This window comes from Pseudomonas putida, from assembly GCF_028682455.1.
Lineage (GTDB): Bacteria > Pseudomonadota > Gammaproteobacteria > Pseudomonadales > Pseudomonadaceae > Aquipseudomonas > Aquipseudomonas putida_AA.
The window spans coordinates 227,058-342,400 of record NZ_JANHLD010000001.1 but is presented as its reverse complement, the minus strand read 5'-3'; the positions used below and the strand labels follow the sequence as shown (position 1 = coordinate 342,400).

94 protein-coding genes and 9 tRNA genes (2 of these 103 cut by a window edge) are annotated in these 115,343 nt (G+C 62.7%); 33 read left to right on the top strand and 70 right to left on the bottom strand.

The features are described 5' to 3' along the window. Positions 1–1,243, top strand: the 3' portion of a protein-coding gene (gene dacB / locus NPS58_RS01625) for a D-alanyl-D-alanine carboxypeptidase/D-alanyl-D-alanine endopeptidase (protein WP_274113033.1). The gene continues 224 nt to the left of window position 1, outside the view; 1,243 of the gene's 1,467 nt are visible here — the last part of the coding sequence; its start codon lies beyond the left edge, outside the window; the stop codon is at positions 1,241–1,243. Between the two features lie 9 nt (positions 1,244–1,252). On the opposite strand, the gene NPS58_RS01620 is transcribed toward dacB, so the two are convergent. Together NPS58_RS01620 and rlmKL are read right to left on the bottom strand one after the other, a co-directional pair. Further along, on the bottom strand, positions 1,253–3,649 hold the full coding sequence (locus tag NPS58_RS01620) for a sensor domain-containing diguanylate cyclase (RefSeq protein ID WP_274113031.1): 2,397 nt from the start codon (positions 3,647–3,649) through the stop codon (positions 1,253–1,255). Between the two features lie 101 nt (positions 3,650–3,750). Then, positions 3,751–5,964, bottom strand: a complete 2,214-nt coding sequence (gene rlmKL / locus NPS58_RS01615) for a bifunctional 23S rRNA (guanine(2069)-N(7))-methyltransferase RlmK/23S rRNA (guanine(2445)-N(2))-methyltransferase RlmL (RefSeq protein ID WP_274113029.1) — start codon at positions 5,962–5,964, stop codon at positions 3,751–3,753. Between the two features lie 538 nt (positions 5,965–6,502). On the opposite strand from rlmKL, the gene rmf reads away from it, so the two are divergent. Further along, on the top strand, positions 6,503–6,718 hold the full coding sequence (rmf, locus tag NPS58_RS01610; protein ID WP_010223328.1) for a ribosome modulation factor: 216 nt from the start codon (positions 6,503–6,505) through the stop codon (positions 6,716–6,718). 96 nt (positions 6,719–6,814) lie between these two features. On the opposite strand, the gene NPS58_RS01605 is transcribed toward rmf, so the two are convergent. Beyond that, the gene (locus tag NPS58_RS01605) at positions 6,815–7,837 is read right to left on the bottom strand and encodes a quinone-dependent dihydroorotate dehydrogenase (RefSeq protein ID WP_274113027.1); all 1,023 of its coding nucleotides are present in this window, start codon (positions 7,835–7,837) and stop codon (positions 6,815–6,817) included. A 151-nt stretch (positions 7,838–7,988) separates the two neighbouring features. Between NPS58_RS01605 and NPS58_RS01600 the strand changes: the two genes are divergently transcribed. From NPS58_RS01600 to cobA, 5 genes are all read left to right on the top strand, one after another. Then, positions 7,989–9,203, top strand: a complete 1,215-nt coding sequence (locus NPS58_RS01600) for a CmpA/NrtA family ABC transporter substrate-binding protein (RefSeq protein ID WP_274113026.1) — start codon at positions 7,989–7,991, stop codon at positions 9,201–9,203. Between the two features lie 15 nt (positions 9,204–9,218). After that, entirely contained in the window at positions 9,219–9,794 is a 576-nt protein-coding gene (locus tag NPS58_RS01595) for an ANTAR domain-containing response regulator (protein WP_274113024.1), read from the top strand. A 173-nt stretch (positions 9,795–9,967) separates the two neighbouring features. After that, positions 9,968–11,179, top strand: a complete 1,212-nt coding sequence (locus NPS58_RS01590) for a nitrate/nitrite transporter (RefSeq protein WP_274113022.1) — start codon at positions 9,968–9,970, stop codon at positions 11,177–11,179. 9 nt (positions 11,180–11,188) lie between these two features. Next, complete coding sequence (locus NPS58_RS01585; RefSeq protein WP_274113020.1) at positions 11,189–12,859, top strand: bifunctional protein-serine/threonine kinase/phosphatase; 1,671 nt, start codon at positions 11,189–11,191, stop codon at positions 12,857–12,859. Positions 12,860–12,888: 29 nt separating this feature from the next. Next, a complete protein-coding gene (gene cobA / locus NPS58_RS01580) occupies positions 12,889–13,626 on the top strand; it encodes a uroporphyrinogen-III C-methyltransferase (protein ID WP_274113018.1) in 738 nt (245 codons plus the stop codon). Positions 13,627–13,683: 57 nt separating this feature from the next. Here the strand turns inward: cobA and NPS58_RS01575 are convergent, their stop codons facing one another. From NPS58_RS01575 to ppsA, 8 genes are all read right to left on the bottom strand, one after another. Beyond that, on the bottom strand, positions 13,684–14,721 hold the full coding sequence (locus NPS58_RS01575) for an OmpA family protein (RefSeq protein ID WP_274113016.1): 1,038 nt from the start codon (positions 14,719–14,721) through the stop codon (positions 13,684–13,686). Positions 14,722–14,831: 110 nt separating this feature from the next. Next, entirely contained in the window at positions 14,832–15,398 is a 567-nt protein-coding gene (gene sigX, locus NPS58_RS01570) for an RNA polymerase sigma factor SigX (RefSeq protein WP_425313009.1), read from the bottom strand. A 113-nt stretch (positions 15,399–15,511) separates the two neighbouring features. Continuing rightward, complete coding sequence (locus tag NPS58_RS01565) at positions 15,512–16,336, bottom strand: mechanosensitive ion channel family protein (RefSeq protein ID WP_028945870.1); 825 nt, start codon at positions 16,334–16,336, stop codon at positions 15,512–15,514. 2 nt (positions 16,337–16,338) lie between these two features. Then, positions 16,339–16,593 (bottom strand): CrfX protein, encoded by a 255-nt coding sequence (locus tag NPS58_RS01560; RefSeq protein ID WP_425313008.1) that lies wholly within the window; start codon positions 16,591–16,593, stop codon positions 16,339–16,341. Between the two features lie 95 nt (positions 16,594–16,688). Beyond that, entirely contained in the window at positions 16,689–17,684 is a 996-nt protein-coding gene (locus tag NPS58_RS01555; protein ID WP_274113009.1) for a zinc transporter ZntB, read from the bottom strand. A gap of 27 nt (positions 17,685–17,711) precedes the next feature. Next, entirely contained in the window at positions 17,712–18,200 is a 489-nt protein-coding gene (gene rraA, locus NPS58_RS01550) for a ribonuclease E activity regulator RraA (protein ID WP_274113007.1), read from the bottom strand. Positions 18,201–18,398: 198 nt separating this feature from the next. Further along, the gene (locus NPS58_RS01545; protein ID WP_274113005.1) at positions 18,399–19,397 is read right to left on the bottom strand and encodes an alpha/beta fold hydrolase; all 999 of its coding nucleotides are present in this window, start codon (positions 19,395–19,397) and stop codon (positions 18,399–18,401) included. Between the two features lie 106 nt (positions 19,398–19,503). Then, on the bottom strand, positions 19,504–21,879 hold the full coding sequence (gene ppsA, locus NPS58_RS01540; RefSeq protein WP_274113004.1) for a phosphoenolpyruvate synthase: 2,376 nt from the start codon (positions 21,877–21,879) through the stop codon (positions 19,504–19,506). A 176-nt stretch (positions 21,880–22,055) separates the two neighbouring features. On the opposite strand from ppsA, the gene ppsR reads away from it, so the two are divergent. Continuing rightward, positions 22,056–22,874 (top strand): posphoenolpyruvate synthetase regulatory kinase/phosphorylase PpsR, encoded by an 819-nt coding sequence (gene ppsR / locus NPS58_RS01535; protein WP_274113002.1) that lies wholly within the window; start codon positions 22,056–22,058, stop codon positions 22,872–22,874. A 100-nt stretch (positions 22,875–22,974) separates the two neighbouring features. Here the strand turns inward: ppsR and NPS58_RS01530 are convergent, their stop codons facing one another. After that, positions 22,975–27,840 (bottom strand): NAD-glutamate dehydrogenase, encoded by a 4,866-nt coding sequence (locus tag NPS58_RS01530; protein ID WP_274113000.1) that lies wholly within the window; start codon positions 27,838–27,840, stop codon positions 22,975–22,977. Positions 27,841–28,189: 349 nt separating this feature from the next. Here NPS58_RS01530 and NPS58_RS01525 point away from each other — a divergent pair, with 349 nt between their 5' ends. From NPS58_RS01525 to NPS58_RS01465, 13 genes are all read left to right on the top strand, one after another. Beyond that, positions 28,190–28,543: a hypothetical protein gene (locus tag NPS58_RS01525; protein WP_274112998.1), complete on the top strand. Its 354-nt coding sequence runs from the start codon at positions 28,190–28,192 to the stop codon at positions 28,541–28,543. Between the two features lie 75 nt (positions 28,544–28,618). Then, complete coding sequence (locus tag NPS58_RS01520; RefSeq protein ID WP_274112996.1) at positions 28,619–29,329, top strand: FadR/GntR family transcriptional regulator; 711 nt, start codon at positions 28,619–28,621, stop codon at positions 29,327–29,329. A gap of 118 nt (positions 29,330–29,447) precedes the next feature. Continuing rightward, the gene (gene lhgO, locus NPS58_RS01515) at positions 29,448–30,641 is read left to right on the top strand and encodes an L-2-hydroxyglutarate oxidase (protein ID WP_274112994.1); all 1,194 of its coding nucleotides are present in this window, start codon (positions 29,448–29,450) and stop codon (positions 30,639–30,641) included. A gap of 45 nt (positions 30,642–30,686) precedes the next feature. Next, entirely contained in the window at positions 30,687–32,015 is a 1,329-nt protein-coding gene (locus tag NPS58_RS01510) for an MFS transporter (protein ID WP_274112992.1), read from the top strand. A gap of 191 nt (positions 32,016–32,206) precedes the next feature. Further along, complete coding sequence (locus NPS58_RS01505) at positions 32,207–33,166, top strand: AAA family ATPase (RefSeq protein WP_045187310.1); 960 nt, start codon at positions 32,207–32,209, stop codon at positions 33,164–33,166. A gap of 4 nt (positions 33,167–33,170) precedes the next feature. Continuing rightward, a complete protein-coding gene (locus tag NPS58_RS01500; RefSeq protein ID WP_274112990.1) occupies positions 33,171–34,115 on the top strand; it encodes a DUF58 domain-containing protein in 945 nt (314 codons plus the stop codon). Then, positions 34,112–34,606, top strand: coding sequence for a DUF4381 domain-containing protein (locus tag NPS58_RS01495; protein WP_274112988.1), 495 nt, complete (start codon positions 34,112–34,114; stop codon positions 34,604–34,606). The genes NPS58_RS01500 and NPS58_RS01495 overlap by 4 nt, the downstream gene beginning before the upstream one ends. Continuing rightward, positions 34,599–35,675, top strand: a complete 1,077-nt coding sequence (locus NPS58_RS01490; RefSeq protein WP_274112986.1) for a vWA domain-containing protein — start codon at positions 34,599–34,601, stop codon at positions 35,673–35,675. Before NPS58_RS01495 ends, NPS58_RS01490 begins: the two co-directional genes overlap by 8 nt. Then, on the top strand, positions 35,672–37,387 hold the full coding sequence (locus NPS58_RS01485) for a VWA domain-containing protein (protein WP_274112984.1): 1,716 nt from the start codon (positions 35,672–35,674) through the stop codon (positions 37,385–37,387). The genes NPS58_RS01490 and NPS58_RS01485 overlap by 4 nt, the downstream gene beginning before the upstream one ends. Further along, entirely contained in the window at positions 37,384–39,012 is a 1,629-nt protein-coding gene (locus NPS58_RS01480) for a BatD family protein (RefSeq protein WP_274112983.1), read from the top strand. The genes NPS58_RS01485 and NPS58_RS01480 overlap by 4 nt, the downstream gene beginning before the upstream one ends. A 50-nt stretch (positions 39,013–39,062) precedes the next feature. Continuing rightward, positions 39,063–40,304, top strand: a complete 1,242-nt coding sequence (locus NPS58_RS01475) for an exonuclease SbcCD subunit D C-terminal domain-containing protein (protein ID WP_274112981.1) — start codon at positions 39,063–39,065, stop codon at positions 40,302–40,304. Then, the gene (locus tag NPS58_RS01470; RefSeq protein WP_274112979.1) at positions 40,301–43,948 is read left to right on the top strand and encodes an AAA family ATPase; all 3,648 of its coding nucleotides are present in this window, start codon (positions 40,301–40,303) and stop codon (positions 43,946–43,948) included. Before NPS58_RS01475 ends, NPS58_RS01470 begins: the two co-directional genes overlap by 4 nt. After that, entirely contained in the window at positions 43,945–44,538 is a 594-nt protein-coding gene (locus NPS58_RS01465; RefSeq protein ID WP_274112977.1) for a glutathione S-transferase, read from the top strand. The genes NPS58_RS01470 and NPS58_RS01465 overlap by 4 nt, the downstream gene beginning before the upstream one ends. A 19-nt stretch (positions 44,539–44,557) precedes the next feature. Here NPS58_RS01465 and NPS58_RS01460 read toward each other — a convergent pair whose 3' ends face one another. The 11 genes from NPS58_RS01460 to NPS58_RS01410 form a co-directional block, all read right to left on the bottom strand. After that, complete coding sequence (locus NPS58_RS01460; protein ID WP_274115398.1) at positions 44,558–44,803, bottom strand: hypothetical protein; 246 nt, start codon at positions 44,801–44,803, stop codon at positions 44,558–44,560. Between the two features lie 43 nt (positions 44,804–44,846). Next, entirely contained in the window at positions 44,847–45,986 is a 1,140-nt protein-coding gene (locus tag NPS58_RS01455) for a lactonase family protein (RefSeq protein WP_274112976.1), read from the bottom strand. After that, complete coding sequence (locus tag NPS58_RS01450; protein WP_274112974.1) at positions 45,952–46,242, bottom strand: DUF5629 family protein; 291 nt, start codon at positions 46,240–46,242, stop codon at positions 45,952–45,954. Before NPS58_RS01450 ends, NPS58_RS01455 begins: the two co-directional genes overlap by 35 nt. Before the next feature lie 106 nt (positions 46,243–46,348). Further along, positions 46,349–48,730, bottom strand: a complete 2,382-nt coding sequence (locus NPS58_RS01445; protein ID WP_425313043.1) for an efflux RND transporter permease subunit — start codon at positions 48,728–48,730, stop codon at positions 46,349–46,351. A 20-nt stretch (positions 48,731–48,750) separates the two neighbouring features. Next, positions 48,751–49,797: a WD40/YVTN/BNR-like repeat-containing protein gene (locus tag NPS58_RS01440; protein ID WP_274112970.1), complete on the bottom strand. Its 1,047-nt coding sequence runs from the start codon at positions 49,795–49,797 to the stop codon at positions 48,751–48,753. A 217-nt stretch (positions 49,798–50,014) separates the two neighbouring features. After that, positions 50,015–52,672 carry an aminopeptidase N gene (gene pepN / locus NPS58_RS01435; RefSeq protein WP_274112969.1) on the bottom strand — a complete coding sequence of 886 codons (2,658 nt, stop codon included), beginning with the start codon at positions 52,670–52,672 and terminating at the stop codon, positions 50,015–50,017. Between the two features lie 12 nt (positions 52,673–52,684). Next, positions 52,685–53,515, bottom strand: coding sequence for a DUF2797 domain-containing protein (locus NPS58_RS01430; protein ID WP_274112967.1), 831 nt, complete (start codon positions 53,513–53,515; stop codon positions 52,685–52,687). Beyond that, positions 53,512–53,772: a YeaC family protein gene (locus NPS58_RS01425; RefSeq protein WP_274112965.1), complete on the bottom strand. Its 261-nt coding sequence runs from the start codon at positions 53,770–53,772 to the stop codon at positions 53,512–53,514. The genes NPS58_RS01430 and NPS58_RS01425 overlap by 4 nt, the downstream gene beginning before the upstream one ends. A 13-nt stretch (positions 53,773–53,785) precedes the next feature. Next, positions 53,786–54,658, bottom strand: a complete 873-nt coding sequence (locus tag NPS58_RS01420; protein ID WP_274112963.1) for a rhomboid family intramembrane serine protease — start codon at positions 54,656–54,658, stop codon at positions 53,786–53,788. Beyond that, positions 54,655–55,626, bottom strand: a complete 972-nt coding sequence (locus NPS58_RS01415; protein ID WP_274112961.1) for a metallophosphoesterase — start codon at positions 55,624–55,626, stop codon at positions 54,655–54,657. Before NPS58_RS01415 ends, NPS58_RS01420 begins: the two co-directional genes overlap by 4 nt. After that, entirely contained in the window at positions 55,626–56,516 is an 891-nt protein-coding gene (locus NPS58_RS01410) for an NAD(+) kinase (protein ID WP_274112960.1), read from the bottom strand. Before NPS58_RS01410 ends, NPS58_RS01415 begins: the two co-directional genes overlap by 1 nt. A gap of 136 nt (positions 56,517–56,652) precedes the next feature. On the opposite strand from NPS58_RS01410, the gene NPS58_RS01405 reads away from it, so the two are divergent. Continuing rightward, complete coding sequence (locus NPS58_RS01405; RefSeq protein WP_274112958.1) at positions 56,653–57,603, top strand: DUF1853 family protein; 951 nt, start codon at positions 56,653–56,655, stop codon at positions 57,601–57,603. A gap of 38 nt (positions 57,604–57,641) precedes the next feature. Here the strand turns inward: NPS58_RS01405 and NPS58_RS01400 are convergent, their stop codons facing one another. Then, entirely contained in the window at positions 57,642–58,922 is a 1,281-nt protein-coding gene (locus NPS58_RS01400; RefSeq protein WP_274112956.1) for an arsenic transporter, read from the bottom strand. Positions 58,923–59,104: 182 nt separating this feature from the next. On the opposite strand from NPS58_RS01400, the gene NPS58_RS01395 reads away from it, so the two are divergent. Together NPS58_RS01395 and NPS58_RS01390 are read left to right on the top strand one after the other, a co-directional pair. Beyond that, positions 59,105–60,099, top strand: a protein-coding gene (locus tag NPS58_RS01395) for an IS5 family transposase (protein WP_147811342.1) whose coding sequence is annotated in 2 segments (ribosomal slippage) — positions 59,105–59,864 and positions 59,864–60,099 — 996 coding nt in all. Because the reading frame shifts where the segments join, the coding sequence is not laid out codon by codon here. 221 nt (positions 60,100–60,320) lie between these two features. Next, positions 60,321–60,869, top strand: coding sequence for a cytochrome b (locus tag NPS58_RS01390; RefSeq protein ID WP_274112954.1), 549 nt, complete (start codon positions 60,321–60,323; stop codon positions 60,867–60,869). Here the strand turns inward: NPS58_RS01390 and NPS58_RS01385 are convergent. The 5 genes from NPS58_RS01385 to NPS58_RS01365 form a co-directional block, all read right to left on the bottom strand. Continuing rightward, positions 60,866–61,762: a 1-aminocyclopropane-1-carboxylate deaminase/D-cysteine desulfhydrase gene (locus NPS58_RS01385; RefSeq protein ID WP_274112953.1), complete on the bottom strand. Its 897-nt coding sequence runs from the start codon at positions 61,760–61,762 to the stop codon at positions 60,866–60,868. The two genes, NPS58_RS01390 and NPS58_RS01385, sit on opposite strands and share 4 nt — an antisense overlap. Positions 61,763–61,833: 71 nt before the next feature. Then, the gene (locus NPS58_RS01380) at positions 61,834–63,870 is read right to left on the bottom strand and encodes an NADPH-dependent 2,4-dienoyl-CoA reductase (RefSeq protein ID WP_274112952.1); all 2,037 of its coding nucleotides are present in this window, start codon (positions 63,868–63,870) and stop codon (positions 61,834–61,836) included. Between the two features lie 253 nt (positions 63,871–64,123). Beyond that, positions 64,124–66,571, bottom strand: a complete 2,448-nt coding sequence (locus tag NPS58_RS01375; RefSeq protein ID WP_274112950.1) for a TonB-dependent siderophore receptor — start codon at positions 66,569–66,571, stop codon at positions 64,124–64,126. Positions 66,572–66,647: 76 nt separating this feature from the next. After that, positions 66,648–67,487, bottom strand: a complete 840-nt coding sequence (locus tag NPS58_RS01370; RefSeq protein ID WP_274112948.1) for a FecR family protein — start codon at positions 67,485–67,487, stop codon at positions 66,648–66,650. Beyond that, positions 67,484–68,005, bottom strand: coding sequence for an RNA polymerase sigma factor (locus NPS58_RS01365; protein ID WP_274115333.1), 522 nt, complete (start codon positions 68,003–68,005; stop codon positions 67,484–67,486). Before NPS58_RS01365 ends, NPS58_RS01370 begins: the two co-directional genes overlap by 4 nt. 262 nt (positions 68,006–68,267) lie before the next feature. On the opposite strand from NPS58_RS01365, the gene NPS58_RS01360 reads away from it, so the two are divergent. Together NPS58_RS01360 and NPS58_RS01355 are read left to right on the top strand one after the other, a co-directional pair. Further along, positions 68,268–69,389: a nitrilase-related carbon-nitrogen hydrolase gene (locus NPS58_RS01360; protein ID WP_274112946.1), complete on the top strand. Its 1,122-nt coding sequence runs from the start codon at positions 68,268–68,270 to the stop codon at positions 69,387–69,389. Positions 69,390–69,396: 7 nt separating this feature from the next. Beyond that, positions 69,397–70,437: an AraC family transcriptional regulator gene (locus NPS58_RS01355; protein WP_274112944.1), complete on the top strand. Its 1,041-nt coding sequence runs from the start codon at positions 69,397–69,399 to the stop codon at positions 70,435–70,437. A 216-nt stretch (positions 70,438–70,653) separates the two neighbouring features. Here the strand turns inward: NPS58_RS01355 and NPS58_RS01350 are convergent, their stop codons facing one another. From NPS58_RS01350 to leuC, 21 genes are all read right to left on the bottom strand, one after another. Beyond that, positions 70,654–71,529 (bottom strand): DUF2242 domain-containing protein, encoded by an 876-nt coding sequence (locus tag NPS58_RS01350; RefSeq protein ID WP_274112942.1) that lies wholly within the window; start codon positions 71,527–71,529, stop codon positions 70,654–70,656. Positions 71,530–71,728: 199 nt separating this feature from the next. Further along, positions 71,729–71,805 (bottom strand) — tRNA-Asp (locus NPS58_RS01345). A 112-nt stretch (positions 71,806–71,917) separates the two neighbouring features. Next, a tRNA-Asp gene (locus tag NPS58_RS01340) sits at positions 71,918–71,994 on the bottom strand. Between the two features lie 99 nt (positions 71,995–72,093). After that, positions 72,094–72,170 (bottom strand) — tRNA-Asp (locus tag NPS58_RS01335). Positions 72,171–72,246: 76 nt separating this feature from the next. Next, a tRNA-Val gene (locus NPS58_RS01330) sits at positions 72,247–72,322 on the bottom strand. A gap of 166 nt (positions 72,323–72,488) precedes the next feature. Then, on the bottom strand, positions 72,489–73,262 hold the full coding sequence (locus tag NPS58_RS01325) for an SDR family oxidoreductase (RefSeq protein WP_274112940.1): 774 nt from the start codon (positions 73,260–73,262) through the stop codon (positions 72,489–72,491). Next, positions 73,259–74,470 (bottom strand): O-succinylhomoserine sulfhydrylase, encoded by a 1,212-nt coding sequence (locus tag NPS58_RS01320; protein WP_274112939.1) that lies wholly within the window; start codon positions 74,468–74,470, stop codon positions 73,259–73,261. The genes NPS58_RS01325 and NPS58_RS01320 overlap by 4 nt, the downstream gene beginning before the upstream one ends. Positions 74,471–74,485: 15 nt before the next feature. After that, a complete protein-coding gene (purF, locus tag NPS58_RS01315) occupies positions 74,486–75,991 on the bottom strand; it encodes an amidophosphoribosyltransferase (RefSeq protein WP_274112938.1) in 1,506 nt (501 codons plus the stop codon). Positions 75,992–76,032: 41 nt separating this feature from the next. Beyond that, entirely contained in the window at positions 76,033–76,587 is a 555-nt protein-coding gene (locus tag NPS58_RS01310; RefSeq protein ID WP_028945827.1) for a CvpA family protein, read from the bottom strand. 99 nt (positions 76,588–76,686) lie between these two features. Next, positions 76,687–77,352 carry an SPOR domain-containing protein gene (locus NPS58_RS01305; protein ID WP_274112935.1) on the bottom strand — a complete coding sequence of 222 codons (666 nt, stop codon included), beginning with the start codon at positions 77,350–77,352 and terminating at the stop codon, positions 76,687–76,689. After that, entirely contained in the window at positions 77,336–78,643 is a 1,308-nt protein-coding gene (gene folC / locus NPS58_RS01300; protein ID WP_274112933.1) for a bifunctional tetrahydrofolate synthase/dihydrofolate synthase, read from the bottom strand. Before folC ends, NPS58_RS01305 begins: the two co-directional genes overlap by 17 nt. Further along, a complete protein-coding gene (gene accD, locus NPS58_RS01295) occupies positions 78,640–79,560 on the bottom strand; it encodes an acetyl-CoA carboxylase, carboxyltransferase subunit beta (RefSeq protein ID WP_274112931.1) in 921 nt (306 codons plus the stop codon). Before accD ends, folC begins: the two co-directional genes overlap by 4 nt. A gap of 280 nt (positions 79,561–79,840) precedes the next feature. Next, a complete protein-coding gene (locus NPS58_RS01290; protein ID WP_274112929.1) occupies positions 79,841–80,461 on the bottom strand; it encodes a phosphoribosylanthranilate isomerase in 621 nt (206 codons plus the stop codon). Positions 80,462–80,499: 38 nt separating this feature from the next. Then, positions 80,500–81,375: a tRNA pseudouridine(38-40) synthase TruA gene (truA, locus tag NPS58_RS01285; protein WP_274112927.1), complete on the bottom strand. Its 876-nt coding sequence runs from the start codon at positions 81,373–81,375 to the stop codon at positions 80,500–80,502. Between the two features lie 90 nt (positions 81,376–81,465). Next, on the bottom strand, positions 81,466–84,174 hold the full coding sequence (locus NPS58_RS01280) for a FimV/HubP family polar landmark protein (protein WP_274112925.1): 2,709 nt from the start codon (positions 84,172–84,174) through the stop codon (positions 81,466–81,468). A gap of 71 nt (positions 84,175–84,245) precedes the next feature. Continuing rightward, on the bottom strand, positions 84,246–85,256 hold the full coding sequence (locus tag NPS58_RS01275; RefSeq protein WP_274112923.1) for an aspartate-semialdehyde dehydrogenase: 1,011 nt from the start codon (positions 85,254–85,256) through the stop codon (positions 84,246–84,248). Between the two features lie 210 nt (positions 85,257–85,466). Beyond that, positions 85,467–86,579 (bottom strand): aspartate-semialdehyde dehydrogenase, encoded by a 1,113-nt coding sequence (asd, locus tag NPS58_RS01270; RefSeq protein WP_010223256.1) that lies wholly within the window; start codon positions 86,577–86,579, stop codon positions 85,467–85,469. Positions 86,580–86,647: 68 nt separating this feature from the next. Beyond that, positions 86,648–87,730: a 3-isopropylmalate dehydrogenase gene (gene leuB / locus NPS58_RS01265; protein ID WP_274112920.1), complete on the bottom strand. Its 1,083-nt coding sequence runs from the start codon at positions 87,728–87,730 to the stop codon at positions 86,648–86,650. A 55-nt stretch (positions 87,731–87,785) separates the two neighbouring features. Continuing rightward, positions 87,786–88,550, bottom strand: coding sequence for a class I SAM-dependent methyltransferase (locus NPS58_RS01260; RefSeq protein WP_274112918.1), 765 nt, complete (start codon positions 88,548–88,550; stop codon positions 87,786–87,788). Between the two features lie 70 nt (positions 88,551–88,620). Next, positions 88,621–89,265, bottom strand: a complete 645-nt coding sequence (gene leuD, locus NPS58_RS01255; RefSeq protein ID WP_274112916.1) for a 3-isopropylmalate dehydratase small subunit — start codon at positions 89,263–89,265, stop codon at positions 88,621–88,623. Next, complete coding sequence (leuC, locus tag NPS58_RS01250; protein WP_274112914.1) at positions 89,262–90,695, bottom strand: 3-isopropylmalate dehydratase large subunit; 1,434 nt, start codon at positions 90,693–90,695, stop codon at positions 89,262–89,264. The genes leuD and leuC overlap by 4 nt, the downstream gene beginning before the upstream one ends. A 132-nt stretch (positions 90,696–90,827) precedes the next feature. Between leuC and NPS58_RS01245 the strand changes: the two genes are divergently transcribed. Together NPS58_RS01245 and NPS58_RS01240 are read left to right on the top strand one after the other, a co-directional pair. Further along, the gene (locus NPS58_RS01245) at positions 90,828–91,706 is read left to right on the top strand and encodes a LysR family transcriptional regulator (protein WP_274112912.1); all 879 of its coding nucleotides are present in this window, start codon (positions 90,828–90,830) and stop codon (positions 91,704–91,706) included. Positions 91,707–91,769: 63 nt separating this feature from the next. Next, positions 91,770–95,063 carry a sensor domain-containing protein gene (locus NPS58_RS01240; protein WP_274112910.1) on the top strand — a complete coding sequence of 1,098 codons (3,294 nt, stop codon included), beginning with the start codon at positions 91,770–91,772 and terminating at the stop codon, positions 95,061–95,063. Positions 95,064–95,178: 115 nt separating this feature from the next. On the opposite strand, the gene NPS58_RS01235 is transcribed toward NPS58_RS01240, so the two are convergent. From NPS58_RS01235 to gltX, 10 genes are all read right to left on the bottom strand, one after another. After that, positions 95,179–95,625: an Hsp20 family protein gene (locus NPS58_RS01235; RefSeq protein WP_274112908.1), complete on the bottom strand. Its 447-nt coding sequence runs from the start codon at positions 95,623–95,625 to the stop codon at positions 95,179–95,181. A 114-nt stretch (positions 95,626–95,739) separates the two neighbouring features. Continuing rightward, positions 95,740–96,699, bottom strand: coding sequence for a tRNA dihydrouridine synthase (locus NPS58_RS01230; RefSeq protein WP_274112906.1), 960 nt, complete (start codon positions 96,697–96,699; stop codon positions 95,740–95,742). Between the two features lie 49 nt (positions 96,700–96,748). After that, positions 96,749–97,189 carry an acyl-CoA thioesterase gene (locus NPS58_RS01225; RefSeq protein WP_274112905.1) on the bottom strand — a complete coding sequence of 147 codons (441 nt, stop codon included), beginning with the start codon at positions 97,187–97,189 and terminating at the stop codon, positions 96,749–96,751. A gap of 44 nt (positions 97,190–97,233) precedes the next feature. Then, the gene (locus NPS58_RS01220) at positions 97,234–98,067 is read right to left on the bottom strand and encodes an alpha/beta fold hydrolase (protein WP_274112903.1); all 834 of its coding nucleotides are present in this window, start codon (positions 98,065–98,067) and stop codon (positions 97,234–97,236) included. 26 nt (positions 98,068–98,093) lie between these two features. Continuing rightward, entirely contained in the window at positions 98,094–98,633 is a 540-nt protein-coding gene (locus tag NPS58_RS01215; protein WP_274112901.1) for a TetR/AcrR family transcriptional regulator, read from the bottom strand. A gap of 178 nt (positions 98,634–98,811) precedes the next feature. Next, positions 98,812–98,887, bottom strand: a tRNA-Glu gene (locus tag NPS58_RS01210). Between the two features lie 44 nt (positions 98,888–98,931). Further along, positions 98,932–99,007: transfer RNA gene (locus tag NPS58_RS01205), tRNA-Ala, on the bottom strand. A gap of 53 nt (positions 99,008–99,060) precedes the next feature. Beyond that, positions 99,061–99,136 (bottom strand) — tRNA-Glu (locus tag NPS58_RS01200). A 79-nt stretch (positions 99,137–99,215) separates the two neighbouring features. Beyond that, positions 99,216–99,291: transfer RNA gene (locus NPS58_RS01195), tRNA-Ala, on the bottom strand. 267 nt (positions 99,292–99,558) lie between these two features. Beyond that, positions 99,559–101,040 carry a glutamate--tRNA ligase gene (gene gltX / locus NPS58_RS01190; RefSeq protein WP_028943796.1) on the bottom strand — a complete coding sequence of 494 codons (1,482 nt, stop codon included), beginning with the start codon at positions 101,038–101,040 and terminating at the stop codon, positions 99,559–99,561. Between the two features lie 143 nt (positions 101,041–101,183). Here gltX and NPS58_RS01185 point away from each other — a divergent pair, with 143 nt between their 5' ends. After that, the gene (locus NPS58_RS01185; RefSeq protein ID WP_274112898.1) at positions 101,184–102,233 is read left to right on the top strand and encodes an HlyD family secretion protein; all 1,050 of its coding nucleotides are present in this window, start codon (positions 101,184–101,186) and stop codon (positions 102,231–102,233) included. A 49-nt stretch (positions 102,234–102,282) separates the two neighbouring features. Then, entirely contained in the window at positions 102,283–103,773 is a 1,491-nt protein-coding gene (locus tag NPS58_RS01180) for an MDR family MFS transporter (RefSeq protein ID WP_274115332.1), read from the top strand. 29 nt (positions 103,774–103,802) lie between these two features. Here NPS58_RS01180 and uvrB read toward each other — a convergent pair whose 3' ends face one another. After that, positions 103,803–105,818: an excinuclease ABC subunit UvrB gene (gene uvrB / locus NPS58_RS01175; protein ID WP_274112897.1), complete on the bottom strand. Its 2,016-nt coding sequence runs from the start codon at positions 105,816–105,818 to the stop codon at positions 103,803–103,805. 294 nt (positions 105,819–106,112) lie between these two features. Here uvrB and NPS58_RS01170 point away from each other — a divergent pair, with 294 nt between their 5' ends. Together NPS58_RS01170 and NPS58_RS01165 are read left to right on the top strand one after the other, a co-directional pair. Further along, complete coding sequence (locus tag NPS58_RS01170; RefSeq protein WP_274112896.1) at positions 106,113–107,309, top strand: amino acid aminotransferase; 1,197 nt, start codon at positions 106,113–106,115, stop codon at positions 107,307–107,309. A 62-nt stretch (positions 107,310–107,371) separates the two neighbouring features. Further along, positions 107,372–107,447: transfer RNA gene (locus tag NPS58_RS01165), tRNA-Asn, on the top strand. Positions 107,448–107,514: 67 nt separating this feature from the next. Here NPS58_RS01165 and NPS58_RS01160 read toward each other — a convergent pair. From NPS58_RS01160 to NPS58_RS01140, 5 genes are all read right to left on the bottom strand, one after another. Continuing rightward, a complete protein-coding gene (locus tag NPS58_RS01160; RefSeq protein ID WP_274112894.1) occupies positions 107,515–107,937 on the bottom strand; it encodes a cupin domain-containing protein in 423 nt (140 codons plus the stop codon). 90 nt (positions 107,938–108,027) lie between these two features. Next, on the bottom strand, positions 108,028–108,588 hold the full coding sequence (locus NPS58_RS01155) for a DUF1285 domain-containing protein (RefSeq protein ID WP_274112893.1): 561 nt from the start codon (positions 108,586–108,588) through the stop codon (positions 108,028–108,030). Positions 108,589–108,597: 9 nt separating this feature from the next. After that, positions 108,598–109,203, bottom strand: a complete 606-nt coding sequence (locus NPS58_RS01150; protein WP_274112891.1) for a DUF4823 domain-containing protein — start codon at positions 109,201–109,203, stop codon at positions 108,598–108,600. A gap of 66 nt (positions 109,204–109,269) precedes the next feature. Next, entirely contained in the window at positions 109,270–110,238 is a 969-nt protein-coding gene (locus NPS58_RS01145; RefSeq protein ID WP_274112889.1) for a GTP 3',8-cyclase MoaA, read from the bottom strand. A 127-nt stretch (positions 110,239–110,365) separates the two neighbouring features. After that, the gene (locus tag NPS58_RS01140) at positions 110,366–111,004 is read right to left on the bottom strand and encodes a TetR/AcrR family transcriptional regulator (RefSeq protein WP_028943788.1); all 639 of its coding nucleotides are present in this window, start codon (positions 111,002–111,004) and stop codon (positions 110,366–110,368) included. A gap of 72 nt (positions 111,005–111,076) precedes the next feature. Between NPS58_RS01140 and NPS58_RS01135 the strand changes: the two genes are divergently transcribed. Then, a complete protein-coding gene (locus NPS58_RS01135; protein WP_274112886.1) occupies positions 111,077–112,210 on the top strand; it encodes an aminotransferase class V-fold PLP-dependent enzyme in 1,134 nt (377 codons plus the stop codon). A gap of 290 nt (positions 112,211–112,500) precedes the next feature. Here the strand turns inward: NPS58_RS01135 and NPS58_RS01130 are convergent, their stop codons facing one another. The 4 genes in view from NPS58_RS01130 to mltG are tightly spaced (at most 45 nt apart) and all read right to left on the bottom strand, a layout consistent with a single transcriptional unit that may run on beyond the window. Next, on the bottom strand, positions 112,501–113,283 hold the full coding sequence (locus NPS58_RS01130) for a TatD family hydrolase (protein WP_274112884.1): 783 nt from the start codon (positions 113,281–113,283) through the stop codon (positions 112,501–112,503). Between the two features lie 45 nt (positions 113,284–113,328). After that, positions 113,329–114,315 (bottom strand): DNA polymerase III subunit delta', encoded by a 987-nt coding sequence (locus NPS58_RS01125; RefSeq protein ID WP_274112882.1) that lies wholly within the window; start codon positions 114,313–114,315, stop codon positions 113,329–113,331. Next, positions 114,308–114,940 (bottom strand): dTMP kinase, encoded by a 633-nt coding sequence (gene tmk, locus NPS58_RS01120; RefSeq protein WP_274112880.1) that lies wholly within the window; start codon positions 114,938–114,940, stop codon positions 114,308–114,310. The genes NPS58_RS01125 and tmk overlap by 8 nt, the downstream gene beginning before the upstream one ends. Before the next feature lie 19 nt (positions 114,941–114,959). Then, positions 114,960–115,343, bottom strand: partial view of an endolytic transglycosylase MltG gene (mltG, locus tag NPS58_RS01115; protein ID WP_274112878.1) — the end only. It continues 762 nt past the right edge of the window; the window shows 384 of its 1,146 coding nt (coding positions 763–1,146); the start codon falls outside the window, past its right edge — the gene reads right to left on this strand; its stop codon occupies positions 114,960–114,962.

Below are 115,343 nucleotides of genomic sequence, written 5' to 3'. Positions count from 1 at the left end.
CATGAAACTGGTCACCACCTATGCAGCCCTGGAGCTGCTCGGCCCGACCCATCAATGGAAAACCGAGTTCTACAGCGACGGCCCGCTGCGTAACGGCACCTTGCAAGGCAATCTCTACCTCAAGGGCGGTGGCGACCCAAAGCTGAACATGGAAAAGCTCTGGCTCTTGATGCGCGACCTGCGTGCCAATGGCGTGCAAACCATCAGCGGCGACCTGGTACTGGACCGCAGCCATTTCGTCCAACCCGTGCTGCCCCACTTCAATGACGACGGTGGCGACGAGAACAAGCCCTTCCTGGTCAAGCCCGACTCGCTGCTGATCAACCTGAAGGCCCTGCGCTTCGTGGCCCGCAACGATGGCGGCAAGGTGCTGGTATCGGTCGAGCCCCCCATTGCCACGATCCGCATCGACAACCAGGTCAAGGCGGTGAACAGCAAGCAGTGCAGCGGTGACGTGCGCTACAACCCGATAACCCAGGCCGATGGCAGTGTCAGCGTGACCGTCAGCGGCCAGCTGGGTGACGGCTGCAACTCGCAGACCTACCTGTCGCTGCTCGACCACCCGACGTATGCCGCGGGCGCTGTGCGAGCCATCTGGAGTGAACTGGGTGGAACCATCCAGGGTCGCGACCGCATCGATGCCGTGCCAAAAAGCGCTCGCCTTCTGGCCCGCGCCTTCTCGCCCGATCTGGTCGAGATCATCCGCGACATCAACAAATACAGTAACAACACCATGGCCCAGCAACTGTTCCTGAGCCTGGGCGCGCAGTTCCGTACCGATGCCGACGGCGATGACGCCCGCGCCGCGCAACGCGTGGTGCGCCAGTGGCTGGCGAAAAAGGGTATTACGGCCCCCCACCTGATCATGGAAAACGGCTCCGGGCTGTCGCGCGCCGAACGGGTAAGCACCCGGGAAATGGCCGCCCTGCTGCAAGCGGCCTGGAACAGCCCCTATGCCGCCGAGTTCATCAGCTCGATGCCGCTGGTAGGCATGGACGGCACCATGCGCAAGCGCCTCAAGCGCACCGCCATGACCGGTGAAGCGCATATCAAGACCGGCACCCTGAACACCGTACGCGCCATCGCCGGCTTCAGCCGCGACAGCAACGGCAATACCTGGGCCGTGGCGGCGATCCTCAACGATCCGAAACCCTGGGGCGCCTCGGCCGTGCTTGATCAGGTACTGCTGGACTTGTACCGCCAGCCAAAACTGATCAACAACACCGCAGCCGTCCAACCTTGAAGTAACGGCTCAGGGCAGCTCGGCCTCGACCCTGTCGCGGCCGGCCTGCTTGGCCGCGTAAACCCCGGAATCGGCACGCAGCAGCAAGGCATCGGCGCCCTCACCCGGACGCCAGCCGGCCACGCCGAAGCTGGCGGTAACAATCCCCACACCCTCCACGGGTACGCTACGCAGTCCCTGCCACAGCTCCATGGCCAGCGAATGCGCCTGGTCGACGTTGCTGCCCGGGCACAACACCATGAACTCCTCGCCGCCCAGGCGGCAAAATACGTCGGTACGCCGCAGCCGGTGATTGATGCGCTGGCACAGACTGCGCAGCACGTGGTCGCCCACCGCGTGGCCGAACTGATCGTTGATCCGCTTGAAATGGTCGATATCCAGCATGATGACCGCCAGGTCCTGCTGGTCGCGATGAGCGCGCTCCAGCTCGGCCTTCAGCCGCTCCTGGAAATAGCGCCGATTGTGGATGCCGGTCAACGCGTCCGTCACTGACAACGCCCGCAGCTCCTCCTCGACCCGTTTCAGGTCGGAAATATCCGTCACGTAGCCGTGCCAGAGCGTACCGCCATCATCCGCAGGTTCCGGGGTTGCCTCCCCCCTCACCCAGCGCAGCCCGGCCAGGGGCAACAACACCCGGTACTCTTCGCGCCAGGGCGTCAGGTGCTCGGCCGAATACCGAATCGACGTGCGCACCCGGCCCAGATCATCCGGGTGAATACGGTCGAACACCGCCGTCGCATCCAGGCGCAAAAGGCTGGGCTCGATTTCGTAGATATCCCTCAGCCCTTCGCTGGCATAGCTGAAACACGAGCTGCCATCGGGCCGAAGGCTGAACTGGTAGATGCCGCCGGGCACTTCGGCACTGAGCTTGTCGAGAAGACGGTCACGGGCTGCCAGGGCGTCATGGATACGCTTGCGCTCGGTGACATCGATGCAGATCGCCAGGTGCCCTACCCACAGGCCATGTTCATCCAGTACTGCCGTCACCAGCATGTTGGCCAGCAAATGGGTGCCGTCCTTGCGCTGCAGGGTCCACTCGCCCGGCACACTACCGCCTTCCTGGATCGTTTCGGCGAACATAGCCTGGGCCAGGCTAACCTCACGACCGTAGCGCATGCTCAAGGCCCTGGCCCGCTGCTGCAGTTCCTCGGGCGACACCAGGGCTTCCAGGGTGAGGCTGCCCACGACTTCGGCGCTGGTGTAGCCCAGCATGCGTTCGGCCCCGGCATTGAAGGTACTGATCACACCGCGCAGACTGGTGGCGATGATCGCAACCTGGGTCGCGGCATCCAGCACGCTGCGTAACTGATTGTGGGTGTTGCGCAAGGACTGCTCGCTGACGCGCAACTCGGCGGTTCGCTGCTCGACCAAGGTCAAGGCGCGCTGCCGCTGGCTGAACAAACTGAACAGCAAGGCACTGAGCATCAGGCTGAGCAATCCCCCCAGAAACACCACTGCCATCACCGCCGAAGACCGGTTGGCCTGCATGAACGCCAGGCTCGGGCGTATATCCAGCTGATAGTCATGATCGGCCAGGTGCAACAGGTGGCTGGCAGCCAGTGCCGTCGTGGCGCCCTGGTTGCCGGACTGAAACAGCACCTCATGCTCGGTGTCCGGCCCGGTCAAGTCGCGGATCCGCACCACCAGATTGTCCTGGGCGGCGTTTGGCAGCCCCTCGGCCATCAGTTGGCGCATGCTGATGACCGCCATCACATAGCCTCGCGGTTCTCGTGCAAGATGCTGAGCCGCGAACACCGGGGCCACCATCAGCACGCCACGGGCGTAAACAGGATCGACATCGGTAAGCGTCAATGGCGCCGACACCGCCATACTGCCCGGTGCCGAGGCGCGTTTGAGCGTGTCCTGGCGCAGGGCCTGGGAAAGCAGGTCCAGACCATACGGCTGACGTTGCCAGGCCAGCGCCTGGGTGAACAGGACCGGGTAGTAGAAAGGCCGCTCGGGCGAGGCCAGCAAGGCACCACTGTCGGTCAGTTGAAGGATTTCATAGCGCAGGCCCAGCACCTTGCTGGCGCGCCGCTCGAAATCGTGGCGCTCCTCGGCGAGCACCCGTGGCGCCCACGAATAGGCCTGGGTGCGATGCAACAGCGGTCGCGCATAGCCGTTGAACTCTTCCAGGGTGATCTCGTTGGCAAAAACGAAGAACCGGCGCAGGCTATCCAGGCGCTGCGCCTGATCCTCGAAGCGTTCTTCGATGCGGCTGTAGCGCTCATTGGCGAGCAACTCGAAGCGTTGGCGCAACTGCTGCTGGTACAACTCGTGAGTAGCCAGCGCCAGTAACGCAGTCAACAGCCCGCCGGCTACCAGAGCCACTAGAGCCACCAGCCAGGCAGATACTTCTTCGCTGACAAAGCCGAGCATTTTTGGACGAACGCCCTGCATCGACATAAACAACACTCATAACGCCAGCATGCAGCGTTTCCCGGACCCACCTTCAGTTATAGCCATTAGCCATCAATGAAGCAATCAGGTCCGGGAATGATCCCGGCTCAGCGTGCCTGGATTCGCCAGGCTCGATGGATCTTGGTATTACGGGCGAAGTCCGGGTCCAGGGTCTGGGCCGTGATCTCCTCTACCGCATAACGCTCGGCCAGATGTTCGTCGAGCTGGAACTTGCGGAAGTTGTTGGAGAAGTACAGCACGCCACCCGGCGCCAGGCGAGCTACCGCCAGGTCAAGCAGTTCGACATGGTCACGCTGGACGTCGAACACGCCTTCCATGCGCTTGGAGTTGGAGAACGTCGGCGGGTCGATGAAAATCAGGTCGAACTCGTCACGGCAGGCTTGCAGCCAGGCCATGACATCACCCTGCTCCAGGCGGTTTTTGTCGGAGAACCCATTGAGCGACAGGTTACGCCGTGCCCAGTCCAGGTAAGTGCGCGACAGGTCGACGCTGGTGGTGCTGCGCGCGCCGCCCTTGGCCGCGTGAACGCTGGCAGTGGCGGTGTAGCAGAACAGGTTGAGGAAGCGCTTGCCGGCCGACTCGCGCTGGATGCGCATGCGCATCGGGCGGTGGTCGAGGAACAGGCCGGTGTCGAGATAGTCGGTCAGGTTGACCAGCAACTTCACGCCGCCTTCGCTGACTTCCAGGAACTGGCCCTGGGTACTCTGGCGCTCGTACTGGCGGGTACCGCTCTGGCGCTCGCGGCGCTTGACCACCACACGGCTCTGGTCAATGCCCAAGGCCTGTGGAATGGCTGCCAGGGCATCGAACAGTCGCGCCTGGGCTTTCTCCGGATCGACCGAGCGAGGCGCGGCGTACTCCTGGACGTGGACCCAGTCCTGGTAGAGGTCGATGGCCAGGGCGTACTCGGGCATGTCCGCGTCATACAAGCGGTAGCAACTGATCTGCTCGCGCTTGGCCCACTTTCCCAGTTGCTTGAGGTTCTTCTGCAGGCGATTGGCGAACATCTGCCCGCCTTCGCTCAGGCGCGCAGGCTCGCTGGCCACCGCGGCGGCCGAACGCTGGACTGCAGCGTCATTGCCATTGCCGGTGCTGTCGCGATCAGGCTGGCGGCGCTCGCCGGTGACGAACTGATCCGGCTGTACCTTGATCAGCAACAATTTGCACGGCAAGGCGCCGTTCCAGAACGCGTACTGTTTATGGCTGCGGATTCCCATGCGCTTGCCCAGGTCCGGGGCACCGGTAAACACCGCCGCCTCCCAGTTCAAGCAGGCCTGGCGCAGGCGCTCGCCCAGGTTCTGGTAGAGGTACAACAAGCTGGCCTCATCGCCCAGGCGCTCGCCGTAGGGTGGGTTGCAGATCACCAGGCCTTTCTGGTTCTGGTCGGGACGCGGTTCAAAAGTGCCTACTTCACCCTGGTAGATCTTCACCCAGTCGCTCAAGCCTGCGCGCTCGACGTTGTTGCGCCCCGGCTGGATCAACCGCGGATCGGCCTCGTAGCCACGAATCCACAGCGGTGGACGGGCAAGGCCGGCCTGGGCACGGGCCAGCGCCTCATCGTGCAGCTTGCGCCACAGCGCCGGTACATGGCCGAGCCAGGCGCTGAAGCCCCAACGCTCGCGCTTGAGGTTAGGGGCGATGTCGGCAGCAATCATCGCGGCCTCGACCAGGAAGGTACCCACACCGCACATCGGGTCGGCCAGGGCGCCGCCTTCTGCGGCAATACGTGGCCAGCCAGCACGGATCAGCACCGCGGCAGCGAGGTTTTCCTTGAGCGGTGCGGCGCCTTGCTGCAGGCGATAGCCTCGCTGGTGCAGGCTGTGGCCGGAAAGGTCCAGGGAGAGGATCGCTTCACCGCGCTCCAGGCGCAGGTGCACGCGCAGATCCGGGTTGAGCTTGTCGACCGACGGGCGCTCGCCATCGCGGGTACGCAGCTTGTCGACAATGGCATCCTTGACCTTGAGGGCACCGAAGTGGGTGTTGTCGATGCCCGAGCCGTGGCCGCTGAACTCCACGGCCAGCGAGCCGCTTGGCTCCAGGTGATCCTGCCATTCGACGGCATGGATACCGTCGTACAGGTCTTCGGCGTTCTTCATGTTGAAGCGCTTGAGCACCAGCAACACGCGGTTGCCCAGGCGTGACCACAGGCACAACCGATAGGCGGTTTCCATGTCGGCCGAGCCGCGAATGGCGGAGGTGTGCTCGCGCACCTCTTCAAGGCCAAGGCCACGGGCTTCTTCGGCAAGCAGGCCTTCGAGGCCTTTGGGGCAGGTAAGGTAGAGTTCGAAACGGTCCGACATGAGGTATCCAGTGCCTTGAGCATAAAGTGGAGGACAAGCGCATTGCCCTGCCGATGTTTAATCGAGCGCCTTTCCAGCGAGCGTTCGAATGGCACTGCAGCAGTGCCGGGCCACCCGGACAACCTGACCTTTACCTGGGTAAAAAGCCTTTGATTGCCGGGCAGAATGAAAATTTCACGATTTACAGGGTGAAAAACGACCCTTCGTCGTATTGACTGCCTTGTTACAAATTATCAACGAGGCATGGCCAAGTGACTTCAATTCTTATCAAACCCTGATCATAGCGGGCTTTGCGTCAAACCCTGCTCTGACGCAAATTTTTACTTATCCTGTGACCCTCAGAAACGTTACGTCCTTATGACAAAACGATCATTCACACTGTGTCGTGCATTGGTTAGAACTCATCTCAGGTTGTCACCGCAACGGGGCAACACTTTCGCTCGCGACGCCGGCAGCGAGCGCAAACCGGCAGAACGATTCTGCCCGGCCTCCTAGAGGCCGACGGGACATTACAGTCAACAAGTGAGGGCAACACCCTATGAGAAGACTTAAGCGTGATCCGTTGGAACGAGCATTTTCACGTGGCTACCAATATGGGGTCACCGGCAAATCCCGCGAGCTTTGCCCCTTTACTCTACCGTCTGTACGCCAGGCATGGATCAATGGCTGGCGCGAAGGACGCGGCGACAACTGGGACGGTATGACCGGCACTGCGGGTATTCATAGACTCAACGAACTTCACGCCGTTGGCTGAACGAGGATCTGAATTCGATTAACCATGCGCGCCCCATCCGGGCGGCGGGCTAAGGCCCAGGGGCCCCTCAAGGGGCCCTTTTTTATGCCGGCGCAGTCAACGCGGCATCGCGGCGATAGCGTCCACGGCCTCGCGAATCAGCGCAGGCCCCTTGTAGATGAACCCCGAATAGATCTGCACCAGGCTGGCACCGGCAGCGATTTTCTGCGCGGCATGCTTGCCCTCGGTGATCCCGCCTGCGGCGATGATCGGCAGCTTGCCGCCCAGCTCGCCCGACAGCACCTTGACGATATGGGTGCTCTTCTCCAGCACCGGTGCACCCGACAAGCCACCGGCCTCATCGCCATACGGCAGGCCTTCGACCCCTTCACGGCCCAGGGTGGTGTTGGTGGCAATCACTGCATCCATGCCCGACTCGACCAGGGCACTGGCCACCAGCGCGGTTTCTTCGTCGCTCATGTCCGGGGCGATCTTGATCGCCAGTGGTACGTGCTTGCCATACTGCCCGGCCAGTTGCCCACGGCGCTCGGCCAGGGCATCGAGCAGTTGCTTGAGCGAGTCGCCGAACTGCAGGCTGCGCAGGCCCGGGGTGTTGGGCGAGCTGACGTTGACGGTGATGTAGCTGGCGTGGTCGTAGACCTTGTCCAGACAAATCAGGTAGTCGTCCACTGCACGCTCGACCGGGGTGTCGAAGTTCTTGCCGATATTGATACCCAGCACGCCGCGGTACTTGGCCGCCCGCACGCGGTTGATCAGGTTATCGACGCCCAGGTTGTTGAAGCCCATGCGGTTGATGATCGCCTCGGCCTCGGGCAAGCGGAACAAGCGTGGCTTGGGATTGCCAGGCTGCGGGCGGGGCGTGACCGTGCCGATCTCGACAAAACCGAAACCCAGTTGGGCAAAGCCGTCGATGGCCGCGCCGTTCTTGTCCAGCCCTGCCGCCAGCCCCACCGGGTTGGCGAACTCAAGGCCCATGACCGTGACCGGTACAGAAGCCGAGGCTTTGGTCAGCAACCCGTTCAGGCCCAGACGGCCACCGGCGCCGATCAGGTCCAGGGACAAGTCATGGGAGGTCTCCGGGGAGAGCTTGAACAGCAGCTGGCGGGCCAGGGTATACATGGGCGGGCTTAGCTCGACGTGAGTGAGGGGGGCGATTATAGCCGTGGCGTCGTCCGGGGGACAGGGCTGCCTTGGCATATGCGTTGCTTTGTCGACTGTAACGCCAGCCACGCAAACGGCACGGCCTGACCTTCGATACAGGCACGACACTGTGAACAACGACATCCCCCCTACTCCCCTGGCCTGGGTCAATGGCAGCGACGCGCCAGAGAAGCACAGCCTGAACATCGGCTTCATGGCCCTGAGCGATTGCGCCTCGGTGGTGGTCGCCGCCACCCAGGGCTTTGCCCAGCCCTACGGGCTGACCCTGAACCTCAAGCGCCAGAGCTCCTGGGCCGGGCTGCGCGACAAACTGGTCAGCGGCGAGCTGGATGCAGCCCACAGCCTGTATGGGCTGATCTTTGCCGTACACCTGGGTATTGGCGGCACCAGCGCCACCAACATGGCTGTGCTGATGGGGCTGAACCAGAACGCCCAGGGTATCAACCTGTCATCTGCCTTGCAGCGCCAGGGAGTGACCAGTCCCGAGGCACTGGAGCGCTTCGTGCACCAAAGCAGAACAAAACTGACCTTTGCCCAGACCTTTCCCACCGGCACCCACGCTATGTGGCTGTATTACTGGCTGGCTAGCCAGGGCATCCATCCACTCCATGACGTCGACAGCGTCGTGGTGCCTCCAGCACAAATGATTTCCCACCTGCAGGCAGGCCGCATCGACGGATTCTGCGCAGGCGAGCCGTGGTCGGCCGGGGCTGTCGAACAAGGCCAGGGCTTTACCTTGGCCACCAGCCAGTCGATATGGCCGGATCATCCGGAAAAGGTCCTGGGATGCACCCGCGCCTTCGTCGAGCAGTACCCCAACACGGCGCGGGCGCTGGTCATGGCTATCCTGGCCGCCAGCCGCTTCATCGAGCACAGCCCGGAAAACCGCCACAGCACCGCGCAACTGCTCAGCGGCAAGGCCTACCTGGATGCACCGCTGTCCAGCATCGAGCCGCGCTTGCTCGGCCTCTATGACGATGGCCTGGGCAATCACTGGCACGATCCCCACGCCCTGCGCCTGCACGACCAGGGCCGCGCAAACCTGCCCTACTTGTCCGACGGCATGTGGTTCATGACCCAGTTCCGCCGCTGGGGCCTGCTGCGTGAAGACCCTGACTACCTGGGCGTGGCCCGGCAGGTGCAACAACTGGCGCTGTACCGCGACGCGGCCAGCGCCCTGGGTGTGCCCTGCGACGCGCAGAACATGCGCAGCAGCCAGTTGATCGACGGCATCGCGTGGGACGGTAGCGACCCGGCCGCCTATGCCCGCAGCTTCCGCCTCCACGCGCTGGCCGACATGCCTGCCGCGCGTGCCCACCACTGACAGGGAGACGCCACGATGTTGCGAATCCTGTTGATCGATGACACCGAGAAAAAAGTCGGACGCCTGAAGATGGCCCTGGTCGAGGCGGGCTTCGAGGTCATCGAGGAGTCCGGCCTGACCATCGACTTGCCGGCGCGCGTCGAAACGGTGCGCCCGGATGTGGTGCTGATCGATACCGAGTCACCCGGCCGGGATGTCATGGAGCAGGTGATCCTGGTCAGCCGCGACCGGCCGCGCCCGATCGTCATGTTCACCGATGAGCATGACCCTGGGGTCATGCGCCAGGCGATCCAGGCCGGGGTCAGCGCCTATATCGTCGAGGGCATCCATGCCGCCCGGCTGCAGCCCATCCTGGACGTGGCCATGGCTCGCTTCGAAAGCGACCAGGCGCTCAAGGCCCAGCTGCAGGCCCGCGACCAGCAACTGGCCGAGCGCAAACGTATCGAACTGGCCAAGGGGCTACTGATGAAAATGAAGGACTGCAACGAAGAGCAGGCCTACACCTTGATGCGCCGCCAGGCCATGAGCAAGCAACAGAAGCTGATCCAGGTGGCCGAACAGATCATCGCCATGAGCGACCTGCTCGGCTGAGCCGGCGTTGGCCCGGCTCTTGCTAATTCTTTTGTATCGGTAGCCAACGGCGGTTGCCCCTTCACGACAAAGACGTCGCCCCCCACTCGCAACAGCGGGTCGGGTGGCGACGTCTTTTTTCGTTTCTGCCCCTTGGGGCGCGACCTGCAGTGCAACGTTCAACGAGGTGTTCGATGAATACGAGTTTCTGGAAGTCCGGGCATGTCCCCACGCTGTTCGCCGCCTTTTTGTATTTCGACTTGAGCTTCATGGTGTGGTACCTGCTCGGCCCTCTGGCCGTGCAGATTGCCACCGACCTGCAACTGACCACGCAGCAGCGCGGCCTCATGGTGGCCACGCCGATCCTGGCCGGGGCGATCCTGCGCTTTGTCATGGGGGTGCTGGTAGATCGCCTGTCGCCCAAAACCGCGGGCCTGATTGGCCAGGTGATCGTCATCGTCGCTCTGTTCTGCGCCTGGAACCTGGGCATCCACAGCTATGAGCAAGCGCTGCTGCTGGGGGTGTTCCTCGGTGTGGCCGGCGCCTCCTTTGCGGTCTCGCTGCCGCTGGCCTCGCAGTGGTACCCCGCCCAGCACCAGGGCAAGGCCATGGGCATTGCCGGCGCCGGTAACTCCGGCACGGTGTTCGCCGCCCTGCTGGCCCCGGTGCTGGCCGCAAGCTTTGGCTGGAACAATGTGTTCGGCTTTGCCGTGATCCCCCTGCTACTGACCCTGGCGCTGTTCGCCCTGTTGGCCCGCAATGCCCCGCAACGGCCCAAGCCCAAGGCCGTGGCCGATTACCTCAAGGCCCTGGGTGACCGCGACAGCTGGTGGTTCATGTTTTTCTACAGCGTCACTTTCGGCGGTTTCATCGGCCTTGCCAGCGCCCTGCCCGGCTACTTCAACGACCAGTACGGCCTGAGCCCGGTCACGGCCGGCTACTACACCGCTGCCTGCGTCTTCGCCGGCAGCCTGATGCGCCCCCTGGGTGGGGCCCTGGCCGATCGCTTTGGCGGCATCCGCACCTTGCTGGCGATGTACACCGTGGCCGCCGTCTGCATCGCCGCAGTAGGGTTCAACCTGCCAAGCTCGATCGCTGCACTGGCCTTGTTCGTCAGCGCCATGCTCGGCCTCGGTGCCGGCAATGGCGCGGTATTCCAGCTGGTGCCACAACGCTTTCGCCAGGAAATCGGGGTCATGACTGGCCTGATCGGCATGGCCGGGGGCATTGGTGGCTTCCTGCTGGCGGCGGGCCTGGGGGCGATCAAACAGCACAGCGGCGACTATCAACTGGGGCTTTGGCTATTCGCCAGCCTGGGCGTGCTGGCCTGGTTCGGCCTTCACGGCGTCAAGCAACGCTGGCGCACCACCTGGGGCTCGGCCGCCGTTACCGCCGCGCGGGTTTGAGGCCGCACCATGAGCCTGCAATTGAGCTTCGCCCAAGCTAGCGCCACCGGCCCCCGGGAGCAAAATCAGGATGCGCTGCGCCTGGTCACGCCCAACGCAGAGCTGGCCGCCAGCAAAGGCTACCTGTTTGCGCTGGCCGACGGTGTCAGCCAGTGTGCCGACGGCGGCCTCGCGGCGCGGGCCAGCCTGCAGGCGCTGGCGATGGACTACTACGCCACCCCGGCCACCTGGAGCGTGCCCCAGGCCCTGGACAAACTGCTGCTGGCCCAGAATCGCTGGCTACGGGCCAACGGTGGCGGGCAACCGCTGCTGACCACCCTGAGCGCCCTGGTCATGCGGGGTCGGCGCTTTACCCTGGCGCACATCGGCGACTGCCGGGTGTACCGCTGGCAGGACGAACAATTGCAACGCATCAGCCAGGACCATGTCTGGGACCAGCCGGGCATGCAGCACGTACTCAAGCGTGCCCTTGGGCTGGACCAGCACTTGCTGGTGGACTATCTGGAAGGCGAGATGCGCTCGGGCGAATGCTTTGCCCTGCTTAGCGATGGTATCTGGGCGAGCCTCAGCGAAACTCAGATCAAGGCAGTGCTGCGTGAACAACCTGACCTGCAGGATGCTGCGCAGACGCTGGTCAAGGCAGCTCACTTGTGCGGCAGCCAGGACAACGCCAGCGCCTTGCTGGTGCGGGTCGAGCGCTTGGGTACGGCAACCCTTGGCGACGCCCTGGCCCAGCATCAGCAGTGGCCCTTGCCACCCGCGCTGCGAATCGGCCAGCGCATCGACGGCTGGCAGGTCGAGCAGCCACTGGGCCACAGTCGCCAGTCGCTGCTGTATCGAGTGCGTGACCACCAGCAAAACGCCTGGCTGCTGAAAACCTTGCCATTGGCGCGAGAAAACGAGCCCGGAGCCCTGCAGGGCCTGCTGCTGGAAGAATGGTTTCTACGGCGTATGGCCGCACGCTACTTTCCTGAAGTACACCCGGCCAACCAGCGCCAGCACCTCTACTATCTGATGCGCGAATACCGCGGCCAGACCCTGGCCCAACTGCTGGAACACTCCGGCCCGCTGCCCCTGGCGCAGTGGCAAGGCCTGGCCCAGCAGCTGCTCCAGGCGGTCGGCATGCTGCACCGGCGCAACATCCTGCATCGCGACATCAAGCCCGAGAACATCCACCTGGACGACAACGGCCAGCTGCGCCTGCTGGATTTCGGCCTGGCGTATTGTCCCGGTCTCTCCGAGGACCGCGCCCATGAACTGCCTGGCACCCCGTCGTTCATCGCTCCCGAAGCATTCGAAGGCCAGGCCCCGAGCCCACAGCAGGACCTCTACAGCGTCGGCGTGACGCTGTTCTACCTGCTCACCGGCCACTACCCCTACGGCGAGATAGAAGCCTTCCAGCACCCGCGCTTCAACCAGCCGACCAGCGCTGCTCGGTTTCGCCCGGATGTACCGCCATGGCTGGAGCACAACCTGGCCCAGGCGGTCGCCGCCGACCCCGGGCAACGCTTCGAAACTGCCGAGCAGTGGCTCTTGCTGCTTGAACAAGGTGAACGGCTGGCACCGACTCTGCGCTCGCGCCCGCTGCTTGAGCGCGAGCCGCTGAAAGTCTGGCGCGGCCTGGCATTGTTGTCCTTGTTACTGAATCTGATCCTGCTGATCAGCCTGCTAAAGGGCTGACAGCGTCCGTTGCCGATGAGGAAAAACCGATGAATGCAAAAGTCTGGCTGATTGGTGCGGGCCCCGGCGATCCGGAGTTGCTGACGCTCAAGGCCGTGCGCGCCTTGAAGGAGGCCGAAGTGGTACTGATCGACGACTTGGTCAACCCGCTGATCCTGGAGCACTGCTCCCAGGCCCGGGTAATTGCCGTGGGCAAGCGCGGTGGTTGTCGCTCGACACCCCAGGCGTTCATCCAGCGCCTGATGTTGCGCTACGCCCGCCAGGGACGCTGCGTGGCGCGACTCAAGGGCGGCGACCCGTGCATTTTCGGGCGCGGCGGTGAAGAGGCCGCCTGGCTGCAAAGCCATGGCATCGTGGCCGAACTGGTCAATGGCATTACCGCCGGGCTGGCCGCGGCCACGCAGTGCGGAATTTCCCCGACCTTGCGCGGCATCAGCCGCGGCGTGACGCTGGTGACCGCCCACACCCAGGACGACAGCCCGCTGAACTGGCAGGCACTTGCCCAAGGCGGTACCACCCTGGTGGTGTACATGGGGGTCAGCAAACTGGATGAGGTGCGCCAAGGCTTGATCGAAGGCGGCATGCCTACGGATACGCCAGTGGCCATGATCGAAAACGCCTCCCTGCCCCAGCAACGCGAGCAACGCAGCACCCTGTCCCGCCTGACTGAAGACGCCGCCAGCTTCGAACTGCGCAGCCCGGCCATTCTGGTAATCGGCGAGGTGGCAGGACAACAAGCGATGGGCTTGATCCAACTGACTGCCTGAATCGCAGGCAAAGAAAAGCCCGGCCTAGGCCGGGCTTTTCAGTAGCGCTTGGACCAATTACTTGGCTTGGGCTTCTACTTGTGCTTCTACGCGACGGTTAACAGCGCGACCAGCGTCGGTGGCGTTGTCAGCAACCGGACGGGTTTCACCGTAGCCAACCGATTCAACGCGGTTCGACTCAACACCGTACTCGTTGGTCAGAACTTGCTTAACGGCGTTTGCACGACGCTCAGACAGCTTCTGGTTGTAAGCGTCAGGACCGACGGAGTCAGTGTGACCTTCAACGGTGGTGGTGGTCTGTGGGTACTGCTTCATGAAGTCAGCCAGGTTTTTGATGTCACCGTAGCTGTTCTGCTTGACGACCGACTTGTCGAAGTCGAACTTGACGTCCAGCTCAACACGTACGACTTCAGCAACAGCTGGGCAGCCGTCAGCGTCAACGGTAACGTTGGCTGGGGTGTCAGGGCACTTGTCGACGTTGTCGCAGACGCCGTCGTTGTCGCTGTCGGAGCAGACTTCAGCAACTGGGGCTGGAGCAGGAGCAACCTTGCCACCGCTACCACCGAAGTTCAGACCCAGACCGAGGGATGGACCCCACTCGGTGTTGCCGTTGTCGATGTTGTACATGGCTTCAACGCCGGCACGGGCGAAGAACATGTCGGTGATGTACCACTTGGCGCCAGCGCCAACGTTGGCGAAGGTGGAGTGGTCACGACCGTTGTTGAAGCTCTGGCCCAAGCTCTCGTGCGCGAAACCAGCGGAGACGTAAGGACGTACTGCGTCGCCTACGGTGCCCAGGTGGTAGGTAGCGTCGAGCTTGGCCTTGGAGCCTTTGATGTCCTTGTTGAAGACATCGCCACGAACGTTGTGAGTTTCGTTGTAGCCCAGATCCAGCGACAGGTCGTCGGTCAGGAAGTAACCCAGGCGAACACCAGGATTGGTGCCGTCGTTCTTGAAATTGCGCTCGCTATCGTAGTACTGCTTGGTAACGTTACCTTCAATTTCGACCGCGCCTTGGCCTTGTGCCAGAGCGCCGAGCGAAGTTGCGGCTACAAGAGAACCAATGGCCAAGCCCAAGGTGTTTTTCAATTTCATCCGTTAAATCCCCATCTGGTGATAGTTAAGCAGTCCCACCAACATCCGGGGGACAACTCGACGGCAAGTCTAGCAGAACTTGCCGGTACGTTAGAGATATTTGCACGCTGCTAAGTTTCAGCAAGGCCCGCAAATTTCTCACGTAGCTTGTCAAGCGCACGCTTGTACCGCATTTTCGTTGCGCTCAGGCCCATATGCATGATATCGGCGATTTCCTGAAATTCCAGTTCTGCGACAAATCGTAGCACCAGAATTTCACGGTCAATCGGGTTTACATGCACTAGCCATTTATCCAGTCCACCTTTCTCTTCCGGTTTCGGCGCTTTATCTTCCGAGGCCTCCTCAAGTGGATCAAGACTCAAGGCATCCATCAGACGACGTTTGCGCCGCTCCTTGCGGTACTGGGTGATGCATTCGTTATAGGTGATGCTATAGAGCCATGTTTTGAACTTCGACTTACCCTCGAAGTTCTTCAGGCCATAGAGCACCTTCAGCATGACCTCCTGACAGACATCGTCAGCATCCCGATCGTTCCCTAGATAACGCGCACACACGTTAAAAAGAGTTCGCTGGTAACGGCGCATGAGTTCCTCATACGCGCGAGTAACATGAAACAGCTCCTCATGCGAACGCGCCACCAACTCCTCGTCAGTGAGCTCGCGGGGGTCGTAACGCATGGGCAGCGAGTGAACTTTATTCAAAACGGATCTGGCCGACAGTCAGGTCAATGTCGCCGCTTACCCCTGCCTGGGGCAATTTTGCGGCGGCATACATTAGCAGGATTACCCGGTTAGCGGCTATTGACCCGCTGCTCCAGGAGAATCCGGTTGGACAACGAGACCAGCTCGCCGTCGTCAGTCAGCAGCGTCGTCTTGACGGTTCCGATCTCTTCGATCTGCCCTTCAACCTCTCCAACCTGCACCTGCTGGCCCACCTGGTACAGTTCGCGCACATAGATTCCGGCCAGGATCTGCCCGGCAATTTCACGACTGCCAAGGCCCATTGCCAACGCAACGGCCAGACCAACGGTAATCAATCCAATGACGATCACGTGGTTGAGCAGGTCGGTCTTGACTTCGAGCTGGCTGATTGCCACCGAGATACTGATGATAATCACCAGGCCCTGGGCGATCCGCCCGACGCCTGCGGCGTACTCGAGCCCGATACCCTCGGCGGCACCCCGCACCAGCCCGTTCACCAGCTGCGCCAACAGTACGCCGGCCAACAGCACCAGCGCCGCGCCAAAGACCTTCGGCAGGTACAGGGCGAGCATGTCCAGCGTCGCCGAGACCCGCTCAAGACCCAGGGATTCAGCAGCAGAAACCAGGAAGATCAACAACACGAACCAATAGACAATCTTGCCGATCAACGTCGAGATCGGTACCTGGATGCCAACCCGGCTGAGCATCTTGGTCAGGCCCGTGCCGCCCATCAGGCGGTCAAGGCCCAACTTGGCGAGCAACTTCGAGAGCAGGGTATCGAGCAACTTGGCGACCACGAAGCCCAACAGCACCACGACCAGGGCGCCAAACAGGTTGGGGATGAAGTTCGCCACTTTGGTCCACAACGCAGTCATCGCGGTGACCAGGCTCTGGGTCCAGAGATCAAGTTCCATATTCAATCGGCCTTATCAGCTTTACGAGCGGTAGCGTTACGGCGGACCGGCGCGACATGCGCCGAGCCATTGTTCACGGCAATCATCAGTGCCTGGCTCCAGCGGCCAAGCAGGCTGAACAGATCGCCCGCGCCCACCTGGCGGTTGGCGGTTTTCAGGACCCGGCCAAGGCACGCGTCATCGTCTCGGTCCTGGCCGGACGACGAAGCCTTGAGCAGGTCTCGCAGGGATTCTTCAAACGGATCGTGCATGGGCACCTCGCGCAATATCTGTCAAAGACGAGGTCGCGCCGGTGTGGGTCACATGAACCCGGTAGACAGTAAATGACTGAGCGTTCACAAATGTCACTGCTTCATACCCAGCGCAGGCGGCGGAACAACCACCACTGCCCCAGCGCCAACCCCAGCACCAGCAGGCTGGCGAACAGGAAACCGTAGGGGCTTTCGGCGCCGGGAATCCCGCCGACGTTGATCCCGAGCAGGCCGGTCACAAAGCTCATGGGCAGGAAAATACAGGTAATGATGCCAAAGCGGTACATGGTCCGGTTCATCCGCTCGGCCCGCCGCCGGTCCTCGCTTTCCAGCACCAGCGCCGCGCGTTCGCGGGTCAGTTCGAGTTCTTCCAGGTAGCGGATCAGGCTGTTGTTCAACTCGTTCCAGTAGTCGGCGTCGTCTTCGGCGAACCAGCTCCACTTATTACGCGCCAGTTGGGCGTAGATTTCGCGCTGCGGTGCAAGAAACCGCCGTAGACCGGCAGCACGACGGCGAATCTGTTGCAAGGAGCCCTGCTCCGGCGCATACCGTGTGTCGGCTTCGAGCTTTTCTTCTTCCAGATCGACCACTTCCGACAGGTCGCTGACCAGCGCCTGGACCTTTTCGGTCAGCAATTGCGCCATGCTCAGCAGCAACTCGGAGGCTGTTTTTGGCCCACGACCTTCAGCGAGTTGCTGGAGCAGCTCGTCGCTGGCCCGCAAAGGCCGCAGGCGCAGCGAAATGACGCGCTGCGCCTGGGCGAAGATGCGCACCGAGACCATGTCTTCAGGCTCGGCACCGGGATTGAGATTGACCCCGCGCAGAAACAGCAACATCTGTTCTTCAGGCAAGGCCAGTAAACGCGGACGGGTGTTTTCTTCAAGCAGCAGGTCGCAGGCGAACTCGTTCAGGCCACTCTCGTGGCGCAACCAGGTCCGGGTTTGCGGGTGACTGCGGTCCCAGTGCAGCCAGAGGCTCTGCTCTGGCTGCAACTGCAGATCGTTCAGTTCAGTTCGAGCGATCGAACGCGCACCGCCTTTGCCATCGAGCACCAGGGCATGCACCAGCCCCCACTGCGCGTTTTCTTCCTCGAACATTCCTGCTCCACTCAGCGGTTTACGTGCTTATTCAGGCATCTTAAGCGGGCTTGGCGAGACAATCACACCGTTGTTGTCGGCATAGATGTACTCACCCGGACGGAAGGTCACGCCAGCAAAGCTCACCACCACGTTCAGGTCGCCGATGCCGCGCTTGTCGGTCTTCATCGGGTGACTGGCCAACGCCTGCACACCCACGTCAGTCTGGGCGATGACGTCGACGTCGCGGATGCAGCCGTAGATCACCAGGCCTTCCCAACCATTCTTGGCGGCCTTTTCGGCGAGCATGTCGCCCAGCAGAGCCCGGCGCAGCGAACCACCGCCATCGACCACCAGCACTTTGCCTTTGCCATCCAGGTCAACCTGTTCCTTGACCAGGGAGTTGTCCTCGAAGCACTTGATGGTGACGATTTGCCCACCGAAGGAATCGCGGCCACCGAAGTTGCTGAACATCGGCTCCAGTACCTGGACCAGGTCCGGATAGGCGTCGCACAAGTCGGGCGTGAGGTAATGCATGGGTAACTCCTGTCGGTTGCCAAGACATTGGATGTAAGTGTCGCAGTGTCATTGATGAGACGAGGTGCAGCGATACAGCCCAAGGCTACACCGTCCAGAGCGGTCCGGTCACCCGAAGTCGCGCTGAAGCACCCGCCCGATGAACACATCATCTTCGCTAAAGCCAAAAATGACCAAATTCACAACATGCGTCACATCTTAGCGATAACCAGGCGTCGGTGAAACGCTTGTCGCTGCGGCTTCGAGCAAAGGCTCCATCGGGTTGCGCAACCAGCGTTCGACCAGCGGCCAGACTTGAGCCTGCGCCGACTTGCTGACCAGCATGTCGACATGCCCGAAGTTGTCGAACCCCTCCTCGCGCCCCAGGCGTACGAACTGTTTGGACGTGCTGCCCACTTGCTCGAACAGCTTGCGGCAGGCCCAGACCGGATCCTGGTGATCGCCGGCTGCAGCCACCGCCAGTACCGGCACATTCACTTCGGCAAGGCCGGCCCACCAGTCGCGCTCCTTGTCACCGAATCGACCGAACAAACCGAACCAGCGCATGCTTTCCAGGGCCAGGCCGATAGGCTCGTCTTCCGGGCCGCGCTTGAGTCGCGCCCCTGAGATCTGCGCAAAGCGCTTGAGCAGCAAGCGACTGCCCCATTCCACGGGCGGTATTTTCAGCGGCCAGTAAGTGCGGCTGACCTGGGTTCCGAAAAACGCGGCGCTGGCGACCAGTTCGGGGTCCAGGTACTGCCCACCCAGCGCGGCTGCCAGGGTGGTGCCGCCCAGCGAGTGTCCCATCCAGTGCGCGGCACGGCCGCTCTTTTCCCTGACGAAGGCGCCAATCACCGGCAGGTCGTAGCGGGCGTAGTCGGCAACACGGTTGTTGCGATAGTCATGATTGCGCGGCGACAAGCCGTGTCCGCGCATCTCCGGGATCCATACGTCAAAACCGGCACGTGCCAGTTGCGCGCCCAGGCCGATGCCCCGGGGCGAATACCAGAAGCGCCGGTTGGAAAAGCTGCCATGCAGCAAAATGACCGGGATGCCGCGCACCTCGGTCTGGTCGGCCATGCCCAGGCGGGTGAGCGCCAGTTCCACGGTGCGATCCGGGCTGTTACCGGCCTTGATCCGGTAGACATCTTCGCTCAGGTCACCCCGGCGCTCGGCACTGAGCAAGGCCACGGGAAATAGGGTACTGCTGCTTTGCATAGGGTACTTGTACGAAAAAGGGCGGGAACCATCACTGGAACTCGCCCTGGAAGATCAACGAAAGGCGCGGCCACACGCTGGCGGCCGCGCCCTTCACTTCAACACATCAGATTGCATCCTGACCTTCGGCCAGGAAGAACCAGGTCTCGAGTACCGAGTCCGGGTTCAGCGAAACGCTCTCGATGCCCTGTTCCATCAGCCACTTGGCGAGGTCCGGGTGATCCGAAGGACCCTGGCCGCAGATGCCGATGTACTTGCCCGCCTTGTTACAGGCCTGGATTGCGTTGGCCAGCAGCTTCTTGACCGCAGGGTTACGCTCGTCGAACAGGTGAGCGATGATGCCCGAGTCGCGATCCAGGCCCAGGGTCAGCTGGGTCAGGTCGTTGGAGCCGATGGAGAAGCCGTCGAAGTACTCCAGGAACTCTTCGGCGAGGATGGCGTTGGACGGCAGCTCGCACATCATGATGACGCGCAGGCCGTTGTCGCCACGGGCCAGGCCGTTTTCGGCGAGCAGGTCGACCACCTGGCTGGCTTCGCCCAGGGTGCGCACGAACGGCACCATGATTTCGACGTTGGTCAGGCCCATCTCGTTGCGTACGCGCTTGAGTGCACGGCACTCGAGTTCGAAGCAATCGCGGAACGATTCGCTGATGTAGCGCGACGCACCACGGAAGCCCAGCATGGGGTTTTCTTCTTCCGGCTCGTAGAGCTTGCCGCCGATCAGGTTGGCGTATTCGTTGGACTTGAAGTCCGACAGGCGCACGATGACTTTTTTCGGCCAGAACGCCGCCGCCAGGGTGCTGATACCTTCGACCAGCTTCTCGACGTAGAAACCGACCGGGTCGTTGTAACCGGCGATGCGCTTGTCGACGCTTTCTTTGAGCTCTGGTGGCAGGCCGGCGTAGTTGAGCAGCGCCTTGGGGTGCACGCCGATCATGCGGTTGATGATGAACTCCAGGCGCGCCAGGCCGACACCGGCGTTGGGCAACTGGGCGAAGTCGAACGCACGGTCCGGGTTGCCGACGTTCATCATGATCTTGAACGGCAGGTCAGGCATGGCATCGACCGAGTTCTGGCGGATGTCGAAGCCCAGCTCGCCTTCGAAAATGAAGCCGGTATCACCTTCGGCGCACGAAACGGTCACGCCCTGGCCATCCTTGAGCAGCTGGGTGGCGTTGCCACAACCGACCACTGCCGGGATACCCAGTTCACGGGCGATGATCGCCGCGTGGCAGGTACGGCCACCGCGGTTGGTGACGATAGCGCTGGCGCGCTTCATCACCGGTTCCCAGTCCGGGTCGGTCATGTCGGAGACCAGGACGTCGCCTGGCTGGACCTTGTCCATCTCCGAGACGTCCTTGATGATCCGCACCTTGCCGGCGCCGATGCGCTGGCCGATGGCACGGCCTTCTGCCAGGACAGTGCCGGTTTCCTTGAGCAGGTAGCGCTCCATGACATTGGCCTGGGCACGGCTCTTCACGGTTTCAGGACGAGCCTGAACGATGTACAGCTTGCCGTCATCACCGTCCTTGGCCCACTCGATGTCCATCGGGCACTTGTAGTGCTGCTCGATGATCATCGCCTGCTTGGCCAGCTCGCTGACTTCGGCGTCGCTCAAGCAGAAACGGGTGCGGTCGGCCTTGTCGACATCGACGGTCTTGACCGAACGACCGGCCTTGGCTTCTTCGCCGTAGACCATCTTGATGGCCTTGCTGCCCAGGTTGCGGCGCAGGATGGCCGGGCGACCGGCTTGCAGGGTGCCCTTGTGAACGTAGAATTCGTCCGGGTTGACCGCGCCTTGTACCACGGTCTCGCCCAGGCCGTAGGCGCCGGTGATGAACACGACATCACGGAAGCCCGACTCGGTGTCCAGGGTGAACATCACGCCGGCAGTACCGGTTTCCGAACGCACCATGCGCTGCACACCGGCAGACAGGGCGACCAGCTTGTGGTCGAAGCCCTGGTGGACACGGTAGGAAATGGCGCGGTCGTTGAACAGGGAAGCGAAAACTTCCTTGGCAGCGCGAATGACGTTGTCCACGCCACGGATGTTCAGGAAGGTTTCCTGCTGACCGGCAAACGAGGCGTCTGGCAGGTCTTCGGCGGTGGCCGAGGAACGCACGGCAACGGCCATGTTCGGGTTGCCCTGGGACATCTGCTCGAAGGCGGTGCGGATTTCGCTGTTCAGGCGCTCGGGGAACTCGGCTTCCATGATCCACTGGCGGATCTGGGCACCGGTCTTGGCCAGGGCATTGACGTCGTCGACGTCCAGTGCGTCGAGCGCATCGTGAATCTGCTTGTTCAGGCCACTCAACTCGAGAAAATCACGGTACGCCTGAGCCGTAGTGGCAAAGCCGCCGGGAACCGATACACCGGCACCCGCGAGGTTACTGATCATCTCGCCGAGGGATGCGTTCTTGCCCCCCACATGCTCCACATCATGGACGCCGAGCTTATCGAGGGAAACTACGTACTCTACCAAGGTGATCTCTCCACTAACTGTATTGGAAAAGCTCAGGTCGCCCGCCTGCCAGCTCTGGCTTGGCCGGGCGCTTGTGGCCTGGACCTGGAAAATAAGTGAGAATGCCGAACACCTCGTTCGGCAAACCGAACCTATCATAAACAAGATTCGTCATCAGCTTAAGGCCCAAGGCGCAAATGAAACGAACTGCTTTCTTTATTTCCGACGGCACCGGCATCACGGCCGAGACGCTGGGGCAAAGCCTGCTTGCCCAATTCGATAGCATTCCGTTCAATAAATTCACACGCCCGTACATCGACAGCGTGGAAAAAGCGCGGGCCATGGTACAACAAATCAATACCGCCGCCGAAAGGGACGGCATGCGCCCGATCATCTTCGACACCATCGTCAACCAGGACATCCGCGAGGTGCTGGCCACCTCCAACGGTTTCATGATCGATATCTTCTCGACCTTCCTGGCCCCGCTGGAGCAGGAGTTGACCGCGCACTCATCGTATTCGGTGGGCAAATCCCACTCCATTGGCGGCAACTCCAACTATATGGAGCGTATCGAGGCGGTCAACTTTGCCCTGGACAACGACGATGGCGCCCGCACCCACTACTACGACAAGGCCGACCTGATCCTGGTGGGCGTGTCGCGTTGCGGCAAGACCCCGACCTGCCTGTACATGGCCATGCAATTCGGCATTCGGGCGGCCAACTACCCGCTGACCGAAGACGACATGGAGCGCCTGCAACTGCCCCAGGCGCTGAAGAACCACCAGAACAAGCTGTTCGGCCTGACCATCGACCCGGATCGCCTGACGGCCATCCGGCATGAGCGCAAGCCCAACAGCCGCTATTCGAGCTTTGCCCAGTGCGAGTTCGAAGTGCGCGAGGTCGAAAACCTGTTCCGCCGGGAGAACATCCCCAACATCAACTCCACCCATTTCTCGGTGGAAGAGATCGCAGCGAAAATCCTGGTAGAAAAAGGCGTGGAGCGCCGCTTCAAGTAGAAGCGGGCTTGCCCCGCGATACGATGGTGCGGCCAGCACCGTCATCGCGCCTACAAAAAAGCCCCGGCAAATGCCGGGGCTTTTTCATTTCAGCTCGGACTCAGGACGGCATCACCGCGGCCTGCCCGCTCATGGCCAGATCCACCAGTTCGCGGTTGGCAACCGCATACATGGCGTAATCGGTACCGGTCGCCGCCCGCAGATCATCGAGCATTGCGCGCCAGCGCTCGACCATCACGCGGTGTTGCTCCAGCCACAAGGCCACCCGTGCGTCCATGTCTTCAGGGGCATCGACCATCTGCAGGACCGAGATGGTAATCGCCCGCTGCTGCAGGTCGATGTCATCGCGAAAGGCCTCGCGGGCCAGGGCTTGCCAGTTGTTTTCAACCGACAGGTTGCTGATTTCCTGCAAGTACCAGGTCAGGTCCAGGGCACTGCCGACCGCGAAGAACGCCTTGGCCACTTCGGCCGGGTCCTGGCCGGTGACATCGGACGCCTCGATGATCGGCAACAAGGTGTACAGGTGGGTGGTACCGGCGACCATGCGCGCCAGCAATTCCGGCACACCGGCCTCGACGAAGCCCTGGTAGCGGGTCATCCAGCGCTGGCGGGTCGGCCCCTCCAGCAATTCGTCGAGCTTGAGGCCCAGTTGCGCGATCTTCGGCCCGAAGTGAGCGACGTCCCGACCGGCATCCTGCTCGTTGCGTCGGCTGCGCAGGAACCAACGGGTGGCCCGACGGCCCAGGCGCATCAGCTCGTCCATCAGCGTGAGCTGGATTTCAGCCGGCACCTGGTAGTCCAGCGCCTCGATCTGGCGGAACCAGTGTGGCAGGTGGAAGATGTCCCGCACGATCACATAGGCACCAGCGACGTTCGCCGGGCTCATGCCAGTGGACTCTTTCAGGCGCTGGACGAAGGTGATACCCATGTTGTTGACCAGGTCGTTGGCGATCTGGGTACTGACGATTTCGCGCTTGAGGCGGTGGCGACGCATGGCCTCGGCGAACTTGTTGACCAGCGACGGCGGGAAGGCAGTTTCCATGTCGCGGGTCAGGTAGTCGTCATCGGGTACCAACGACTTGAGCAGCGCTTCCTTGAGGTCGATCTTGCTGTAGGAGATCAGCACCGACAATTCGGCCCGGGTCAAGCCCTGGTTGGCAGCGATGCGCTCGGCCAGTTGTTCTTCGGTCGGCAGGAACTCGATGGCACGGTCCAGCTTGCCACGGTTTTCCAGGTCTGCCATCAGCCGCTTGTACTCGGCGATGCGCTCCCGGGCCCGACGAGCAGCCAGCGACAGCGCCTGGGTCTGCTTGTAGTTGTTACCCAGCACCAGGCCGGCCACTTCGTCGGTCATGCTGCCCAGCAGCTGGTTGCGCTGCTTCTCGGTCATGTCACCGGCCTGCACCACCTCGTTGAGCAGGATCTTGATATTGACCTCGTGGTCGGAACAGTCCACACCACCGGCGTTGTCGATGAAGTCGGTGTTGGTGGCGCCGCCATTGAGGCCGAACTCGACCCGGCCCAGTTGGGTCATGCCCAGGTTGCCGCCCTCGCCCACGACCTTGCAGCGCAATTCGTCGCCATCCACGCGCAGGGCGTCATTGGCCTTGTCACCCACATCGGCGTGGCTTTCTTCACTGGACTTGACGTACGTGCCGATACCACCATTCCAGAGCAGGTCCACCGGCGCCTTGAGCAATGCATTGAGCAGCTCGGTGGGGGTCAACTTGTCGGCCTCGATGGCGAAGCGCTCTTTCATCTGCGGGGTGATCGCGATGCTTTTCGCGCTGCGCGGGAAGATCCCGCCGCCCTCGGACATGATGCTGGTGTCGTAGTCGCTCCAGGCCGAACGCGGCAGATCGAACAGGCGTTTGCGCTCGGCAAAGCTGCTGGCCGGCTCCGGGTTCGGATCGATGAAGATGTGCAGGTGGTTGAACGCGGCCACCAGTTGCAGCTTGTCGGACATCAACAAGCCGTTGCCGAACACGTCACCGGCCATGTCGCCCACACCCACCACGGTGATCGGGTCTTCCTGGACGTTGATGCCGCGCTCACGGAAGTGACGCTGTACACCCACCCAGGCACCACGGGCGGTGATGCCCATTTTCTTGTGGTCATAACCGGCCGAGCCACCGGAGGCGAACGCATCGCCGAGCCAGAAGCCGTAGTCGATGGCGATGCCGTTGGCGATATCGGAGAAGGTCGCGGTGCCCTTGTCGGCTGCCACCACCAGGTACGGGTCGTCATCATCGTGCCGGACGACGTTGGCCGGCGGCACCAGGGCGCCGTCCTTGAGGTTGTCGGTGATATCCAGCAGGCCGGAAATGAAGATCCGGTAGCAGGCGATGCCTTCGGCCTGGATCTCGTCGCGACTCCCGCCCAGTGGCAGGCGGCGCGGCAGGAAGCCACCCTTGGCCCCGACCGGGACAATGACCGAGTTCTTCACTTGCTGGGCCTTTACCAGGCCCAGAACTTCGGTCCGGAAGTCCTCCTCGCGGTCCGACCAGCGCAGGCCGCCACGGGCCACGTTGCCAAAGCGCAGGTGCACGCCTTCGACACGCGGGGAGTAGACGAAAATCTCGAACTTGGGCACAGGCTTGGGCAGTTCGGGAATCAGCTTGGGGTTGAACTTGAAGCTGAAGTACGACTTGGCCTGGCCCTGGGCGTCGGTCTGGTAGAAGTTGGTGCGCAGGGTGGCCTTGATCAGGTCCAGGTAGCGACGCAGGATGCGGTCTTCGTTGAGCACCTGGACGTCATCCAGTGCCGTGAGGATCGCTTGTTCCAGGCGCTGCTGCTTGTCGTCCAGGTCTTCGCCGGTGAGCTTGCGCGCGAGGTAGAAGCGGGTCTTGAACAACCGGGTCAGCTCGCGAGCGATGTCGGTGTGGTTGTTCAAGGTGCTGGCAATATAGCCCAGGTCGAAGCCCAGGCGGATCTGCTTGAGGTAGCGGGCATAGGCGCGCAACAGCGCCACGTCGCGCCACGGCAGGCCGGCAGTCAGTACCAGGCGGTTGAAGGCGTCGTTTTCCGCATCGCCATTGACGATGTGGACAAACGCATCCTGCAGGGTGTCGTTGAGCTGCTGGATATCCAGGTTCAGGCCTTCGCTGTAGGTGAAGGCAAAATCATGAATCCAGAACTCGCGGCCATTGGCATGGCGCAGGCGGTACGGGAACTCGCCCAGCACACGCAGGCCGAGGTTTTCAAGGATTGGCAGCACGTCCGAGAGCGCCAGCGGGGTGTCCGCGTGGTACAGCTTGCAGTGCAGCTGCTGTTTGCCGGCCTGGGTCAGCGGCTGGTAGAAGCTCATCACCAGCGGCTTGCGCTCGGACAGGGTCAGCAGGTGCTGCATGTCGACCACCGCCGAGTGGGCGGCGAAGCGCTCGCGGTAGCCGGCCGGGAAGCCTTTCGGGAAGTCGGCCAGGATATTGGTGCCCTGGGCTTCACCGAAGCTTTCGACGGTCAGCGTGGCATAGTCGTCCTGCCACGAACGGCAGGCCTGGATCACTTCGTTTTCCAGCTGCTGCGGGTCGATGTCGATACGGTTTTTCGGGTCGACGCGCAAGATCAGTTGCACGCGAGCCAGCACCGACTCGGAGAAGAAGGTCCAGAACTCGCAGTCGGTGGCCTTGAGGCGCTCCATCAGCACCTGCTGGATCTTCTGGCGCACTTCGGTGGAGTAGATGTCGCGCGGCACGTAGGCCAGGCAGTAGCAGAAGCGGCCGTACGGATCCTTGCGCAGGAACACGCGGATCTTGTTGCGCTCCTGGATCTGCACGATCGACATCACGGTGGTGAACAGCTCATCGATCGGGGTCTGGAACAGGTCGTCGCGCGGCAGTACTTCCAGTACCTGCGCCAGCTCCTTGCCCAGGTGGGCCTTGGGGTCGAAATGCGAGCGACGCTCGACTTCGGCTACCTTGCCGCGGATGTAGGGGATGTTGCGCACGCTCTCGCCGTACACCGAAGAGGTGTACAGGCCCATGAAGCGGCATTCCTTGATGACCTTGCCGTCGGCATCCAACTGGCGGATCGACACATAGTCGGGGTAGGCCGGACGGTGGACGCGGCTTGGGTAAGCCGCCTTGGCGAACGACAGCAGCAGCGGCTCGTTGAGGTAGTTGACCGCGTAGTCTTCGATACGCAGGTCTTCGGCGGTCAGGCCGGCGCGCAGCAGGCGGGTCAGGCCGAGGAAGGAGCTATCGTCATACACCAGCTGGCCGCCCTGGGCATCGCCGTGGACAACGAACTCTTCGTAACCGAGGAAGGTGAAATGGTTGCCCAGCAGCCACTCGAGGAAGGCGCTGACCTCGGCCTTCTCGCCCTGGGCCGGGGCGTATGGGGTCTGCTCGACCAGCGCGGCGATTTCACGCAGTTTGGTCTTCATCGGCTCGAAATCGGCAACGGCGACGCGCACTTCGGCCAGCACCTGCTCCAACTCGCGGGTCAGCACGTTGAGCTCGGCGTTGTTGGCGCAGCGGTCGATCTCCAGGTACATCAGCGACTCTTGCAGCACGCCCTCGCCCTGGGTGCCCTTGGGCAGGATTTCCAGCAGTTCGCCCTTGGCCCCACGACGCACGCTCAAGACGGTGGTCTGCAGGGTATGGATGCTGTAGCCGCGGCGGTTCAGCTCGGTGCGGACCGAGTCGACCAGAAATGGCAGGTCATGGTGCAGGACTTCGACCGCAGTATGGGTCGACTGCCAGCCGTGGCGCTCGTAATCGGGGTTGTAGACACGAACCTCGGGCTTGGTGTGGTCGAAACGCTCGATGATGCGCCAGGCAGAGAGGGTGCAACCGGCCAGGTCCGACAGGCGGCGCTGGGTGAGTTCGTCAAGAGAGATGATGCCGAAGAACTGTTCGGCGAACAGCGCCACTTGTGGCAGTGCCTGTTCGCTGATGTGCTGCGCCAGCGCCGCTTGCAGTTGATGCTGGAAGTCGGCCTTGCTGGCTGCGGTGAAAAACGCCATCTGTGGTACTCCGCTTGGGCTTTGTTATGGAGTGAAGCGTCGTGCGCGTCCGCCGTATACGGATCAACGATAGCCAACCCGTAGCCGAAGGACGGTAAAACCGGAAGAACAGGTGTAAAACGCGACTCACTGGTCAGCTTTCCCCCTTCCACGGATGGGCATCTGCAAAGACGACTGCACCAGGCGGGCTGTGTCTTTACGGGTGTCCATCGACAGCGCAGCTTAACGAGTGCCCGCCCGCCCCTGCTTGCGGTGCTGCGACATATTCGGACATTGAGGTGCAACACCACGTTTATCCGGGGACCGAAGACTGGCAGAATCGTGTTTCAACTTATTTATCGAGCTGCCCATGCAACTGACCACCGCCCTGCTCTTCGCCACCCCTTGCGATGATGAAGAAGACAACATGGCCACCCTGTGCTGCCACAGCGACAAGGGCCAGATGTTCCTCATGACCCGCTACCCGGACGAAGACACGGTGGACATCACCCTGGACGACGAGCCCTGCACCATCGATGGCCTCAAGGTCACCCTGAGCGCCAAGCGCCTGCTGGTCGAAGTGGCACCGGGAGATGCCGATGTGTTCAACGGCGACGATCACCTTGAAATCATCCTGAGCAGCGACGGCACCGACCTGGCCGAGGTCGAGGAAACCCTGCAGAACATCCTCCAGGGCACTGGCACTTACGTCAGCGAGCTGTAATCGGCGCTGCGGTTTCTTGACAAGAAACCGCGCCAGAGGCATTGTCTGACAACCTGATTAATGAGCAATACCCCCATGCTTGAGCTTCAGCGCCCCGATACGCTGGTCGAACGCGTCGTCGGTGCCATCCGTGCAGAGATCGATTCCGGGCGCCTGGCGGCCGAATCGCGCCTGCCCACCGAACAGCAACTGGCCGAACAGCTGAATGTCAGCCGCTCGGTAGTGCGCGAGGCGGTGGCCCAGCTCAAGGCCGACGGTGTATTGATCGCTCGGCGGGGCCTGGGGTCGTACATTTCGCAAACCCCGACCGGCACCGTCTTCCGCTTCCCCGCAGCCCAGGGCCGCAGCCCGGACCTGGTGCAGATGTTTGAAGTGCGCCTGTGGATCGAAACCCAGGCCGCCTCCGTTGCCGCCCAACGCCGCGACGCGACGGACCTGGCACGCATGAACAAAGCCCTGCAGGAGATGCTCGACAAGCGCAGCGACTTTGCCGCTGCCGCCGCCGCCGATGTCGCCTTCCACCGCGCCATCGCCGAAGCGAGCAAGAACGACTATTTCATCGCCTTCCACGACTTTCTTCGTGGCCAGCTGGCCGCCGCCCGCAGGACTGCCTGGGAAAACTCCGCCGCCCACTCGGTGGGTGGCTCGGCGGACGCCAACCGTGAACACCAGGCGCTATACCAGGCGATCGCCGACGGCGACCGCCAGGCTGCCGCCGCCTGCGCCGAAGCGCACTTGCGCGCCTCGGCCAAGCGCCTGAAGCTGGATCTGCCAACTATCGATTGACCCTTTGATTTGCCGTATAGAGCGGGCGCTGCTGCACAGCGCCCTTTTGTTTGACCTACTTAGTCTGACAACCTGATAAGCAGACTCTCTGATAAGAACAAGCCAAGGTGACACCTGCATGATCTACGACTACTGCATCATCGGCGGCGGCATCGTCGGCCTCGCCACCGCCATGGCGCTGCTCGAACGCCAGCCTGGCGCCTCGCTGGTGATCCTGGAGAAGGAAAACTCCCTTGCCCGGCACCAGACCGGCCACAACAGCGGCGTGATCCACGCGGGCATCTACTATGCCCCGGGCAGCCTAAAGGCCGACCTGTGCAAGCGCGGCGCCCAGGCCACCAAGGACTTCTGCTCGGAACACCAGATCAAGTTCGACGTCTGCGGCAAATTGCTGGTGGCCTCCACGCCCCTGGAAGTGCAGCGCATGCACGCCCTGTACGAGCGCTCGCAGCAGAACGGCCTCAAGGTCGAGCGCCTGGACGCCAGCGAACTGCAGCGCCGCGAACCGAACATCGTCGGCCTGGGCGGGCTGTTCCTCGATGCCACCGGCATCGTTGACTACAAGCAGGTCTGCCAGGCCATGGCCAAGGTGATCCAGGCCGCAGGTGGCGAAGTGCACCTGTCGACCACGGTGCACGCCATTGTCGAGAACGGCGACAACGTCACCGTCAGCAGCGACGACAAGGTCTGGCGTGCGCGCCAGCTGGTGGCCTGCGCCGGCCTGCAGTCGGATCGCCTGGCGGCCTTGGCCGGGGTGAAGATCGACCACCAGATCATTCCGTTTCGTGGCGAGTACTTCCGTCTCCCGGCGAGCAAGAACGACATCGTCAACCACCTGATCTACCCGATCCCCGATCCGGAGCTGCCGTTCCTGGGCGTGCACCTCACGCGAATGATCGACGGTAGCGTCACCGTGGGTCCGAACGCCGTGCTGGGCCTGGGCCGGGAAAACTACAAGAAGTTCTCGGTGAACTGGCGCGATGTCGCCGACTACGCACGTTTCCCCGGCTTCTGGAAAACCATCTGGAACAACCTGGGCTCCGGCACCACCGAAATGAAGAACTCGCTGTTCAAGGGCGGTTACCTGGAGCAGTGCCGCAAGTACTGCCCGTCGCTCGATATCGAAGACCTGCTGCCCTACGAAGCCGGCATCCGCGCCCAGGCGGTGATGCGCAACGGCACCCTGGTGCACGACTTCCTGTTCGCCGAGACGCCACGCATGGTGCATGTCTGCAACGCACCGTCACCGGCCGCCACCTCTGCCATCCCGATCGGCCAGATGATCGCCGACAGGATTTTCAAGACCCGCTGAACCCCAGCTGCACACATAACTACAAAGACAAAAAGGAAACCTCCCATGTCGGTACATGAGGCGGCTGCGGCCGCGACAGAAACCCCGGAACAGAAAAAGAAGCGCCTGCGCAAAGTCGCGGCGGCGACGATCTTCGGCTCGATGCTGGAGTGGTATGACTTCTACCTCTACGCCACCATGGCGGCGATTGTGTTCTCGAAGATTTTCTTCGACGCCAGCAACCCGGCCGTGGCCTCGCTGCTGGCCTTTTCCACCTTCGCCATCGGCTTTATCGCCCGGCCTTTCGGTGGCGTGCTGTTCGGCTATTTGGGCGACCGCTTCGGCCGCAAACAGGTGCTGGTGCTCACCTTCTGCCTGATGGGCGTGTGCACCACGCTGATCGGCCTGATCCCCAGCTATGCCACGATCGGCATCTGGGCGCCGATCATCCTGGTCTTCGTGCGCATCATCCAGGGCCTGGGTGCCGGTGCAGAGCTTGCAGGCGCGGCGGTCACCTCCTACGAGCACGCCAGCGAAGGCAAACGCGGCAGCCAGGGCGCCTGGCCGGCACTGGGCCTGAACCTGGGCCTGCTGCTGTCGTCGCTGACCGTCTACCTGCTGACCATGAACGGCAACGACTTCCTGCTGGCCGGCGGCTGGCGCATCCCGTTCATCTGCAGCATCGTGCTGGTCGGTGTCGGCCTGTGGGTGCGCAGGAGCATCCCCGAGACCCCGGACTTCAAGGAGCTCGACAAGACCCCGAAAAAGGACCAGGTCTCGCCGCTCAAACTGCTGTTCAAGAATGACCTCAAGGGCCTGGCCGTGGTGTTCTTCGTGGCCATCGGCTACAACGCCCTGAGCTACATCTTCAAGACCTTCTCCCTGGCCTACCTGACCCAGTTCAAGGGCGTCGAAGCCCATGTCACCTCGCTGTCGGTGACCATTGCCAGCCTGGTGGCGATCTTTGCCGTGCCGTTCTTCGGCTGGCTCTGCGACCGCTGGAGCAGCAAGACCGTGCTGATCCTCGGTGGTGTGTTCTCGGTGCTGTTCGCCTACCCGTTCCTGGCACTGCTCAATACTGGCGAGCCGATGAAGATCTACCTCGCCATCGCCATCGGTACCGGCCTGTTGGCGCCGATGATGTTCGCACCACAGGGCTCGTTCCTCAGCCGCCAGTTCCCGACCCAGACCCGCTCCTCGGGCTTCGGTACTGGTCGTGAGATCGGCACTGCCGTGGCCGGTGGCCTGGCACCCCTGGGTGGCCTGGCCCTGGTGGCCAGCTCTGCGACCCATTCCACCGACGGCGTTGCGGTGATCCTGGCGGTCGCCGCGGTGCTAGTGGTGGTGTTTGCCCTGTGCGACCAGGGCTACAAGCACTCCAAGTTCAAGAACTGAGGCGTGTGATCGCGGGGCCAGCCCGCTCCTGCACGTACCTGCAGGAGCGCGCTGGCCCCGCGACGCCTTTGCACCTGCACAAATTTACGCGACGCCATTAGTCCCCAGCCCCCCGGATGCATTAAAGTAACAGCCCCCGCCCGGGCGCTTTCACGCGGTACGCCCTGGCATTTTTCCAGGAATCGTCAACGATGGAACACCGTGAGGCGCTGATCGCGCTGCGCACCTTTCTTTCAACCCAGATTCTGGGCCAGGAAAAACTCGTCGAGCGCTTGCTCATTGTGCTCCTGGCCGACGGCCATATGTTGGTCGAAGGTGCCCCTGGCCTGGCCAAGACCAAGGCCATCAAGGAATTGGCAGAAGGCGTCGAAGCCGAGTTCCATCGTATCCAGTTCACCCCCGACCTGCTCCCGGCCGACATCACCGGTACCGAGATCTATCGCCCGGAAACCGGCAGCTTTGTCTTCCAGCAAGGGCCGATCTTCCACAATCTGGTGCTGGCCGACGAAATCAACCGTGCTCCGGCCAAGGTCCAGTCCGCCCTGCTCGAAGCCATGGCCGAACGCCAGGTCAGCGTCGGGCGCAGCACTTATGAGCTGTCGCCGCTGTTCCTGGTCATGGCCACCCAGAACCCGATCGAGCAGGAAGGCACCTACCCGCTGCCCGAGGCCCAGCTCGACCGCTTCCTCATGCACGTGAAGATCGGCTTCCCGGATGCCTCCGTTGAGCGCCGCATTCTCCAGCAGGCCCGGGGCGAGGCGCTCAATGGCGAGGCCAAGCCCGAGCGGCGGGTCAGCCAGCAGGCCATCTTCGCCGCACGCAAGGAAATCCTCGGCCTGTACATGGCCGATGCGGTAGAGGAATACCTGGTGCAGCTGGTCATGGCCACCCGCACCCCGGCCAAGTTCGACCTGGAGCTGGCCGACTGGATCGCCTACGGCGCCAGTCCGCGGGGCTCCATTGCCCTGGATCGCTGCGCACGGGCGCACGCCTGGCTGGCCGGACGCGACTTCGTCAGCCCCGAGGACATCCAGGCGGTGCTCTTCGACGTGCTGCGCCACCGCATCATTCTTTCCTTCGAGGCCGAGGCCGCCGGGATCGATCAGGACCGGGTGATCCAGCGCATCCTCGACGTCGTCGCCGTCGCCTGACGCCATGCCCGAACGCCTGCTGGCCGCGCCCGGAATCCGTATCAGCCTCGCCGAGCTGATCGAGATGCGTCATCGCGTGCGTGAAGTGCAGCTGTTCTCCCGGCCCGGCCAGCGCAGCCCGCTGGTGGGCCTGCACCACTCCAAACTGCGCGGGCGCGGGGTCGATTTCGACCAGGTGCGGGTCTACCAGGCCGGCGACGATGTGCGCAACATCGACTGGCGGGTGACGGCGCGTACCCAGGAGCCCCACACCAAGCTGTTTCATGAAGAGCGCGAACGCCCTATTTTCATCCTGGTCGAGCAGAGCCAGCGCCTGTTCTTCGGCTCGGGACTGATGTTCAAGTCGGTGCTCGCCGCGCAAGCCGCTGCCCTGATCGGCTGGGCCGCCCTGGGTCACAACGACCGCATCGGCGGCCTGGTGTTCGGCGACAACGAGCACTACGAAATCAGACCCCGGCGCAGCAAGCAGAGCCTGCTGCAGTTGCTCAACCGCCTGGCACGGGTGAACCAGTCACTGCACACCGAGGCCCAACCCCAGGCAGACAGCCTCGGCCTGGCCCTGCGCCGCGCCCGTGAGGTGCTGCGTCCGGGCAGCCTTGCCATTATCATCTGCGACGAGCGCGCCCTGAGCCCGACCGTAGAGCAACAGCTGAGCCTGCTGTCGCGCCACTGCGACCTGCTCCTGCTGCCGCTGTCCGACCCCCTCGACCACGCCCTGCCCGCCGCCGGCCTGCTGCGCTTTGCCCAGCACGGTGCGCAGCTCGAGCTCGACACCCTCGACCCGACCTTGCGCCAGAGCTACCGTCAACAAAGCGATGCGCGCATCGAGCGCTGGGAACTGCTGGCGCAAAAGCTGCGCGTGGTACTGATGCCCTTGAGCACCCAAAGCGAAATGATCGAGCAACTGCGCGAGTACCTCAACGCGCAACGACCGGGGAAAGGCCAGTGAACCCGCTGGAGCAACTGCAGCCATTGATTGCCCCGCCGCCGATTGGCTGGTGGCCGCTGGCGCCTGGCTGGTGGGTGTTGCTGGCCCTGCTGCCGGTACTGGGTTGGGGCCTGTGGCGCCTGCGTCACTGGCGCCCGGGCAATAAGCCCATCGTGCGCGCCGAACTGCCCCTGGATCCGATCCGTGTCGAAGCCCTGGCGGAGCTAGCCCTCCTACCCAAGCCCTACGATGGCGAGCCGGCCGGTGCCTGGCTGCAGCAGATCAATGCCCTGCTCAAGCGCCTGTGCCGTAACCATTACCCCGGCAGCCACAGCCATACCCTCAACGGTCGCCAATGGCTGGCCTTCCTCGACAACCGCTGCCCGGCCGCCGGCCTGACCCGCTGGATGGTGCTGGTCGAAGGCGCCTACAAGCCCGAGTGCAAGCTCGACGACAAGGCCATTGCCGGGCTCAACCAGGCGGTCGAAACCTGGATCCGCAAACATGTTTGAGTTGGCCTGGCCGTGGATTTTCGTGCTGTTGCCATTGCCTTGGCTGGCGCGCCTGCTGCTGCCTGCCGCCGACAGCGGCGAGCCGGTGCTCAAGGTCAGCTTTCTGGATGAACTCGAAGGCCTTGCCGGCCGCCGCGCGCGTCTGAACCTGCCGACCTGGCGGCAACAGGCACCCTTCGTGCTGGTCTGGCTGTTGCTGCTGTTCGCCGCCGCCCGCCCGCAATGGCTGGGTGAGCCATTGCCGGTAGCCGCCAGTGGCCGCGACCTGCTAGTGGCGGTGGACGTGTCCGGCTCCATGGACTTCCCCGACATGCACTGGCAGGGCGAAGAAGTCAGCCGCCTGAGCCTGGTCAAGTCACTGCTCGGCGACTTTCTCGAGCAGCGCCAGGGTGATCGCGTCGGCCTGATCCTGTTCGGCAGCCAGGCCTACCTGCAGGCGCCCCTGACCTTCGACCGCCACACCGTGCGCACCTTCCTCGACGAGGCGCAGATCGGCATCGCCGGTAAGAACACCGCCATCGGCGACGCCATTGGCCTGGCGCTCAAGCGCCTGCGCCAGCGTCCGGCGCAGAGCCGGGTGTTGGTACTGGTGACCGACGGCGCCAACAACGGCGGTCAGATCCATCCGCTGACCGCCGCACGCCTGGCTGCCCAGGAAAACGTGCGCATCTACACCATCGGCATCGGAGCCGACCCCGAGGCGTCCGGCACCGCAGGCCTGCTCGGCATCAACCCGAGCCTGGACCTGGACGAAGCCTCGCTCAGGGAAATCGCCGAACAAACCGGCGGCACCTACTTCAGGGCCCGTGACGGTGAAGAACTCCAAGCCATCGACAACGCCCTCGATCGCCTGGAGCCGGTGGCCCAGCAGCCGACCCAGGCGCGTACCGCCCAGGCGCTCTACAGCTGGCCGCTGGCCCTGGCCTTGTTGCTCAGCCTGGTGCTGGTGGTTCGCGAACAATGGCCAGACAACCTGCTGCAACGCCTGCTGCGCCGGCCCAGCTTCCTCGCCCCGCACCCGCAATGGCGCGAGCGGCTCAAACGCCTGCGCCTGAGGAGACGCCGATGATTGACCTGTGGCCGCAATGGTTGCGCCCGGCCTGGCTGATCGTGGTGCCGCTGCTTGCCTGGTTGCTGTGGAAACTCTGGCACCGGCAAAAACGCGCCGGCCGCTGGCAGATGATCCTGCCGCCCAGTTTCCATGCCGTGCTGCTCGGCGGTGGCAATGGACGCACCAGCAAGCTGCCATGGATTGCCCTGGGCCTGGCCTGGCTGCTCACCGTACTGGCGCTGTTGGGGCCCAGTTGGCAGCGCCTGGAAGAAACCCGGCAGCGCCCGGCCGATCCCCTGGTGATCCTGCTCGAACTGACCCCGCAAATGCTCGCCGAGGATGCCCAGCCCACGCGCCTCGAACAGGCCCGACGCAAGATCCTCGATGTCCTCGAGCATCGGCGCGACAGCCAGACGGCGATCATTGTCTATGCCGGCAGTGCGCATGTCCTGGTGCCGTTGTCGGACGACCTGGCCACCAGCCGCAACCTGCTCGAGGCCCTTACCCCGTCGATCATGCCCCAGGCCGGCCAGCGCGCCGACCTGGCCGTACGCAAGGGCCTGGCCCTGTTGGCCCAGGCAGGCCTTGGCCAGGGTCGCCTGTTGCTGGTGGGGTCGTCATTGAGCCCTCAGGAGCGAGAAGGCATCAGCCAGGCCCTCGGTCGCCAGGGCCCCAGCCTGCTGATGTTGGGGATCGGCACTGCCGAGGGCGCGCCGGTCAAGCAAGCCAACGGTGAATTCCTCAAGGATGACCAGGGCGGCATTCTCATGCCCCGCCTGGACAGCGCCAGCTTGCGGTCATTCATCACCAGCACCGGTGGACGCTACCGTACCGCCCGTATCGACGACCTCGACCTGCGCGGCCTGCGCCTGTTCGACACACCAAAACGGCTGCGAGGCGATGGCCAGACCCTGCAACTGGACAGTTGGGCCGACCAGGGCTATTGGCTGCTGTTGCCACTACTGCTGCTGGCCGCCTGCGCCGGGCGGCGCGGCTGGCTGTTCTGCCTGCCGCTGCTGCTGGTGCTGCCGCAGCCAAGCCATGCCTTCGAGCTCGATGACCTGTGGCTGCGGCCCGACCAGCAAGGCCAGCGATTGCTCGAGCAACAGCGCCCGGCCGAGGCCGCCCAGCGTTTCGAGGACCGCCAGTGGAAAGGCCTGGCCCTGTACGAGGCAGGCGACTTCAACGGTGCCGCCCGCCTGTTCGCCCAAGGCAACAGCGCCGCCGACCATTACAATCGCGGCAACGCCCTGGCCCGCAGCGGTGAACTGGAAGCAGCCGTGGATGCCTATGAACAGGCGCTGGAGCGCCAACCGGAACTACAGGCCGCGCTGAGCAACAAAGCCCTGGTCGAACGGATACTCAAGGAACAGCAGACGAAAAAGCCCGAGCAGCCGCCCCAGGACATGGACCAGGACACACCCGAGACGCAGGCCGACAACGCCAGCACCGCGCAAAACAACCAGGCCCCGGCCAGCGAGAAGCCTGCGCAGCAGCCCAGCGACAACAACGAGGACGCCGACAACGCCAGTGAACAGGCGCAGCACCCGGCCACCGGCGATGATGAACAGACCACCCAGCCGCCGAAGCGCCCGCAGGACAGCACCCTGGATGCCGAGCAGCGCCAGGCCCTGGAGCAATGGCTGCGGCAGATCCCGGACAACCCGTCCGAACTGCTGCGACGAAAATTCTGGTACGAACAGCAACAACATCAGGAACCCCATCGATGAGTCGCGTCTGCGTCGTTGTACTCGGCCTCTTTCTCAGCCTGCAGGTGCAGGCCGCGGCGCTGCTTGCCAGTGTTGACCGCACGCGCCTGAACGCCGGCGAAACCCTGGAGCTGACCTTGCAGACCCAGGACGTGACCCAGTTCGGCAAACCGGACCTGACCCCACTGGACGCCAATTTCGAAGTGCGCGGCACCCGCCAGGTCAACAGCCTGAACAGCCTCGACGAGCAGACGTCGGCCGGCACTCGCTGGATCATCACCTTGCTGCCGCGCCAGAGCGGCAGCGTGCAAATCCCGGCGCTGCAAATGGGTGAGCTGCGCAGCGAGCCGATCAGCCTGCAGGTGCTGGTGGAGGCCGCCAGCGATGAAGACCACGGCCCGGTATTCATCGACGCCAGTCTCGACCAGCCTGAAGTCTATGTGCAGGCCCAGGCCGTATTGACCTTGAGCATCTATCACTCGGTGCCCCTGTACGATGACAGCAGCTTGAGCCCCTTGCAGTTGGCCGACGCCAAGGTCGAACCGCTGGGCGAATCGCGCACCTTCGAGAAAGACATCGACGGGGTCCGCCACGGCGTGATTGAAATGCGCTACGCGATCTACCCACAACACAGCGGCGACCTGAAGATACCTGCCCTGACCTTCAGCGCCACCGCCGCCCAGACCGATGCCGAGCAAGCACTCAACACCCCCAGGGCCGGCAAACAGGTGCATGTCAGCTCCACGGCACTGGTACTGACGGTCAACCCGATACCCGCCGACTACCCCGCCAACGCCCCGTGGCTGCCGACCAGCAACCTGAGCCTGGAAGAACACTGGAGCCCCGATCCGGCCCAGCAACAGACGCAGATCGGCGACTCGCTGACGCGTACCGTGATTGTCCAGGCCGAGGGTTTGTCCAGCGCCCAGCTGCCCCCGCTGCCGGCCACCGAGGTGGTCGGCCTGCGTCGCTACCCGGACCAGCCGCAACTGCGCAACCAGGTCAACGACCGTGGCTTGCTCGGTATTCGCGAAGAGCGCGAAGCCCTGGTCCCGACCCACAGCGGCACGCTCGACCTGCCGGCGCAGGAAGTGTTCTGGTGGAACACTCGTGAAGACCACCTGGAGCACAGCAGCCTGCCGGCGCGCAGCCTGCAGATCCAGGACAACCCGGCCCTGAGCGCCGACAAGCCTGCCAGCGTCGACCCGCTCAGTACCGCTGCTCGCCCCGTGTGGCCGTGGCAACTGAGTACCCTGGTACTGGCCTTGACCACCCTGCTGGGCTTTGCCCTCTGGTGGCGAGCGCGTTCGCAACCGGCCGTGTTGCGGGCAGCGCAGGCCGGACCGAGCCCACGCACCCTGCTGGACGACCTCAAGCGTGCCTGCCAGGCCAACGATCCCCAGGCAACCCGCCAGGCCCTGGATGCCTGGGCACGCCAGCAACCGGAAACCCTGGCTGAAATGGCCGCTCGCTTCGTGCCACTGTCCGATGCACTGGACGGCCTCAACGGTGCCCTCTACAGCGAAACCGGGCAGTATTGGCAGGGTGAAGAACTCTGGCGTGCCATTGGCACCATACCGGCGGCCGAACAGATCCAGCCGGCCGCGAGCGAGAACGGCAGCCTGCCACCGCTCTACCCCAAATAACCTCCAGGTGCAGCGCCCCGGCGCTGCACCGGCAATCTGCGGAACCCCTCATGCGTCTGTTTCACACCTCCGACTGGCACCTGGGTCAAACCCTGCATGGCCAGGAACGCGATTTCGAACACGCCTGCTTTCTCGATTGGCTGCTCGGCCAGCTCAAGCTGCGCCAACCCGATGCGCTGTTGATCGCCGGCGATATCTTCGACACGGTCAACCCGCCGGTCAAAGCCCAGGAACGCCTCTACGACTTCATCGTCCAGGCCCACGAACAGCAGCCCAAGCTGAACATCGTGATGATTGCCGGCAACCATGACTCGGGCTCGCGTATCGAGCTGCCGGCACCGCTGATGCGGCGCCTGCGCACCCACGCCCTGGGCCGGGTGCAGTGGCTCGATGAAGGCGTACTGGACAGCGACCGGCTGTTGATCCCGCTGACCAACGCCCGCGGCAAGGTCGCGGCCTGGTGCCTGGCCCTGCCCTTCCTGCGCCCTGCCGAAGTGACCGGCGCCCACCTGGGCGACGATTACCTGCGCGGTATCCGCCAGGTACACGAACGCCTGATCGACGCCGCGCTGGAACGACGCAAGCCCGGCCAGGCCCTGATCGCCGTCAGCCACGCGCACATGGCCGGGGGCTCGATTTCGGAGGACTCCGAACGCAGCCTGATCATCGGCAACGCCGAGGCCCTGCCTGCCAGCCTGTTCAGCAAGGACATCAGCTACGTGGCCCTGGGACATCTGCACAAACCGCAGCGGGTCAACCGCGAAGAGCGCATCCGCTACAGCGGCTCGCCGATCCCGCTGTCGTTCTCCGAAATCGGTTATCAGCACCAGATCCTCGAGATCGAACTGGACGGCGCCACGCTGGTCAGCGTCGAGTCGCGCCTGGTGCCGCGGGCGGTGCACTTGCAGCGCCTGGGCCCGGCACCTCTGGCCGAAATTCTCGGGCAACTGGCCGACCTGCCGGTGGTCGACCTGCTTGACGACCCGCAACGCCAGCCCTGGCTGGAGATCCGGGTGCAGCTGGATGAACCGCAGCCCGACCTGCGCCAGCAACTGGAAGCCGCCCTGCAGGGCAAGGCCGTGCGCCTGGTACGCATCGGCGCCGAATACGCCGGCAACCGCGCAGGCGATGAGCTGGATGAGGCCGCCCTGGTGGATCTGGGCCAACTGACCCCGCACGAGCTGTTCAGCCGTGCCTGGGCCCAGGCCTACGGCAGTGCCGTGGACGAACAGACCCTGGCCGACTTTGCCCTGTTGCTGCAGGACGTCCAGCACGAGGAGGAGCAGCCATGAAGATTCTTGCCATCCGCCTGAAGAACCTGGCCTCCCTGGCCGGCCCCTTCGAAATCGACTTTACCGCCGAGCCCCTGGCCAGCGCCGGCCTGTTCGCCATCACCGGCCCCACCGGCGCCGGCAAGAGCACCTTGCTCGATGCCCTGTGCCTGGCGCTTTTCGGTGCGGTACCGCGGCTAAGCAACATCGGCCGCGAAACCAAGCTGCCGGAAGTCGACAGCGACATCCTCACCAGCGACCCGCGCACCCTGTTGCGCCGCGGTACCGGCAGCGGCTTTGCCGAGGTCGACTTCGTCGGTATCGACGGACGCCACTACCGTGCCCGCTGGGAAGCCAACCGCGCCCGCGACAAGCCCAATGGCAAACTGCAGGGCAGCCGCCAGAGCCTGCATGACCTCGACAGCGACCAACTGCTGAGCAACCAGAGCAAAGGTGAGTACAAGCAACTGATCGAATTGCGCCTGGGCTTGAACTTCGAGCAGTTCACCCGCGCCGTGATGCTGGCCCAGAGCGAGTTCAGCGCCTTCCTCAAGGCCGACGACAAAGACCGCAGCGAACTGCTGGAAAAACTCACCAACACGGCGATCTACAGCCAGCTGGGGCGCCGCGCCTACAGCAAGAACAAGGAAGCCGAGGAAGCCCACAAGGCCCTGCAGGACCAGGCCGCCGGGGTCATGCCCCTGGCGCCACAAGCCCGTGCCGAACTCGACCAGCGTTATAACCTGGCCGTCGAGCAGCTCAAGGGCGAGCAGGCCCGACTGCGCCAGCTTGAATTGCAACGGGCCTGGATGACCGAACTGCTGCAACTGCAAGTCCAAGTGCAGAGCAGCACCGAACAATTGCTCAGTGCCCAGCAGCACAGTGACAGCCTGCAAGTCGAGCGCCTGAGCCTGAAACGCCTGGAGCACCTGGCACCGCAGCGCCATCAGTTTGCCCGCCAGCAGGCGCTCGACAGCCAGCTGGCGCCCCTGGCCGCCAGCATCAGTGCCCAGCGCCAACAGCACTGCGATCTGCAAGCACGCCAGCAGCACCTGCAGGCGCAGCAACTCGACGCCCAGCAGGCACTGGCGCAAGCCCAGGCACGACACAGCGAAAGTGCCCCCTTGTTGCGCCAGGCTTTTGCCGAGCAGAACACCCTGGCGCGCCTGTCCCAGGAGTTGGCCAGTTGTGACACCCTCAAGCAGCAGGCAGAACTGGCCAGCAGCGAAGGCCAGCAACAGCTGGACAGCCTGGTCGAACAGCAGCGCTTGAGCGAACAACGCCTCGGCCAGATCAGCGAACAACTGGCCCAAAGCGCTTCCCTCGCCGGCCTCGGCGAGGCGTGGAATGCCTACCGCGATCGCCTGCAACAGCTGATGCAACTGGGTAATCGGCTGAACCAGGGCCGCGCGGAGCTACCCGGCCTGCAAGACCGGGTCACACAGGCCAGCGCCGCGCTGGAGCAACAGCGCGCCGCCATCGCCCTGCTCTACCACGAAGCCCAGGCCGAGCCCGACGCCTTGGCCGAACAGGTCGGCCTGCTGAGTGAGCTGTTGCAGAAAAACCGCCAGCAGCAACGTCAGGTAGAAACACTCGGCCGCCTCTGGAGCCAGCAGCAGGATCTCGATCAACGCCTCGCTGCCCTTCGCGAGCGCCAGCAGAGCGCCCTCAAGCAACGCGAGCAGTTGATCGGCGAGGGCCTCAACTGCAAGACCCAGCTGAACGCCGCCGAACAGGCACTGAACGTCACCCGGCAACTGCTCGAGCGTCAGCGCCTGGCGCGTAGCCAGAGCGTCGAAGAGCTGCGCGCGCAGCTGCAGGATGACCAGCCCTGCCCGGTGTGCGGCAGCCAGGAGCACCCTTACCACCAGCCTGAAGCCCTGCTGCAGAGCCTGGGCCGCCATGACCAGGACGAAGAGCGCAACGCCCAGCAACAGGTCGATGCGCTGAAGCAACAACTCGACGAATTGCGTACGCAACTGGGCGGCGTCAACGGCCAGATCAAGGAGTACCTGCACCAGCAGGAACAACTGGCCGAGCAGCAACAGGCCCTGGCCCCCTCCCTTCAGGCCCATGAACTGTTCCCCGTACTGTGCGAGCAGGACATCAGCCAGCGTACCGCCTGGCTGGAGCTGCAGGCGCGGCGCCTGAACGACGATATCAACCGCGACGAACAACGCCAGAACACCCTGCTGACCTTGCAGAAGGACGCCGCCCGCCTGCAGCAACAACTGCAGGCCGCAACCGAAGCCAGCCAGCAGGCCATTCAGCAACTGAGCCATCAGCAGCAGGCACTGGCTGCCGATCAGGAGCGCCTGGAGCAAGACCTGGCCAGTTTCGCCAGCCTGCTGCCGGCCGACATTCTCGACGACCTGCGCCAGGCGCCAGCGGCGACATTCCTGCGTCTGGACCAGCAACTGGCCTTGCGCCTGGACTTGCTGCAACGGCAAAAGGATGAACAGCAAGAACTCGGCGAGCGCCAGCAGACCCTGGACAAGGCCCAGCTTCAGCAGCAGTCCCGCCTGCAGAAACAACAGGAACTGCAGCAGCAGTACGCCGAACTGCAACACCAGCAACACGCGAGCCAGGCAAGCCTCACCGCCCTGATCGGCGAGCAACCCAGCGCCGAACACTGGCAGCAGCACCTGGAGCAATCCGTGGAGCAGGCGCGCCAGCTCGACGCCCAGGCCGCCCGCCAATTGCAGGACACCCAGACGCAACTGGTCGAACTGGCCGCGCAGATCAAGGCCAGCGAAGAACGCCGGGCCACGCTTGAACAGGAAGGCAGCGAAATCCGCGCACAGATCGAACAGTGGCGCCAGGCTCATCCTGAGCTCGATGACAGTGGTCTTGAGCAACTGCTGGCATTCGACGACAACGCTGTCGCGCAATTGCGCCAGCGCCTGCAAGACAGCGACAAATCCCTGGAGCAAGCGCAGGTTCTGCTCAAGGAGCGCCAGCAGCGCCTGGAGCAACATCAGGCCCTGGCCACGCTCGAACTGCCAGCCGAAGCGCTTGAACAGGCGATCGAAAGCCTGCAAGGCCAGCTTGCGAGCAGCGAACAGGCCTGCGCGGAGCTGCGTGCCGAGCAGGCCGACGACCAGCGCCGCCAACAGGCCAACCAGGCCCTGGCCGAGCAGATCGCCCAGGCGTATGCCCAGTGGCAGCGCTGGGCACGGCTCAATGCACTGATCGGCTCTGCCACCGGCGACACCTTCCGCAAGATCGCCCAGGGCTACAACCTCGACCTGCTGGTGCATCACGCCAACGCCCAATTGCGCCAGCTGGCCCGCCGCTACCGCCTCAAGCGTGGCGGCAGCCTGCTCGGCCTTTTGGTGATGGATACCGAAATGGGCGACGAACTGCGCTCGGTGCACTCGTTGTCGGGTGGCGAGACCTTCCTGGTGTCGCTGGCCTTGGCGCTGGGGCTGGCGTCGATGGCATCAAGTACTCTGCGCATCGAGTCGCTGTTCATCGACGAAGGTTTTGGCAGCCTGGATCCTGAGTCGCTACAACTGGCCATGGATGCCCTGGATGGCTTGCAGGCCCAGGGCCGCAAGGTCGCGGTGATTTCCCACGTGCAGGAAATGCACGAGCGGATTCCGGTGCAGATTCAAGTCAGGCGCCAAGGCAATGGCCTGAGCAGCGTGGAGGTCAGCGGATGATCCTGTACTCCTTCCGTCGCTGCCCCTGGGCCATGCGTGCACGCCTGGCGCTGCGCTATGCCGAGTGCCCGGTCCAGGTGTGCGAGGTGAGCCTGAAAGCCAAGCCCGCCGAACTGCTTGAGCTTTCGCCCAAGGGTACGGTGCCGGTATTGAGTACGGATGAAGGCGTGCTCGATGAGAGCCTGGAGATCATGCGCTGGGCATTGGCCCGGCACGACCCGCAGGACTGGCTGCTGCGTGCGGACCCGGTGGCCGCGCAGGCGGCCGATGCCCTGATCGAGCGCAACGACCGCGATTTCAAGGTTCGGGTCAACCTGTACAAGTACGCCGAGCGCTACCCCGAGCATTCGCGAGAGCACTACCGCCAGCAGGCCGAGGCCTGGCTGGCGGAGCTCGAAGCGCTATTGGCACAGCATGCGTACCTGTTCGCAGATCACCCGAGCCTCGCGGATGCTGCTTTGCTGCCATTGATGCGCCAGTTTGCCGGGGTTGAGCCGCAGTGGTTAGAGCAGGCGCCCTACCCACGCGTACGTGCCTGGTTGCACGGCTGGCTGGAGTCGGCGCTGTTCAAGGCGATCATGGCGAAGTGATTCACGCCCGCTCCTACAATCAATGGCTCAGCGCGGCATAGAAACGGGCACTTTGCTGCAGGTATTTCTGGGTGTAGCTGGGGGTAGAGGATTTGCGTTCGCTGATTTCGACCTGAGCGTGGGCAGGCAACACAACCGAAGCAGAAATGGCAGAAGCGGCGATGACCGGGAAGATATTGAAGTTCATGGCGCTGATCTCGAAGTCTGTGGTTTGAAGTGGCCGTTTCAGGCCGTGGTTCAAACTTACGCCGCCCAAGCGGCGCACAGAAATTCATTGCAGCAGTAGCCATTATCAAGGCGGTTGATAGTCAGTCGACAAACTTCAGGTCGGAGGGCGCGGCCTGGGGCAGCTTCTGCACGGTTTCGCTCAGCATGCCGCTGCGCGGGTCGCGGCGGATCACCACGATCTCGTTGCTCTTCTGGTTGGCCACCAACAGGAACTTGCCGGAGGGGTCGAGGGTGAACTCCCGGGGGTGATCGCCCTCCACGCTGCGCTGTTGCACCTTCATCAGCTTGCCGCTGTCGTCATCCACGGCGAACACCACAATCTCGTTGGCCGTACCGCGGTTGCTGACATACAGGAATCGCCCGTCCGCCGACAGGTGCAAGGCGCCCGCCGCCTTGGCCGCGGCGTCGTTTTGATCGGTCAGCGGCAGGCGCTGGCGCTCGATCAATTTGCCATCGTTGTGCTCGAAGACCACCACCTGGGCGCTCATTTCCAGCGTCAGGTAGGCCTGCTTGCCATCGCTGCTGAATACCAGGTGGCGCGGCCCACTGCCGGGTGGCAGGTCAACGGCAGGCGGTTCGGCCGGGCTCAGCGGATGCTTGGGGCTGGCACCGTCGTAGCGGTAGATGAACACCTTGTCGGCCCCCAGGTCGCTGGCGAAGACGAAATGCCCATCGGGGGACGACACCACCGAATGTACATGCGGCCCGGCCTGACGCTGCGGGTTGGCGCCGCTGGCTTTGTGGCGGTCCTGCTGTACCGAAGCCTGCAACCTGCCATCCTTGTCGACCGGCAGCACGCTCAGGCTGCCGCCCGGGGTCGGCTGCACGCCGTAGTTGGCAACGAACAGGTAGCGCTGGTCATGACTGAGGCTGGCATGGGTCGGCTCGTCACCGGCGCTGCTGACCTGGTTGAGCGGCTTGAGGTTGCCGTCTTTGGCACTTATGGAAAAGCTGCTGGCCTGGCCCTTGCCGTCGCCGTTCTCGTTGACCGCGAACAACAGCCGCTTGTCCACCGACAGGGTCAACCAGGAGGGGTTATCGCTTTTGAGCACCTGTAACGGCTTTTCGCCGATCAGGCCACTGACGCTGCTGAACGCATAGCGGTACAACCCTTCGCTGGCGCCATCGGTGTAGCTGCCCACCAGCAACTGCGCGCTGTGGGCGGTGGCACAGACACTCATCGCACTAGCGATCAGCAGGGTCGTCAGCTGGCGTTTCATCGTCATCCTCGTCCGGTGCGCGAAAGGCACTCATACAGACTAGTCGATGCTCGCTGGTGTCGGCAGCGATAAGCCAGTCCTGGCCCTCGGCACGGGCGGCGGCGATCTGTTCGGGTGAGAAGGACCACTTCTTGAGTGCCCGGCCATCCATGCACTCGATGTGCAGGCCGGTGTCGTCGAAGGTGAAGTCAAAGGCGTGCAGGCCGTCGACCAGGAGCATGTCGCAGGCGTGCAGGGCTTGGGAAAGGGTTGTCATTGCGTGGGTATCATCGAGGGGTAAAGCGCCATGATACCTGAAAGCTTCGCGGGGCAAGCCCGCTCCTACAGGTAACCGTAGGAGCGGGCTTGCCCCGCGATATCACTCAGTGAGCAAAGATCGACTTGCTTTCCTGGCCCGCCATTTTCTCGGGCTTGATCAGGAAGCGCGCCAGCGCTGGCAGCAGCCACAGCGCACCGAACATGTTCCACAGCAACATGAAGGTCAGCATCAGGCCCATGTCGGCCTGGAACTTGATGGCCGAGAAGATCCAGGTGCACACGCCGATGGCCAGGCACAGGCCGGTGAACAGTACCGCCTTGCCGGTGGACTTGAGCGTCTGGTAGTAGGCTTCCTGCAACGGCAGGCCTGCACGCAGGAAGCTCTCCAGGCGACTGTAGATATAGATGCCGTAGTCGACACCGATACCCACGCCCAGCGCCACCACCGGCAGGGTCGCAACCTTCACGCCGATGCCCATGAAGGCCATCAGGGCGTTGCCCAGTACCGACGTCAGCACCAGCGGCAGGACAATGCACAAGGTCGCGGCGAACGAGCGGAAGGTGATCATGCACATCACCGCCACGCAGATATACACCAGGATCAGGATGGTCAGTTCGGCCGACTTGATCACTTCGTTGGTGGCGGCCTCGATCCCGGCGTTACCCGCAGCCAGCAGGAACTCCAGGCCATCCTTGTTGTGGGTCTCGGCAAACTCCTTCACCGCATTGACCGCACGGTCCAGGGTCTCGGCCTTGTGATCGTTGAGGTACACCAGCACCGGCGCCAGCGAGCAGTCGGCGTTGTACAGGCCGTCGGCCCGGGCGATGGAGCTGTTGAGCACATCCGTGTTGCGCGACAGGCTTTCCCATTTCAGGTTGCCTTCGTTCATGCCCTTGATCATCTGCTTGGACACTGTCACCAGCGAGATGGCCGACTGCACGCCGGGGGTGTTCTCCATCTTCCACATCAGCTCGTCGATCGGTGCCATGGTCGAGTACACCGAGCAGCCTTCGGCCGGGGTCTTGACCATCACCACCAGCACGTCCGAACTGGTCGAGTAGTTGTCGATGATGAAGCTGTTGTCCTTGTTGTAGCGCGAGTCCGGGCGCAGCTCCGGGGCCCCCTGGTCGAGGTCGCCGATCTTCAGGTTCTGGCTGTACCAGAGGCCGCCACCGAAGGCCAGCAAGGCCAGGACGATGGACACCGGTGCCACTTTGGGGCTGGCAAAGTTCGACAACAGTCGCCAGAACGGATGCTCGCGGGTCGCGTCTTTCTTGCTGCGCGCGATGGCTTTCTTGCTGATGCCGACATAGGAGATCGCCACCGGCAGCAGGATCAGGTTGGTGAACACGATCACCGCCACACCGATGGACGCACCGATGGCCAGTTCGCGGATTACACCGATGTCGATGATCAACAGGGTGATAAAGCCCACGGCGTCGGCCAGGATGGCGATCATCCCGGGCAGGAACAGCTGGCGGAACGTGCGCCGGGCAGCGGTCAGGGCGTTGTCGGCGTCGCTCGATTGCAGGGCGATACCGTTGATCTTCTGCACGCCGTGGGAAATACCGATGGCAAAGATCAGGAACGGCACCAGCATCGAATAAGGATCAAGCCCGAAGCCGACGGCGTGCATCAACCCCAGTTGCCAGACCACCGCCACCAGGGTGGTGATCAGTACCGCGATGGTGCTGCGGATGCACCAGGTGAACCAGTACAGCAGCACCCAAGTGATCACCAGCGCGATACCGAAGAACATCGCCACCATCATCAGGCCATCGATCAGGTCGCCGACCTTCTTGGCGAAACCGACGATGTGGATCTTCACATTGGGGTTCTGGGCCTGGAACTTGTCGCGGATCTTCTCTTCCAGCTGGTGGGAGAACTGCTGGTAATCGAGCTTGATCAGCGTGCCCTGGTCTTTCGGGTCCGGGTAGGACTCCAGCAACGGCACATCGATGATGCTCGACTTGAAGTTGTTGGAGACCAGGCGACCGACCTGGCCCGACTTGAGCACGTTGTTGCGTAACAATTCGAGGCTGTCAGCCGAGCCGTCGTAGGTGTTGGGAATGACCTCGCCACCGGCGAAGCCCTCTTCGGTCACTTCGGTCCAGCGTACGCTGGGGCTCCACAGCGACTTGAGACCGGAACGGTCGACACCGGGGATGTAGAAGACCTCGTCGTGGATCTGACGCAGGGTCTCCATGTACTCCTTGCTGAAGATATCGCCATCGGTGGCTTCCACCGAGATCCGCACGGTGTTGCCGAGGTTGGCCAGGTCGTTGCGGTGTTCGAGCATCTTCTCGATGAAGGGGTGCTCGAGCGGGATCATTTTCTCGAAGCTGGTCGAAGGACGAATCTGCGTGGCCTGCCAGAACAGGAACACACTGACCAGCAGGCAGATGAGGATCACCACCGGGCGGTTATTGAAGATCAGGCGCTCGAGCAGCGTCGCCTTGTCCTGATGGTGTTGCTGCTGATTCATGTTGAACTGCTCCTGACTGGTCATGGCTGCACTCCTTCGGCGCCCTTGGCCGAAGCCAGGTGCACGCCGCCCTGGCCGACAAGGATCAGGCCTTCGCCCTTGCGACCGCTGACACCCGCCAGGGCGATGCGATCGGCGCGGTTGAAGACACTGAAGGTCTGGCCGTCGTCGCTGCTGCGCAGGACGGTGCCGCCATTGCCGACCAATACCAGGCTGCCATCATCGAGAAGCGTAGCGCTTGCCAGGCCAAATTCGAGGGCCCCGCGCGCGGCGTTCAGTTCGATCTGCTGCCAGCTGTCGCCAAAGTCGCTGGAACGGTAGAGATTGCCGCGCAGCCCGTAGGCCAGTAGCGTGCGTGGCTGGGCGGTGCCGATCACACCGAACAGCGAGCCCTCGTAAGGGCCTTCGAGCTTCTGCCAGGTCTGGCCGTCGTCGCTGGAGCGGAACATGCTGCCCTGCTCGCCAACGATGAACAGCCCGGCGTCCTTGACTGCCGCGATGCCGTTGAGGTGCAGCTGGTCTTCGTTGTCCAGCCGGTCACCGACCTCGTCCCACTGCTTGCCACCGTCGGTGGTCTCCAGCAGTGCACCGTAGGCGCCCACGGCAAAACCGTGCTGGGCGTCCTTGAACCAGACATCCAGCAGCGGCGCTTCACGTTTGAGGTCTTCGAATTGCTTGGTCCAGGTCACACCGCCGTCGCTGCTGGCGAGGATCTGTGCGTCATGGCCGACCGCCCAGCCGTGCTTTTCGTCGGCAAAGTAGACGGCGGTGAGCAGTTGCCGGGTCGGCACCTTGGACTGGGTCCAGGTCTTGCCCTGGTCATCGGAGAAGAGAATATGGCCGCGATCGCCAACGGCGATCAGGCGTGGGCCGGCCTGGGTCACGTCGAGCAACAGGCTCTTTTCGGCCTTGGCCGATTCGGTGGAGTAGACCTTCGGTTCGGCCGCTGCCGCCTCGACTGTGTTGGTCCACACCCCCATCGCCATCACCAGCAACCCGCTGGCGGCCAATGCCCATGGGCGTGCGCGCGCAGCGCCGCCGGTACCTGCCATGTAAGGCTCGGTCATAGATCTGTCCCCCGATTATTGTTATTTGGGTCAATCTATTTGCAGGTACTGCCAAAAACCGTGTTCCAGAGCCCCGCAATAGCTGAAGCCATCCTATCGGGGTTTGCGAAGGGCTGACAACGAACGGGACGTTATCTTTTGTTAAGCAGAAAAAGAACGCGGGGCAAGCCCGCTCCTACAGGGTATGCAGGAGCGGGCTTGCCCCGCGATGAGGCCGTCAGGCCAGGCTTTTGCTTACCACTTCATACACATCGCTGGACAGCGCACCGGAGGCCAGGATGCGCTCCAGTTCACCCTTCATCAGCGCCTGGCGGGCGCTGTCGTACTTGCGCCAGCGGGTCAGCGGCGCCAGTTGCCGCGAGGCGATTTGTGGGTTGAGGGCATTGAGCTCGATCACCAGGTCCGCCAGGAAGCGATAGCCGGAGCCGTCCGCCGCATGGAAGTTGACCAGGTTCTGCCCGGCATAGGCGCCGATCAGCGCACGAACCTTGTTCGGGTTCTTCATCGTGAACGCCGGGTGCTGCATCAGCGCCTTCACCCGTGCCAGGCCACCCGGGAGTGTGCTGGCTGCCTGCACGCTGAACCATTGGTCCATGACCAGTGGGTTGTCCTTGAAGTTTTCGGCAAAGACTTCCAGCGCCTTGGCCCGTTCAGCCTCGAACGGCGAGTTGACCAGCACGGCCAGCGCGGTCAGGCGCTCGGTCATATTGTCACAGGCGTCGAACTGTTCCAGGGTCGCGGCCAGCACTTCGGGCTTGCCACTGAGCATCAGGTACGACAAGGCGATGTTCTGCAGGCTGCGGCGGGCAAAATGCTCGGCCTCGGCCACATACTCGGTACCCCGCGATACACCGCGGTTGGCCTGGTAGCGGGCATTGAGTGCAGCGAACAGCTGGTCGGCGATTTGCTTGCGGGCGAACTCGCGGGCTGCATGGATGGCATCGACATCGGCCACTTCGCTGATTTCAGTGAGATAGGCCTCACTTGGCAGCGAGAGCATCTCGGCGACCATGGCCTGGTCCAACTGCTCGTTGGCCAGCACTGTGCCCAGCGCGGTGACCAGGCGCTGATCGAGTACCAGGGCACTGCCCTGCTGGTGCTGGGCGATCAGTTCCTGAAGCACTTGAACCGACAGCTGCTGGCCGGCTTCCCAGCGATTGAAGCCATCGCTGTCGTGCTGCATCAGGAACATCAACTGGTCGCGGTCATACGGGAAGCTGAGTTTGACCGGCGCACTGAAACCGCGCAGCAGCGACGGCAGCGGCTTGGCCGCTACGTCGACGAAGGTAAAGGTCTGCTCGGCCTCGGTCACCGACAGCACCCGCGAGTTGCCAACCGCAGCCGGCTCGCCTTGCAGGCGCAGGGCGATGTCGTTGCCCTGGGCATCGAGCAGGCCGAGCTCGACCGGAATCACGAAGGGCTTCTTCTCGACCTTGTCCGGGGTGGCCGGGCAGCTCTGGCGGAAGGTCAGGCTGTAGGTCTGGGCGGTGCTATCGTAGGCTTCGCTGACCACCAGGCGCGGCGTGCCGGCCTGGCTGTACCAGCGCTTGAACTGGGTCAGGTCGACGCCGTTGGCGTCTTCCATGGCCTTGATGAAGTCGTCGCACGTCACCGCCTGGCCGTCATGGCGCTCGAAATACAGGTCGCTGCCCTTGCGGAAGCCTTCGGCGCCCAGCAGGGTGCGGACCATGCGCACCACCTCCGAGCCCTTCTCGTAGACGGTCAGGGTGTAGAAGTTGGAGATTTCAATGAAGCTGTCCGGGCGCACGGCATGGGCCATGGGACCTGCATCTTCGGCGAACTGGTGGGTACGCAGGTAGGCGACATCTTCTATGCGCTTGACGGTGCGCGAGTTCATGTCGGCGCTGAACTCCGAATCACGGAACACCGTGAAGCCTTCCTTGAGCGACAACTGGAACCAGTCGCGGCAGGTCACGCGGTTGCCCGACCAGTTGTGGAAGTACTCGTGGGCAACCACAGCCTCGACCCGCTGGTGGGCGGCATCGGTGGCGGTTTCGGCGCGGGCCAGCACGCAGCTGGAGTTGAAGATGTTGAGGCCCTTGTTTTCCATGGCGCCCATGTTGAAGTCGTTGACCGCCACGATCATGAAGATGTCCAGGTCGTATTCGCGGCCATAGACTTCTTCGTCCCAGCGCATGGACTTCTTCAGGCTGGTCATGGCGTGCTGGCATTTGTCGATGTTTTCCGGCTCGACATAAATGCGCAGGGTCACGTCACGGCCCGACTGACGGGTGAACTTGTCTTCGACGCACCACAGGTCGCCAGCCACCAGGGCAAAAAGGTAGGCCGGCTTCATGAACGGGTCTTCCCAGGTCGCCCAGTGCCGGCCATCGTCCTGCGGGCCGCTGCCGATCGGGTTGCCGTTGGACAGCAGCACCGGGTAGCGATGCTGCTCGGCAATCACCGTGGTGGTGAAGGTGCTCATCACATCCGGGCGGTCGAGGTAGTAGGTGATCTTGCGAAAGCCCTCGGCCTCGCACTGGGTGCAGAACATGCTGCCTGACTTGTACAGGCCCTCCAGTGCGGTGTTGCTCTCGGGGTGGATCTTCACGCTGGTATCGAGAGTGAAGGTCGCCGCCTTTGGCTGCAGGGTCAGGTGACTGTCATCGAGCTGGTAGTCACCAGCGCTCAAGGCCTGGTCGTCCAGGGCCACGCTCAACAGTTCCAGTTGCTGGCCATCGAGCACCAGCGGCGGCAAGCCGGGACCGCGAGCGGGGTTGCGGCGCATGACCAGCTGCGCGTGGACCAGGCTGTGGTCCTCGAACAGTTCGAAGGTCAGGTGCGTCTCGTCGATCAGGTACTCGGGTGCCTGATAGTCCTTGAGGTAGATCACTTGCGGCTGTTCGGTACGCATGTGGCGGTCCTTTTACTGATGCACGGCGAGCTGGTACGCCGTGTATTTGCGGATATTGATCACGCCGGTGTCGAAGATCAGGTATTGGCCCTTGATGCCCAGCAGCGTGCCTTCCGCCACGGGGTTCTTGTCCAGGTTGAAGCTGACGATCTTGCTCGGGTAGGCCTCGACCGGGTAGCGGATTTCCAGCACTTCGCTGTCGTTCAGCGGCTGGATGGCCTGCAGGCCGAAACGTACCTGCAAGGCGCTGAAGCCTTCGGCGCAGCTGTCGAACAGCTGCTCGCGAACCGCCAGCAGGTCGACCGCCTCGGCATCGCCCTTGAGCAGGGCGCGCCAGTTGGTGCGATCGGCCACCTGGCTGCGAAACAGGTCTTCGACCAGCCCCGACTGCTGGCGGGTGGCAACCCGCACGATCGGCAGGGCCTGGCTGGCGCCCTGGTCGAGCCAGCGGGTGGGCAACTGGCTGGCACGGGTGATGCCGACCTTGATGCCCGAGGAATTGGCCAGGTAGACCACGTGATCGGTCATGCAGAACTGCTCGCCCCAGCCGGGTTCGCGGCAGGTGCCCTGGTCGTAGTGGCATTTTTCCGGGGCCATGATGCAGACATCGCACTGCGCCAGCTTGGTCATGCACGGGTAGCAGTAACCCTGGCTGAAGCTGGTCTTGGTCTTGCGACCACAGTGGGTGCAGTGAATGGCCCCGAGGTATTCCAGGCGCAGGGTCTTGCCGATCAATGGGTTGACCGGTACTTCCTGCTCGCCCAGGCGAAAAGCGTACTGCACCACAGGCGCGTCGAGACGCGCCGACATTTTACTGATGGAGCCGCGGCCAAGTTCGATCAATGGATCGCATCCGACTTGAACAGGATGTTCGGCACTGGCGCCGACTTCGATGCGCATTCCTGCGGGCCCATGTAGCCGGTGCGCTGCTCTTCGGGCAGGTTCTGGATTTCCCAGGCGATCACCGCCTGCAGCGACAGCTCTTTCTGTTCGGCGGTGAGCTTGCGCCCGTCCGCCCATTTACCCAGTTCGACGGCCAGTTTCAGGCTTTCGTAGATTTCCGGGGTGATGTTTTCGATCATTTGCGCAAAAGTGGACATAGCGTCTCCCAAATCAAGCCGTCAGTTTACGCCGGGCCAGCGCCCCGCCCAAGAGCCCGCTGAGGCAACCGACCAACAACCCACCGACGTGGGCGGCGTTGGCGATCTGGCCAAAACCGAGCAGGCTGACCAGCCCGGACAGGCACAGCAGCAGCCAGACCAGCATCATCACAAGCACCCCGCGCGGCATGCGATACACCGGGTTGGGCGCCAGCCACTGGTACAGCCAGACATGCCCGAGCAAGCCGTAGAGCACCCCCGACAGGCCGCCGAACAGGCTCGGACCGCCGAACAGGTACTGCGCGGCATTGGACACCAGGCTGAACAGCAGAGTCAGGCTCAGCAACGACCAGGAACCCTGGCGCAGCTCGATACGACGACCCAGCTCCCAGTACCACAGGGCGTTCATGGCCAGGTGGAGAATGCCGAAATGCACCAGCATCGGCGTGAACAAGCGCCACCATTGGCCCTCCGCCAGGCTCGCGGCCAACGGCGTGAAGTACAGGTAATCACCCTGCACGCGAAAATCGAGGAAGGTCAGCCAGCTCAGCGTGGCGAAGTTGTCGCCAAGCCCGGTGAGGCCGGCGACGATCAGGCACAGCAGCAACACCGCAGCCGTAGCCTTGCTGGCGCGCAGTTGCTCGCCGACGCTTGGGCGGGCGGGGGGCGCCAGCGTCGCACCGGCCGGCAGTTCGAAATCGGCGTTGCCTTCGGGAAAGCGCTGGTACAGCTCGCGCACGTCCTCGGCCAGGTTTTCAGCCACCCACAACACCTGGTCCCCCCCCTCCTCGCTGACCCGGTGCGGCACCTGCAGGCGCCGCAGCAGGCCGACAAAGCCGCTGAGGTCAGTGTTCAAGGGCATGCGCAATACCACCACTGCACTCATTGGCTGGCCTCCGGCCGGTCTACATCGACCCACACGAACTTGCGCGGGTCTATTCGGGTTTCATCGTCGAGTCGATACGCGACCAGCTTGCCGTACAGCACGGCGCTGTAGTCCAGGCAGGCCAGGTTGGAACGGATCGGTGCCGGCTTGCCGCTGCGCCAGTAGTGGCCGACGAACAGCATCGGCTCGTCCTCGCCATAGCGCAGCAAGGCGTTCTTCTGGCTGTGGCTCAAGGGGGTGCTGGCGACCTTTTCCGGCAGGGCGTCGGGCTGGAAGACGATATCGCCATAGGTTTGCGGGTCTTCCTCCCAGAACTTGGTGCGGAAGAAGGCACGGGTCAGGCCGTCGCCACCGGTCAGGGTCAGGCCATCGGGCAGGCGCATGTCGGTGCCGCGCAGCAGGCGGTTGCAAACCATCGCGGCAAAGCTGTCCGCTACGCCGGACGCCTGGATGAAGTGCTCATCGATGCGGCCATCCGGGTACTGCTGGCGCAAGGGTTCGATCAAGCGTGGATCCCAGCAGGCATGCACCAGGCGGAACCGTCCGGCATCGATAAACAGCGGCAGCTCGTAGAACCATTCGAGAAAATCATGCCAGTCGCCCGGATGCTGCTCGAATTGGGTCAGGGTTTCGTAGATCAGGCGGCCGTGGCGCGGGGTGTGCTCGCGCACGAATTGCTTGCCGCTGTCGGGCAAGGCCGGGGTATTCCAGCCCAGGGCGTTGTACTCATGGTTGCCCATGATGCAGTGGGCCTGCCCGGCATCGACCATGTCATGGACGATGTGCAGCGCCTCACGAATCCGCGGGCCGCGGTCGATGATGTCGCCAAGGAACAGCGCCTGGCGCTCGGCGTGGCGCCAGACACCGCCCTGGCGCTTGTAGCCAAGGGCATCGAGCAGGCGTTCGAGGGTATGCGCACAACCGTGCACGTCGCCAATCAGGTCGAAACTACGGGCTGGATCGAGCATCACTCGCCTCCACCACCCAGGCGGCTGCCCCAACCGAGTTTGGTCCGGCATACCTCGTAGTAATTGTGATCCAGCGGGTGAATCAGGCGCAGTTTCTGCGGCTTCTTGTTCACCGTGATGGTGTCGCCCGGGGCACAGGTGAAATGGTTCTGGCCGTCACAGGAAATCTGCGGGTAGATCTGCAGGTCCTTGGACACCACGATCTTCAACTCGCTGTTGCCGTCGACCACGATCGGCCGGCCAGACAGGGTATGCGGGTACATCGGCACGATAACGATGGCGTCGAGCTTGGGATGCATGATCGGGCCGCCCGCCGACAGCGCGTAGGCGGTCGAGCCGGTCGGGGTGGCGACGATCAGGCCGTCGGCCTTCTGGCTGCAGACGAACTGGCCGTCGATGTAGATCTCGAACTCGATCATCCGCGTCGACTTGCCTGGGTGCAGCACCACATCGTTGAGCGCATCGCCCTGGCCAATGGCTTCGGCGTGGCGACGAACCTCTGCCTGGAGCAGGAAACGGTTTTCCACCAGGTAATGGCCGTCGAGGACCTCGGCAACCTTCACTTCCAGCTCGTCGGGGCGGATATCGGTGAGAAAGCCCAGGCTGCCGCGGTTGATCCCCAGCACCGGGGTGTTGTGCCGGGCCAGGGCGCGGGCGGCGCCGAGCAGGCTGCCGTCGCCGCCGACGACGATGACCAGATCGCAGACCTCGCCCAGCAACTTGCGCGAGGAAGTCTGCAGGCCGTGGCCCGGCAGGACTTCGGCGATGGTGTCCTCGAGGATGACGTGCAGATGCCGCTGCAGCAGGAATTTTTTCAGTCGGCGAATGGTATCGAGCACCTGGGAGCTGCCGAGGCGGCCGATAATACCGATATTGCGAAATTGCTCCATGGGGCTCCTGCTTGGCGCTACGGCGGGTAAAGAGGCGAGGTTCGCCAAAGAGTTCGATTATGGGCGAAAGCCCCTGGCAGCGGCAAACGCAGGAGAAAATCGTCAAGGAGCGCGGCTTAAGGACTATGCTCGCTGGATGAACCCTTTTCCCGGCCTGATCGACCTGCCACGCCAGTTGCGCCACCCCCAGGTGCGCGACCTGGCCTGGGTCATCCTCGCCCCGCCCATGCTGCACGCGACGCCCTGGCCCCAGCGGCATCCTCTGGCCGCCAGCGACTGGGTCGCCCACCCTGCACAGCTGCAGCAGTGGCTGCTGGCCCTGGATCGGGACAGCAGCGGCCTGCAGCACTGGCTTGCCCAGGCCGCGACACGGCGCCTGGGGTTGTACTACGAACGTCTATGGCAGTTTGCCCTGCAGCACGCCCCCGGCGTGACCCTGCTGGCGGCCAACCTGCCGATCCGCGACGGCGGGCATACCCTGGGCGAGCTGGACATCCTCCTGCAGGACGTCGAAGGCGTGCACCACCTGGAGTTGGCGATCAAGTTGTACCTGGGGCCGCCAGGGGGCGACGGCAAGGATCCGGCGCACTGGTTGGGGCCGGGTTGTCATGATCGGCTGGACCGCAAGCTGGCGCACCTGGCCGAACACCAGTTGCCGATTTCGGCGCGGGAAGAAAGCAAAGAGGCGCTGGCAGCGCTGGATATCTCGCACTTGAGTGCCCAACTGTGGCTGGCCGGCTACCTGTTCTATCCCTGGCCGGGGCATGCCGACGCACCTGAAGGCGCCCATCCGCAGCATTTGCGGGGGCGATGGCTGCATCGACGGAACTGGCCGGCTTTCATTGGCCAGCATCCCCAGGCCTGCTGGCAACCCATACCCCGGCATGCCTGGCTGGCGTCGGCCCGCTGCAGCGAACAGGAGCGCTGGTCGCCGGAACAGTTCGAGGATTGGCTGCAGGCGCTCGACCCGTTGGCCCCCGCGCAACTGCTGGTGCGCTGGGCGGCAGGAGAAGATGGCGATTGGGAAGAGGCCGAGCGCTTGTTCCTGGTAGCCGACGCCTGGCCAAACTTCCCATCCCCCCTGTAGGAGCGGGCTTGCCCCGCGAAAGGCCGGCAAAGTCCGCCCTATCCCAACCGCACCGCCAACGCCGCCAACGTCAGCAGCAATACCGGCACCGTCAACACAATCCCCACCTTGAAGTAATACCCCCAGCCGATCTTCACCCCCTTGCGCTCCAGCACATGCAGCCACAGCAATGTCGCCAGGCTGCCGATCGGCGTAATTTTCGGTCCCAGGTCGCTGCCGATCACGTTGGCGTAGATCATCGCCTCCTTGACCACACCGCTGGCCGAACTGGCATCGATCGACAAGGCACCGATCAGCACCGTCGGCAGATTGTTCATGACCGACGACAGCAGCGCCGCCAACAGCCCCGTGCCCATCGCCGCACCCCACACCCCGCCGGTGGCGAAGCTGTCGAGCCAGCCGGCCAGGTTGTCGGTCAGCCCGGCGTTGCGCAGGCCATAGACCACCAGGTACATCCCCAGGGAGAACACCACGATATGCCAGGGCGCTTCCTTGAGCACCTTGCGTGTGGATATCCGCTGCCCGCGCGCCGCCACCAGCAGCAATACCAGTGCACACACCGCCGAAATCGCGCTGATAGGGATCCCCAGCGGCTCCAGGGCAAAGCAGCCGATCAACAGGATCACCAGCACCACCCAACCGGCAACGAAGGTTGCCGGGTCTTGCACCACGCTGCGTGGTCGGTCCAGTTGCAAGGGGTCGTAGTCAGCAGGGATGTCGCGACGGAAGTACCACAGCAGCACCGCCAGAGTGGCTGCCACGCTGACCAGGTTCACCGGCAGCATCACCGCGGCGTAGCGGTTGAAGCCGATGCCGAAGAAGTCCGCCGACACAATGTTGACCAGGTTCGAGACCACCAGCGGCAGGCTCGCCGTATCGGCGATGAAACCCGCCGCCATGACGAATGCCAGGGTCGCCGCCGGGCTGAAGCGCAGGGCCAGTAGCATCGCCACCACGATCGGCGTGAGGATCAGCGCCGCGCCGTCATTGGCGAACAGCGCCGACACCAGTGCCCCGAGCAGGATGATGTAGCAGAACAAGCGCCGCCCGCTGCCGCGCCCCCAGCGCGCCACGTGCAGCGCCGCCCAGGCGAAGAACCCGGCGGCATCGAGCAGCAGGCTGATAATGATCAGCGCAATGAACGTACCGGTGGCATTCCAGATGATCTGCCACACCACCGGGATGTCGCTCCACTGCACCACTCCGCTCAACAGCGCCAGCAACGCCCCGCCCGTGGCGCTCCAGCCCACGCCCAGGCCCTTGGGCTGCCAGATCACCAAAGTAATGGTCAGGAGGAAGATCAACGACGCCATCAACATGAAAACAGCCTTGCATTAGAGGGAAAGACGCGGCGAATTCTAGCGACAGATCAATACCGCAGCGGCCATTTTTTGTTGCGATAGGGCGGTAAAGGAAACGCTGCACAAATCAGCCATCTGCCTGAGTGCCCAGCTCCGCGTATAATCACCAGACACTGCCACTACCTCAGCCAAGCCACCCGATGAAACAGATCACATTCGCCCAAGCCGAGCATCAGAACAAGAAAAAGGTTACTCGCCGGGAACGCTTCCTAGCTGAGATGAATGTACTGGTGCCCTGGCAGCGCCTGCTGGATGCCCTGTCGCCCTCATATTACCCTGACTCTGCCGGCAAGCGTGGCCGCCCACCTACTCCGCTAGAGCGGATGCTACGAATCTACTTCCTGCAGCAGTGGTATGGCCTGGCTGATGAGGCTCTTGAGGATGCGATCTACGACAGTCAGGCGATGCGTGATTTCGTCGGCATTGATCTGTCCATCGAAAGCGTGCCGGATGCTACAACACTCCTGCGTTTCCGCCACCTGCTGGAAAGGCATTCGCTGACGCAGCGGATCTTCGAGGAGATTAACGCCAGCCTGTCAGAACGCGGACTATTCATGCGCGAAGGGACCATTGTCGATGCCACCATCATTGCTGCTGCACCTTCTACCAAGAACAAGGCCAAGCAACGTGATCCATCAATGAAGCAGACTCGAAAAGGCAACCAGTGGTTTTTCGGCATGAAAGCCCATATCGGTGTTGATGCAGTAACCGGTCTGACGCACAGCGTGGTGGCCACCTCGGCCAACCAGGCGGACATAACGGTAGCCGAGCAGCTCCTGCGGGACGGCAAGGAACCAGTCTATGCCGATGCCGGTTACACGGGGCTTGGCAAGCGTCTTGCTGGGTGTGGCGACAGCCTCCCTGCACTGCGAATTGCTGCACGGCGCAGCACCATCAAAAAATGGAAGATGGCCCGGAGAAGCAGATCATGCAACGTATTGAACACTGCAAAGCGAGCATCCGCGCAAAGGTGGAACACCCGTTCCATGTGATCAAGAACCTGTTTGGCCACCGCAAGGTACGCTACCGTGGCATGGAGAAGAATCAGGCCCAGCTGTTCAGCCTGTTTGCACTGGCCAACCTGGTGTTGGCCAAGCGGTGTTATGCGATGACAGACGGGGTTATTGCGTCTTGAAACCCGGTACTGGTGAAAACTGGCCCAAATGGCCAGAATTGAAGATGATTTGCGTGGTGCTGTCGCCGAGAGCGGGTTGGCTGCATCAAAAAACCATTGATTGGAACGGCCGCCGCGCCAATCTGAATTGATCAGCGATTCCTAAACAGCGCGACAGCGTTTACAGTTATGCCCATGCGCCACCAAGAGCGCGAGCCCAAACCTGATAATGAGGATCGACCATGACCCTGAATACCCCCCAGGCGCGCTACGGAAGCCTGTCGATTGCCCTGCACTGGCTGATGCTGGTGCTGCTGGTGGCGGTCTACGCCCTGATCGAATTGCGCGGCCTGTTTCCCAAGGACAGTGCCGGGCGCAACCTGATGAAAGAGTTGCATTTCATGCTCGGCCTGACCGTGTTCGTGCTGGTCTGGCTGCGCCTGGCCCTGCGCCTGAGGCGCCCTACCCCGCCCATCGTTCCCGCCCCTCCCGCCTGGCAGACCGGCCTGGCCCATCTGATGCACCTGGCCCTGTACCTGATGATGATCGGCCTGCCGATTGCCGGTTGGTTGATTCTCAGTGCGGCGAACAAGCCGATCCCGTTCTACGGCCTGGAGCTACCCGCCCTGATCGCACCCGACCCGGACCTGGCCAAGTTCATCAAGGGCTGGCACGAACGCATCGGCAGCTGGGGCTACTGGCTGATCGGCCTGCACGCCCTGGCCGGGCTGTTCCATCACTATGTACAGCGTGACAACACCCTGGTGCGCATGCTGCCGGGCCATCACTAGGCAAAACCGCGGCGGCCCTGCAGGCCGCCGCTGTGCAGGAATATCAGGCGAGTGCCGGGGGTGAAGGCACCCGCCTCGATCTGTTCGCGCAACGCCAGCAACGCCTTGCCGGTGTACAGCGGCTCCAGTGGTACGCCAGATTCGAGCTCGCAGTCTTCGATAAACCCCAGCAACGCCTCATCGACCTTGGCAAAGCCGCCGCGACAGGCATCGTGCAGCGAATATCCTCCTGTGCCCACCAGCGCCTCGACCGCACCCGCCACGCCATGGTTCATCGGCACCGCCAACGCGCCGAAAACCGGGCGCGCACCGGCTTCGGCCTGCACCAACCCCGCCAGGGTCGTGCCGGTTCCTGCCGCCAGCCACCACGCGTCGTAGTCGGCCCAGCCAAAGGCCGGCAGCTGTGCCCGGGCCTGCTCGACAATCAAGCGGCAACCCTTGACGCCCAGTGGGCCACCGCCGCCCTCAGGCACACAGTGCCAACCCGGATACTCGGCCTGCCAGGCTTGCCAGAAATCCGCCTGGTGCCGCGCCCGGTAGCCGGCATAGCCGAGCCAGTGCAGCTGCATGCCGAACGCATGCAGGTCGCGTACCGTGGGCGTGTCCTGGGCGTGACCGCGCAACAGCCCCGCCGTGGCAAAGCCGAAGCGCTTGCCGGCCGCTGCCAGGGCATGCAGATGATTGGAGTAGGCGCCGCCAAGACTGATGACCCCCGGCGAGCCGGCGGCCTGGGCAAGGCGCAGATGTTCCAGCAGCTTGAACCATTTGTTGCCACTGATCAGCGCGTCGATCAGGTCCAGGCGCAACACTGCCAGCTCGATGCCGAACGGGCGTAGCCAGCTCAGCTCGAATCGTTGCAAGGGAGCGTGGGGAAGGGAATCAAAACCGGTCATGACAGTTCACTGGCGCAGGGACGCGCCAGTCTACCAGTGCGGCGAGGTGGGCACCCCGCCGCACGCAACGCTTAGAGCTCGGCGGCCAGACGCGAGCCCTGGTTGATCGCCCGCTTGGCATCCAGCTCGGCCGCCACATCGGCGCCGCCGATCAGGTGCACCGATTGTCCGGCTGCCTGCAGCCCCTCGTGCAGCTCGCGCAGCGGGTCCTGGCCGGCACAGATCACCACGTTATCCACAGGCAGCACCTGCGGCTCGCCCTCGCCGATGCGGATGTGCAGGCCGGCGTCGTCGATGCTCAGGTACTCGACACTGTTGAGCATCTGCACCTGTTTGTTCTTCAGGCCCGTGCGGTGAATCCAGCCGGTGGTCTTGCCCAGGCCATCGCCGACCTTGGATTTCTTGCGCTGCAGCAAGAACACCTGGCGCGCCGGCGCATGGGGTTCGGCCTTGATCCCGGCAACGCCACCACGGGCCTCCAGCGCCGTGTCGATGCCCCATTCTTTCCAGAACGCGTCGCGGTCCTGGCTGGTGGCAACGCCCTGGTGCACCAGGTACTCGGAGACGTCAAAGCCGATCCCGCCCGCACCGATCACCGCCACCTTCTGCCCCACCGGCTTGCGCTCAAGCAGCACGTCCAGGTAGCTCAGCACCTTGCTATGCTCGATGCCGGGAATCGCCGGCAGGCGCGGCGCGATACCGGTGGCCAGGATGATTTCATCGTATCCGCCGGCCGCTAGTTGCTCGACATCGACGCGGGTGTTCAGGCACAGCTCGACCCCGGTGGTCTGCAACTTGCGCTTGAAGTAGCGCAGGGTCTCAAAAAACTCCTCCTTGCCCGGTACACGCTTGGCCACATTGAACTGGCCGCCGATTTCGCTGGCCGAGTCGAACAGCGTCACCTGATGACCACGCTCGGCCGCCACCGTGGCAGCGGCAAGCCCTGCCGGGCCTGCACCGACAACCGCGATGCGCTTGAGCTGGGTAACAGGCAGGTAGTTGAGCTCGGTTTCGTGGCAGGCCCGCGGGTTGACCAGGCAACTGGTCAACTTGCCGCCAAAGGTGTGGTCCAGGCAGGCCTGGTTGCAGCCGATACAGGTGTTGATCTCGTCGCCGCGGCCAGCAGCGGCCTTATTGACGAACTCGGGGTCGGCGAGGAACGGACGGGCCATGGACACCATGTCGGCATCGCCCTCGGCGAGAATCTGCTCGGCCACTTCCGGGGTGTTGATCCGGTTGGTGGTGATCAGCGGGATCTGCACTGCGCCACGCAGTTTGGCGGTGACTTTGCTGAACGCCGCCCGCGGCACCTTGGTGGCGATGGTCGGAATCCGCGCTTCGTGCCAGCCGATGCCGGTGTTGATCAGGGTTGCACCCGCCTTTTCGATCGCTTGCGCCAGCTGCACGATCTCTTCCCAGTTGCTGCCGCCTTCGATCAGGTCGAGCATCGACAAACGGAAGATGATGATGAAGTTGGGGCCGACCGCCTCACGCACGCGGCTGACGATTTCCACCGCCAGACGCATGCGGTTTTCGTAGCTACCGCCCCAACGGTCGGTGCGGTGGTTGGTGTGGGCAGCGAGGAACTGGTTGATGAAGTAGCCCTCCGACCCCATGATTTCGACGCCGTCGTACTCGGCGCTTTGGGCCAGCAACGAGCAGTTGACGAAATCCTGGATCTGCTTCTCGATGCCCTCTTCGTCCAGTTCACGCGGCTTGAACGGGTTGATCGGCGCCTGGATGGCACTCGGCGCCACCGACTTGGGGCTGTACGCATAGCGGCCGGCATGAAGAATCTGCATGCAGATCTTGCCACCGGCCTCGTGCACGGCCCGGGTCACGATGCGGTGTTTATCGGCCTCTTCCGGGGTGCTCAGCTTGGCAGCGCCGGAATACACCCCGCCTTCCACGTTCGGCCCGATACCGCCGGTGACCATCAGGCCGACGCCGCCACGGGCACGCTCGGCAAAATACGCAGCCATGCGCTCGAAACCGCCTGGCTTCTCTTCAAGACCGGTATGCATCGAACCCATCAGGCTGCGGTTGCGCAAAGTGGTGAAACCCAGGTCCAGCGGGGCAAGCAGGTGCGGGTAACGAGCGGCGGCCATAGTGAACTCCACAACAGGCGTAATCACGGAATGCGGGCACCTCACCGATGTGGCGGGGCCCGTCAGTTATCTGTGAACGACATTAAAGAGCCAGAGGGCGGGGTTCAATGATCGAAAGTGACAGGTTAATGATCCTTTTGTACAGGCGGGCTGTGCACAGGAGGCGATGACGCACAGTTGGTACAGCACGCGCTCCAGCTTGAATGCCTGGAAGACGTGCTGCACACCCTGCCCTTTCTTCAAGCGCCGGCGCTTACCACTGGTGGGTGTAGCTGGCCGTGAGTACCGTGCCGGGAGCTGGCAGGTGGCTGGTGTTGTTGCTGCTACGCATCAGTTGGCTGTACAGCGGGTAGTAGTCCCGATTGAACAGGTTCTGCAGGCCCACGCTGACCTGGTCGTCCTCGCTCAGTTGGTACTGGCTGATCAGGTCGACGGTGGTGTAGCCATCGACCTTGCGTCGACCGAAGCTGGCAACCCCATCCAGGCGGTAGTCATCACCGTCAAAGTAGGTTGCCTGTACGCGGTTGCTCCAGACGTCGCTCGGTTTGAACTGCACGTAGGCGGTCAGCTTGAGTGGTGGGATGCGATACCCGGTCATGTCCTGCCAGTCGCCACCGTCGGGCTGTTCCCGCCCCTTCATCCAGGTGAAGGTCCCCCCCGCTCCCCAGCGCTCATCGACGGTCAGCCAGTCGGCACTGCCTTCCACACCGTAGATCCGCTCTTTGGTGCGCGTGAGGATCAGGCCGTTGTTGAAGCTCTGCACGTCCCCCAGTTTGGACGTGGTGTAGAACACCGCCAGCGATGCCAGCGTCTGCTCGCCCAGCGCCCCGCGCCAGCCCAACTCGTAATTGTTGGTCTTCACAGGTTCCAGGTTCGAAGAGTCGATATCGAAGCCGCGGCGCGCATTTCGCAGCTGCACACCGATATCGGGCAGTTGGAAGCCCTGGCTGAACGCCGCATAGACTTCCTGGCCGGCGACGGGTGAGTAGGTCACGCTGATGTTGGACAACACCGCATCGTACTGGACGTCGCCACCCTGCACCGTGGCCGGTTGGGCCGCTGTCGACTCCGATAGCGGGATGAAGTCATCGTACTCGGCGGTGGCGTATTCATAGCGCAGCCCACCCTCCATCGACCATTGATCGTTGAACTTGTGCTGCAGCTGGGCAAAGCCTCCGACACTGCGCGAGGTCAGGTCGGGCATGTAGGTCAGCTTGCCGATCTTGTCGAACACCCTGCCACCGCTGGCGTCATACGCCTGCGGATCGAAGATGTCGATGGGCATGTCGCTGCGCTCCTGGTTGAAGTCGGCGCCCCACAACAGCTCCGTGCTGCCCTGGTTTCCGAGCGGGGTACGCAGGGTGACCCGACTGCCGAACACTTCGCTGTTCTGCATCACCTGGTCGACATTGCGCCCCCGAGTGGCCACCGCCCGCGCATCGAAAGGCGTAAAGCGGGTGAAGTAGTCCCGGTAGTAGAGCTGCGCATTGAGCGTGCCGCCGAGTATGTCGGTGTGTGCGTACTCAAGGTTCAACAGGGTGTTCTTGATCTGGTTCTGCTCGTCCAGCACCAGGCCCGACAACGGCTGCGCCGGCACCGTACCTGGAGGCAGGCGGGCGACAGAGGGGTCGGAGGTGTAGTCGGTGTCCTGGTCGGCGTTGTAATGGCTGGCAGACAGCTGGATGCGCTGGACATCATCGATACGCAACCCCAACTTGCCGCCGATGTTGTAGGTGTTGGAATCGAACAGGTCGCCCTGGCTTGGTTCCGGGGCGATGCGATGACCCTTGGCGTCATAGGAGGCGCCAATGTGCCGGGCACCAAAGTCCAGGGCATAGTCGACCTGGCCCCGGGAACCGGACAGGTGATGCTGCAACTGGCCGCCAAGGCCATCGCTGTCCAGTTGGCTCAGGGGCGATACGGCAGTCAGGCTGGTCTCTGCTCGCGGCTCGCCGCCGGCTGGCCGGGTAGTGATCGAGATGATCCCGCCGGTTGCACCGGCACCATAAATGGCGCTGCTGCCGCGCGTCACTTCGATGCGCTCGATCAGCGCCGGGTCGATGTTCGCCAGGTTGCGTGAAGAGTCGCGGTTGGTATTGAGCGGAACACCATCGACCAGCACCAGCATCGTCCGTCCGCGAAGTGTCTGGCCGTAGTCGGTGATGGTACGGCTGGAGTCGGCCATGCCGGGAATGCTCTTGGCCAGCAAGGTGGCCAGGCCATCGGACCCTTGGCGCAATTGCTCCAGTTGCTCGCGCTCGATGACATTGACCTGCCGGGCCTGTGGCACCAGGTCACTGTTGAGGCGCGAGGAGCTGATTTCCAGGTTGGCCAGCTCCACCGCGCCCGTGTCGCGACCCGATGGTTGGCTAACCTCTGCAGGCTTGCCCGGCACCACCAGGTATGTGTGTTCGTCACGTTCCTGTGCGGTCAGCCCGCTTTTTCCCAGCAGCCGCTCAAGGGCTTCCTGCAAGGTGTAGCGCCCCCGCAGTGCAGGTGCCGTCTTGCCGGCAGTGATTTCGCTGGCAAACAGAATCTGGGCCGACGATTGCCGGGCGACGGCATTGAGTGACTTCTCCAGCGATGTGGCTGGGACATCGAAATCGACCGGTGCGGATTGCGCCAACGACCATTGGCTGAGCAGCAGGCTGCTGGCCAGCAAGGACAGGCGCACAGGCGCACGCAGGAGGGGCTGACTCACGTTTTTATTCTCCACGGATTAAGGTTGCATGGAGATAGCCGTCAGCAGCGCTGCGAAACCCTACCTCGATCGACGATTATTTTTTCTTGTCACGTGAATTGATCAGTACCGCGCCATCGGCAGCGGTAGACACGCTCACCGGCAGGATGGCGGGCAACAGCGACAGCAGGCGGTCAACATGGTCGCTGTCGAACACACCGGAAACCGGCAAGCGGCCAAGCTTCTGGTCCATCAGGGTGATTGGCTGGCGGTGGTAGCGCCGGAGCGTGTCGACGACCTCGGCCAACGGCGTGCTTTCAAACACCAGGCGGCTGTCTTTCCAGGCACTGACATCGTCGACGCTGACCCGCATCACCTGGCCTGGAATACCTTTGCGCACCCGCACTTGCTGGCCGGGCTCGAGCAGCGCGACCGCGTCGGTACCACCACGAACGGCGACCTTGCCTTCGGCCACGGTGACCTGCACATCGTCTTCGTACCGATTGACGTTGAAGCGGGTCCCCACCACGCGCACCGCAGCCGCCCCGGCGTCGACCAGGAATGGGCGGTACAACCTCGTCGAGACGTCGAACAGCGCCTGGCCTCTTTGCAACGCGACCTGGCGCGTGCGCAGGTGCCAACTGACCGTTATCTCACTGTCGCTATCGAGCAGCACCGTACTGCCATCGGCCAGTTGCAACGCCTGACGCTGACCGACCTGGCTGACGAGGTGCTGGCTTTGGTAGGCAGGGTCGACCCAGGCCGTACCGGCAGCGATTGCCAACAACAGCAGGCCCAGGGTCTTTGCGGTTGCGCGCTTGTTCTTGGCGGGGGTGGGCGCGGGGAGCGGGAAACGTTGCTTGAGCTCTTCGCGAAAGCGGGCGATGGCCTCGTCTTCCTGGCTGTAGTCCTTGGCATCGCGCGGGGTACGGCTCATGGCAACACCTCGGCACCCAGGTGCTCGCGGCAAGCGTTCATGCCCAGGCGCAGGTGCTTCTCTACGGTTTTCAGGGAAATACCCATGCGCTCGGCGACTTCGGCCTGTGGCAGCTCGTGGACCTTGTGCATGACGAACACCATTTGGCAGCGCGGCGGCAGGTTGGCAATCGCTTCGGTCAAAAGCTCCAGGGCCCTGGCACCTTCAAGGTGGCGTTGCTGGCTCGGCGCACTGCTGGCGACTTCCGGCAGCGCTGGCATCGCCACAATCCAGGCTTCTCGTCGACGTTCGCTGCGATAGCGAGTGACAGCGGTGTCGTGGGCAATTTTACGCAGCAATGCCAAGGGCGTGCGTACATCGTCCTTCTCATCCTTTTCGAGCAGCTGAATGCACAGGTCATGGACCACCTCGCGCGCGAAGACTCGCTCGCCAAAACGTCGACGAACGTGATCCACCAGTTCTTCATAGTGGCGAACCAGGGTGGTGAGCAGCGATGGCTTGGGAGGGTCGACCTGCACGATGACCTGCGCGAAGGAAAGGACGAGGGCCTGGAGTGGACAAATGTGCGGCGCAGTATAAATGCGAATGTATTTCATTTAAAGCATTCTTGCACTACCCGCACTCAAGCCACGGCTACGCGCGCGCCCAGACATGGACAAGCCCACTTGCCCGTGATAAAGGAGGCGAAATCCTGGCTAAACACAGGCTCCCGAGCAAAACCCGCCCTTAAGCCATTGATCTGCGGTATTGCTCTGTTGAATTTCAGTGCAAACTAACGCCATGCAAAAAATTCTGTTGAGCGCCCTGGCGCTGGTTGTCATCGCTGCCTTGAGCGGCTACGGGTTCTGGACCGAGCAACGGCCGGCGGGGCATTACCTGTCGGACCTGCGTATCGAGCTCGCCCTGAGCGAAGGCACTCCCGCAGGCAATGGCAACCTGCTTGGGGTCGAACCGCAGTTGTACCCGGGGGATTACCAGAACCTGCATCGCCTGCACCGCAAGCTGGCTGCCTATCTGGACCAGGCCCGCAGCCAGGGCCTGATCAATGCCCGCACCATTGTCATCCTGCCCGAGCACATCGGCACCTGGCTGTGGGCGCGGGGCGAAAAGAACGAGCTGTACCAGGTCACCGAGCGCCGCGAGGCCTGGCAGTGGCTGGAGCTCAGCAACCCGATCCGTTATGGCCTGGCCATGCTCGGCGCCGAAGGCGATGACCGGCGCGCCGATGCCCACCTGCGCATGAAGGCGCAGCAAATGGCCAATGACTACCAGCAACTGTTCGGCGGCCTGGCCAAGGAGTTTGGCGTCACACTGGTGGCAGGCTCCATCGTGCTGCCCTCGCCGTATGTGGAGCGCGGCACCCTCCAGGTCGGCGTCGGCGCACTGTACAACAGCACCCTGGTGTTCGCCGGCGACGGCTCGGTCCTCGGCCAGCCGCAACTGCAGCAGCACCCCGACGGCGACGTACGCCGCTACATCGACAGTGGTACCGACCAGCCCCCGCAAGTGCTGCAGACCCCGGCCGGACGCCTGGGCGTGCTGATCGGCAGCGACAGCTGGTACCCGAGCAACCAGCAACAACTGGCCAACCAATCGGCGCAGTTCATCGCCAACCCGGCATTCCTGGGTGGCAAAGACAGCTGGACCGGCCCGTGGCGCGGTAACCGTCACCAGCCCCTGGCGGCCACCCTGCCCTTCAAGCCAGGCGAAGTCAGCGAAGCCCGGGCCTGGCAGCAACTGACCTTGAGCGCCAACCCCGGGGGCATGAGCAGCATGAGCGTGTTTTCGCGCGGACGCTTCTGGGATCTCGTCGCCGAGGGCCAGGGCTTTGCCAATCGTGACGGGCTGAACCTCAACGGCAACAGCGCCCACGGCGCTCGTTTGCTGAACCTGTGGCTCTAGCCCGACCATGACCCGCCCACGGATGCGCCTGGGTGACCTGTCAGTGGGTTTTGTCCAGAGCCTTGAAGAGGCACTGCAACAACACGGTATCGAGCCCACAGCGCTGCTCAAGCGCTATGGGCTCGATGCCGCACGCCTGGCCGAAGCAGGCGCACGCTTGTCCATCCCCCGCTACATGCACCTGGGCCATGCCGCCATCGAACTCACCGGCGACCCGGCGCTGGGCCTGCACATGGGCCGCATCAGCCGCCTCAGCCAGACGGGCCTGGCCGGCGTCACCGCGGCCCAGGCGCCGACTGTCGGGGACGCGGCGCGTACGTTGTTGCGATTCGAACCGCTTTACGCCTCCAACTACCGTGGCCGTTCGAGCTTTCACGAGGACAGCAGCGGCGCCTGGCTGCGCTTCTACTCCATCAGCCCCTACAACGCCTACAACCGCTTTGTAGTGGACTCCCTGCTGTCTGGCTGGTTGGCCCAGCTGTCGAGCCTGGCGGGCACGCCCCTGCAGGCTGACCGGGTGGAAATCGAATTCGAGGCGCCCGCCTATGCCTCGCACTACCAGGTGCTGTGCACCTCCCCCGTGCAATTTGGCGCCACGACCAACCAACTGCACCTGAGTCGAGCGAGCCTTGCCCTGCGCAACCCGGCGCATTGCCCTAGTACCTGGCAGCACCTGTCGAACTTGTGTGAGGCGGAGCTGGAGCAGCGCACGCGGATTCGCAGCCTGGGCGAGCGGATTGCCCACCTGCTGGGGCCGCTGCTCAATGGCGGGCGGGAACCGGATCTGGAGGAAGTGGCGCGTCATCTGCAACTGCCCACCTGGACACTGCGACGCAAGCTTGCCGAGGAAGGCACGCAGTTTCGCGCCATTCTCAACGACACTCGACGCGATCTTGCCATGACCTACATCCGTGACACGGAGCTGGCCTTTGGCGAGATCGCCTATTTGCTGGGGTTTGCGTCGGCCGAAGCCTTCCAGCGCGCGTTCAAGCGCTGGAACAGCATCACCCCGGGGGAGTTTCGCCGCAGCCAGCGGCGTACCGGCTGAAACTACAGCTCGGTGGCGTCCTCGGCAGGCTCGGGCGGATCGAGCTCCAGGGCGCGCAATTCGAGTAGTTCTTCTTGATAGTCGTCCATCGTCTGCTCCGTCGTTTTCTCATTCATGTCATTGATTCGTTATCGAGCCTAAAGTGCCGCGATGAAAGAAAAATGACAATGACGCTCATCAAAACAACGTAGCAGCAGATGGAAGATTTATCCGCCTTTACAGCGGCGCCTGTTCGGGATTGACGGCAGGCGTCACTGGAGCAACGGTGGGGACCGGCTCAGCCGCCGCGGGCGCCGGTTGCTCGGCGCTGATCGGCGTCGCCTCTGCTGGCGGGGCAACCGGCATCGAACCCTTGCTGTCGTCGACCACCGGCGTCGCTGCGGCCTCGGCAGCAGGTGCCTGCTGTACCGGTGCCGACTCGGTGGCCGGTGGGGTTACAGCAGCGGGTACGGCTGCAGGTGCTGCCGCATTGGCCGGGGGCAAGGCCGCCGGTGCAGGCTCGGGAATCCCCAATTCAGGCGCAGGCTTTTCGACGGGCTTTTTCGGCGCCGCCTTTTTCTTCTGTTCCTTGGGCAGGAAGCTCTCGACCAGGGCGAAGTAACGCTCGTAGAACTTGGCCGAAGTCACGGTTTCGCTGGCGACCTTGACCATGGAGTCGTCGGAAGAGCCGATCGGCATCGACACCGAACCCAGCACGCCCACACCCAGACTGGCCGAGGTGTTGGATTTTTTCAGTGCATAACGGTCCTGCAGGGCGTTGGCGAACATGGTCGAACGCTTTTCGCCGCCACTGTCGGGGGCGCAGACCACGTTGAAGCTGATCTGCAGGTGCGAGTCGCCGGTCTGCTGGAAACTCTTGTTGCCATTGACCTGGCCGGCATCGCTGCTGGTGATGATGTAGCCCTGGCTGAGCAAGGCGCGGCGGGCCGCTTCGCACGAACCCGCTTCGCTGACCGGGAAGCTGCGCGAAAAAGTACCCGAGTCGTCGAAATTCTCGTGTTCGTAGATGGCAGCTTTCTTCGATGAACAGCCGGAAACACCCGCCAGCACCAGGGCTAGCCCGAGCGCACTGAAGACGGTTGACTTTGACATTGCGAATCCTGAGTAAAACGGTCGGTGCCTATTGTGCAACACATCGGCGGATCACTGAAACCACAGCCGGTCAATCACCACGGAAAATTCTTTGGCACCTGCGTCAAGCCCTGATGAGCACAGGGCCAAGCCGTTGGTCGGCAGGTAAAGGCGCGGGCACAAAAAAAGCGACCCTAGGGTCGCTTCTTTTGTTGCTGTATGGCGCAGCGGACGGGACTCGAACCCGCGACCCCCGGCGTGACAGGCCGGTATTCTAACCGACTGAACTACCGCTGCGTGTCGTGCAAACCTGGACTGCGAAACTGCCGCTGATCTCAGGCACAAAAAAAGCGAACCTTAGGTCGCTCTCTTTGCTGCTTCGAGGAGTTCAAGGGCCTCGAAGCGAATATGGCGCAGCGGACGGGACTCGAACCCGCGACCCCCGGCGTGACAGGCCGGTATTCTAACCGACTGAACTACCGCTGCGTATCACACAGACTTTCGCCTGCTTGAAACTGGGATCTGGCCTGAAGGCTTCGGTGCCTTCGGACCTCAAACCGGTCATTCAACCGATCTGGAGAAAAGTGGCGCAGCGGACGGGACTCGAACCCGCGACCCCCGGCGTGACAGGCCGGTATTCTAACCGACTGAACTACCGCTGCGCATATGGACTTGCGTCCTGTTCCTCTCTGGTAACACCTTCTTGCGAATGTGTCGGGCCAGGAACATCTCAGGAAGTGGTGGGTGATGACGGGATCGAACCGCCGACCCTCTGCTTGTAAGGCAGATGCTCTCCCGGCTGAGCTAATCACCCGTGTGCTTCGCTGAGGTGGCGAAATTTACGCAGGTATCGATGCTAAGTCAATACTCTGATTGAAGTTTTTTTCATATTGGTGAAAAAACCAGTGGCAAGCTTGAAGCTGCAAGCGCCAAGAAAAAGCCGAATCAAAAGCAACTCGGGCACTTCTTGCCGCTTGCCGTTACTTGTAGATCATCTTCTTGGTCATGCCGCCGTCGACCACGAACTCCTGGCCGGTGACGAAGCCTGCATTGCGCGACAACAGCCAGGCAACCATGGCTGCCACGTCTTCTACCGTCCCTACCCTGCCCGCCGGATGCTGGGCGTGATCGGTTTCGGTCAACGGCTCGGCTCGGCGCTGGAACGGGTCCCGGGCGTCGATCCAGCCGGGACTCACCGCATTGACCCGGATCTCCGGCCCCAGGCTCACCGCCAGGGCGTGCGTGAGGGCCAGCAGACCGCCCTTGCTCGCCGCGTAGGCTTCGGTGTCGGGTTCGGACTGGGCCGCACGCGTGGAGGCCAGGTTGACGATGGCCCCGCCGTGAGCGCGCAGATAAGGCGCGCAGTGCTTGGCCAGCAGCATCGGACCACCCAGGTTGACCGCCAGCACACGGTTCCAGTGCGCCAGACTGAGGGTCTCCAGGGTGGTGTTGTGGGGATCGGCAATGGCAGCGTTGCACACCAGTGCATCGAGACGACCGAACTGACCGAGCACTTCGGCCACCCCGGTCTTGACCTGGGTCTCGTCGGCGACATCCATGCCGATGAACCAGGCGTTGTCGCCCAGCACCTTGGCAACCTTGGCGCCGCGCGCGCGATCCAGGTCGGTAAGCACGACCTGCCAACCTTCGGCAATCAGCCAGGCAGCGATGCCCAGGCCAATGCCGCGAGCCGCACCGGTCACCAGGGCGACGCGGCCGTTATGGCTGCTGTCGCCCGCCGACCAGTCGATCACAGCGCCGCCAGACCGCGGGCCAGGTCGGCCTTGAGGTCAACCACGTCTTCCAGGCCCACCGCCACGCGAATCAAGCTGTCGCGAATGCCGGCAGCCTCACGCTCCTGCGGCGACAGGCGACCGTGGGAGGTGGTGCCCGGGTGGGTGATGGTGGTCTTGCTGTCGCCCAGGTTGGCGGTGATCGAAATCAGTCGAGTGGCGTCGATGAAGCGCCAGGCGCCCTCTTTGCCGCCCTTGACCTCAAAGCTCACCACCGCGCCGAAGCCGCTCATCTGGCGCTTGGCCAGTTCGTGCTGCGGATGGCTCACGAGGCCTGCGTAATGAACCTTTTCGATGCCTTCCTGCTGCTCCAGCCACTCGGCCAGGGCCTGTGCATTGGCACAGTGAGCGCGCATGCGCAGGTTCAGGGTCTCGAGACCCTTGAGGAAGATCCAGGCGTTGAAGGGGCTCAGGGACGGCCCGGCGGTGCGCAGGAAACCCACCACCTCCTTCATCTGCTCGCTGCGCCCGGCAACCACACCGCCCATGCAACGACCCTGGCCGTCGATGAACTTGGTGGCCGAATGGACGACGATATCAGCGCCCAGCTTGAGCGGCTGCTGCAAGGCCGGGGTGCTGAAGCAGTTGTCGACCACCAGTTGGGCACCCTTGGCATGGGCGATCTCGGCAAGGGCAGAGATATCCACAAGCTCGGCCAGCGGGTTGGACGGCGACTCGACGAACAGCAGCTTGGTATTGGCCTTGATTGCCTGCGCCCAGCCGGCGAGGTCCACCAGTGGAACGTAGTCGACCTCGACGCCGAAACGCTTGAAGTACTTCTCGAACAGGCTGATGGTCGAGCCGAATACGCTCTGCGAGACCAGCACATGGTCGCCAGCGCTGCACAAGGCCATTACCGTGGACAGGATTGCCGACATGCCAGTGGAAGTCGCCACTGCCTGCTCGGCGCCTTCCAGGGCGGCGATGCGCTCTTCGAACGCGCGTACGGTGGGGTTGGTGTAGCGTGAATAGACGTTGCCTGGAACTTCGCCGGCGAACCGTGCAGCGGCGTCGGCCGCTGTACGGAACACGTAGCTGGAGGTGAAGAACAGCGGGTCGCTGTGTTCACCCTCCGGCGTGCGATGTTGGCCGGCGCGTACCGCCAGCGTGTCGAAAGCGACCCCTTCGAGGTCGCTGTCCAGGCGCCCGGCATCCCATTCCTGTGTCATGCCGCTGCTCCTAAATCAGTTGTTGTACAGGTCGATGATGGCGCTGACCGCCTGGTTCTTGACCTTGGAGGCGTCGTTGCGCGCCTGCTCGATCTTGTCCAGGTAGGCCTCGTCGATGTCGCCGGTAACGTACTTACCGTCGAACACGGCGCAGTCGAAATGCTCGATCTTGATCTTGCCACCACCTACAGCCTCGATCAGGTCCGGCAGGTCCTGGTAGACCAGCCAGTCGGCGCCGATCAGTTCGGCGACATCCTCGGTGCTGCGATTGTGGGCGATCAGTTCATGAGCGCTCGGCATGTCGATGCCGTAGACGTTGGGGTAGCGCACAGCCGGGGCTGCGGAGCAGAAGTAGACGTTCTTGGCGCCGGCTTCGCGGGCCATCTGGATGATCTGCTTGCACGTGGTGCCGCGGACGATGGAGTCATCCACCAGCATCACGTTCTTGCCGCGGAACTCCAGCTCGATGGCGTTGAGCTTCTGGCGTACCGACTTCTTGCGTGCCGCCTGGCCGGGCATGATGAAGGTACGGCCGATGTAGCGGTTCTTGACGAAGCCTTCACGGAACTTGACGCCCAGGTGGTTGGCCAATTCCAGTGCAGCGGTACGGCTGGTGTCGGGAATCGGGATGACCACGTCGATGTCGTGATTCGGACGCTCGCGCTGGATTTTCTCGGCCAGCTTCTCGCCCATGCGCAGGCGCGCCTTGTAGACCGAGACGCCATCGATGATCGAGTCGGGACGAGCCAGGTAGACGTGCTCGAAGATGCACGGGGCCAACTGCGGGTTGATTGCGCACTGGCGCGTGTGCAGCTTGCCTTCCTCGGTGATGTACACCGCTTCGCCCGGCGCGAGGTCGCGGATCAGGGTGAAGCCGAGCACATCCAGGGACACGCTTTCGGAGGCGATCATGTACTCCACGCCTTCGTCGGTGTGGCGCTGGCCGAAGACGATCGGACGGATACCATGCGGATCGCGGAAGCCGACAATGCCGTAGCCGGTGATCATCGCCACCACGGCGTAACCGCCGACACAACGGTTGTGCACGTCGGTGACGGCAGCGAACACGTCTTCTTCGGTCGGCTGAAGCTTGCCACGCACCGCCAGCTCATGGGCGAAGACGTTGAGCAGGACTTCGGAATCGGAACTGGTATTGACGTGGCGCAGATCGGACTCGTAGATCTCCTTGGCCAACTGTTCGACGTTGGTCAGGTTGCCGTTGTGCGCCAGGGTGATGCCGTAGGGCGAGTTGACATAAAACGGCTGGGCCTCGGCCGAGGTCGAGCTGCCCGCTGTTGGGTAGCGCACGTGACCGATGCCCATGTGGCCCACCAGGCGCTGCATATGGCGCTGCTGGAACACATCACGGACCAGGCCGTTGTCCTTGCGCAGGAATAACCGGCCATCATGGCTGGTCACAATACCGGCAGCGTCCTGGCCGCGGTGCTGGAGGACGGTTAGCGCGTCATACAGCGCCTGATTGACGTTCGACTTACCGACGATACCGACGATGCCACACATGCGACGCAACCCCTACTTAATGAAACTGGACTGAACAGCTTTCAAGGCGTTTTGGGCCCCAGAAGCTGATCCTTGAACGGGAGATCAGCCGGTGCGCTGATCCCGCTGGCTAGCCACTGACTGGTGAACCCCAGAATGAGGTTTTTTGACCAGTCAGCCACCAATAGAAATTGTGGCACCAGGCGAGACTCCTGCCACCACTGATCCTGTTGTACCGGCCCAAGGCTCAATAGCCCGACGGCCACTACCACCAGCAAGGCCCCACGGGCGGCGCCGAAGGCCATGCCCAGGAAGCGGTCGGTCCCGGAAAGCCCGGTGACGCGAATCAGCTCGCCGATGAGAAAGTTGATCATTGCCCCCACCAGCAGGGTGGCGACGAAAAGAATGGTGCATCCAGCGATGACTCGTGCCGAAGGCGTCTGGATATAGGCTTCCAGGTACTGCGACAGCGAACCACCGAACATCCAGGCCACGGCACCGGCGATGATCCAGGTAAGCAGCGACAAGGCCTCTTTGACAAAGCCGCGCTTGAGACTGATCAGCGAAGAAATGGCGATGATCGCGAAAATCGCCCAGTCGACCCAGGTAAATGCCACAGTGTTGCCTGCAAACGGATAAGGCGGCGCATTTTACCAGAGCGGCGGGCTGTCGGTAAGCAGTGATTTTCCGCCCGGCGCTGGCCGGGCGACGAGCAATCAGCTGCGCTCGGGCTGGAAGCGCACCACGATGCCGTTGAGCTTTTGCTGACGGCTGATCACGTCGCGCAGACGCTCGGCTTCGCTACGCTCGATCACCGGCCCGACGTACACCCTGTTCATGCCTCCAGCCGAGCGGATATAGGCGTTGTAGCCCTGGCTGCGCAGGGTCGACTGCAGCTTGTCGGCACCGGCTCGGTTGGACAGGCTGGCCAACTGCACCGACCAGCTGATTGGCAGGCCATTGGCGTCGATCTTGCCCTGGGCAGGCTTGGCCGCGGTGGCAACGGTGGCTGTCGGCTTGGCTTCTGGCTTGACCGCAGGGGGTGGCGTGACAGGCTTGGCAGCGACCACAGGCTCTGTTGTCGGCACCGGTACCGCCGCTGGGGCCGGGGCAATCGGCGTGCTTGGCGCCTGGGCAGGTGCGTTGGACTGTTCGACGATCACGGGCTGTTCTTCAGGCAATACCTGAGGCTCCGGCACGGACACAGGTTCGACCTGCACCTGCGCCATGCTCGGCGCTGCCGGCGCCTCGGGGGCCTCGACGCGCACCTGGCGCATTTCGTCTTCGCGAGTGAACAGCATGGGCAGGAAGATCACCGCCAATGCCACCAGCACCAGCGCGCCAACCATACGCTGCTTGACCACTTTATCCAGCAATGCCATTTGCCCCATCCTCCGTGGCCTGCCCGCTCAGCCACTGCAGGGCCTCACCGACACAGAAAAACGATCCGAACAGCAGGATTTCATCATCCGCCGTCGCCAGTGCGCTCTGCCCTTCCAGGGCCGCCGCTACGCTGGTGTAAGACGCAACATCGGCCCCAAGGTTCGCCAGCGCCGCTTCAAGCTCGCCTGCCGGACGGCTGCGAGCGGTATCCAGCGGCGCGACAGCCCACGCCTGGACCTGGCCGAGCAATGGCTGCACCACACCGGCAAGGTCCTTGTCGGCCAACAGGCCGAACACTGCCAGACGCTTGCCCTTCACTGGCCGGCTGGCCAGGCGCTGGGCCAGGTACTCGGCAGCGTGAGGGTTGTGCCCGACATCCATGAGGATAGTCAAATCCTTGCCCTGCCAGCGAAATGCCCGGCGATCCAGGCGACCGACCATGCGCGTGGACTGCAACGCTGCAGCGATTTGCCCGGCATCCCAGGGCAGGTCCAGCAGCAGGTAGGCCTGCAGCGCCAGGGCGGCGTTCTCCATTGGCAGATCGAGCAGCGGCAGGTCGTGCAGCTCCACCACCTGGCCTCGGATATCCACGCCCCGCCACTGCCAGTAACGATCGGTGCTGGCCAGGTCGAAATCACGGCCGCGCAGGAAGAACGGGCAGGCCAGTTCGCGGGTCTTGTCCAGGAGCGGTTGCGGCGGATTGAGGTCACCACACAGGGCAGGCTTGCCCTGGCGGAAGATCCCGGCCTTTTCAAAGGCTACCAACTCCCGGGTGTCTCCCAGGTAGTCGACATGGTCGACGCCAATGCTGGTGACCAGCGCCACATCGGCATCGACGATATTGACCGTATCCAGTCGCCCGCCCAGGCCGACCTCGAGCACCACGGCATCCAGCGCCGACTGCTTGAACAGCCAGAACGCCGCCAGGGTGCCGGCTTCGAAGTAAGTCAGGGAGATTTCGCCACGGGCGGCCTCGACGGCAGCAAAGGCTTCGCACAACTGCTGGTCGGCCGCTTCCTCGCCGTCAATCTGCACCCGCTCGTTGTAGCGCAGCAGGTGCGGCGAGCTGTAGACCCCGACCTTGAGCCCCTGGGCGCGTAGCAAGGCGGCCACAAAGGCGCAGGTCGAGCCCTTGCCGTTGGTACCGGTCACGGTGATCACCCGTGGCGCCGGCTTGTCCAGCCCGAGCCTGGCCGCAACCTGTTGCGAACGCGCCAGGCCCATGTCGATGGCCGAGGGATGCAACTGCTCGAGATAGGCGAGCCAGTCGCCAAGGGTACGTTGGGTCATACGGTGGCAGGCGCCGGCGGTACGACGATCGGCTCGATCACAGGCGCGACGAACTTCGGCGTCGGCAGGCCCATCATCTGCGCCAGCAGGTTACCCAGGCGCGGACGCAGTTCCTGACGCGAGATGATCATGTCGATGGCACCGTGCTCGAGCAGGAACTCGCTGCGCTGGAAGCCTTCTGGCAGTTTTTCACGCACGGTCTGCTCGATCACGCGCGGCCCGGCAAAGCCGATCAGTGCTTTTGGCTCACCGACGATCACGTCGCCAAGCATCGCGAGGCTCGCGGATACGCCGCCGTAGACCGGGTCGGTCAGTACCGAGATGAACGGAATGCCTTCTTCGCGCAGGCGTGCCAGCACGGCCGAGGTCTTGGCCATCTGCATCAGCGAGATCAGCGCTTCCTGCATGCGCGCGCCACCGGAGGCCGAGAAGCAGACCATCGGGCAACGGTTTTCCAGGGCGTAGTTGGCGGCGCGAACGAAGCGCTCACCGACGATGGCCCCCATCGAGCCACCCATGAAGGAGAATTCGAAAGCGCTGACCACGATCGGCATGCCCAACAGGGTACCGCTCATGGAAATCAGGGCGTCTTTTTCGCCTGTCTGCTTCTGGGCGGCTGTCAGGCGGTCCTTGTACTTCTTGCCGTCGCGGAACTTCAGGCGGTCGACCGGCTCAAGATCCGCACCCAGCTCGGCACGGCCATCGGCATCCAGGAAGATGTCGATGCGGGCACGGGCGCCAATGCGCATGTGGTGATTGCACTTGGGGCAGACATCCAGGGTCTTTTCCAGCTCCGGACGATACAGCACGGCCTCGCAGGACGGGCACTTGTGCCACAACCCTTCAGGCACCGAACTCTTCTTCACCTCGGAACGCATGATCGAAGGGATCAGTTTGTCTACTAACCAGTTGCTCATGCTTTCTTTCTCCAGTAGCGGCGACCGGCAGGCTTTGACTGCCTGGTCGCGCGTATGCCCTTGAGCTCAATTCGTGTATGACGCGATGATGGGCCGGCCCTGGCGCCTCGCGTACAGCGAGTCGCCCCGATACCGCTCCATCGTCAACCTGTAAGGGCAACGCCTGTGGCGTCACCCGGTAATTTCGACCGGCCCTGGGGCGCGATCCGGCAGCACCGGGCTGCGAAAGCTATGGACGATGGCGCGCGGCCAGCCGTCACATCCGCAGCAGCAGACGTTATCACGCCTGTTTTACCGCCTTTATGAACGCCTCGATGCGCGCCGCATCCTTGATGCCCTTGGCCTGCTCCACCCCGCCGCTGACATCAACGGCATAGGGACGTACCTGGGCGATTGCACCGGCTACGTTGTCCACTGACAACCCGCCCGCCAAGACAATCGGCTTGCTCAGTTTCTCGGGGATCAGCGACCAGTCGAACGCCTCACCGGTACCACCCGGCACACCGGCCACGTAGGTATCGAGCAGAATCCCGCTGGCCCGGCTGTACAGCTTGCAACTGGCCTCCAGGTCATCCCCGGGGCGCACACGCAGGGCCTTGATCCAGGGCCGGTTGTAGCCTTCGCAATCGGCTGGGGTTTCGTCACCATGGAACTGCAGCAGGTCCAGCGGTACGACCTCGAGGATCTCGGTGAGTTCGCAACGACTGGCATTGACGAACAGGCCCACGGTGGTCACGAACGGCGGCAAGGCGGCAATGATTGCCCGCGCCTGCTGCACATCCACCGCCCGCGGGCTCTTGGCATAGAACACCAGGCCGATGGCATCGGCGCCCGCCTCGGCTGCGGCCAGCGCATCCTCGATGCGGGTAATGCCGCAGATTTTGCTGCGAACGGCGCTCATGACCTGTGAACCTCAGCTGATCCGGAAAGCCCCGGATGTTAGCAAATGGCTTGCGGATCGTCAGCCGCCAATGCTTCGTAGCCGGTGAGGAAGTGCGGGCCGATGTAGCGCTCGGGCAACGCGAATTCGTCGTGGTACTCCACCTGTACCAGGTAGAGGCCGAACGGATGCGCGGTCACCCCGCCGGTACGCCGCTCACGACTCTCCAGTACGTCCCGCGCCCACTCGACCGGGCGCTCGCCCGCGCCGATCGTCATCAATACGCCGGCAATGTTGCGCACCATGTGGTGCAGGAAGGCGCTGGCGCGGATATCGAGGACGATCATCCTGCCGTGGCGGGTCACCTGCAGGTGGTGAATGTTCTTGACCGGCGACTTGGCCTGGCACTGGCCGGCGCGAAAGGCACTGAAATCGTGGGTGCCGACCAGGAACCGGGCAGCCTGGGCCATGCGCTCGACGTCCAGCGGCCGGTGGTTCCAGGTAACTTCCTGGCCCATGTGCGCCGGGCGGATCTGGTCGTTGTAGATCACATAGCGGTAGCGCCGGGCAATGGCCTTGAAGCGGGCATGAAAATGCGCAGGCATCTCCTTGGCCCAGGTCACGCTGATATCGTGAGGCAGGTTGATGTTGGCCCCCATGGTCCAGGCCTTCATGCTGCGCACGGCCTGGGTGTCGAAGTGCACCACTTGTCCACAGGCATGAACGCCAGCATCGGTACGCCCGGCGCACGACAGCGTCACGGGCGAATCGGCCACTTTGGACAGCGCCTCTTCGAGCGTCTGCTGCACACTCAGCACGCCATCGGCCTGACGCTGCCAGCCGCGGTAGCGCGAACCCTTGTATTCAACGCCCAGGGCGATGCGGAAGAAGCCTTCGGCCGCCGATTCGGCAACCGTGTTATCAATGATTTCCAAGAAGATACAGCCTGTCGATTTTGCAGATGGCGGGAATTATAACGACAACGGCAGCCACTCGGGCTGCCGTCGGACGTTCAAGGGCAGGACTCAGACCAGACGCGAGAGCATCTCTTCGGCTTCCTGGCGCTGGGCATCACTTCCCTCCTTGCGCACTTCGTCGAGGATGTCGCGGGCACCGTCATGGTCACCCATGTCGATATAGGCCCTGGCCAGGTCGAGCTTGGTAGCGGCCTCATCGGCGCCGCCCAGGTAATCGAACTCCAGGTCATCGCTCAGGTCGTCGCTGACCACTGCATCTTCAGCCGTGAAATGCGGCTCGATCGAGGGCTGCTCCAGGCTCTGGGACAGCTTGTCGAGTTCGGCATTGACGTCGTCGAGCTCGGTGGCAAAGTGCTTGGCCGCATCGGACTCATCGTCCAGCGAGAGCGACAGGTCGAAATCTTCCGGCAGGTCGAGCTCGCTCAACGGGTCGAACTCCGGCATCGACTCGTCGAACGCGGCAAGCTCTGCAGCGATATCTACCTGCTCGCCTTCGGGCAGCACGCCAGGCTGGTCGCCCGCGACATCGAGATCGAAATCTGCAAGATCGGCCAGCTCCGGGACCGCTTCAACCAATGGCTCGGCCGGTGCCTGGATGTCCTGCGCAACGACCGGGGCCTCTAGCTCAGGTTCTGCTACGGCTACGGCTTCAGCCTCTGCAGCTGCCGCCTCATCGAGCAATGGCGGCTCTTCCAGCTCGAGGCCTTGCAGGTCGTCGTCCAGGCTCAGGTCGAAGGCGCTGTCCAGGTCATCCTCGATGATCGGCTCTGGCTCCAGCACGGGCTCCAGCACGGGCTCTGGTTCTGGCTCCAGCGCCGAAACAGCTTCAGGTGCCGGCTCCGGTTGTGGCTGAGGCGCGTCGTCTGCCTGCGGCTCATCGTTGAGCAGGGCCTGGACGTATTGAGCATCCAGTTCGGCAGCCAGGGCTGCAGCCCCGATCCCGCCAGCCGCCAGAGCGACCATGGCCGGGAAACGTCCCTTGAGGGCCTCGACATCCGCATGGTTCTGACCGGTGGCGATCAGTTGGCGCTCATGCCCCACAAAGGCATCGCGATCACCTTGGCGTGCATGGACTTCCATCAGCTTCAGGCGCAGGTCACTGCGTTGCGGCTCAGCGGCGACGGCCGGCTCAAGCAGGTCGACCGCGTGGTTGAGGCGACCCTGGGCAATGCACGCTTGTACTTCATCGAGCAGCGCATCACCGGTGGGTGCTGGTACTGCATCGGCGGCTGGGGCAACCAGGGGCGCCGCCATGGCCTGGGGCTGGACGGGCTCGACCGGCTTCACCTCACTGGCCGGTGCTTCGGCGGCAGTGGCTGCGGCGGCCGAGGCCGCGACCACGGCAGGCGCCAGCGTGACTTTCGGCTCTGGCATTTCCAGCCCTTCGAAACTGCTCGGCGCCAGGTCCAGGTCCGGACCGCGCTCACTCTCTTCAGCCAGGGCGCGCGCCATGCGCAAGTGCTTTTCGGCTTCCTGATCGGCCTTGCGCTTGCGTGCCAGCAACAACAGCAGCAGAAGCAGTACCAGGAAGGCTGAACCGGCGATCAATGCCAGCAGCAATGGATTGCCGAGCAAGTCATCGAGCATTTTGCCGGAACCGCCAGGTGCCGGTTGTTCAGCGGCAGGTTCCGGAACCGGAACCGGCGCCGGAGCGTCGAGCGGTGCAGTATCGACCGCCGCGGGGGGCGGCGTGATCACCGCGTCCTCAGGCGCAGGTTGCAAATCGGCAGGCACGGCCGGTGTTTCAGCGGAAGTGCCCTGAGCTTCGAGCCTTGCCAACTGGTCGTTCTTGAGGGCGATCAAGCGCTCGAGCTTGTCAAGCTGGCTTTGCAGGTCTTGCATGCGGCTTTTCAGCTCCGCATTGTCGCGACGGGTGGTGTCGAGGTTTTCCTTGGCGACTGCGAGCTTGTCGCTGACCGCCTTGCCGTTACCGCCCGCAGCCTTGTCGCCTGGCGCGACCAGGCGCAGGTTGTCCTGGTTGGCGATCCGCGCCGGGGCAGCCTCGGCACCTTCGCGACGGGTGGCATCCAACTGCCGGGCGCGCGGGCCCAGGCGGCGCCCTTCGCGCCAGGCGGCATACTGTTCGGCGACCTCTGCTACAGCCTCGCCCTGGGGAATGCTGGCGATCTGCTGCTGGTCGGGCATGCGCAAGACCTGACCGGTCTTGAGCAGGTTGATGTTGCCATTGATGAAGGCGTCGGGGTTCAAGGCCTGGATGGCCAGCATGGTCTGCTGCACCGAGCCGCCCTGACGAGCCTTGGAGGCGATTTCCCACAGCGTGTCGCGGCGTACCGTGGTGTAGTTGGCAGCTGCGCTGGTGGCGGGTGTGATAGCCGAATCCGGCTTGGCCCCCGGCAATGCAGCGGCGTTGACCAGCACACTGTAGTCTCGCAGCAGACGCCCGCTCGGCCACATCACCTGGACAATGAACTTGACCATCGGCGCCGGCAGCGGCTGGCTCGAAGTCACGCGCAGCACGCTCTTGCCGTTGGGATTGATCACCGGCGTGAAAGTCAGGTCGTTGAGGTAGGCCTGGCGCTCGATCCCCGCCTTGGCGAACTCTTCGGGCGGTGCCAGGCTTGGCGCCATTTCGGCCGCCGTGAGATCGCGCACATCGAGCAGTTCGATCTCGGCATCCAGGGGCTGGTTCTGCGCCGACCTGAGTGTCAGCTCACCCAAGCCGAGGGCATGCGCCATACCGGACGACAGCGCCGACGCCGCGGCTATTGCTAAGACCAGTTTGCGAATTCGAAGCATGACCTCTTCCTTTGAAAGAACCGTCCCCGGCAACCGAGAAATATCGGGTAAAAATTATCGGCAAGTATCTTTTACACAATGTGTTTTATCAACAACTGTGCCAGTTGCACGGCGTTCAAGGCCGCACCTTTGCGCACGTTGTCCGTGGTCAGCCAGAGATTGAGCTGTTCAACTTCGTCGATCCCACCCCGTACTCGTCCAACATAGACCACGTCCTGGCCGACTGCGTCACCCACCGGCGTCGGGTAGTCGCCCGCCTCCACCAGCTCGATACTGTCGGCCGTTTCCAACGCAGCATTGACCGCAACCAGGTCAACCGGTTCACGGCTCTGCACGGTCACACTGTAGCTATCGCCGAAAAACACCGGGACTTGAATGCAGGTCACGGAAATCTTCAGTGCCGGCAAATCGAGGACCTCACGAAGCTCCTCGACCAGGCGACGCTCCAGCGCACCATGCCCCTGTTCATCGTTGGCACCCACCTGGGCCAGTACGTTGAATGCCATCTGGCGGTCGAAGAAACGTGGCTCCAGCGGCCGGGCATTGAGCAGTTCGGCAGTCTGGCGAGCCAGCTCGGTGACCGCCTCGCGGCCCTGAGCCGAAACCGCCAGGCAGGCAGTGACCTGGACCCGCTCGATGTCCAGCAACCCCTTGAGCGGGGCCAGGGCCACGGCCAATGCCACCGCTGCGGCGCTCGGACTGCTCACCTGAGCTGGCTGGAGCAGGCTTTCAAGACGGGCAGCATTGGCTTCAGGAACAATCGCCGGGGCCTGATCGGCGGGCAAGCCGCCGGACAGGTCGATGACGGTGCAGCCTGCAGCCTGCGCCCGCGGGGCAAAGCTTCGGGTTACAGCCGGGCCTGCGGCAAAGAACGCAAGCTTCACCTTGCTGAAGTCGAAACTGTCGACCTCACGCACCCGCAGGCTTTTACTGCGAAACATCACGCCACTGCCTGCCGATTCGTTACTGGCCAGCAAGTGCAGGGTCCCGACGGCGACGTCCTGCTCTTCGAGAATCTGCACAAGGGTTTCACCGACGGTACCGGTGGCACCGATCACGGCGATATCAATAGGCTGGCTCATGGAAAATCCTCTGCTGGAACGGCGGGAGCGGCACTTTACTTGGATTTGTAGCTGTGGAATACCTTTGTTGGAGCAGGCTTGCTGTAGGAGCGGGCTTGCCCTGCGATACGATATGACCGACAAACCGAGATCGCGGGGCAAGCCCGCCCCTACAACGAAAAAGCCCGTGCTGTTGGCAGCACGGGCTTCGGGTTCAGCTCACTGCAGCGATCAACGCTCCAGCAGGATCCGCAGCATGCGGCGCAGCGGTTCGGCTGCGCCCCACAGCAGTTGGTCGCCAACGGTGAAGGCGCCCAGGTACTGCGAGCCCATGTTCAGCTTGCGCAGGCGACCCACCGGAATGTTCAGGGTACCGGTGACGTTGGTCGGGCTCAGCTCCTGCATGCTGATTTCACGCTGGTTCGGCACCAGTTTCACCCAAGGGTTGTGCTGGCTGATCATGCCTTCGATATCGGCGATCGGCACGTCCTTGTTCAGCTTGATGGTCAGCGCCTGGCTGTGGCAGCGCATGGCACCGATACGCACGCAGATACCGTCGACCGGGATCGGGCTCTTGAAGCGACCGAGGATCTTGTTGGTCTCGGCCTGGGCCTTCCACTCTTCACGACTCTGGCCGTTCGGGAGTTCCTTGTCGATCCACGGGATCAGGCTGCCGGCCAGGGGAACACCGAAGTTCTCGGTCGGGTAGGCTTCGCTGCGCATGGCCTCGGCAACCTTGCGGTCGATGTCGAGAATGGCGCTCGCCGGGTTGGCCAGGTCATCGGCCACTGCCGCGTGGGTAGCACCCATCTGGCGGATCAGTTCACGCATGTTCTGCGCGCCGGCACCGGAGGCTGCCTGGTAGGTCATGGCGCTCATCCACTCGACCAGGCCGGCTTCGAACAGGCCACCCAGGCCCATCAGCATCAGGCTGACGGTGCAGTTGCCGCCGATGTAGTTCTTGGTACCGGCATCGAGTTGCTGGTCGATCACCTTGCGGTTGACCGGGTCCAGGACGATGACCGCGTCATCCTGCATACGCAGGCTGGAGGCGGCATCGATCCAGTAGCCCTGCCAGCCGGCTTCGCGCAGCTTGGGGAAAACCTCATTGGTGTAGTCGCCGCCCTGGCAGGTCAGGATCACATCAAGGGTCTTGAGCTCTTCAATGCTGTAAGCGTCCTTGAGCGGAGCAATATCCTTGCCCACGGCCGGACCCTGGCCACCCACGTTGGAGGTGGTGAAGAACACCGGCTCGATGAGATCAAAATCCTGCTCTTCCAGCATCCGCTGCATGAGCACGGAACCGACCATACCGCGCCAACCGATCAGACCTACACGTTTCATCGCAACTACACCTTTGCTAAAAAGTGGGCCGCTGCTTCACAAGGAAAAACAGCAGCGGGCCCGAGAGATTACAGATTCCGCAGCGCTGCGACTACTGCGTCGCCCATTTCCTGCGTACCCACCTTGCTGCAACCGGCCGACCAGATGTCGCCCGTGCGCAGCCCCTGGTCCAGCACCTGGCTGACAGCCTGTTCGATCGCTTCGGCAGCCGCCTGCTGGTTGAAGCTGTAACGCAGCATCATCGACACCGACAAAATGGTTGCCAGCGGGTTGGCGATGCCTTGGCCGGCGATGTCCGGCGCCGAGCCATGGCAAGGCTCGTACATGCCCTTGTTGCTGGCATCCAGCGACGCTGACGGCAGCATGCCAATGGAGCCGGTGAGCATGGAAGCTTCATCCGACAGGATGTCACCGAACATGTTGTCGGTGACCATCACGTCGAACTGCTTGGGCGCACGCACCAGCTGCATGGCGGCGTTATCGACGTACATGTGGGACAGTTCCACATCCGGGTAGTCCTTGGCCACTTCCTCGACGATTTCGCGCCACAGCTGGCTGGACGCCAGGACGTTGGCCTTGTCCACCGAGCAAAGCTTCTTGCCGCGCACACGGGCCATGTCGAAGCCGACGCGGGCAATGCGACGGATTTCGCTTTCGCTGTAAGGCAGGGTGTCGTAGGACTGACGCTCACCGCCTTCCAGCTCGCGAGTGCCACGCGGGGCTCCGAAGTAGATGCCGCCGGTCAGCTCACGAACGATGAGGATATCCAGGCCCGAGACGATTTCCGGCTTGAGCGACGAGGCATCGGCCAACTGCGGGTAGAGGATTGCCGGACGCAGGTTGGCGAACAGGCCCAGTTGCGAACGGATTTTCAGCAGGCCGCGCTCAGGACGAATATCGCGCTCGATCTTGTCCCACTTCGGACCGCCCACGGCACCCAGCAATACGGCGTCGGCCTGGCGCGCACGCTCCAGGGTCTCGTCAGCCAGCGGCACGCCATGCTTGTCGATGGCGGCGCCACCGATCACGTCGTGGGACAGGCTGAAACCCAGCTGGAACTTGTCGTTGGCCAGCTCCAGCACCTTGACCGCCTCGGCCATGATTTCCGGACCAATGCCATCACCTGGGAGAATCAGAATCTGTTTGCTCATGGGTTCCTCTTGTTCGACTCAAGCGACACGCCGCACTGGCCTGCCGGAAAAATAACTAGCGCTCGGCCCAGAGCACCAGGACATCGGTGCTGAACGAGCCGTCGGCTTCAATCTGGTAATACTGCCGTACTTCTTCGCCCATCGCCTGCTGCAAATGGCGTATGGCGCCACGCATCACCTCCGGGGTACGCATGCGCTCGACCCAGGAGCTGTACTCCAGGCGCAAGCGCTGGCGCGAATGACTGCGAGTGTGCAAGCCAGCCTCGCTGACCTGCTGCAACCATTGGGCTGCCGAATAGTCGCGCACATGGCTGGTGTCGCGCAGCACTTCAACGCTTTGCAGATACGTGTCGAGCAACGGACTGCCCGGCGACATCACGTCGATGAACGCAGCGACGCCTCCAGGCTTGAGGACCCGACGCACTTCGCGCAGGGCCAGGCCCAGGTCGCTCCAGTGGTGCGCCGAGTAACGACTCAAGACATAGTCGAAGCTTGCATCGGCGAACGGCAAGCGCTCGGCAACGCCACGCTCGGTGGCGATATTGGCAAGGTTACGCTCGCCAGCCGTGGCCGCAACGACGTCGAGCATCTGCTGCGACAGATCGTAGGCCACCACTTCGCGCACCAGCGGTGCAACGTGGAAGCTCACATGCCCGGCGCCACAACCCAGGTCCAGCACACGCGCCTGGTGTTGCCCGGCAAGCTCGGCCTGCAACAGGGCGAACTCGCTGCCCTGGGCGTGCACGGCACTGCTCAGGTAGGCGCTGGCTTGCTCGCCGAACTGACGTTGGACGACATCTGTATGGGTGGTGCTGGTCATCTGGATCTCCTTGCTGCCCTATCGCTGGCAAGCCAGCTCCCACATGCATCGCTGTGGGAGCCTGCATCAATCAAGCATCGCGAAACAACCAAGGCTGGCTGGCCCGGTGCTTGGCTTCGAAGGTGGCAATGGCATCGCTGTCCTGCAGGGTCAGGCCGATGTCGTCCAGGCCATTGAGCAGGCAGTGCTTGCGAAATGCGTCGATCTCGAAGTTCAGCACCTTGCCGTCCGGGCGAGTCACGGTCTGTGCCTGCAGGTCGATGGTCAACTGATAACCCGGGTCGGCTTCGACCTGCTTGAACAGCTCATCGACTTCTTCATCGCTGAGGATGATCGGCAACAGACCGTTCTTGAAGCTGTTATTGAAGAAGATATCGGCATAGCTCGGCGCAATGATGCTGCGAAAGCCGTATTCCTCGAGGGCCCACGGGGCGTGTTCACGGCTGGAACCACAGCCGAAGTTCTCACGGGCCAGCAACACGCTGGCACCCTGGTAACGGTCGTGGTTCAAGACGAACTCAGGATTCTTGGGACGCTTGCTGTTGTCCTGGTACGGCTGGCCGACATCCAGGTAGCGCCACTCGTCGAACAGGTTGGGGCCAAAGCCGGTGCGCTTGATCGACTTCAAGAACTGCTTGGGGATGATCTGGTCGGTGTCGACGTTGGCACGATCCAATGGCGCGACAAGGCCGGTGTGCTGGGTAAAGGCTTTCATGCTGCGCTCCCTTGGATCAACTCACGTACATCGACAAAACGACCGGTTACAGCGGCGGCGGCGGCCATGGCCGGGCTCACCAGGTGGGTACGACCGCCAGCACCCTGGCGACCTTCGAAGTTGCGGTTGGAGGTCGAGGCACAATGCTCGCCACTCTCCAGGCGGTCCGGGTTCATCGCCAGGCACATGGAGCAACCAGGCTCACGCCATTCGAATCCGGCTTCCAGGAAGATCTTGTCCAGGCCTTCCTTCTCGGCCTGGGCTTTGACCAGGCCCGAGCCCGGCACCACGATGGCCTGCTTGATGGTCGAAGCCACCTTGCGGCCCTTGGCGATTACAGCGGCAGCACGCAAGTCTTCGATACGCGAGTTGGTGCACGAGCCGATGAACACCCGGTCCAGCTGGATGTCGGTGATCGCCTGGTTGGCGCTCAAGCCCATGTACTTCAAGGCCCGCTCGATGGAACCGCGCTTGACCAGGTCGGCCTCGGCAGCCGGGTCCGGCACGCACTGGTCGACCGCCAGTACCATTTCAGGCGAGGTGCCCCAGCTGACCTGTGGCTTGATCTGCGCAGCATCGAGCTCGACCACGGTGTCGAACACGGCGTCGGCGTCGGAAACCAGGTCTTTCCAGGCTTCGACTGCTTGTGCCCACTGCTCGCCTTTGGGCGCATATGGACGACCCTTGACGTATTCCACGGTCTTCTCGTCGGTGGCCACCAGGCCTACCCGCGCACCGGCTTCGATGGCCATGTTGCAGATGGTCATGCGGCCTTCGACGGACAAGTCGCGAATGGCGCTGCCGGCGAACTCGATGGCATGGCCATTGCCGCCAGCGGTGCCGATCTTGCCAATCACGGCCAGGACGATGTCCTTGGCAGTGACGCCGAACGGCAACTGGCCCTGGACGCTCACCAACATGTTCTTCATTTTTTTGGCCACCAGGCACTGGGTGGCGAGCACGTGCTCGACCTCGGAAGTACCGATGCCATGGGCCAGCGCCCCGAAGGCGCCGTGGGTGGAGGTGTGCGAGTCGCCGCAGACCACGGTCATGCCCGGCAAGGTTGCACCCTGCTCCGGGCCAATGACGTGGACGATGCCCTGGCGCACGTCGTTCATCTTGAATTCGGTAATGCCGTACTCGTCGCAGTTTTCGTCGAGGGTCTGGACCTGCAGACGCGACACCTGGTCGACGATGGCCTCGATACCGCCCTTGCGCTCAGGCGTGGTCGGCACGTTGTGATCGGGTGTGGCGATGTTGGCATCGATGCGCCAGGGCTTGCGATTGGCCAGGCGCAGGCCTTCGAAGGCTTGCGGCGACGTCACTTCGTGAATGATGTGACGATCGATATAGATCAGCGCCGAACCATCGTCGCGCTGCTTGACCAAATGCGAATCCCAGAGCTTGTCGTAGAGCGTTTTGCCGGCCATCAGACTGTTCCTCATCAGCGTCTTTCTATGCCAATAACCCCTTGGCTTGTACGGACGATGCTATGACGGTAGATTGAATAACTCAAATTCATAATTTTTATGCTTTGGATAACCCAAAGGAATACACAAGCCGTGGACCTCGCCAACCTCAATGCCTTTATCGCCGTGGCTGAAACCGGCAGCTTTTCCGGGGCCGGCGAACGCCTGCACCTGACCCAACCCGCTATCAGCAAACGCATCGCCGGGCTCGAGCAACAACTGGACCTGCGCCTGTTCGATCGCCTTGGGCGAGAGGTCAACCTCACTGAAGCCGGTCGTGCTCTGCTGCCACGTGCCTACCAGATCATCAACGTACTGGATGATACCCGCCGCGCCCTTACCAACCTCACCGGTGAAGTGGCAGGCCGCCTGACCCTTGCCACCAGTCACCACATCGGCCTGCACCGGTTGCCCCCGGTGCTGCGGGCGTTCACCCGCCAGTACCCGGCGGTGGCACTGGATATACAGTTTCTGGATTCGGAGGCCGCCTACGACGAGATTCTCCATGGCCGCGCAGAAATTGCCGTCATCACCTTGGCGCCCGAACCGCACCCACTGGTCAAGGCGGTTCCAGTCTGGGACGACCTGCTGGATTTCGTCGCCGCCCCAGAACACCCGCTGGCGCGCAATGGCTCAGTGAGCCTTGCCGATGTCGCCCACCATCCGGCGGTGTTCCCAGGTGGCAACACTTTTACACACCATATTGTCCAGCGGCTGTTCGAAGCCCAGGGCCTGACGCCGAACATCGCCATGAGCACCAACTATCTGGAAACCATCAAGATGATGGTTTCCATCGGCCTGGCGTGGAGTGTGCTACCACGTACTATGCTCGATGAGCAGGTTGCGCCTATCGCTTTGCCGGGCATACAGCTATCCCGCCAGCTAGGCTACATTCTGCATACCGAGCGAACGCTATCGAATGCCGCCAAAGCCTTCATGGCCCTGCTCGACAGCCACGCACGGCACTCCTGAGCCATTGAGGTAAAACCCGGTAGGCCCTTCAAGGACGCGTCACCTGCCAAAGGTCTGGTACCGATGCCCAAATCAGCAAACCGCTTTCCGCGCCTGCCACGCATCCATGCGGTGGATCCCCAGGCGTCGGAGCAGACCTGGGAGAACGCCCCGCAATTGCTGGCGGCGCTCAATGGCGCGCATCTGGGCGCCTGGTTCTGGGACATAGAAACCGGTCAGATCAGTTGGTCACGCGGCACCCAGGCGCTGTTCGGCTTCGACCCGGATCAACCGCTGCCCAACGACCTGGATTACCTCGAGCTGCTGCCTGCCGAAGACCGCGCCCGCACCCTGCAGGCCTTTCATGCAGTGATCAATGGCGAGCCGGTGGAGCAAGCCCTGCGCCATCGCATCCGCTGGCCAGACGGCAGCCTGCACTGGCTGGAAATCAACGGCAGCCTGAGCAAGGACAAACTGGGGCGCCCGCAGATGATTGGCGTCATCCGTGAAATCACCCGCCAACGAGATCGGGAAACCGCGCTGATCAATTCGGAAAAGCGCTTCGCCACGCTGTTTCACCTGAGTCCCAACGTGGTGCTCCTCACCCGCCGCTCCGACGGCCTGATCCACGAGGTCAACCAGCACTTCGAACAGATCCTCGGCTGGCCCGGCCACCAGGTCATCAACAAGACCACCATCGAGCTGGGCCTGTGGGCCAACCCGCAACAACGCAATGCCGTGCTGGAGGCCACCCGGGGCAACAGTGGCCCGGTGACGATGGAGGTACAGTTCCGCGCCAGCAGCGGCAAGATCCACGACGGCATCCTCAGCACCCAGAACATCGAACTCGAAGGCACGGTCTGCCTGCTCAGCACCTTCGTCGACACCAGCGAACGCAAGCGCGCCGAGCAAGCCCTCAAGGACAGCCAGGAACGCCTGGACCTGGCCCTGGATTCAGCCCAGCTGGGCACCTGGGACTGGCATATCCCCAGCGGCATGCTCTATGGATCGGCTCGCGCCGCCGAGCTGCATGGCCTTGAACCGGTGCCCTTCCACGAGTCCTTCGATGCCTTCTTCGAGGGCGTGCCGGAGCTGGAGCGCAGCACCATGCGCCAAGCCTACCGCAGCCTGCGTGAAGGCCCGGCCGGCAACTACCAGATCACCTACCATATACAGCTGGAAAACGGCACTTCGCGCTACATCGAAAGCCGCGCCCGGCTGTATCGCGACGAACACGGCAAACCGCTGCGCATGGCCGGCACCCTGCTGGACATCACCGACCAGGTCGAACGCGAGCAACGCCTGACCAGCTCGGAAGAAAAGTTCGCCAGCCTGTTCCAGGCCAGTCCCGACCCGATCTGCGTCACCCGCCAGGACAGCGGCCGCTTCATCGAGATCAATCCTGCCTTCACCCAGATTTTCGGCTGGACCGCCGACCAGGTCATCGGTCATACCGCCGAGGAAATCGGCTTGTGGGCCGAATCCGCCGAACGTGCCCGGCGCATCGAGCAGGTGATTCGCGACCAGGCCTTGAACAATGTCGCGGTGGTGGTCAATCACCAGGAAGGCCAGCCGCTGACCTGCGTGATCTCCAGTCGCCTGATCACGGTCGACGACCACCCCTGCAGCGTTACCACCCTGCGCGACATCACCCAGCAGCAACGGGCCGAGGCCGCGCTCAAGGCCAGCGAAGAGAAATTCGCCAAGGCATTCCACTCAAGTCCCGACGCCATTACCATCACCGAGCTCGAAAGCGGTCGCTACCTGGAGGTCAACGACGGATTCTGTCGTCTGACCGGCTACAGCTCGGCCGAAGTGGTCGGCCGCACCGTGTATGAAATCGGAATCTGGGCCGATGACAAGCAACGCACCGCCCTGATCAATGAATTGCAGGACAGGGGCCGGGTACACCACCGCGAAATGCTCGGACGCAACAAGCGTGGCGAGATCCTGACGGTCGAGGTGTCGATCGAGCCGCTCACCCTCAACGAAACCGAATGCCTGCTGCTCACCGCCCGCGATGTCAGCCAGCTGAAAAATGCCCAGGCCCAGATTCGCCACCTGGCCTATCACGACCCGCTCACCAACCTGCCGAACCGTGCCCTGCTGATGGACCGCCTCAGCCAGCAGATCGCCTTGCTCAAGCGCCATAATCTGCGCGGCGCCCTGCTGTTCCTGGACCTGGATCACTTCAAGCATATCAACGACTCGCTGGGCCACCCGGTGGGCGACACGGTACTCAAGATCATCACCGCGCGCCTGGAAGCCAGCGTGCGCCTGGAAGACACCGTTGCGCGCCTGGGTGGCGATGAATTCGTGGTGCTGCTCAGCGGCCTGGAAGGCAGCCGTGACGAGGTGACGGAAAAGGTCCGCGAGCTGGCCGACACCCTACGCGAGCTGCTGGCCGAACCGATGTCGCTGGACGGCCAGCGCTTGCAGGTAACCCCCAGCATCGGTGTGGCGCTGATTCCCGACCACGGCTCGACGCCGGCCGACCTGCTCAAGCGCGCCGACATCGCCCTGTACCGGGCCAAGGACTCCGGCCGCAACACCACCCAACTGTTCCATACCACCATGCAAAAGGCCGCCAGCGAGCGCCTGCGCATGGAAAGCGACCTGCGCCTGGCCCTGGCCCGCGGCGAACTTGCCCTGCACTTCCAGCCACAGGTCGATGCCCGCGACAACCGCATCGTCGGCGCCGAAGTGCTGTTGCGCTGGCACCACCCGCAGTTGGGCCAGCAGCCTCCGGCACAGTTCATCCAGGTACTGGAAGAAAGCGGCCTGATTCTCGAAGTGGGCAGCTGGATACTGGAAGAAGCGTGCGATGCCTGCGCCGGTATGCTGCGAGACCACTTGATCGACCCGGACGACTTCAGCCTGTGCGTGAACATCAGTCCACGGCAGTTTCGCCAGAACGATTTTGTCGAGCGTGTGTTGCGCAGCCTCGATGACTTCCGCCTGCCGTACAAGATGCTCAAGCTGGAAATCACCGAAGGGATCGTCATCCAGAACCTGGAAGACACCATCAGCAAAATGCGCGAGCTCAAGCGCTATGGCGTGAGCTTTGCCATGGATGATTTTGGCACCGGGTATTCATCGCTGACCTACCTCAAGCGTCTGCCGGTGGATGCGCTGAAGATCGACCAGTCGTTTGTACGCGATGCGCCACTGGACCCGAACGACGCGGAGATTGTACGAGCCATCGTCGCCATGGCGCGAAGCCTTGATCTGGCAGTGATTGCCGAGGGTGTGGAGTTGTCGGAACAGCTGGAGTTCCTGGAGCGGCTGGGGTGCTTCCTGTACCAGGGCTATTTGCACAGCCGGCCGTTGCCGCTGATCGAGTTTCGCCGCATGCTGCTGGAGGCACCAGCCTTGTAGGAGCGGGTTTGCCCCGCGATTGCGATCCCGCAGGCAAATGGCATTCGCGGGGCAAGCCCGCTCCTACAGCAACGAAAAAGGGCACCCGAAGGTGCCCTTTTTTACATTACCGCACTCAGTTCAGCGCAGGCTTGCTATCCCCATTGATCGGGATGCGTTTTGCCTTGGCCTCTTCCGGAACGATGCGCAGCAGGTCGATGCTGAGCAAGCCGTTGGCCAGGCCGGCGGCCTTGACCTCGATGTGGTCGGCCAGGCGGAAGGACAACTTGAAGGCCCGCTGGGCAATGCCCTGATGCAGGTAGGTGACGCTTTCACCGTTGTTGTCACGCTTGCCACCGGTAACGGTCAAGACGCCTTTTTCCACTTGCAGATCCAGGTCTTGCTCCTGGAAACCGGCTGCAGCAACAACGATTCGATAGTGGTCTTCGCCATGTTTTTCAACGTTGTAGGGAGGGTAGCTGCTACCCGCCTCGTTACGCGCCGCAGATTCGAACAGGTCGTTGAAACGGTCGAAACCTACGGAATGACGGAACAGTGGAGCCAGAGAAAAAGCAGTAGTCATGGTGCATCTCCTGAAAATCAGCGAGGTTGTTAGTCACGCGACCCGACTTCGGCATCGCGTACTCCCTAGATAAGGACCCTCGCTTTTTTTTCAAGCGACCCTGCAAAAAATTTTTCAGGCCGCCTCGCTGACCGGCATGCCGATCAGTTGCCCGACGCGATCGCAGTCGGTTTCCCGGCGCAGCTCGGTGAACAACGCGACCGCCTCCGGGTAGGTACGGGTCAGCATTGCCACCCATTGTTTCAAGCGCCCCGGCGCCTGCCGAGGGGTCAATTGCGCGCAGGCCTGGCCCCAGAAGTCGTGGATCAACGGCAACAGGCTCTGCCAGTCCATCGGCACGAATTCGACACCGTCGCGCACCGCAGCAATCTGCCGGGCGAGGTCCGGGCGCGATACCAGCCCGCGACCGAGCATGATGTCTTCGACACCGCTGACTTCGCGGCAGCGCCGCCAGTCGTCCAGGGTCCAGACTTCACCGTTGGCATAGACCGGCACCTTGACCACGTCCTGCACCCGCGCCACCCACTCCCAATGCGCTGGCGGCTTGTAGCCATCGACCTTGGTCCGTGCATGCACCACCAGTTGCTCGGCACCGCCTTCGGCCAGGGCCAGGGCACAGTCCAGCGCGCCATCCGGGCTGTCGAAGCCCAGGCGCATCTTGGCGGTGACAGGAATATGCGCAGGCACTGCTCGGCGCACTTCACGCAAGATCGCATGAAGCAACTCGGGCTCCTTGAGCAGCACCGCGCCACCACGGGACTTGTTCACTGTCTTGGCCGGGCAGCCGAAGTTCAGGTCGATCACCGGCGCGCCCAGCTCACAGGCAAGCACCGCGTTCTCTGCCAGGCACACAGGGTCAGAACCCAGAAGCTGCACACGCAAGGGCACCCCGGCCAGGGTCTGCGCACCATGGCGCAGCTCTGGCGCCAGCTTGTCGAAGGTGGCTGCCGGCAACAGCCGGTCGCAGACGCGAATGAACTCGGTGACACACCAGTCGATACCACCCACCTGAGTGAGTACGTCACGAAGGATGTTGTCGACCAGCCCCTCCATCGGGGCCAGGGCAATTTGCATGGAATGCATCTCGGGTGAAAAAGGCCGGCAGTCTAGCAAAATCCGCTACCTACAGTGCCCCGGTCATCAGCGCCTGGCCGTAGCCGTCGATGAATTCGCCAGGCATGCGCTTGGGCCGCCCTGTGGATAACTCGATACAGACGAACGTTGTCTGCGCACGCAGCAAGGTGGTGCCATCACTGGGTCGCACCAGCTGAAAGCGCCGGGTCATTTTCAGGCGCTGGTCCCAATCGACGATCCAGGTTGCCAGCTGCAGTTCGTCGTCTTCATAGGCAGCGGCCAGGTAGTCGATTTCGTGGCGGACGACGGCCATGGCCCGGTCCAGCCGGCGGTACTCGGCCAGGTCCAGCCCCAGGCGCTGGGAGTGGCGCCAGGCACAGCGCTCGAGCCAGGTGACATAGACCGCATTATTGGCGTGGCCGAGGCCGTCGATATCGTCGGCACCGACACGCAGGTCGATGGTGAACGGTGTAGCCAGATCCCAACTCATGCCCGCTCCAGGTCTGTGATGAACGGGCAGAGTGTAACGGATGCTCAGGCAGATTGCCGGGCGGGCACAGGTTGGCGCGCCAGCAGCGACATGACGCCCTCGATCAATTGCGGATCGGAGAGTACACGCTGGTGCCCACCCTGGGGCAGCAACAGCAAGCGGCTGTCGAACCATGCGTCGTGGATTGCACGAGCCTCAGTGGACGGCACCAGGCTGTCGTCCTCGGCATGCGCGATCAACGCCGGGATTTCCAGCTGGTAGCCGCTCACGTTCAGGCGCGAGACTTGAATCCCGACATCCCGCTCGATCTGGCGAACGAAGGCTGCGCGCGCCCGCGCCGGCATCCCCAGGCGATTGGCAAAGCCACGCAATACCCCCATCAACTGCGCAGGCGCGGAGATGCTCACCGCCCGTTCAGCGCGCAACCCCCACTGCAAGGCGAGCATGACACTGGCACCACCCATGGAATGGCCGATTACGGCTTTGAGCGGAGGCAGTTCGGCAGCCGCCTCCAGCAGCGCCCGGGCAAACAGCACGACATTTGCCTGGTGGCCCGGAGAATGACCATGCGCCGGCCCCTCCAGCGACACGGCGGTGTAGCCCGATTTCACCAGGGTATCGATCAGGTGCGCGAACTGGGTGGGCCGCCCTTCCCAACCGTGCATCAGCAACACCGTAGGCCCCTTGCCCCAGCGCAGCGCCGACAATCCGAAGCGCAAAGTGATGCGCTCCGCACGCGCCAGCAACGGCAGCTCCCACTCGCGTGGGGGCAGGTTGCGCGGGGTCATGAAGGCGCGACGCATCTTGCTTGCTACATGCTCCGGCGCCAGCCGTCCGAGGGTGCCGTTGACGCTACGAATCCAGGTCAAGGTGTTCATCGCTTCGCTCCGGTGGTCTCGTGGGTTCAGACAACCGCCGACTTGGCGGCACGCAGGATACGATCAGACAACTGGTCAGTGCCCAGGGCCCGCGCCAGGGCCAAGCCACCAACCATCAGGGCCAGGTCGGCCAACACCTTGTCGGCCTCTTCCGGGCTGTCGGCAAGATTGGCCATCATCAATTCGAGATGTTCTGCCAGCACCTTGCGAAACGCCTCTGGCAGGCGGGATATCTCGCCCAGGGAGTTGGGCAGCGGGCAGGCACGTTCGGTGGCGTCACGATGCTTGCGCGACAGATAGAAGGCTGCTACCAGGGCGCGACGCTCTTCGCCGCTCATGTTCGGATCGACCTCGGCAAGCAGTGCCCGGCGCTCATTGAGCAACTGGCTGAACGCTTCGAGCATCAGGGCATCCTTGCTGTCGAAGTGTGCATAGAAGCCACCCACGGTCAGCCCGGCCGCGCCCATGACTTCATTGACGCTGGGATCGGCAGGACCATGCTGGATCAATGCACTGCAGGCAGCCTCGAGGATCCGTTCGCGGGTTTTCGCCTTCTTGTCGTTCATGACTTGCCTCCAAATATTATGGATAGAATATTATTCTCATAATATTTTTATGCAAGCACTATCCCCTGCCGTTTGTCGTGCGGGGATGCAGGGGAGGAAGGGAAACTTTTCTCGAGACAAAAACAAAAGGCTCATTCAATAATCGAATGAGCCTTGAAATCCCACAAAGTGGGTAAAATGGCGTCCCCTAGGGGACTCGAACCCCTGTTACCGCCGTGAAAGGGCGGTGTCCTAGGCCACTAGACGAAGGGGACTTGTAACCTTCGTACAGATCCGTTTTCACGAATCCTGGCAAAATTGGTGGAGCTAAGCGGGATCGAACCGCTGACCTCCTGCATGCCATGCAGGCGCTCTCCCAGCTGAGCTATAGCCCCAGGTTTCTAGCCTCGCGGCCCAGCGATCTCTTTCGATATCGCTTGTGTGAAACTGGCGTCCCCTAGGGGACTCGAACCCCTGTTACCGCCGTGAAAGGGCGGTGTCCTAGGCCACTAGACGAAGGGGACGAACCTTCTTACCTTAACAACCCGGCTGCTGTAACCCGGTTGATTTCGCAGTCAGTGTAGCTGACTACGAATCGGAATTTGGTGGAGCTAAGCGGGATCGAACCGCTGACCTCCTGCATGCCATGCAGGCGCTCTCCCAGCTGAGCTATAGCCCCACTATGTCGCTTTGAACCGAATCGCTTGGCTGGGTGCTTCGCGTTTCGTTTTCGTTCATCGCTGTGGACGGGGCGCATATTAAGATCGGATTGCAGACCTGTCAAATATATTTTCAACAAAATCCAAAAAAAATTTCCGAGATAACAAACACTTACCGACCTGGCGGGTAGAACACCCCGATTTTACGGGGTTTTGCAGACCGCGGGGCCCGCCCGCTCCTACGGTAGGAGTGGGCGGGCCCCGCGATGTTTCTACCGGAAATTCAATCAGGCAATGGTGCCCAACAGCTTTTCCCACTCTTTGTTTTCTTTCTTCGACACGCCACCGAGCAGGTCCAGGGCCTGGCGCAGGCGGTAGCGGGTCAGGTCGGGACCGAGGATCTCCATGGCGTCCAGTACCGATACGGAGCTGGCCTGGCCACTGATCGCGGCGAACATCAGCGGCATTGCATCCCGCAGTTTCAGCTCCAACGCTTCGACCACGGCCTGAATGCACCCGGTGATGCGGTCCTTCTCCCACTGGCGCAGGCTTTCAAGCTTCCAAAGGATCAGTTGCATGACCTGGCGTACCTGGTCAGCCGACAGCTTCTTGTGCTCGAACAGCTTGGCATCGAGCTTGAGGGCACCCTCGAAGAAGAAACCACCCAGCGGCGCGATCTGGCTGAAGGTCTCTACCCTGCCCTGCACGTGCGGTGCGATCTTCATCATGTAGTCGCTGTTGAATGCCCACTTCTGCACACGGGCGGCAAATTCTTCCACCGGCAGGTCACGCAGCCACTGGCCGTTGAGCCACGACAACTTCTCGATATCGAAGATCGGCCCGCCCAGAGAGACACGCGACAGGTCGAAGTGCTCGACCATTTCGGCCAGGGAGAACTTTTCGCGCTCGTCCGGCATCGACCAGCCCATGCGGCCCAGGTAGTTGAGCATGGCTTCGGGCATGAAGCCCATGCGCTCGTAGAAGGTCACCGAGGTCGGGTTCTTGCGCTTGGACAGCTTGCTCTTGTCCGGGTTACGCAGCAGCGGCATGTAGCACAGGACCGGTTGTTCCCAGCCGAAGTACTCGTACAGCTTGATCAGCTTGGGCGCCGACGGCAGCCATTCCTCGCCCCGCAGTACGTGGGTGATGCCCATCAGGTGGTCATCGACGACGTTGGCCAGGAAGTAGGTCGGCAGGCCATCGGTCTTCATCAGGACCTGCATGTCCATGCGATCCCATGGGATCTCGACATCGCCACGCAGCATGTCCGGTACCACGCACACACCTTCGCTCGGCACCTTCATGCGGATCACATGCGGCTCGCCAGCGGCTAGGCGACGCTGCACTTCTTCAGGCGACAGCAGCAAGGCGCGGCCGTCGTAGCGCGGGGTTTCGCCGCGGGCCATCTGCTCGGCGCGCATCTGGTCCAGCTCTTCGGCGGTGCAGAAGCACGGGAAGGCATGGCCGGCATCGACCAGTTGCTGGGCGTACTGCTTGTAGATGTCGCCCCGCTCGCTCTGCCGGTACGGGCCGTGCGGGCCTCCGACATCCGGACCTTCGCTCCATTCGATGCCCAGCCAGCGCAGGGCGTCGAAGATCTGCTGTTCAGACTCGCGGGTCGAACGCAACTGGTCGGTATCTTCGATACGCAGGATGAACTCGCCGCCGTGCTGCTTGGCAAAGCAGTAGTTGAACAGGGCGATGTAAGCGGTGCCGACGTGGGGATCGCCAGTAGGCGAAGGCGCGATACGCGTGCGAACGGTGGTCATGGACAGTCTCGAACTAGAGATGAAACAAAGGCTGGATGTTAACAGGGAGCGGGCATCGGGCTCCAGCAATGGGCGCGATCGGCACTTGTGGTCGTGGATCCAAACACGGTTAAATTTGCTTACATTTTTGGAACGATCGTCTCATGCCTGCCCAACTCAAGCGTCGCCTGCTGGTTTTTCTCACCCTTGTCCTGTTGATTGCCCTCGCCTTCCTCGCCCACTGGTACCTCAAGGGACGCTTCTACGAAAGCACCGACAACGCCTATGTACAGGGCGAAATCACCCGGGTCTCCAGTCAGCTTGGCGCGCGCATCGATGAAGTGCTGGTACAGGACAACCAGCATGTAGCCAAGGGTGACCTGTTGGTGCGCCTGGAGCCGGACGACTTTCGCCTGGCCGTGGAGCGCGCCCGGGCAACCCTCGACACCCGCGAAGCCGAACGCCTGCAAGCCGAGAGCCGCCTGACCCAGCAAGCCAGCCTGATTGCCGCCGGCCAGGCCCAGGTCGCCGCCAACCAGGCCACCCTGGGCCGTGCCGAACTGGACCTCAACCGTGCCCAGGCGCTGCGCAAGCCGGGTTACGTCTCCGAGGAGCGCGTAACTACCCTGTCGGCGGAAAACCACGTCGCCCGCTCCCAGGTGAGCAAGGCCCAGGCCGATCTGCAAGGCCAGCGCCAGCAGGTCAATGCCCTGACCGCCGAGATCAAGCGCCTGGACGCCCAGATCGTCAATGCCCGAACCGAGCTGGCCCAGGCCGAACTGAACCTGACCCGCAGCGAAATCCATGCCCCGATCAGCGGCATGATCGGCCAGCGGGCCGCCCGCAACGGCCAAGTGGTACAGGCCGGTGCCTATCTGCTGTCCATCGTTCCGGACCAGGACATCTGGATCCAGGCCAACTTCAAGGAAACTCAGATCGGTCATATGCAGCCCGGACAACTCGCCCAACTGGTATTCGACAGCTATCCCGACACCCCGATCCAGGGCCGGGTCGACAGTCTGTTCGCCGCCTCCGGCGCCCAGTTCAGCCTACTGCCACCGGACAACGCCACCGGCAACTTCACCAAGGTGGTGCAGCGCATTCCGGTGAAGCTCACCTTCGATGTCGACAACCCGTTGCAAGGCAGGATTCGCCCCGGCATGTCGGTTACCGCGACCGTGGATATCCGAGACAACGCCGACAATGGCCGGTGATCAACTGATCCGTCCCGTCGGCGAACCCAGCCGACGCGACTGGATCGCAGTGATGAGCGTAATGCTCGGCGCCTTCATGGCGGTACTGGACATCCAGATCACCAACTCCTCGCTCAAGGATATCCAGGGCGCCCTGTCGGCGACCCTGGAGGAAGGCTCGTGGATCTCCACCTCTTATCTGGTGGCGGAGATCATCATGATTCCGCTCACGGCCTGGCTGGTGCAGCTGTTGTCGGCCAGACGCCTGGCAGTCTGGGTGTCGCTGGGGTTTCTGGTGTCTTCACTGCTGTGCTCCATGGCCTGGAACCTGGAGAGCATGATCATTTTTCGCGCCATGCAGGGCTTTACCGGCGGCGCACTGATCCCGCTGGCGTTCACCCTGACCTTGATCAAGCTCCCCGAGCACCATCGCGCAAAGGGCATGGCCATGTTCGCCATGACCGCTACCTTCGCGCCCTCCATCGGCCCTACCCTCGGCGGCTGGCTCACCGAGAACTGGGGCTGGGAATACATCTTCTACATCAACATTCCCCCGGGTCTCTTGATGATCGCCGGCCTGATGTACGGCCTGGAAAAGAAAGAAGCCCACTGGGAACTGCTGAAAAGTACCGATTACGCCGGCATCGTCACCCTGGGCGTCGGTCTGGGGTGCCTGCAGGTATTTCTGGAGGAAGGCCACCGCAAGGACTGGCTGGAGTCGAGCCTGATCGTCGGGCTTGGCAGCATCGCCCTGCTGAGCCTGATCACCTTCGTGATCCTACAGTTCTCCAAGCCCAATCCGCTGATCAACCTGCGCATCCTCGGCAACCGCAACTTCGGTTTGTCGAGCATCGCCAGCCTGGGAATGGGGGTTGGCTTATACGGTTCGATCTACCTGCTGCCGCTGTACCTGGCGCAGATCCAGAACTACAACGCCCTGCAGATCGGCGAAGTCATCATGTGGATGGGTATTCCCCAGCTGTTCCTGATTCCGCTGGTGCCACAGCTGATGAAAGTCATCTCGCCGAAAATCCTCTGCACCCTGGGTTTTGGCCTGTTTGGCCTGGCCAGCTTCAGTTCTGGCGTGCTCAACCCGGACTTTGCCGGCGAACAGTTCAACCAGATCCAGATCATCCGGGCGCTGGGCCAACCGATGATCATGGTGACCATCTCGCTGATTGCCACCGCCTACATCCAGCCGCAGGACGCAGGTTCGGCATCGAGCCTGTTCAACATCCTGCGTAACCTGGGCGGGGCGATCGGGATTGCACTGCTGGCGACCCTGCTGGATGCGCGCACCAAGGTGTACTTCGAATACCTGCGTGAAGCCCTGGTACCGAACAACCCGCAGGTAGCCGAGCGCCTGGCGCAGCTGTCCGAGAGGCTGGGGAGCGATGCTGCGGCGCTAGGCAAGCTAAGCGAGATTACCCACCAGCAGGCGATGATCATGGCCTATAACGACGCCTTCCATTTTGTGGGCATCGGGCTGGCAATCAGCATGGTGGCGGTACTGATGACGCGCAAATTGCCGCAAGGATTGAAGGCCGGGGAAGCCCACTAAATTCCAATGCAGGAGCGGGCTTGCCCTGCTCAAGCGGTGATCAGGCGCTCGCGCAGTGCCGTGATCTCGTCGCGCAACTGCGCCGCCGCCTCGAACTCCAGGTCTCGAGCCAGCTGGTACATCTTCTCTTCCAGCAGCTTGATGCGCTTGGCAATTTCGCCCGGCGAACGCAGCTCGGCTTCGTAGCGCGCGCTTTCTTCGGCAGCCTTGGCCATGCCCTTGCGCTTCTTGCTACGCGAGCCGGGCACGTTGGCCCCCTCCATGATGTCGGTGATGTCCTTGACCACGCCCTTGGGGACGATGCCATTGGCTTCGTTGAAGGCAATCTGCTTGTCACGACGCCGCTCGGTTTCACCGATGGCTCGCTGCATCGAGCCGGTCATGTTGTCGGCATAGAGGATCGCGCGGCCGTTGAGGTTACGGGCCGCACGACCGATGGTCTGGATCAGCGAGCGCTCGGAACGCAGGAAGCCCTCTTTGTCGGCATCGAGGATCGCCACCAGCGACACCTCCGGCATGTCCAGGCCCTCACGCAACAGGTTGATCCCCACCAACACATCAAAGGTGCCCAGGCGCAGGTCGCGAATGATCTCGACCCGCTCCACCGTGTCGATGTCCGAGTGCAGGTAGCGCACCCGCACATCGTGGTCGGCAAGGTAGTCGGTGAGGTCTTCGGCCATGCGCTTGGTCAGGGTGGTCACCAGCACTCGCTCCTCCACGGCGACCCGCTTGCGGATCTCCGAGAGCAAGTCATCGACCTGGGTGATGGCCGGGCGTACTTCCACCTGCGGGTCGACCAGACCGGTCGGGCGCACCACCTGCTCGACTACCCTGCCAGCGTGTTCAGCCTCGTACGCCCCCGGGGTCGCGGAGACGAATATGGTCTGCGGGCTGACCGCCTCCCATTCGTCAAAGCGCATCGGCCGGTTGTCCAGCGCCGATGGCAGGCGGAAGCCGTATTCGACAAGGGTTTCCTTGCGCGAGCGGTCGCCCTTGTACATCGCGCCGACCTGCGGAACGCTGACGTGGGACTCGTCGATCACCAGCAAGGCATCAGGCGGCAGGTAGTCGTAGAGGGTCGGCGGCGGTGCCCCGGCCGGACGACCGGAGAGGTAGCGCGAGTAGTTCTCGATGCCGTTGCAGTAGCCGAGTTCGAGAATCATCTCCAGGTCAAAACGGGTACGTTGCTCCAGGCGCTGGGCTTCGACCAGCTTGTTGGCCTTGTGCAGGTATTCCAGGCGCTGCTGCAGTTCTTCCTTGATGCCTTCCATTGCCTCCAGCAAGGTCTCACGCGGAGTCACGTAGTGGCTCTTGGGGTAGAAGGTGAAGCGCGGCAGCTTGCGGATCACCTCGCCGGTCAGCGGGTCGAAGGCGGCAATGTTCTCCACCTCATCGTCGAACAACTCGATGCGGATGGCCTCGAGGTCCGATTCGGCCGGAAAGATGTCGATCACATCCCCGCGCACGCGGAAGGTGGCGCGGGCAAAATCCATTTCGTTGCGGGTGTATTGCAGATCGGCCAGGCGACGCAACAAGGCACGCTGGTCGAGCTTGTCGCCGCGATCCACGTGCAGGACCATCTTCAGGTAGGTTTCCGGGCTACCCAGGCCGTAGATGCACGACACCGTGGTGACGATGATCGCATCGCGCCGCTCGAGCAGCGCCTTAGTCGCCGACAGGCGCATCTGCTCGATGTGGTCGTTGATCGAGGCATCCTTCTCGATGAAGGTATCGGAGGACGGCACGTAGGCTTCGGGCTGGTAGTAGTCGTAGTAGGAAACGAAATACTCCACGGCGTTATTGGGGAAAAACGCCTTGAATTCACCGTAGAGCTGCGCCGCGAGCGTCTTGTTCGGCGCCAGCACCAGGGTCGGGCGCTGCACCTGGGCGATAACGTTGGCAATGCTGAACGTCTTGCCCGAGCCGGTTACCCCGAGCAGGGTCTGGTGCGCCAGCCCCGCCTCGATGCCTTCGACCATTTGGCGAATGGCTTCCGGCTGATCGCCGGCCGGTTGGAAACGGGTGACGAGCTGAAACTCGGACATGACGGACCTCTGTTTTATCGCGGCTGCAGGCAACTGTATCTATAGACAGTAGTTATACCGAATTAATGGCGCACAGCGCCAGTTTCAACTCAGTGTTGGGGGCAATTGCTGTTTTGGACGACTCAAATCGACTAACGGTCGAAAAATATTCGGCGAAACAGCAGGAAAAGCTGCGCTGGACTGTCGCCGTGACCGACGGGTATCACTATACTGACTCCCCGTTTGTGCACCGCTCTAGTGCATTCGACTGGAGCGTGCGACCTCTATCACACTCCATTCAGAGCCAAGGTAATAATGAGCCTGTTTTCCGCTGTCGAGCTGGCACCACGCGATCCCATTCTGGGCCTCAACGAAGCTTTCAACGCCGATACCCGTAGCAACAAGGTCAACTTGGGTGTAGGTGTTTACTGCAACGAAGAAGGGCGTATCCCACTGCTGCGCGCAGTGATCGAAGCCGAAACCCAGCGCGCTGCCCAGCACGCTTCCCGCGGTTACCTGCCGATCGACGGTATCGCCGCCTACGACCAGGCCGTGCAGAAGCTGCTGTTCGGTGCCGAGTCGCCTCTGCTGGCTGCAGGCCGGGTTATCACCACCCAGGCCGTTGGTGGTACCGGAGCCCTCAAGATCGGTGCCGACTTCCTCAAGCAGATCTCGCCCAATGCCGTGGTCGCGATCAGCGATCCAAGCTGGGAAAACCACCGCGCACTGTTCGAAGCCGCAGGCTTCCCGGTGCAGAACTACCGCTACTACGACGCCGCCACCAACGACGTCAACCGCAGCGGCATGCTGGAAGACCTCAACGCCCTGCCGGCCGGCTCGATCATCGTCCTGCACGCCTGCTGCCATAACCCGACCGGCGTCGACCTGAGCCTGGACGACTGGAAAAACGTCCTGGAAGTCGTCAAGGCCAAGGGCCACGTGCCGTTCCTCGACATGGCCTACCAGGGCTTTGGCGACGGCATCCACGAAGACGCCTTCGCTGTTCGCCTGTTCGCCGAGTCGGGCCTGGATTTCTTCGTTTCCAGCTCCTTCTCCAAATCCTTCTCGCTGTACGGCGAGCGTGTTGGCGCACTGTCGATCATCACCGAGTCCAAGGAAGAGAGCGCTCGCGTGCTGTCGCAGGTCAAGCGCGTGATCCGCACCAACTATTCCAACCCGCCGACCCACGGCGCCACCATCGTCGCCACCGTGCTCAACAGCCCGGAACTGCGTGCAATGTGGGAAGAGGAGCTGGGTGAAATGCGCCAGCGTATCCACGGCATGCGCAAGCAGATGGTCGAACTGTTGGCCGAATATGGCGCCCAGCGCGACTTCAGCTTTGTCGGTCGTCAGCGCGGCATGTTCTCCTACTCGGGCCTGACCGTTGAGCAAGTGGCACGCCTGAAGAACGAGTTCGGCATCTACGCCCTGGACACCGGTCGTATTTGCGTCGCCACCCTGAACCAGAGCAATATCCATGTGGTGACCAAGGCCATCGTCGAGGTCCTGTAACTGACCTTTTGCCAAGGGGAGGCTTGACTTCCCCTTAGCAATCAGTAAGATACGCCACAGATTCCGCGATAGCTCAGTCGGTAGAGCAAATGACTGTTAATCATTGGGTCCCAGGTTCGAGTCCTGGTCGCGGAGCCAAATACCTGAAAAACCTCCAGTTGCCTCAAGCACTGGAGGTTTTTTCGTTTCAGCCCCTCGCATTTTCCTAGGGCTGGTAAGGCTCGGTGACAGGTCGCTGCTCATCCACCAGCGTCCACACCAGCAACTTGGCCGATGCCGATTCACTGCCGTTGCGCGACACCAGGTGCACCGCGCCCGGCGGCTCGTACCAGAAATCTCCGGCCTTGTAGGTCGTTGGCTGCTGCTCACCCTTGAGCTGCGACACCACCACCCCTTCCAGCACATACGCCATGACTGCACCCGGATGCTGGTGCGCCACGGATTTCTGGCCGGGCGCATAGCTGACTGTCAGCATGATGGCCTTCTTGCCGGGCGCGTTGCTCGGCAGTTGCTGCTGCAACACCTTGACTGCCTCCTGCCCCTGCTCCGGGCCATGGGCCCAGGCGCCCGGCAGAGCAAACAGGCTGGCGATGACCAGTGTAGCGAGGGGTAACGGGCGGGATTTCATCGGCATGACCTCAATTGTGTGAATACCGGCAGGTTAAGCCGGCGCCCACGAGGTCAAAAGCGCCAATTCGGCGAAAAACGCGGAGGCTAATCAGCTGCGGCCAATCGGATAGAACCTACCGCTGCTCCACACACCAAGCCATTGCTGGCCATCGATCTGCCGCGGCACAGCCAGCTCGACCAGTTGATAGAACACATTGCGGTGGATCAGCGCTTCGAGGTTGCTGCGCATATGGACATACGGCGATGGTTCTTGAGTCTGCGCATCGATCTCGAAGCGCAGGGGATGTTCGGCGCCGGCCTCGACCTGATCCTCGACATTACTGGTGAAGCGCAGCACCTGCTGTTCGCCACTGCCCTGCACTTCCAGCGCTACCGCCACGAACGGCGCATCATCGACCTTGATGCCGACCTTCTCCACTGGCGTGACCAGGAAGTAGTCGTCACCATCGCGGCGAAGGATGGTGGAGAACAACCGCACCATCGGCTTGCGCCCGATCGGCGTGCCCAGGTAATACCAGGTACCGTCGCGGGCGATACGCATGTCGATGTCGCCACAGAAATCCGGATTCCACAGATGCACAGGTGGCAAACCTTTTTCCGCCTTGGGAATCTGCGACAGCAGATCGTTTGCCTTGCCGGAATCCGTCATTACATTCTCCTATCGACTCATACCCAGAAGGCTACGAGCGTAATCCTCAAGGGGTGGCCCGAGCAAATCTTCCGGCTTGTTATCGTGGAACGTCAGCAAACCGCCACGACTTCTGATCCGTGCAGTGTCGATCAGGTAGCGGGTATTGGTTTCGATCAGCATCAACTGGACCACGCCAGTATCGATACCCAGGCGATCGACTGCTTGCTCGTCGTACCATTCGTCGCCATTGCCGATGCGATCATCGGTTCGCGCAAAGCGGGTATAGAGCAGGTAGTGGGCACCCACCGAACGAGCCTCCACCAGCGCGTCTTCCAGGCCCAGGGGCCCTTGGGCACGCCGCACCATGGGGAAGTACTCGACAAAGCCCTTGAACGCCTCTTCAGCAACCACATTGGGACGCGGATAGGGTCCCTTGCCCGGCGGGACGAAGGCGCCCTGGCCTATATAGATGAATGAATCAGGTTGCAGGCGTACCGACAACGAACGACGCGTGTCGCTGTGATCGAGCAAACCAGCGTCGCTCATGTGGTAACGGGCGCCCTCGCCCAAGTCGCTGACATTCATGCAGCCGCCCAGCGCCATCAGCGCCAGCAGCAGAATCAGGCTACGCATCTATCCTCCAGTGGCCGGTGACGGAAAACCGGCGAACGGCTGACAGATGCAGCTTTTGCGCCAGTCTCAGCCGCCGATGATTTTCATCACCGTTGCACCACCGGAAAATGCCACCGGCTGCTTGTCGCCCAAAGCCTTGAGCAACAATCCCTGCAACGCAGGCAGGGCTTCATGGCGAGGCTTGTCGAGCAGATCGCCGACATAGTGACGGTTGCTCGACGACAGGCAACCATGCAGCCAGCCAGTGGACGACAGGCGCAATCGCGAGCAGGTACGGCAGAACGGCACGCTCTCATTGGCGATCACACCAAAAAAACCATGGCCAGGAATCTGGTAGCGCAGGGCAGTGGCGTCCACCGGAGCGTTGGCCTGCAGGTACTCGTAGCGCTCGCCGATCAATTGCAGCAGATGCTCAAGGCTGACGAACTGCTGCAAGAAGGCGTTGCTGTCGCGCGCCAGGTGCCCCATGCGCATCAGCTCGATGAAACGCAATTCGAAACCCCGAGCCATGCAGTACTCGAGCAGCGGCAGGACTTGATCGAAGTTCTGCCCACGCAAGGGCACCATGTTGACCTTGATCTTCATTCCGGCCGCGCTGGCCTGCTCCATGCCATCGAGCACCGTGGCCAGGTCGCCACCACGGGCGATACGGCGGAAAGCATCCGGATCGAGTGTATCGAGGGAAACATTGAGTCGGCGTATGCCGGCAGCGCGCAGCAGCGGCAGCTTGCGAGCCAGCAACTGACCGTTGGTGGTCAGGCTGATTTCATCCAGGCCGAGCATGGCAACGGAGGTCAGGAAGGTTTCCAGCTTGGGGCTGACCAACGGCTCGCCCCCGGTCACCCGCAGGCGCTCGATGCCGGCCGCCTCGATCAGGTAAGCCACACCACGGGCCAGGGCCTCGGCAGACAGCTCATCCTGGGCCGCCACCAGACGCTTGCCGTCCGGTACGCAATAAGTACAGGCATAGTTGCAGGCAGCGGTGAGGCTGACGCGCAAGTTGCGAAAACGCCTGCCTTGGCGGTCGACGATCATGGGTGACTCCGGCATGGATGAATCGGGCCTGCAAAACCTGACTCAAAAATCAGGTTTTTGCAAGCCTCATACCTGAGTATATTCCCGCCGGGGTCATCCCAGTAGCGCCATCGGCACCCTGAATGCCTCAGCTGCCGGCGCCATCCGGATCGCGCTTGCGCTTGTTGCCCATGCGTACGCCGATGTCCATCAGGAACTGGAAGAACCCTTCCTGATCTTCCAGCACATTGCTCCAGAACGGCGAGTGATAGAGCGCTACGGCCCCATGCACCAAGGCCCAGGCTGCGCAATAGTGGAAGTAAGGCGGTACGTCTTCGAGCTTGCCCTCGCTGATGCGACCCTTGATCAACAGGGTCAGGCGCTCGAAGTTGGAGGCACGGATCTTGTGCAGCTCCTCGACCATCTCGGGTACCTGGTTGCCCTTGACCACTTTCTCTTCGAGGCGATCGAACAACCGGTAGCGCTGCGGGTCACGCATGCGAAATTCAAAGTAGGCGCGCGACAGGGCTTCCTTGTCGCGGTCGACGTCGGCAGAGTGCAACAGTTCGTTCAAATCGCGCTCGTAGTCGAGCATCAGGCGCAGGTAGATTTCCGCCTTGGATTTGAAGTGCTTGTAGATCGTGCCTTTGCCGATACCGACGGCATCAGCGATCATCTCGACGGTGACACTGTCTTCACCCTGTTCGAGAAACAGCTTGAGCGCGGTATCGAGAATCTCTTGCTCACGGCGACGAAACTCACGGACCTTACGAGGTTCTTTCTGCATAAGAAGGACTGGATCAAAATCGAAGCCGGTTATTATGCCTAACTTGCGCCAAAATGCACGGATCATCCAACCATGTCTATGTTTCTTGATGAGTTTGAACAAGCCCCGGGCCTTCGCTATCTGAACCATGCAGCCGTGGCACCCTGGCCGAAACGCGCCAGTCAGGCGGTTGCGCGCTTCGCCCAGGAGAACGTTTTACTGGGCGCAAGGGACTATCCAGACTGGATGAACATGGAACAACGCCTGCGCGAACGATTGATGCGCCTGACGAACGCGCCATCGACCGATGACATTGCCCTGGTCAAGAACACTTCCGAGGCGCTGTCGTTCGTCGCTTTCGGGCTTGATTGGCAGGCTGGCGACCAGATCGTCATCAGTGACGAGGAATTCCCCTCCAACCGCATCGTCTGGGAAGCGCTGGCCAACCAAGGCGTGGAAGTGGTCCAGGTCAGCCTCGAGGGTGCGGACCCGGAAGCCGACCTGCTGGCTGCCTGCGGACCACGGGTTCGACTGCTGGCCATCAGCGCCGTGCAGTTCGCCAGCGGCCTGCGCCTGGACCTGGCACGGCTCGGTCAGGGTTGCCGTGAACGCCAGGTATTGTTCTGTATCGATGCCATCCAGCAGTTGGGTGCCCTGCCCTTCGATGTCCAGGCCTATCAGTGCGACTTCGCCATGGCCGATGGCCACAAATGGATGCTCGGCCCGGAAGGACTGGGCGTGTTCTATTGCCGTGCCGACATTCGCCCGAGCCTCAAGCTCAGCGAATACGGCTGGCATATGCTCGAGCACATGGGCGACTACACCCGCACCACGTGGGAACCGGCACACAGCGCCAGGCGCTTTGAGTGCGGCAGCCCGAACATGCTCGGTGCCGCCGCACTGGAGGCGAGCCTGTCGCTGCTCGAAGCAGTGGGTATGGATCAGGTGGCTGCGGCGCTGGCCGAGCGCGTGAGCTGGCTGCACGATGGCCTGGCGGCGATTCCCGGCGTGCGACTGCACAGCCCGCAGGATCCCGCACGGCGTGGTGGCATTGTTTCATTCAGCATTGAGGGGATTGATAACCTTCAGGTCTATCAACGTTTGAAGCAGGAACAGGTGGTGTGCATCACCCGCGGTCTAGGTGTGCGATTTTCCCCGCATTTCTACACACCTAAACCGATAATCGACGAAACTCTGGCAATAGTCAGGCAGATAGCAGAGCGATGAGTGCTCAGCAGCTGCGGCCGTATTCCAAATCTGTTTAAAAAACGATCAACACGCGCTGGCAGCCCGCCAATCCTGACCAATACTTCAGGTGTTGGCGCGGCGCATCCCCCCAAGTGGCGCGCCGATAAAGGTGCTCAGGGACCGCGTACCTTTGTTTTACTCCTAATGGTCTTAACCCGGATTCACCCCCCAGAACCCGGGTTTTTTTTGTCCGCGTTTTTTCTGTGGGAGCGGGCTTACCCCGCGATCGCGTACCCTCTGATACATCGCATCGCGGGGCAAGCCCGCTCCTAGCGCACCCGTGCCAGCGGGAACAGGCGCTTGAAGTTGGCCGTGGTCTGCCCGGCCAGTTGCTCATAACTTTCGCCACGCAGCATCGCGACAAACTCCGCCACTTCGCGCACGTACTCCGGCAGGTTCGGCTTGCCGCGATGGGGGATTGGCGCCAGGTATGGGGAATCGGTCTCGACCAGCAGGCGATCGGCCGGGACTTGGCGGGCCACATCACGCAAGGCATCGGCATTGCGGAAGGTGACAATGCCAGACAGCGAGATGTAGTAGCCCAGATCCAGCGCCGCCCTGGCCATGTCCCAGTCCTCGGTGAAGCAGTGCAGCACACCGGCCTGACTCAAGTCGGCCTCGCGCAGCAGCGCAAGGGTATCGGCCCGGGCTGCCCGGGTATGGATGATGACCGGCTTACCGGTAGTCTTGGCCGCTTGCAGGTGAAGACGGAAAGAATCCTGCTGCACCTGGGCCGCTTCGGGCTCGTAGTGGTAGTCCAGCCCGGTTTCACCAATGGCCACCACATGCGGGTGCTCGAGTTCCTTGAGCAGCCAATCCAGCGGTGGGGCGCCATCGGGCGTCAGGTCCAGCGGATGAATACCCACCGAACAATCGACGTCGCTGTAGCGCTCGCTCAAGTCCTTGACCGCCTTGGCGTTGTCGGCACTGACGCCGATACACAAAAAGTGACCGACACCCCGAGCCCGGGCCGCCTCGAGGGCGAGATCCAGGGAGCCCTGGTGAGCGGTGAGGTCTAGACGATCAAGGTGACAATGGGAATCTACAAGCATGGCTTCACGACGACATTGAAAAATGAATGGATTCGAACGCCCAGCTCAACGCTGGCCAGGCAACATCGCCCAGGACGCCAGCAACGCCTCGAGCAGCAGCACACGATTGAGGTTGGCCTTGGAGAGCACCTTCTGGCGCTGGGCGAGGATCCAGTCCTGAATCTCCAGCACCTTGCCCTTGCTGCTTTTCTGCGCCAGGTACTGCACCACTTTGCGCATGTCGTTCAAGCCTAACCCTTCCTCGTCTTCGGTCAACTGGTAGCGCAGGACCAGGTTGGACCAATCACAAAACCAGTCGAACAACTGCAACAAGGGGATGGCATTCCAGGCCTCGGCCAACTGGCTCGGGGACTGCTGCTGCTTGAGCAGCTTCTTGACTCCCTCGACCACCAGCGCACGCTGCTCGCGTACGCCCTGGGCCTGAAGACTGACCGCTGCCAGTGGTGAACCGGCTGCCAGCGTGAGCAATTCAGTGCGCTCCTGCTCGTCACAATCAGGCAGCGCCTTGCCCAGCCAGGCCAGGCTTTGTGCGGTATCCGGCAGCGGACAGGCCTGCTGGACACAACGACTCTTGATGGTCGGCAACAAACGACTGGGTTGATGGCTGACCAGCAACAGCACAGTGTTGCCCGAGGGTTCCTCGAGGCTCTTGAGCAACGCGTTGGCAGCGTTGATGTTCATCGCCTCGACCGGCTCGATCAGCACCACCTTGCGCCCGCCCAATTGCGCGGTCTGAACCACGAACGACACCAGGTCACGCACCTGGTCGACCTTGATGGGCTTGTCGGCCTCCTCCGGCTCCAGCACGTAGTTGTCCGGATGGCTACCCGCAGCCAGCAACAGGCACGATTTGCACTGGCCACAGGCCTTGAGACCGGCCGGGCGCTGGCACAACAGCAACGCCATCAATCGCTCGGCCAGCGCGCGCTTGCCGATACCCTGAGGACCATGCAGCAGGTAGGCATGGGCATGCTGTGGACGTCCGGCCAGTTGCTGCCACAAGGCCTGCTGCCAAGGGAAGGCCTCAGCCACGGCAACGCTCCAGGATCTGCGGCAACAAGGCATCCAGCGACTGCTGCACCTGCGCCAGGGTTTGCGAGGCATCGATCAACTTGTATTGCTGCGGGGCGGCCTTGGCACGCGCCAGGTAGGCCTGGCGAACGGCTTCGAAAAATACCTGGCCTTCCTGTTCGAAGCGATCCAGGCGACCACGCGCCGCCGCCCGGGACAAACCGATTTCCACGGGCAGGTCGAAGACCAGGGTCAAGTCCGGGCGCAACCCGCCCTGGACGAATTGCTCCAGAGTGGCAATGCGCGACACCGACAGACCGCGGCCCCCACCCTGGTAGGCATAGGTGGCGTCGGTGAATCGATCGCACAACACCACCGCCCCTCGAGCCAGCGCCGGACGAATCACTTGCGCCAGATGTTGGGCACGGGCGGCGAACACCAGCAACAGCTCGGTGTCGGCATCCATGACCTCTTCGCTGGGCGCCAACAGGAGTTCACGGATCCGCTCGGCCAGCGGCGTACCGCCAGGTTCACGAGTCAGGACCACATCCACGCCCTGGGCACGCAGGTGCTCGGCAAGGTACTCGCGATTGGTGCTCTTGCCCGCGCCTTCGGGACCTTCCAGGGTAATAAACAAGCCGCTCACAGGCAGTCCTTACAGTTGATCATTGCGGGGTGGGTTCGCTGGCCGGCGCTTGCGGTTCGGGCAGCGCTTGCTCTGCATCGACAGGCGCGTCCTGGGCGGGCGCTTCCTGGACGGGAGCATCGACCGGAACCTCGGGGGCCGGGCTCGAACGATAGTCGGCTCGACGCTTGATTTGATATTCGCGAACGGCCGAGTTATGCGCGTCCAGGTCGTCGGAGAAGACATGGCTGCCATCGCCGCGCGCCACGAAGTACAGGCTGGTGCCCGGGGTCGGGTTCAGCGCCGCATGGATGGCTTCACGCCCGACCATGGCGATCGGGGTCGGCGGCAGCCCGGCATTGGTATAAGTGTTGTATGGCGTCGGCTCACGCAGGTCGGCACGAGTGATCTTGCCGTTGTAGCG

What these genes read in the sequence shown, in the direction of transcription:
- NPS58_RS01620 (WP_274113031.1), bottom strand. Translation starts at nt 3,649, where the DNA reads ATGTCGATGCAGGGCGTTCGTCCAAAAATGCTCGGCTTTGTCAGCGAA.
- rlmKL (WP_274113029.1), bottom strand. Translation starts at nt 5,964, where the DNA reads ATGTCGGACCGTTTCGAACTCTACCTTACCTGCCCCAAAGGCCTCGAA.
- rmf (WP_010223328.1), top strand. Translation starts at nt 6,503, where the DNA reads ATGAGAAGACTTAAGCGTGATCCGTTGGAACGAGCATTTTCACGTGGC.
- NPS58_RS01605 (WP_274113027.1), bottom strand. Translation starts at nt 7,837, where the DNA reads ATGTATACCCTGGCCCGCCAGCTGCTGTTCAAGCTCTCCCCGGAGACC.
- NPS58_RS01595 (WP_274113024.1), top strand. Translation starts at nt 9,219, where the DNA reads ATGTTGCGAATCCTGTTGATCGATGACACCGAGAAAAAAGTCGGACGC.
- NPS58_RS01590 (WP_274113022.1), top strand. Translation starts at nt 9,968, where the DNA reads ATGAATACGAGTTTCTGGAAGTCCGGGCATGTCCCCACGCTGTTCGCC.
- NPS58_RS01585 (WP_274113020.1), top strand. Translation starts at nt 11,189, where the DNA reads ATGAGCCTGCAATTGAGCTTCGCCCAAGCTAGCGCCACCGGCCCCCGG.
- cobA (WP_274113018.1), top strand. Translation starts at nt 12,889, where the DNA reads ATGAATGCAAAAGTCTGGCTGATTGGTGCGGGCCCCGGCGATCCGGAG.
- NPS58_RS01575 (WP_274113016.1), bottom strand. Translation starts at nt 14,721, where the DNA reads ATGAAATTGAAAAACACCTTGGGCTTGGCCATTGGTTCTCTTGTAGCC.
- sigX (WP_425313009.1), bottom strand. Translation starts at nt 15,398, where the DNA reads ATGCGTTACGACCCCCGCGAGCTCACTGACGAGGAGTTGGTGGCGCGT.
- NPS58_RS01565 (WP_028945870.1), bottom strand. Translation starts at nt 16,336, where the DNA reads ATGGAACTTGATCTCTGGACCCAGAGCCTGGTCACCGCGATGACTGCG.
- NPS58_RS01555 (WP_274113009.1), bottom strand. Translation starts at nt 17,684, where the DNA reads ATGTTCGAGGAAGAAAACGCGCAGTGGGGGCTGGTGCATGCCCTGGTG.
- rraA (WP_274113007.1), bottom strand. Translation starts at nt 18,200, where the DNA reads ATGCATTACCTCACGCCCGACTTGTGCGACGCCTATCCGGACCTGGTC.
- NPS58_RS01545 (WP_274113005.1), bottom strand. Translation starts at nt 19,397, where the DNA reads ATGCAAAGCAGCAGTACCCTATTTCCCGTGGCCTTGCTCAGTGCCGAG.
- ppsR (WP_274113002.1), top strand. Translation starts at nt 22,056, where the DNA reads ATGAAACGAACTGCTTTCTTTATTTCCGACGGCACCGGCATCACGGCC.
- NPS58_RS01530 (WP_274113000.1), bottom strand. Translation starts at nt 27,840, where the DNA reads ATGGCGTTTTTCACCGCAGCCAGCAAGGCCGACTTCCAGCATCAACTG.
- NPS58_RS01525 (WP_274112998.1), top strand. Translation starts at nt 28,190, where the DNA reads ATGCAACTGACCACCGCCCTGCTCTTCGCCACCCCTTGCGATGATGAA.
- NPS58_RS01520 (WP_274112996.1), top strand. Translation starts at nt 28,619, where the DNA reads ATGCTTGAGCTTCAGCGCCCCGATACGCTGGTCGAACGCGTCGTCGGT.
- lhgO (WP_274112994.1), top strand. Translation starts at nt 29,448, where the DNA reads ATGATCTACGACTACTGCATCATCGGCGGCGGCATCGTCGGCCTCGCC.
- NPS58_RS01510 (WP_274112992.1), top strand. Translation starts at nt 30,687, where the DNA reads ATGTCGGTACATGAGGCGGCTGCGGCCGCGACAGAAACCCCGGAACAG.
- NPS58_RS01505 (WP_045187310.1), top strand. Translation starts at nt 32,207, where the DNA reads ATGGAACACCGTGAGGCGCTGATCGCGCTGCGCACCTTTCTTTCAACC.
- NPS58_RS01500 (WP_274112990.1), top strand. Translation starts at nt 33,171, where the DNA reads ATGCCCGAACGCCTGCTGGCCGCGCCCGGAATCCGTATCAGCCTCGCC.
- NPS58_RS01490 (WP_274112986.1), top strand. Translation starts at nt 34,599, where the DNA reads ATGTTTGAGTTGGCCTGGCCGTGGATTTTCGTGCTGTTGCCATTGCCT.
- NPS58_RS01485 (WP_274112984.1), top strand. Translation starts at nt 35,672, where the DNA reads ATGATTGACCTGTGGCCGCAATGGTTGCGCCCGGCCTGGCTGATCGTG.
- NPS58_RS01480 (WP_274112983.1), top strand. Translation starts at nt 37,384, where the DNA reads ATGAGTCGCGTCTGCGTCGTTGTACTCGGCCTCTTTCTCAGCCTGCAG.
- NPS58_RS01475 (WP_274112981.1), top strand. Translation starts at nt 39,063, where the DNA reads ATGCGTCTGTTTCACACCTCCGACTGGCACCTGGGTCAAACCCTGCAT.
- NPS58_RS01470 (WP_274112979.1), top strand. Translation starts at nt 40,301, where the DNA reads ATGAAGATTCTTGCCATCCGCCTGAAGAACCTGGCCTCCCTGGCCGGC.
- NPS58_RS01465 (WP_274112977.1), top strand. Translation starts at nt 43,945, where the DNA reads ATGATCCTGTACTCCTTCCGTCGCTGCCCCTGGGCCATGCGTGCACGC.
- NPS58_RS01455 (WP_274112976.1), bottom strand. Translation starts at nt 45,986, where the DNA reads ATGAAACGCCAGCTGACGACCCTGCTGATCGCTAGTGCGATGAGTGTC.
- NPS58_RS01450 (WP_274112974.1), bottom strand. Translation starts at nt 46,242, where the DNA reads ATGACAACCCTTTCCCAAGCCCTGCACGCCTGCGACATGCTCCTGGTC.
- NPS58_RS01445 (WP_425313043.1), bottom strand. Translation starts at nt 48,730, where the DNA reads ATGAATCAGCAGCAACACCATCAGGACAAGGCGACGCTGCTCGAGCGC.
- NPS58_RS01440 (WP_274112970.1), bottom strand. Translation starts at nt 49,797, where the DNA reads ATGACCGAGCCTTACATGGCAGGTACCGGCGGCGCTGCGCGCGCACGC.
- pepN (WP_274112969.1), bottom strand. Translation starts at nt 52,672, where the DNA reads ATGCGTACCGAACAGCCGCAAGTGATCTACCTCAAGGACTATCAGGCA.
- NPS58_RS01425 (WP_274112965.1), bottom strand. Translation starts at nt 53,772, where the DNA reads ATGTCCACTTTTGCGCAAATGATCGAAAACATCACCCCGGAAATCTAC.
- NPS58_RS01420 (WP_274112963.1), bottom strand. Translation starts at nt 54,658, where the DNA reads ATGAGTGCAGTGGTGGTATTGCGCATGCCCTTGAACACTGACCTCAGC.
- NPS58_RS01415 (WP_274112961.1), bottom strand. Translation starts at nt 55,626, where the DNA reads ATGCTCGATCCAGCCCGTAGTTTCGACCTGATTGGCGACGTGCACGGT.
- NPS58_RS01410 (WP_274112960.1), bottom strand. Translation starts at nt 56,516, where the DNA reads ATGGAGCAATTTCGCAATATCGGTATTATCGGCCGCCTCGGCAGCTCC.
- NPS58_RS01405 (WP_274112958.1), top strand. Translation starts at nt 56,653, where the DNA reads ATGAACCCTTTTCCCGGCCTGATCGACCTGCCACGCCAGTTGCGCCAC.
- NPS58_RS01400 (WP_274112956.1), bottom strand. Translation starts at nt 58,922, where the DNA reads ATGTTGATGGCGTCGTTGATCTTCCTCCTGACCATTACTTTGGTGATC.
- NPS58_RS01390 (WP_274112954.1), top strand. Translation starts at nt 60,321, where the DNA reads ATGACCCTGAATACCCCCCAGGCGCGCTACGGAAGCCTGTCGATTGCC.
- NPS58_RS01385 (WP_274112953.1), bottom strand. Translation starts at nt 61,762, where the DNA reads ATGACCGGTTTTGATTCCCTTCCCCACGCTCCCTTGCAACGATTCGAG.
- NPS58_RS01380 (WP_274112952.1), bottom strand. Translation starts at nt 63,870, where the DNA reads ATGGCCGCCGCTCGTTACCCGCACCTGCTTGCCCCGCTGGACCTGGGT.
- NPS58_RS01370 (WP_274112948.1), bottom strand. Translation starts at nt 67,487, where the DNA reads ATGAGCCGTACCCCGCGCGATGCCAAGGACTACAGCCAGGAAGACGAG.
- NPS58_RS01360 (WP_274112946.1), top strand. Translation starts at nt 68,268, where the DNA reads ATGCAAAAAATTCTGTTGAGCGCCCTGGCGCTGGTTGTCATCGCTGCC.
- NPS58_RS01355 (WP_274112944.1), top strand. Translation starts at nt 69,397, where the DNA reads ATGACCCGCCCACGGATGCGCCTGGGTGACCTGTCAGTGGGTTTTGTC.
- NPS58_RS01350 (WP_274112942.1), bottom strand. Translation starts at nt 71,529, where the DNA reads ATGTCAAAGTCAACCGTCTTCAGTGCGCTCGGGCTAGCCCTGGTGCTG.
- NPS58_RS01320 (WP_274112939.1), bottom strand. Translation starts at nt 74,470, where the DNA reads ATGACACAGGAATGGGATGCCGGGCGCCTGGACAGCGACCTCGAAGGG.
- purF (WP_274112938.1), bottom strand. Translation starts at nt 75,991, where the DNA reads ATGTGTGGCATCGTCGGTATCGTCGGTAAGTCGAACGTCAATCAGGCG.
- NPS58_RS01305 (WP_274112935.1), bottom strand. Translation starts at nt 77,352, where the DNA reads ATGGCATTGCTGGATAAAGTGGTCAAGCAGCGTATGGTTGGCGCGCTG.
- folC (WP_274112933.1), bottom strand. Translation starts at nt 78,643, where the DNA reads ATGACCCAACGTACCCTTGGCGACTGGCTCGCCTATCTCGAGCAGTTG.
- accD (WP_274112931.1), bottom strand. Translation starts at nt 79,560, where the DNA reads ATGAGCAACTGGTTAGTAGACAAACTGATCCCTTCGATCATGCGTTCC.
- NPS58_RS01290 (WP_274112929.1), bottom strand. Translation starts at nt 80,461, where the DNA reads ATGAGCGCCGTTCGCAGCAAAATCTGCGGCATTACCCGCATCGAGGAT.
- NPS58_RS01280 (WP_274112925.1), bottom strand. Translation starts at nt 84,174, where the DNA reads ATGCTTCGAATTCGCAAACTGGTCTTAGCAATAGCCGCGGCGTCGGCG.
- NPS58_RS01275 (WP_274112923.1), bottom strand. Translation starts at nt 85,256, where the DNA reads ATGAGCCAGCCTATTGATATCGCCGTGATCGGTGCCACCGGTACCGTC.
- asd (WP_010223256.1), bottom strand. Translation starts at nt 86,579, where the DNA reads ATGAAACGTGTAGGTCTGATCGGTTGGCGCGGTATGGTCGGTTCCGTG.
- leuB (WP_274112920.1), bottom strand. Translation starts at nt 87,730, where the DNA reads ATGAGCAAACAGATTCTGATTCTCCCAGGTGATGGCATTGGTCCGGAA.
- NPS58_RS01260 (WP_274112918.1), bottom strand. Translation starts at nt 88,550, where the DNA reads ATGACCAGCACCACCCATACAGATGTCGTCCAACGTCAGTTCGGCGAG.
- leuD (WP_274112916.1), bottom strand. Translation starts at nt 89,265, where the DNA reads ATGAAAGCCTTTACCCAGCACACCGGCCTTGTCGCGCCATTGGATCGT.
- leuC (WP_274112914.1), bottom strand. Translation starts at nt 90,695, where the DNA reads ATGGCCGGCAAAACGCTCTACGACAAGCTCTGGGATTCGCATTTGGTC.
- NPS58_RS01240 (WP_274112910.1), top strand. Translation starts at nt 91,770, where the DNA reads ATGCCCAAATCAGCAAACCGCTTTCCGCGCCTGCCACGCATCCATGCG.
- NPS58_RS01235 (WP_274112908.1), bottom strand. Translation starts at nt 95,625, where the DNA reads ATGACTACTGCTTTTTCTCTGGCTCCACTGTTCCGTCATTCCGTAGGT.
- NPS58_RS01230 (WP_274112906.1), bottom strand. Translation starts at nt 96,699, where the DNA reads ATGCAAATTGCCCTGGCCCCGATGGAGGGGCTGGTCGACAACATCCTT.
- NPS58_RS01225 (WP_274112905.1), bottom strand. Translation starts at nt 97,189, where the DNA reads ATGAGTTGGGATCTGGCTACACCGTTCACCATCGACCTGCGTGTCGGT.
- NPS58_RS01220 (WP_274112903.1), bottom strand. Translation starts at nt 98,067, where the DNA reads ATGAACACCTTGACCTGGATTCGTAGCGTCAACGGCACCCTCGGACGG.
- NPS58_RS01215 (WP_274112901.1), bottom strand. Translation starts at nt 98,633, where the DNA reads ATGAACGACAAGAAGGCGAAAACCCGCGAACGGATCCTCGAGGCTGCC.
- gltX (WP_028943796.1), bottom strand. Translation starts at nt 101,040, where the DNA reads ATGACCACCGTTCGCACGCGTATCGCGCCTTCGCCTACTGGCGATCCC.
- NPS58_RS01185 (WP_274112898.1), top strand. Translation starts at nt 101,184, where the DNA reads ATGCCTGCCCAACTCAAGCGTCGCCTGCTGGTTTTTCTCACCCTTGTC.
- uvrB (WP_274112897.1), bottom strand. Translation starts at nt 105,818, where the DNA reads ATGTCCGAGTTTCAGCTCGTCACCCGTTTCCAACCGGCCGGCGATCAG.
- NPS58_RS01170 (WP_274112896.1), top strand. Translation starts at nt 106,113, where the DNA reads ATGAGCCTGTTTTCCGCTGTCGAGCTGGCACCACGCGATCCCATTCTG.
- NPS58_RS01160 (WP_274112894.1), bottom strand. Translation starts at nt 107,937, where the DNA reads ATGAAATCCCGCCCGTTACCCCTCGCTACACTGGTCATCGCCAGCCTG.
- NPS58_RS01155 (WP_274112893.1), bottom strand. Translation starts at nt 108,588, where the DNA reads ATGACGGATTCCGGCAAGGCAAACGATCTGCTGTCGCAGATTCCCAAG.
- NPS58_RS01150 (WP_274112891.1), bottom strand. Translation starts at nt 109,203, where the DNA reads ATGCGTAGCCTGATTCTGCTGCTGGCGCTGATGGCGCTGGGCGGCTGC.
- NPS58_RS01145 (WP_274112889.1), bottom strand. Translation starts at nt 110,238, where the DNA reads ATGATCGTCGACCGCCAAGGCAGGCGTTTTCGCAACTTGCGCGTCAGC.
- NPS58_RS01140 (WP_028943788.1), bottom strand. Translation starts at nt 111,004, where the DNA reads ATGCAGAAAGAACCTCGTAAGGTCCGTGAGTTTCGTCGCCGTGAGCAA.
- NPS58_RS01135 (WP_274112886.1), top strand. Translation starts at nt 111,077, where the DNA reads ATGTCTATGTTTCTTGATGAGTTTGAACAAGCCCCGGGCCTTCGCTAT.
- NPS58_RS01130 (WP_274112884.1), bottom strand. Translation starts at nt 113,283, where the DNA reads ATGCTTGTAGATTCCCATTGTCACCTTGATCGTCTAGACCTCACCGCT.